Origin of the sequence: Psychrobacter sp. APC 3279, assembly GCF_030407795.1 — a bacterium.
Taxonomy (GTDB): domain Bacteria; phylum Pseudomonadota; class Gammaproteobacteria; order Pseudomonadales; family Moraxellaceae; genus Psychrobacter.
The window spans coordinates 57672-159328 of record NZ_JASDCR010000006.1; the positions used below are offsets into that span (position 1 = coordinate 57672).

At 43.3% G+C, this 101657-nt stretch carries 76 protein-coding genes, 1 tRNA gene, 2 pseudogenes and 1 riboswitch (1 of these 80 only partly in view); of the genes and pseudogenes, 26 read left to right on the forward strand and 53 right to left on the reverse strand.

Annotated features, from left to right (window positions below):
* A protein-coding gene (locus tag QL898_RS04325; RefSeq protein WP_160023583.1) for a heme exporter protein CcmB crosses the window boundary here: on the reverse strand, positions 1–11 show its beginning. It extends 697 nt beyond the left edge of the window; 11 of the gene's 708 nt are visible here — the first part of the coding sequence; its start codon is at positions 9–11; its stop codon lies off the left edge, out of view.
* Between the two features lie 84 nt (positions 12–95).
* Complete coding sequence (gene ccmA / locus QL898_RS04330) at positions 96–725, reverse strand: heme ABC exporter ATP-binding protein CcmA (RefSeq protein WP_290175926.1); 630 nt, start codon at positions 723–725, stop codon at positions 96–98.
* Between the two features lie 162 nt (positions 726–887).
* Between ccmA and QL898_RS04335 the strand changes: the two genes are divergently transcribed.
* The 3 genes from QL898_RS04335 (at position 888) to QL898_RS04345 (ending at position 3948) form a co-directional block, all read left to right on the forward strand.
* Positions 888–1997, forward strand: coding sequence for a hypothetical protein (locus QL898_RS04335; RefSeq protein WP_290175927.1), 1110 nt, complete (start codon positions 888–890; stop codon positions 1995–1997).
* A gap of 30 nt (positions 1998–2027) precedes the next feature.
* Complete coding sequence (locus QL898_RS04340) at positions 2028–2855, forward strand: YbjN domain-containing protein (RefSeq protein WP_290175928.1); 828 nt, start codon at positions 2028–2030, stop codon at positions 2853–2855.
* A gap of 178 nt (positions 2856–3033) precedes the next feature.
* Positions 3034–3948, forward strand: a complete 915-nt coding sequence (locus QL898_RS04345) for a histone deacetylase (RefSeq protein WP_290175929.1) — start codon at positions 3034–3036, stop codon at positions 3946–3948.
* Positions 3949–4006: 58 nt separating this feature from the next.
* Here QL898_RS04345 and QL898_RS04350 read toward each other — a convergent pair whose 3' ends face one another.
* Both QL898_RS04350 and coaBC read right to left on the reverse strand, forming a co-directional pair.
* Positions 4007–4789 carry a sulfite exporter TauE/SafE family protein gene (locus tag QL898_RS04350; RefSeq protein ID WP_290175930.1) on the reverse strand — a complete coding sequence of 261 codons (783 nt, stop codon included), beginning with the start codon at positions 4787–4789 and terminating at the stop codon, positions 4007–4009.
* Positions 4790–4903: 114 nt separating this feature from the next.
* A pseudogene (coaBC, locus tag QL898_RS04355) lies at positions 4904–6271 on the reverse strand (bifunctional phosphopantothenoylcysteine decarboxylase/phosphopantothenate--cysteine ligase CoaBC); the annotation flags it as partial.
* Between the two features lie 128 nt (positions 6272–6399).
* On the opposite strand from coaBC, the gene radC reads away from it, so the two are divergent.
* From radC to QL898_RS04370, 3 genes are all read left to right on the forward strand, one after another.
* The gene (gene radC, locus QL898_RS04360; protein WP_201570725.1) at positions 6400–7083 is read left to right on the forward strand and encodes a DNA repair protein RadC; all 684 of its coding nucleotides are present in this window, start codon (positions 6400–6402) and stop codon (positions 7081–7083) included.
* Positions 7084–7418: 335 nt separating this feature from the next.
* A complete protein-coding gene (locus QL898_RS04365) occupies positions 7419–10349 on the forward strand; it encodes an acyl-CoA dehydrogenase (protein WP_290175932.1) in 2931 nt (976 codons plus the stop codon).
* Positions 10350–10874: 525 nt separating this feature from the next.
* Complete coding sequence (locus tag QL898_RS04370) at positions 10875–12251, forward strand: dicarboxylate/amino acid:cation symporter (protein WP_102091812.1); 1377 nt, start codon at positions 10875–10877, stop codon at positions 12249–12251.
* Positions 12252–12369: 118 nt separating this feature from the next.
* On the opposite strand, the gene QL898_RS04375 is transcribed toward QL898_RS04370, so the two are convergent.
* Entirely contained in the window at positions 12370–13125 is a 756-nt protein-coding gene (locus tag QL898_RS04375) for a TSUP family transporter (protein WP_114701602.1), read from the reverse strand.
* Positions 13126–13589: 464 nt separating this feature from the next.
* Here QL898_RS04375 and nhaA point away from each other — a divergent pair, with 464 nt between their 5' ends.
* The 3 genes from nhaA (at position 13590) to QL898_RS04390 (ending at position 17061) form a co-directional block, all read left to right on the forward strand.
* Complete coding sequence (nhaA, locus tag QL898_RS04380) at positions 13590–14792, forward strand: Na+/H+ antiporter NhaA (protein WP_102091810.1); 1203 nt, start codon at positions 13590–13592, stop codon at positions 14790–14792.
* A 200-nt stretch (positions 14793–14992) separates the two neighbouring features.
* Positions 14993–15595, forward strand: a complete 603-nt coding sequence (locus QL898_RS04385) for a DUF2799 domain-containing protein (RefSeq protein WP_290175933.1) — start codon at positions 14993–14995, stop codon at positions 15593–15595.
* A gap of 77 nt (positions 15596–15672) precedes the next feature.
* On the forward strand, positions 15673–17061 hold the full coding sequence (locus QL898_RS04390; protein ID WP_290175934.1) for an oxygenase MpaB family protein: 1389 nt from the start codon (positions 15673–15675) through the stop codon (positions 17059–17061).
* Between the two features lie 132 nt (positions 17062–17193).
* Here QL898_RS04390 and QL898_RS04395 read toward each other — a convergent pair whose 3' ends face one another.
* On the reverse strand, positions 17194–17928 hold the full coding sequence (locus QL898_RS04395) for a CoA pyrophosphatase (protein ID WP_290175935.1): 735 nt from the start codon (positions 17926–17928) through the stop codon (positions 17194–17196).
* Between the two features lie 543 nt (positions 17929–18471).
* On the opposite strand from QL898_RS04395, the gene QL898_RS04400 reads away from it, so the two are divergent.
* The gene (locus QL898_RS04400) at positions 18472–19035 is read left to right on the forward strand and encodes an NUDIX hydrolase (RefSeq protein WP_290175936.1); all 564 of its coding nucleotides are present in this window, start codon (positions 18472–18474) and stop codon (positions 19033–19035) included.
* Between the two features lie 82 nt (positions 19036–19117).
* Here QL898_RS04400 and QL898_RS04405 read toward each other — a convergent pair whose 3' ends face one another.
* On the reverse strand, positions 19118–22183 hold the full coding sequence (locus QL898_RS04405) for an insulinase family protein (RefSeq protein WP_290175937.1): 3066 nt from the start codon (positions 22181–22183) through the stop codon (positions 19118–19120).
* 292 nt (positions 22184–22475) lie between these two features.
* Between QL898_RS04405 and QL898_RS04410 the strand changes: the two genes are divergently transcribed.
* Positions 22476–22937 (forward strand): universal stress protein, encoded by a 462-nt coding sequence (locus QL898_RS04410; RefSeq protein WP_290175938.1) that lies wholly within the window; start codon positions 22476–22478, stop codon positions 22935–22937.
* A gap of 99 nt (positions 22938–23036) precedes the next feature.
* Entirely contained in the window at positions 23037–23498 is a 462-nt protein-coding gene (locus QL898_RS04415) for a universal stress protein (RefSeq protein WP_057761630.1), read from the forward strand.
* Positions 23499–23615: 117 nt separating this feature from the next.
* Here QL898_RS04415 and QL898_RS04420 read toward each other — a convergent pair whose 3' ends face one another.
* Positions 23616–24551 carry a LysR substrate-binding domain-containing protein gene (locus tag QL898_RS04420; protein WP_290175939.1) on the reverse strand — a complete coding sequence of 312 codons (936 nt, stop codon included), beginning with the start codon at positions 24549–24551 and terminating at the stop codon, positions 23616–23618.
* Between the two features lie 220 nt (positions 24552–24771).
* On the opposite strand from QL898_RS04420, the gene QL898_RS04425 reads away from it, so the two are divergent.
* Positions 24772–25896, forward strand: a complete 1125-nt coding sequence (locus tag QL898_RS04425) for a YeiH family putative sulfate export transporter (RefSeq protein WP_290175940.1) — start codon at positions 24772–24774, stop codon at positions 25894–25896.
* A 242-nt stretch (positions 25897–26138) separates the two neighbouring features.
* On the opposite strand, the gene QL898_RS04430 is transcribed toward QL898_RS04425, so the two are convergent.
* From QL898_RS04430 to QL898_RS04440, 3 genes are all read right to left on the reverse strand, one after another.
* Positions 26139–26348 (reverse strand): cold-shock protein, encoded by a 210-nt coding sequence (locus QL898_RS04430; RefSeq protein ID WP_045453470.1) that lies wholly within the window; start codon positions 26346–26348, stop codon positions 26139–26141.
* A 243-nt stretch (positions 26349–26591) separates the two neighbouring features.
* Complete coding sequence (locus QL898_RS04435; RefSeq protein ID WP_102094045.1) at positions 26592–27014, reverse strand: YbaN family protein; 423 nt, start codon at positions 27012–27014, stop codon at positions 26592–26594.
* Positions 27015–27313: 299 nt separating this feature from the next.
* On the reverse strand, positions 27314–27475 hold the full coding sequence (locus tag QL898_RS04440) for a hypothetical protein (RefSeq protein ID WP_290175941.1): 162 nt from the start codon (positions 27473–27475) through the stop codon (positions 27314–27316).
* Positions 27436–27552, forward strand: a riboswitch (TPP riboswitch). (Overlaps the previous gene by 40 nt.)
* 151 nt (positions 27553–27703) lie before the next feature.
* Between QL898_RS04440 and QL898_RS04445 the strand changes: the two genes are divergently transcribed.
* Positions 27704–28600: an ABC transporter substrate-binding protein gene (locus tag QL898_RS04445; RefSeq protein ID WP_290175942.1), complete on the forward strand. Its 897-nt coding sequence runs from the start codon at positions 27704–27706 to the stop codon at positions 28598–28600.
* A gap of 109 nt (positions 28601–28709) precedes the next feature.
* Here the strand turns inward: QL898_RS04445 and QL898_RS04450 are convergent, their stop codons facing one another.
* The 3 genes from QL898_RS04450 to QL898_RS04460 form a co-directional block, all read right to left on the reverse strand.
* Entirely contained in the window at positions 28710–30008 is a 1299-nt protein-coding gene (locus QL898_RS04450; protein ID WP_290175943.1) for a VWA domain-containing protein, read from the reverse strand.
* Positions 30009–30042: 34 nt separating this feature from the next.
* The gene (locus QL898_RS04455; RefSeq protein ID WP_290175944.1) at positions 30043–31107 is read right to left on the reverse strand and encodes a RelA/SpoT domain-containing protein; all 1065 of its coding nucleotides are present in this window, start codon (positions 31105–31107) and stop codon (positions 30043–30045) included.
* 270 nt (positions 31108–31377) lie between these two features.
* On the reverse strand, positions 31378–34311 hold the full coding sequence (locus tag QL898_RS04460) for a valine--tRNA ligase (RefSeq protein ID WP_290175945.1): 2934 nt from the start codon (positions 34309–34311) through the stop codon (positions 31378–31380).
* Between the two features lie 258 nt (positions 34312–34569).
* Here QL898_RS04460 and QL898_RS04465 point away from each other — a divergent pair, with 258 nt between their 5' ends.
* Positions 34570–35712 (forward strand): formate/nitrite transporter family protein, encoded by a 1143-nt coding sequence (locus QL898_RS04465; RefSeq protein WP_201548124.1) that lies wholly within the window; start codon positions 34570–34572, stop codon positions 35710–35712.
* A 235-nt stretch (positions 35713–35947) separates the two neighbouring features.
* Here QL898_RS04465 and QL898_RS04470 read toward each other — a convergent pair whose 3' ends face one another.
* From QL898_RS04470 to QL898_RS04495, 6 genes are all read right to left on the reverse strand, one after another.
* Complete coding sequence (locus QL898_RS04470) at positions 35948–36871, reverse strand: bile acid:sodium symporter family protein (RefSeq protein WP_201548125.1); 924 nt, start codon at positions 36869–36871, stop codon at positions 35948–35950.
* A gap of 306 nt (positions 36872–37177) precedes the next feature.
* Complete coding sequence (locus QL898_RS04475; RefSeq protein WP_201548126.1) at positions 37178–37684, reverse strand: heavy metal-binding domain-containing protein; 507 nt, start codon at positions 37682–37684, stop codon at positions 37178–37180.
* Positions 37685–37762: 78 nt separating this feature from the next.
* Entirely contained in the window at positions 37763–38203 is a 441-nt protein-coding gene (locus QL898_RS04480) for a YbjQ family protein (RefSeq protein WP_227679299.1), read from the reverse strand.
* 113 nt (positions 38204–38316) lie between these two features.
* Positions 38317–38874 carry a YecA family protein gene (locus tag QL898_RS04485; RefSeq protein WP_057761653.1) on the reverse strand — a complete coding sequence of 186 codons (558 nt, stop codon included), beginning with the start codon at positions 38872–38874 and terminating at the stop codon, positions 38317–38319.
* Between the two features lie 298 nt (positions 38875–39172).
* On the reverse strand, positions 39173–39409 hold the full coding sequence (locus QL898_RS04490) for a PA3496 family putative envelope integrity protein (RefSeq protein WP_057761656.1): 237 nt from the start codon (positions 39407–39409) through the stop codon (positions 39173–39175).
* 186 nt (positions 39410–39595) lie between these two features.
* Positions 39596–41053: a hypothetical protein gene (locus tag QL898_RS04495; protein ID WP_290175946.1), complete on the reverse strand. Its 1458-nt coding sequence runs from the start codon at positions 41051–41053 to the stop codon at positions 39596–39598.
* A 434-nt stretch (positions 41054–41487) separates the two neighbouring features.
* On the opposite strand from QL898_RS04495, the gene serB reads away from it, so the two are divergent.
* The 6 genes from serB to hemJ all read left to right on the forward strand — a co-directional run bounded on the left by serB (position 41488) and on the right by hemJ (position 47298).
* Complete coding sequence (gene serB, locus QL898_RS04500) at positions 41488–42678, forward strand: phosphoserine phosphatase SerB (RefSeq protein ID WP_290175947.1); 1191 nt, start codon at positions 41488–41490, stop codon at positions 42676–42678.
* A 334-nt stretch (positions 42679–43012) separates the two neighbouring features.
* A complete protein-coding gene (locus tag QL898_RS04505; protein WP_290175948.1) occupies positions 43013–44026 on the forward strand; it encodes a DUF368 domain-containing protein in 1014 nt (337 codons plus the stop codon).
* 282 nt (positions 44027–44308) lie between these two features.
* Positions 44309–44701, forward strand: coding sequence for an AciT family ciprofloxacin tolerance protein (gene aciT / locus QL898_RS04510; RefSeq protein WP_290175949.1), 393 nt, complete (start codon positions 44309–44311; stop codon positions 44699–44701).
* Positions 44702–44907: 206 nt separating this feature from the next.
* The gene (locus QL898_RS04515) at positions 44908–45414 is read left to right on the forward strand and encodes an SCP2 sterol-binding domain-containing protein (protein ID WP_102090478.1); all 507 of its coding nucleotides are present in this window, start codon (positions 44908–44910) and stop codon (positions 45412–45414) included.
* A 245-nt stretch (positions 45415–45659) separates the two neighbouring features.
* Positions 45660–46823, forward strand: coding sequence for a biotin synthase BioB (bioB, locus tag QL898_RS04520; RefSeq protein WP_290175950.1), 1164 nt, complete (start codon positions 45660–45662; stop codon positions 46821–46823).
* A 40-nt stretch (positions 46824–46863) separates the two neighbouring features.
* On the forward strand, positions 46864–47298 hold the full coding sequence (hemJ, locus tag QL898_RS04525) for a protoporphyrinogen oxidase HemJ (protein ID WP_057762639.1): 435 nt from the start codon (positions 46864–46866) through the stop codon (positions 47296–47298).
* Between the two features lie 112 nt (positions 47299–47410).
* Here hemJ and QL898_RS04530 read toward each other — a convergent pair whose 3' ends face one another.
* The 6 genes from QL898_RS04530 to QL898_RS04555 all read right to left on the reverse strand — a co-directional run bounded on the left by QL898_RS04530 (position 47411) and on the right by QL898_RS04555 (position 56011).
* Entirely contained in the window at positions 47411–48049 is a 639-nt protein-coding gene (locus QL898_RS04530) for a hypothetical protein (protein WP_290175951.1), read from the reverse strand.
* Positions 48050–48312: 263 nt separating this feature from the next.
* The gene (locus tag QL898_RS04535) at positions 48313–48804 is read right to left on the reverse strand and encodes a hypothetical protein (RefSeq protein WP_101206065.1); all 492 of its coding nucleotides are present in this window, start codon (positions 48802–48804) and stop codon (positions 48313–48315) included.
* Between the two features lie 118 nt (positions 48805–48922).
* Positions 48923–49639, reverse strand: a complete 717-nt coding sequence (gene rph, locus QL898_RS04540) for a ribonuclease PH (RefSeq protein ID WP_101206066.1) — start codon at positions 49637–49639, stop codon at positions 48923–48925.
* Between the two features lie 181 nt (positions 49640–49820).
* Entirely contained in the window at positions 49821–51620 is a 1800-nt protein-coding gene (locus QL898_RS04545) for an AMP-binding protein (protein ID WP_290175952.1), read from the reverse strand.
* A gap of 516 nt (positions 51621–52136) precedes the next feature.
* Positions 52137–53864 carry an AMP-binding protein gene (locus QL898_RS04550; protein ID WP_160023498.1) on the reverse strand — a complete coding sequence of 576 codons (1728 nt, stop codon included), beginning with the start codon at positions 53862–53864 and terminating at the stop codon, positions 52137–52139.
* A 353-nt stretch (positions 53865–54217) separates the two neighbouring features.
* Positions 54218–56011, reverse strand: coding sequence for a von Willebrand factor type A domain-containing protein (locus QL898_RS04555; protein ID WP_290175953.1), 1794 nt, complete (start codon positions 56009–56011; stop codon positions 54218–54220).
* 457 nt (positions 56012–56468) lie between these two features.
* Here QL898_RS04555 and parC point away from each other — a divergent pair, with 457 nt between their 5' ends.
* Both parC and QL898_RS04565 read left to right on the forward strand, forming a co-directional pair.
* Positions 56469–58775: a DNA topoisomerase IV subunit A gene (gene parC / locus QL898_RS04560; protein ID WP_290175954.1), complete on the forward strand. Its 2307-nt coding sequence runs from the start codon at positions 56469–56471 to the stop codon at positions 58773–58775.
* Between the two features lie 252 nt (positions 58776–59027).
* Complete coding sequence (locus QL898_RS04565) at positions 59028–59387, forward strand: hypothetical protein (RefSeq protein ID WP_165597893.1); 360 nt, start codon at positions 59028–59030, stop codon at positions 59385–59387.
* Between the two features lie 194 nt (positions 59388–59581).
* Here the strand turns inward: QL898_RS04565 and QL898_RS04570 are convergent, their stop codons facing one another.
* The 3 genes from QL898_RS04570 to QL898_RS04580 form a co-directional block, all read right to left on the reverse strand.
* Positions 59582–60061, reverse strand: coding sequence for a BLUF domain-containing protein (locus tag QL898_RS04570; protein ID WP_290175955.1), 480 nt, complete (start codon positions 60059–60061; stop codon positions 59582–59584).
* A gap of 649 nt (positions 60062–60710) precedes the next feature.
* On the reverse strand, positions 60711–61184 hold the full coding sequence (locus QL898_RS04575) for a BLUF domain-containing protein (RefSeq protein WP_290175956.1): 474 nt from the start codon (positions 61182–61184) through the stop codon (positions 60711–60713).
* A 452-nt stretch (positions 61185–61636) separates the two neighbouring features.
* Positions 61637–62143 carry a hypothetical protein gene (locus QL898_RS04580; RefSeq protein WP_290175957.1) on the reverse strand — a complete coding sequence of 169 codons (507 nt, stop codon included), beginning with the start codon at positions 62141–62143 and terminating at the stop codon, positions 61637–61639.
* Positions 62144–62443: 300 nt separating this feature from the next.
* Here QL898_RS04580 and QL898_RS04585 point away from each other — a divergent pair, with 300 nt between their 5' ends.
* On the forward strand, positions 62444–63274 hold the full coding sequence (locus tag QL898_RS04585) for a Cof-type HAD-IIB family hydrolase (protein ID WP_290175958.1): 831 nt from the start codon (positions 62444–62446) through the stop codon (positions 63272–63274).
* Between the two features lie 102 nt (positions 63275–63376).
* Here QL898_RS04585 and QL898_RS04590 read toward each other — a convergent pair whose 3' ends face one another.
* Positions 63377–64996: an AbgT family transporter gene (locus QL898_RS04590; RefSeq protein ID WP_290175959.1), complete on the reverse strand. Its 1620-nt coding sequence runs from the start codon at positions 64994–64996 to the stop codon at positions 63377–63379.
* Between the two features lie 457 nt (positions 64997–65453).
* Positions 65454–65777, reverse strand: a complete 324-nt coding sequence (locus QL898_RS04595) for an SDR family oxidoreductase (protein ID WP_290175960.1) — start codon at positions 65775–65777, stop codon at positions 65454–65456.
* A 375-nt stretch (positions 65778–66152) separates the two neighbouring features.
* Here QL898_RS04595 and QL898_RS04600 point away from each other — a divergent pair, with 375 nt between their 5' ends.
* Positions 66153–67286, forward strand: coding sequence for an extracellular solute-binding protein (locus QL898_RS04600; RefSeq protein WP_290175961.1), 1134 nt, complete (start codon positions 66153–66155; stop codon positions 67284–67286).
* Between the two features lie 81 nt (positions 67287–67367).
* Here the strand turns inward: QL898_RS04600 and QL898_RS04605 are convergent, their stop codons facing one another.
* The 11 genes from QL898_RS04605 to pilM all read right to left on the reverse strand — a co-directional run bounded on the left by QL898_RS04605 (position 67368) and on the right by pilM (position 84353).
* Positions 67368–68579 carry an FUSC family protein gene (locus QL898_RS04605; RefSeq protein WP_290175962.1) on the reverse strand — a complete coding sequence of 404 codons (1212 nt, stop codon included), beginning with the start codon at positions 68577–68579 and terminating at the stop codon, positions 67368–67370.
* Positions 68580–68868: 289 nt separating this feature from the next.
* The gene (locus QL898_RS04610) at positions 68869–70290 is read right to left on the reverse strand and encodes a glutamate synthase subunit beta (protein WP_290175963.1); all 1422 of its coding nucleotides are present in this window, start codon (positions 70288–70290) and stop codon (positions 68869–68871) included.
* 231 nt (positions 70291–70521) lie between these two features.
* On the reverse strand, positions 70522–74985 hold the full coding sequence (gene gltB / locus QL898_RS04615; RefSeq protein ID WP_290175964.1) for a glutamate synthase large subunit: 4464 nt from the start codon (positions 74983–74985) through the stop codon (positions 70522–70524).
* 864 nt (positions 74986–75849) lie between these two features.
* Positions 75850–76938 (reverse strand): hypothetical protein, encoded by a 1089-nt coding sequence (locus QL898_RS04620; protein WP_290175965.1) that lies wholly within the window; start codon positions 76936–76938, stop codon positions 75850–75852.
* Positions 76939–77068: 130 nt separating this feature from the next.
* Entirely contained in the window at positions 77069–78175 is a 1107-nt protein-coding gene (gene aroB / locus QL898_RS04625; RefSeq protein WP_290175966.1) for a 3-dehydroquinate synthase, read from the reverse strand.
* A gap of 75 nt (positions 78176–78250) precedes the next feature.
* Complete coding sequence (aroK, locus tag QL898_RS04630) at positions 78251–78811, reverse strand: shikimate kinase AroK (RefSeq protein ID WP_102093188.1); 561 nt, start codon at positions 78809–78811, stop codon at positions 78251–78253.
* Between the two features lie 205 nt (positions 78812–79016).
* Positions 79017–81368, reverse strand: coding sequence for a type IV pilus secretin PilQ (pilQ, locus tag QL898_RS04635; protein ID WP_290175967.1), 2352 nt, complete (start codon positions 81366–81368; stop codon positions 79017–79019).
* 27 nt (positions 81369–81395) lie between these two features.
* A complete protein-coding gene (locus QL898_RS04640; protein ID WP_165598124.1) occupies positions 81396–81929 on the reverse strand; it encodes a pilus assembly protein PilP in 534 nt (177 codons plus the stop codon).
* Positions 81929–82648: a type 4a pilus biogenesis protein PilO gene (gene pilO, locus QL898_RS04645; RefSeq protein ID WP_165598123.1), complete on the reverse strand. Its 720-nt coding sequence runs from the start codon at positions 82646–82648 to the stop codon at positions 81929–81931. The genes QL898_RS04640 and pilO overlap by 1 nt, the downstream gene beginning before the upstream one ends.
* Positions 82645–83298, reverse strand: a complete 654-nt coding sequence (locus QL898_RS04650; RefSeq protein WP_165598122.1) for a PilN domain-containing protein — start codon at positions 83296–83298, stop codon at positions 82645–82647. The genes pilO and QL898_RS04650 overlap by 4 nt, the downstream gene beginning before the upstream one ends.
* Positions 83298–84353, reverse strand: coding sequence for a type IV pilus assembly protein PilM (gene pilM / locus QL898_RS04655; RefSeq protein ID WP_102090385.1), 1056 nt, complete (start codon positions 84351–84353; stop codon positions 83298–83300). Before pilM ends, QL898_RS04650 begins: the two co-directional genes overlap by 1 nt.
* Positions 84354–84546: 193 nt before the next feature.
* Between pilM and QL898_RS04660 the strand changes: the two genes are divergently transcribed.
* On the forward strand, positions 84547–87183 hold the full coding sequence (locus tag QL898_RS04660; protein WP_290175968.1) for a PBP1A family penicillin-binding protein: 2637 nt from the start codon (positions 84547–84549) through the stop codon (positions 87181–87183).
* Between the two features lie 159 nt (positions 87184–87342).
* On the opposite strand, the gene QL898_RS04665 is transcribed toward QL898_RS04660, so the two are convergent.
* The 11 genes and pseudogenes from QL898_RS04665 to tuf all read right to left on the reverse strand — a co-directional run.
* Positions 87343–87867 (reverse strand): DUF6586 family protein, encoded by a 525-nt coding sequence (locus tag QL898_RS04665; protein WP_101204294.1) that lies wholly within the window; start codon positions 87865–87867, stop codon positions 87343–87345.
* Between the two features lie 167 nt (positions 87868–88034).
* Complete coding sequence (gene rpoC / locus QL898_RS04670) at positions 88035–92252, reverse strand: DNA-directed RNA polymerase subunit beta' (RefSeq protein WP_290175969.1); 4218 nt, start codon at positions 92250–92252, stop codon at positions 88035–88037.
* A 151-nt stretch (positions 92253–92403) separates the two neighbouring features.
* Positions 92404–96522: a DNA-directed RNA polymerase subunit beta gene (rpoB, locus tag QL898_RS04675; protein WP_290175970.1), complete on the reverse strand. Its 4119-nt coding sequence runs from the start codon at positions 96520–96522 to the stop codon at positions 92404–92406.
* Between the two features lie 763 nt (positions 96523–97285).
* Entirely contained in the window at positions 97286–97657 is a 372-nt protein-coding gene (gene rplL, locus QL898_RS04680; RefSeq protein ID WP_057761722.1) for a 50S ribosomal protein L7/L12, read from the reverse strand.
* A 120-nt stretch (positions 97658–97777) separates the two neighbouring features.
* Positions 97778–98305, reverse strand: a complete 528-nt coding sequence (gene rplJ / locus QL898_RS04685; RefSeq protein ID WP_057761724.1) for a 50S ribosomal protein L10 — start codon at positions 98303–98305, stop codon at positions 97778–97780.
* Between the two features lie 457 nt (positions 98306–98762).
* On the reverse strand, positions 98763–99464 hold the full coding sequence (rplA, locus tag QL898_RS04690) for a 50S ribosomal protein L1 (RefSeq protein ID WP_057761725.1): 702 nt from the start codon (positions 99462–99464) through the stop codon (positions 98763–98765).
* Positions 99464–99895: a 50S ribosomal protein L11 gene (gene rplK / locus QL898_RS04695; protein ID WP_057761727.1), complete on the reverse strand. Its 432-nt coding sequence runs from the start codon at positions 99893–99895 to the stop codon at positions 99464–99466. The genes rplA and rplK overlap by 1 nt, the downstream gene beginning before the upstream one ends.
* Positions 99896–99985: 90 nt before the next feature.
* Entirely contained in the window at positions 99986–100516 is a 531-nt protein-coding gene (gene nusG, locus QL898_RS04700) for a transcription termination/antitermination protein NusG (RefSeq protein WP_290175972.1), read from the reverse strand.
* 71 nt (positions 100517–100587) lie between these two features.
* Positions 100588–101073, reverse strand: a complete 486-nt coding sequence (gene secE / locus QL898_RS04705) for a preprotein translocase subunit SecE (RefSeq protein ID WP_057761731.1) — start codon at positions 101071–101073, stop codon at positions 100588–100590.
* 51 nt (positions 101074–101124) lie between these two features.
* Positions 101125–101200, reverse strand: a tRNA-Trp gene (locus tag QL898_RS04710).
* A 331-nt stretch (positions 101201–101531) separates the two neighbouring features.
* A pseudogene (gene tuf, locus QL898_RS04715) lies at positions 101532–101657 on the reverse strand (elongation factor Tu); the annotation flags it as partial.

Genomic DNA, 101657 nt, shown 5'->3' on the forward strand with positions numbered 1-101657 from the left:
CTTTTATTCATGGCTGCTACTGATCCTACTTGTATTGGACTGTCTGTCATTATTTGTCCTTGCACATATACTGATGGTACTGATAGCAATCAAACTTATACCATATGATTTGACAAATCGAGCACCTGATTGGCGACACCGACTGCCTGATGACTGGTCATTAGTATAGACCCGCCAGCCTGTGCAAATTCGCGTAATCGCTCTTCCATACGTGCCACCATATCGACATCTAATGCCGTGAAAGGTTCATCAAGTAACCAAAGCGGTGTCACGTCAGGAGTTAACAAGTACAATCGTGCCAGCGTGATGCGCCGCGTTTGCCCAGCTGATAGATGACTTGAGCTGATCGTTTCAAACCCTTGTAGTCCAACCCATGTGAGTGCATCGTCAATGTCAACAGCGCGAGGCGTGATGCCATATAAGTTCAGTAGAAACGTCAGGTTTTGTGCTACTGTCAAATTCGGATGGATGCCTAACTGGTGCGAGACATATAAAGGCTGGATGGGCAGGCACGATTGTCCTTGATAAGTAACTTCACCTGACAAAACAGGTAACAATCCAGCCAACTGCATGAGTAACGTGGTCTTTCCCGTCCCATTTGCCCCGATTAGATGGCAAATACTACCCGCAGATAGCTGCAACGCAACGCCTTCGCACAGCGATATCTCACCGCGCTGAACCGTCAGCTCCTCAAGTGCAAGTAAAGGCGTATCCAAAACCGTCATCAAAACCTCTGGTTATTTATCAAGCAGCAGTCAATATTCATCACAAACAAAGGCAATGTTCGTGGCATAATACCCTATGCTCGCTACAAACACACAGTATAACAAATTGTCGATTACTCTGACTTCAAAAAGTACAACCTCAAAAAAATACGACTTTAAAATATGACTTCAAAACCTATGCCGACTTCACAAGATAGCCAAACACAAATGCCTGATGCAGACACTAACAATGACAACGCAGACACTAATTTGTCAAAAGAGCCATCAGCCAGCCGTTTGACAGTAGATAGCTTGATTGATGCTCAAGTTAACTTTATGCAGCAGTGGTTGCACAATCAAGCTGAGCCACTAGCGATGGAAGCTTGGCAATGGTTTGGTGCGCAGCCTTTAAGCAAATATATTACCTGTGACCATTTACAACAGCTGATGAAAGACTGGCTGTTAAATCAGCCGATGACTGAGGTGATGCGTACCGATATCCGTGCTATTTTGCACACTGTTATTTATCATCCAGTCAATGACAACGTACCTTTGTCTGAGCTGGTCGATGATGCCCAAGTCGAAACGCTGGCCAACTATATCGGTAGCCATGAGCAGCAGCGTAACATATTGATTCATACGCTGGTCGGTAACGAAACCTTTGCAGATCTATTGACCCAAACACTTTATCACGCTATCAACGACTTTATGGAAAGCACCCTCGATAAAGCAGGTGGCGTTGGTAAATTGATGAAGCTTGGGCGCAGCTCTTTTGAAAAGGCGACCAACAGAAACCTCGATGAAAAACTGCAAACCTACTTGCATCGCAATATCAAAGATTTGACGCGCAAAGCTGAAGCCAATGCGCAGGAACACTTGTCAAACGAAGAGGTGGCGCGCCTGATGGTTATGGGCTGGGATCGCATCAAAGACCAACCGATCAGCGAGCTGCAAACCTATTTAAGCGATGAGCCTGATAATAGTAGCATTGACCATATCGAAGCCAGTATCCAACAAAGCTACAATCGCCTGCGACTGTCACCGTATCTGCACAGCTTGGTAACGGCAAGCATTGACACTTGGTATGCCAATCATCAGTCTGACACGATGGCTACCGTCGCCGCGAGTTTGCACATTGACGAAGCGGCCATGAAGCAATGTAGCACCGCTCTACTGCCTATCGTGTACGATGCGATTGCGACACCTTGGTTTACGGCTCATATTCGTGAGATGCTAGCAGCGTTCTATGCACAGCCTGCTATCAAAGAAGGTTTGGCATTCACTCACGATTAATTTATAACCCTTACTTGTAAGCATACTATTATGAGTCAACGCAATAAACTCAGCTTGTGGCAAAAGATCAAACGGTTACTGACTGCTTCCGCACCGCAGTCAGTCATCGATGGTGCAAGCGAGCAAGGGCGTGCATCACTTGCTGACGGCGAGATTAATAATACAAAAAATATATCAGCTGATATCTCTCATGAGTTAGAGGCGAAACAAGGCAATGAACAGGATAACCCTCAAGCACAAGCACAAGCACAAGCACAAGCAGATACACCTCAACTCAAAACCGATAACTTAAAAACCGATAGCGCAAATGCAGAACCTCAAAACCAAAGTGACATGCCTATCGTCGACTGCTTAAAGCAATACTTCAATGACAAGCAGTGGCACTACACGCATTATCGACCCAAAACCAACGACAGCCAAAAGTCGCATCATTTATCCTTGAGAATGCGTCATAAGCAAATAAACTGTGGCTATCTGTTTCGGGTGCAAGAAAAAAACAAACTACTGGCCATCTATGGCATCTTGCCATTTTTGATACCAGACACTCATCAAAGTGCCGCAATGCTACTTATCACCCAAATCAACTATGACATGCTAGTCGGTAATCTAGAGATGGATGTCAACGATGGTGAGATACGCTACAAAAATGCTATCGATGTCGAAGCAGTTGGTATAGATAATGAGATTATTGAGCATTTATTACAAAGCGTGGTTGCGATGACCACGGTCGCCAACGAGCTATTTGGCAACTTGGTTAATAATCAAGACCCTGCTGAAGACATGCAAACGCTACTTGTAGAGCTACGTCAACAGTCAGACGCGCGCACGTTCTTTTTACCGACTCAGTCTGTTCAATAACTCAGTTTGTTCGATAACTCAGTTTGTTCAACAGCTCAGTTTGTTCGATAACTCAGTTTGTTCAACAGCTCAGTTCATTCGATAAACTGGTTTTTCAGTCAAGTTATAGTCGACGATAGCGGATACTTGTCCCTTTATTTTTCTATCCAAAAACCATCAATACTAAGCTAGAAATCTTATGCTAAAAATTGCCTACTCTGACGTTTTTCGATATTCCGTGCCAGAAAAACACCGCTTCCCCATGCAGAAGTACATTATGATTCCTGAGCGTCTACTGGCAGAAGGAACGATCAGCCAAGATAACTTCTTTGCCCCTGCTCGCTTGAGCGAAGATGAGATTTTGACCACGCATACCGCAGAATACTGGTATCAGCTTAACACCCAAACACTACCGCGCAAGGCTGCTCGTGCGATCGGATTTGAGATGACACCGCAGTTGGTCGAGCGCGGACGTTATATTGCTCATGCAACGTATGAGTGCGCGCTATATGCTCAGCAATATGGCGTGGCTATGAATGTTGCAGGCGGCACCCATCACTCTTTTGCTGGTCATGGAGAAGGGTTTTGCGTATTTAATGATGTTTGTATCGCTAGCAACTTATTGCTAAATCGTGGACAGGCACAAAAGATTTTAATTATCGATTTAGATGTTCATCAAGGCAATGGCAACGCCAGTATCATGGCAGATGAGCCACGCGTTTTTGTCTTTAGCATGCATGGTGCAAAGAACTACCCATTTCGTAAGCAAGTATCAGACTTAGATATTGAGCTAGACAATGATACCGGTGATGCAGAGTATTTACAGATACTAGAAGATACACTGCCACGCTTAATCGCTGAGGTTGCGCCAGATATGATTTTTTATCAGTCTGCTGTCGACGTGCTCGCTACTGATAAGCTCGGCAAACTTGGTTTGACACAAGCAGGATGCAAGGCGCGTGATGAATATGTTCTGCAGCAAGCAAAAGCCGCCAATATCCCTGTCGCTATCGTGATGGGTGGCGGCTATTCAGAAGATATCGAAGACGTGGTGGAAGCGCACTGCAATACGTTTCGATTGGCACAGCAGATATTTTTTGAAGAATTGGTCTAATAAAATATCGCTGAAAGGTGAAGGCGATTTCAGAATTGGAATGGCTTGTATAGTTTAGCTATAACAATGCGGTAATGCCTTGCCAACCCACACGTATTCCAAGCACGATTAAGATTAATAAAATAAGCTGACGAAAACGCGCTTGCGGTAAATATCGACGTAAACGGATTCCAACCAAAAGAGTCACTATAGACAGCACACTCAAAAAAGTAATCAGCTGCCACTCACCACTGCTCAGTGCCATGATAGGCTCACGTAACACGATAATTTGAGCAATTTTTCCTAAAAAATAGCACATGTTACCGACTTTGGCGATGGTGTTTTTATCGTCACTGGCAGACAGTAGATACATCATCAGGATGGTCGACATCGCATTGGTCGAGCCGCCAATCACGCCTGCACCAAAGCCAACGGTAATTAACATAGGCTTGGTGTTTGGTAGACGGATTTGTTTGCCGAGTAAACTACTCACAACGTAGAAAGCAATGACCGCGGCCAACAATAAAAGAATATAAGCGCTATCGACCCATAGCAATAGTTTCGCACCTAAAATGCTACCTAGTAAGCTAGTAAGCGCAAGCAACCAATAGCGTCTGCCGTAGTAGATAAAGTTTTGCCAAATAGTTCGTTCACCGCCTACTAGCCAGGTCATCACATTAACGACTAGCGAAGGAAAAATCACTAACACAATGGCGTGTTGCAATGGGTACATACTAGCAAGCGCAGTGGTCGTCACTAGCGTTGCACCAAGTCCGCTAATACCATGTAGCAGTGAAGCAAGCGCAAAAATGACTGTCAGCACTAGCATCTGAGTGCTATCGTTACCAGCTATATTCATCATATCGGTCACACCATTTGAGGCTCAGCGTCTGTATCTACACACTAGCTATCAGATTTAGCGCCTGTAGCTCTAACTATCTTTACGTTGACCGATTGCTTGACCAATAATGCTAGCCAGTTGCTCAGCAATTTTATATTTACTGGTCTTCTCAAGTGTTACCGCGTCACGCTCATAGCGCTCAGAGAAAAACACCTGCATCGCATTGTCATCACTAGCAAAACCGATATCTGCGCGTGAGACATCATTACAGGCAATCATATCCAAGTCTTTTGCGACCAACTTACCACGGGCATAACGCTCAACATCTTGCGTCTCTGCTGCAAAACCAACGACAAATAGCTCTGGATGCGCAAGAGAAATCGTCGCTAGAATATCAGGGTTTTTAACCAGACTGAGCGTCATGGCATCTTGTGTCTTTTTGATTTTTTGCGGTGCGGCTTCTTCTGTACGATAATCTGCCACGGCTGCGGTCGCGATAAAGATATCTGCTTTTACAAATTGGTTGTCATCATGAGAATGTAGCAAGTCATTATGGTCATGGTCGCTTACATCGTCATCACCGCAACCACAGTCGCCATGATAATGCTCTTCAGAATGGGAATGGTTATGAGAATGACCATGCGTGTGATCATGAAAATGGTCGTGCTCATCTTCAAAGACCAATTGAAGCTCGCTATGCGTGCCATCTACACATTGCTGCGCCGCTATCAGCATATCTTCAGCAGACAGCACATCGATCCGTGTGACATTAAGCGGCGTGGGCAATGCCACTTTACCACCAGCGATTAAGACAACGTCTGCACCAGCAGCCACACAGGCGCGCGCCAATGAAAAGCCCATTTTTCCTGAAGAGTGGTTAGATAAATAACGTACAGGATCAATCGCTTCTACGGTGGGACCTGCGGTAATGACCACTCTTTTGCCTGCCAGCAATTGCGGCGTTGTGTTCATCGCTATGAACAGTAAAACCTCATCTAATAATTGCTCAGGCTCAGGCAATCGCCCTGCTCCGACATCACCGCACGCTTGCTCACCACTAGCTGGCTGGATAATTTGATAATTCATATCGCGCAATGTTTGCACGTTTAGATTGACTGCTGGATGCGCCCACATCTGCTGATTCATGGCAGGAGCAATAATGACGGGCGCAGTAGTGGCAAGACACACTGTGGTCAATAGATCATCAGCCATACCCATGGTCAGACGCGCAAGCGTATTGGCTGAAGCAGGTGCAATCACGATTAAGTCGGCCCACTTAGCCAGCTCAATATGCCCCATGCCTGCCTCTGCTTGCTCATCAAGCAACGAGACATGCACTTCGTTACCAGTCAACGCTTGTAGCGTCAGCGGTGTGATAAATGCTTGTGCGCCTGTCGTCATGATAACGCGCACATCAAAGCCTGCCTTAACTAACAAGCGGGCAAATATAGCAGATTTATAAGCGGCGATACCGCCAGTAATAGCAAGCACAATATTGGACATAAGCGTGGCATCAACAAAAAAGTGAAAAGATAAAATTGCGCTTATAGTAACAATTATGAGATAAATTGGGTAAGATTTTCCGTATCTATCTTAGATAACGAGTATCAACCCATTTTCAAGGAGTGACAATGGCGATCAAAGACTGGCATGAGGATGACAGGCCTCGCGAAAAACTTTTAAAATTTGGTGCAGCTCATTTGTCTGACGCCGAGATACTGGCCATATTTTTGCGCACGGGTACTCAGTCTCAATCAGCGATCGAGTTAGCGCGGCATTTGATCGATCAGTTTGGTAGCTTAGCCGAGCTATTGGCCGCCCCTCAACAGACAGTTCTTGCCTGCCATGGTATAGGTCCTGCAAAGTACGCCCAAATATTAGCCTCACTTGAGATGGGTACGCGCTATCTGGACAGCCAACTCAAAACTGGGCAAGCACTAGGACGTTCACAAGCAGTCAAAGACTATATCAGTACTCAGTTGCGCGGTGAGCACCGTGAAGTATTTGCGGTACTCTGTCTGGATAATGCCCTCAACCTTTTAGACTTTGAGATATTATTCACGGGTGGCATCTCATCATGTTCCGTTTGCATCAAGCACGTACTGCGGCATGCACTAAGCCACGCTGCTAGCCAACTTATCATCGCTCACAATCATCCTCATACCGATGCCAAGCCATCGACCGCAGATAACTTACTGACCTATGAGCTAAAAAAAGCCTGCGACCTATTGGATATCTCGCTTGTCGATCACATCATTGTCGGACGTAACGACACTTTGTCTTATGCCGAAAGCTGCCTTGCCCCTTTTGGCTAGCTTTTAATAGTAGCTGTTTGTGTGTTCCGAATATATATAGAAAACCTGCAAACAATTATGTTTGATACATATCATCGACAGAGCGTAGCATTTTGGCTCTTGATAGTTATCGACAACTGTTTCATATTAGTAGCCATTATTGTCATTTATTTGTCAATTACTTACTAGACCGTTAATACTAGTACTTAAGAGACTTAGAACCGAGCATCTAAAGATTAATAAATCATTCGACATATTTATAAGATAGTAAGTGGCAAGACAAAAAATAATTATAGTTAGCTTATTCACTTACGTACTTTTCGCATTTTTTATTCAGCGCTTTAAAGGAGATAGTCATGGCAATTGGCTTGTTTATTTTGGCAGTCATCATTCAGTTAGCCGTGGTCTTGGCCATCTTTTTGTTGTCCTTATCACGGGTCACCGGTAGCATCGTCGCCCTGATTACGGTTATCGTCACCGCAATTATCAGCCCATGGTCACTCATTTTGGGTATACCAATGGCACTACTGTGCTTGGTCTTACTCATTGCACCGCTTCGCCAATCGTTAATCACTAAGCCTGTATATAAAGCGCTGGGCGGTGCGATGCCGAGTATGAGTGATACAGAGCGTGAAGCGCTTGATGCGGGTACTAGTTGGTGGGAAAAAGAGCTGTTTATGGGTGCGCCAAACTGGGATACCTTTGCCAATTATCCTTATCCGCAGCTTTCAGAAGAAGAGCAAAGTTTCATTGATAATGAAGTAGAAACCTTATGTGCCATGCTTGATGAATGGCAAATCCAGCATAAAGATAAAAATCTATCACCTAAGGCATGGCAATTTATTAAAAGTAATGGTTTCTTAGGTTTAATCATTCCAAAAGAATTTGGCGGCTTAGAATTTAGCTCTTATGCGCAAAGTCGTGTAATGAGCAAGATTGCTTCGCGCTCGCCAACTGCCGCTGTGACCTGTATGGTTCCCAACTCGCTCGGCCCTGGTGAGCTATTGATGCATTATGGTACAGACGAGCAAAAGCAGCGCTGGTTACCAGGTCTTGCAAAAGGTGATGAAGTGCCTTGCTTTGGTTTGACTGGGCCCGAAGCTGGCTCTGATGCAGGCGCGATTCCTGACACAGGTGTAGTCTGCTACGGTATGCACGAAGGCGAACAAGTGCTTGGCTTACGCATGAACTTCTCTAAGCGCTGGATTACCCTAGCACCTGTCGCTACTGTGGTTGGCTTAGCATTCAAAATGCACGATCCTGAAGGTCTGCTTGGTAATCCTGAAAAAACCGATTACGGCATTACCTGTGCCCTCGTTCCAGCTAATCACGAAGGTGTGGTAACAGGACCACGTCATAATCCAATCGGTTCACCATTTATGAATGGTACGGTCGATGGCAAAGACGTCTTTATTCCATTAGATTACATCATCGGCGGTGTTGAGAACGCTGGTCGTGGCTGGCGTATGCTGATGGAATGCTTGGGCGTTGGCCGAGGTATTTCTCTACCAGCTCTATCGACATCAGCCAGTGAAATGACTTACCTATCTGTCGGTGCATTCGCCAAAGTTCGCGAACAGTTCAAGATATCAGTAGGTAAATTTGAAGGTGTACAGGACGCTACTAGCCGTATGGCAAGTAACACTTATATGTTAGAAGCATTCCGTCATTTGGTTACTTGCGGATTAAACCAAGGTGGTACGCCCTCAGTCATGACTGCCATGGCCAAATACTATGCGACTGAAACCATGCGTAGCGTCGTTAACGACGGTATGGATGTGGTCGGTGGTCGTGCTGTACAGATGGGGCCGCGCAACTTTTTGGCGACACCTTATCAAGCGATTCCTGTCTCTATCACTGTCGAAGGCGCCAACATTTTGACCCGCTCACTCATGATCTTTGGTCAAGGTGCGATGCGTTGTCATCCTTATTTATTCGACGAGCTTCAGTTACTACAGAGCGAAGACAAAGCTGCTGCTACTGAAAAATTCGATACCCTTTTCTTCAAACATTTGGGCTACACGTTTAACCGTGGTGCAAAAGCCTTTGTCGCAGGTTACATCGGTGGTAGCGATAAGGCCCCGAGTTTCGCAGACGCCTTTACCCGTCCCTATTACAAACATATTAATCGTTTAAGTGCGAGCTTTGCCCTAACTGCTGATATGGCATTAGGACTACTAGCAGGAGATTTAAAGCGTAAAGAGATGCTCTCTGGTCGTTTAGCAGATATCCATAGTCATCTATTTATTGCGACTGCTATTTTGCAATTCTATGAGCATGGTAGTAAATCAGAGTCTGAACGGTTGCATGCTGAAGTTGCGCTACAAAACAGCTTGTACACGATTCAAGAAGCCTTTGTGTCATTCTTTGCCAACTTCCCGAATCGTATGGCAGCCAATGTGGTCAGCTTTGTGACCTTCCCAAGTGGACGTATCTTTACCCCAGCAAGCGATGAGCTAAAACGCCAGTTGGGCGATACTTTCATGGATGATTTTGCAGCCAACCCGTTCCGCGATTATCTAAAAACCATGGTTTATTACAACACCGATGCAGACGATGTGACTGGTCGTATGGAACATGCTTATCAGACGTTGGTCGAAATCGAACCATTGTGGCAGAAGTTCAAAAAGGCAGAGCATCAAGACAGCTTTGAAGGTCTAACCTTTGAAGACCATGTGGTACACGCCAGTCAAAATGGTGGCATTACCGAAGAAGAGGCAGAAGTTCTGATTCAATATAACGCCATGCGTTTTGATTCATTATTGACTGATACGTTTGACGAGCATCTATCGGAAGCGCTAGAACGTGACAATCCTCATGCGCTTGAAAATGCAGTTCACCAACTGACTGATTACGCACAGCTAAAAAGACAAGCTCAGAGTAAAAACGGTATCGCTGTGGATACCGATGCAGCTGCCGTCGATGAGCTAGCCACTAACGGACCAGCTATTAGCGATCTAGACAGTACTGCAAATACAGACGACCATACTGGCGATGCTAATCCTAATCATGGTTATGAAAGTGATGGCGATGTAGAGTTGGTCAGTGAGCAAGATACTGTCAAAGAAGTAAATTCGCAGACAGATTTTGAAGAATCAGAGCCTGAAGTAGAGGCACTCGATCATCGCCATCGTGACGCTGAATCACATCTTAACGAGCGTATGGGCAATAATCACAATCGTCATATTGCACCACCTGATGAGATAAATACGGAAGCAAGTGATAATAATATCAAACCTTTAGAACGTCAATCACCTTTATCACGCGAAGAAGACGATAAGGTTTAATGGTCTATTCTATTTTTAATATCGCTATTAGAAACTGAGCATTATTAGATTTTATAGTAAAACTTTCACTTTTTATTAGCCAGACTACCTATAAACGATAGTCTGGCTTTTTTAGGTCTATTGAAAATTTTAAGCTTAATTAATCATATGAGTCTTACTTCTTTCTTTCCATTTTAATGATTCAAAATCAATGGTTCAATATCAATAGTTTGACATATTTGCTTACCCTGAAAACTCTTTCATGAATATTTTGTTTCATATGGGAAACAAACCGTTTAGAATAAATATTGACTATATTATGGGCACATAGTTGTAACGAGGAATGTACATTTAGAATAAAATCAGAAAAAAAATCTTGCAGTGCCCTTAGCTATTCTTTTATATTGTCCACGAAAATGTGACATCGAGCGACAATCACGGGAACTTAATAGTCATAACAAGCTTTGTAGTAAGGCTGATAAGTACAATTATGTTGGCTAATGAACACTTACTATAAAGCTGTTATGCACACAAAGGATATGAATTATGTGGAAGAATTTGGGACTGACGGGCAAGATCATTGTTGCCATGGTGCTCGGTATTGGACTGGGCCTATTTCTAAACTACTCAGGATTGAACGGCGAAGGTAGCTTTGTTAATACTTACATCACCAATGGCTTCCTTGCCATTGTTGGTAAACTATTTGTCAACTCGCTAAAAATGTTGGTCGTACCTTTGGTGCTTATCTCACTGATTTGCGGTGTATGCGGTATCGGTGATATTCGCCTACTTGGACGTATTGGTACCAAAACGTTCATTATTTATATGATAACCACTGCACTCGCTATTGCGACTGCGATTGGTCTTGGCTCGCTATTCGGTATCGGTAAAGGCATGAATATCGGAACGGAAGCCGAGTTTGAAGCTGCGTCAGCGCCGCCTCTACTTGATGTATTCTCTAACATTATCCCATCGAACCCCATCAGCGCGATGGCAAATGGCGATATGTTATCGATCATCTTCTTTGCTATTTTGATCGGCGTCAGTATCTTGATGGTCGGTAAACCTGCCAAAGGCTTAGTGCAGAGCCTAGAGCTAATCAATGAAGTCATCTTAAAGATGGTCACGATCATTATGAACCTTGCACCATATGGTGTATTTGCGCTATTAACCAAAGCAATGGCAGAGCTAGGTTTAGACTTGATTTGGTCACTACTTGGTTATGTTGCGGTATTGGTCGGTTCATTGGCCTTCCACTTCTTTATCACCATGATGATTGTACTAAAAGTGTCTTCAGGCTTGTCTATCAAGACGTTCTTGGCAAAAATGCGTGAAGTACAGATCTTTGCTTTTAGTACCTCAAGCTCGAACGCGACGATTCCTATTACCTTGCGTACGGTTACCAAACGTATGGGTGTAAACAACTCAGTTGCGTCGTTCACTGTTCCTTTTGGTGCTACCATCAATATGGATGGTACGGCTATCATGCAGGGTACTGCGACCATCTTTATTGCCAACATTTACGGCATTGATTTGGGCGTGACCGAATACTTAACCGTCATCTTGATGTCAGTACTGGCATCTGTTGGTACGGCTGGTGTACCTGGTGTTGGTCTAATCATGCTGTCTATGGTATTCGCTCAAGTGGGTCTACCAATCGAAGGTATCGGTCTAATCTTGGGTGTGGATCGTATTCTTGATATGCTACGTACTGCTGTAAACGTCGGTGGTGATGCTGCTGTTACTACTATCGTGGCAAAATCAGAAGGCAAAATGGATCTGGCTATTTACAACGATCCTAACGCTGGTGCAAAAGATGTATTTGATGGTCATATCGATGAAGACAACGAGCGTGAGTTCTCTGAAGTCTTTAGTGATGGCATCATGGGTAGTGAATACGATGATGTTGATCGTCGCCGCTAACCCACGCCTGCGAGAGAGAAGTGCATAAAATAAAAAACCTCAGTCAAGTTGGCTGAGGTTTTTTTATGATCAATAACCAGTAACTAATCATGGTTGATACGGTTCTATCAACAATTAATTAGCCAAACACGTACTTGGTCAACATCGCCAGACATACCAATACAATTACTGGACGAATCAATTTGCTACCGCCTTTAACCACCATATGCGAGCCAAAGTAGGCACCGATGGTTTGTCCAACCATCATCGCTAGCCCCACTTTCCACAGTACGTTACCACCCAAAATGAAGAAGATTAACGAGCCAATATTGGTCGATAAATTCAACACTTTAGCCGCGCCTGTTGCTTCGATAATTTGACGACCACGTAACGCCACATTGCCAAGCGCAAAAAACATACCCGTACCTGGACCGATATAACCATCATAAAAACCAATCAACGGTGCCACGACTTTTTGCCATTTGCTCTCTGAGATACGCGGTGCAGCCTCTACTTCACCCAATCTAGGGGCAAATAACGTATAAATACCGATAGCAGCGATCAAAAATGGAATTATCTTTTCGAGCAAGTCAGGTGGTGACATTTGTACAGCGATGGTGCCGATAACGGAACCAATAAAAGCGGCGATGATAGCTACTTTGATTCGTTGCGGTTTGACGACCCCTTTTCTAATCATAGTAATAGACGCAGCTAATGCGCCTGATGCCGCTTGCAGTTTATTGGTACCAAGCGTTAATACTGGTGGGATATTAGCCAGTAGCATGGCAGGGATAGTCAACAATCCACCACCGCCAGCGATAGCATCAATAAATCCTGCCAATGCGGCCACCGCAGTAAGCATTAAAATAATCTCTAACGAGAAAGTTAAGTCCATGACACTGACCTGCAAAATATGATAAAAAGAGAAAATGCGTTCTGAGATAAGGCTAAAATATCGTTATCGATAAGCTGATAGCTTACCAGTGCTAGCAAAAGAAATAATGACACGTTGCACAGCGCTGCTCATTATAAAGATAAAACCGTAAAAAAAGCCAAAAACGTAACAAAGTCTGCTAAATTTGTCTAATAACGTTCCGAATATGCTCAACCGAATAGCGACTTATTAAAAAGATGTAACGACTTACAACTATTGTGCTCGTCAAATCCTCTTTATAATATTGCTATTGTGAATATAAAAAAGTAGACCGTTGGCACTGGCTCAACGTATTTTGTTGTCTATATTGATAAGAGTATGAGAAACTGTTTCTGTCTATTTGCTACCTCCACATTATAGGTAGCGCAGACATTGATGGATATTTGAGGTTATTTAGTAAATTGTATTTAGCGAATGAGGATGATATGGCAATACGAAGGATTAAGGCATTTTTTGAATTTGAGGCAGCAGGCGGTATCGTCTTAGCATTGGCTGCCATTGCTGCAATGATCATTGCCAACTCCCCTCTTAATGTTTGGTATGAAGGTTTTATTCATGCACCAGTCGCCATTCAGATTGGTGAGTTTGCGATTGCCAAAGACGCTCATCACTGGATCAATGATGGTCTGATGGCGGTTTTCTTTTTCTTGGTTGGATTAGAGCTTAAGCGTGAAGTACTCATCGGTGAGCTGTCCAACGTCAAGCAGATAATACTGCCAGCAGGGGCTGCATTGGGCGGCATGATTATGCCAGCGATTGTCTATCTGCTCTTTAACTACAATGAGCCTGAGTTTTGGAAAGGTTGGGCCATTCCTGCGGCTACAGATATTGCGTTTGCACTCGGTATTTTAAGTCTTTTAGGTAACCGTGTACCTAACTCTTTAAAGGTATTTTTGGTCTCTATTGCTATCTTTGATGACATTGGTGCGATTCTGATTATCGCTTTGTTTTATACCAGTGAGTTGTCGTTAGAGTCATTGGCAGTAGCTGGTTTATGTTTGCCGTTTTTATATGTTCTTAATCGCCGTAACGTCACCAATATCACGCCATATCTACTCATTGGTCTGATCATGTGGATTGCCGTACTCAAGTCCGGTATCCATGCAACATTGGCAGGTGTGGTACTAGCACTGTTTATCCCGATGTTCGACCGTACTGATCCTGAGCACTCTCCGCTTGAAGAGCTAGAGCACGATCTACACAATACCGTCGCCTTTGGTATTTTGCCAATCTTTGCTTTTGCCAACTCAGGTATCTCGCTCGAAGGCGCAGGTTTTGCTGAGTTATTCCACTCAGTGCCGCTAGGTATCGCCGCTGGTTTGTTTATTGGTAAGCAGCTAGGCGTCATGTTCATGTGCTGGTTAATCTTCAAACTTGGTATCTCAACCATGCCAAAAGGTATGGACTATAAGCAAATCTACGGCGCAGCTCTATTATGCGGTGTTGGTTTTACCATGAGTTTGTTCATTGGTGGCTTGGCGTTCGCTGGCGACACCACTATGTTTGATGAGCGCTTGGGTATTATTATGGGTTCAATCGTCTCTGGTATCGCAGGTTACATCATGCTAAAAATGAGCTTAAAAGACAATGCTAGCGGTACATCGGTCGATTTGACTCGCCCGCATTAATGAAACGTAGAGTAGCTTATAGTGGTACTGATTAATATTGATGCCATTTATAAGCTGCTCTATTTTATTTATATATGCGTTATCGTGATGTTTAGAAATAATTTAGCAATCAATGACAAGACTATATAACGTGATTGATTGCTAGCATCATTTATTTGTGTTCATAGTTATTATCGTTATCACAGCTACCGGAGCTAATCATGTACCGACCTATACACCGCGTTGTACGTCAACTGGCATTAGGGTTATCTGTGTTCGGTAGTATCTATCTGCTAGCAGGCTGTGCAACACTCTCCAAGCAAGAATGTCTCGTCGGTGACTGGCAAGCTATCGGCTATAACGATGGCGTGGCAGGTTACCATTCAGATCGATTAGCCTCCCATACAAAAGCCTGTGCCAAAGCTAGCGTCGCGCCTGACTACCAAGCATGGGAGCGCGGTCGTAAAATTGGTCTACAACAATACTGCACCATCAATAATGCCTATAACATTGGCAGACGTGGTCGTCAATTGAACAACGTTTGCCCAATCACTATGGCCAACACATTGCAAGCAGCTAATCAAAAAGGGCTAGATTATTACGCCTTAGACAGTCAGTTAGACAAAGACAATCGCCTCTTAGATACTTATCAATCAGAATTCGATAAGCTGGAAAATGGTGACATGCTAGACTTTTCTAATGAAAAAGAAGCCCGTGCACGGCTGCTATCTCTATCTGATGAGATTCGTGATACCAAACGCCGTATCCGAACAACACAGCAGCAATTAGATTCGTTGAACCAATCCAATAATTTTTACGAATGACTGAGATGCGAAGCTAACGCAATGCAAGTTTTACGTTCTAAGGCATGTCCTCACTCTGAAAATGGTACTTGATAACTATGGATAAGAAAATCATCAATACGGCAAGTACTCCAACTGACAAACCTGACTTTCCATCATCGAATGCTCAATCATCGAACGCTTATCAGCGTCATGGGCGTACCACTGCTATCGATGACCATAGCGATTTGCAGGTTTTAACACGCATTAAACGTTATCTATTGCCAAAAGACTTTACGATCTCGCCTGCTCTACTTGATGAGATAGTAGCAGGTTATGATATTGGTGATCCACTCGCAGATGCGTTAGCCGCTCAGAACATAAAATTTGCAAAGCCTTTACAGCATACTATTCTTGGCGATAGCCCAAAAAATAATCCTGCAAACAATTATCTTGTAAGCAAGGACCTTGTAAACAATCCATCATTTAGCGCGCTCACTGAGCAATTTAGCAGCCATCCTAACTGGTTCGACCCAAAGCTTGCTCAGATAGGTGCAGTTGCCTATCGGCGCTATCCATTGATGCTCATTTGGCTACTGCGTAATGTTGCTCTGATGGCTGGCTATAGCATCCCTGCCCTCTCGCTACCGCTCATTCAGACAGGTGCACTGATGCACGATGCGCTACCGCGACTGATGCGTACTTATGCTTATATCCTAGCTGTGTCTGAACACCCTTCATCTAATATGAGTGCAGTTAATCAAAATAAACCTGTCGAGCAAGTGTTAGCCATTGGCTCTGAGGGCTGGCGACAATCGATCCAAGTACGTCAGATACATACTTTGGTACGGCAAAACTTACTCAAAGGGAAAGGCAATGCGGCTACAGGCGTGATACCAAATGCCGAGCAACATCATAACCCTGACGGCAGTTGGAATACTGACTATTGGGGCATCCCTATCAATCAAACCGATATGATTGCCACCCACTTACAGTTCTCGTTACTGATTATGCGCGGTCTACGATTGTTGGGCGCACGTATTAGCACAGAAGAAGCCGAAGGTATCTTGCATCTCTGGAATCTTGCCAGTTATTGGATGGGGGTTGATCTAGATCGTTTACCAAAAGATGAGGCCGCGTGTTGGGAATGGCTCTATACCTATCTATCGATACAGCAGCTAGATTTTAAGATGGGTCAGCCACTGGCAAAAGCATTGCATGATTTACCGCGTCAGCTGATGGGTGAAGATAATCGCCGTGGACGTTTTGTTGAAATGGTCAACGCGAGTGTCACTCGGACTTTGGTCGGTGATGATATAGGCGATGGTCTGGACTTACCAAAGTCAAAGATACGCTTTGGCGTGTTGTCTTCGGTACCGATTCTTTTTGCGCTCGATACTGCAAGGCAGCATAATGCGTCCGTTGCTCATAAGCTAGAAGCATTCCGTGCCAAGCGCCAAGACAATATGAACTGGTGGCTTAAGAAAAATGATGATTATTATAAATAGATGACCATAGTCATTCCACTATAAAAGCATTACTGCGTTAACCTCGTTTGAAGTATCACATATACATCTACACTCGGTTGCCTTGTACTACTTTTGAATTGCATCGACTATATTATAAGTAGATGACATTTATCAGCGTTTTTTTTCTACGCGGTAATACCATTCGAGCTGTCGATCAAACCCTGTTTCTAATAGGTTGGCAATTACCCGTCCTGTTAGTCCCCACACTGTCTCACCATCGACCTGCCAGCTCGGCGTCAGTATGGTAGCCATTTGCTCTTGCATCTTATACTCAATTTCATACTCTACCGTTGGTTGAGTGACTAACGATTCTAAGTCTGCCCAAAAGATACGTGATATTTCTCCCGCTTCAGGAACTAGCACTAGACCTGGGGCGATGAGTGCCACGATTGGACGTACGCTCATACCACTTTTTGAAGTTTGGATCGGTAGCTGACCAAGCAATTGGACTTTATTGGGTGGTAGCGCTGTTTCTTCACAGGCTTCACGCAATGCAGTAACGACATTATTACCATCGCCTCGATCATGTTTACCACCCACACAAGACACTTCACCCGCATGACTGTTCATATGGGCGGCGCGGCGTGTTAGTAGTAGTTTAGGCCTGCGCTCATGAGTAATAGCGACCAGTATTGAGGCATCAGCAATCGGTGTCTGATATAGGCTGTCCAAAATACGCGTACTTTGTGAGGTGTTGCCACTCTCGTACATCGCTGGACTCGTCAGCGCGTTCAATGTCTCGTGCTGCACTCGCTCGGCCAGTTTTCTGAGTGTAGGATGACGAATAAAACTTGGGACAGCAACTGACAGGTTATCGAAGCTCACAGCCTCCGGTGGGAATAACATTATAATTGCCCTATATTTTTATCGTTATTAAGCGGTATCAACAGCATCTTTCTTATTTTCTATTATTAAAATCGCGACTAATAAATAAAACCAACAATCTTTTTATTTGTCTCGGTCACTCGTTTTGTTAGCGGCTTTGATATCAATAATTACTGAACACTCACTAGACTAGCGCAATATAATAGTGGCTGCATGCTATTTATGTGACTGATTCATTGCTTATCAATGCTCAATAACGGCCCTATTAACTAATAATAGTCAGCCTATCTGTGAAATGATGCGTTACTGTTATCGTGATTCTGTCCGTCGATAATATGTGCTATCTTAAGACGATAGCTGCTCTTTAGAATAATATCTTATATAAGTCAGGTACGTTTAAGTTAGGTTTATCGTCAGGTTCACTCAGTTTACTGCTTGTGGTACTTGTCTCACCGTCCTTGTATCTAACTTATCTCGAAACGATGACAGCAGCACTTCAGAATATAGGTCTTATAACCTATAAAAAACATCATACACAATAACTTTTATAACAAGGTAGTTGATATGAGCTATTGTCTCCAATGCGGTCATAAAGCAGAACGAAAAATCCCACCTACGGATAATATGCCGCGCTTGGTATGCCCCAATTGCCACTATATCCACTACGAAAACCCAAAGGTTATCTGTGGCTCGCTAGTCGTACACGAAGACAGAGTGCTACTGTGCCGCCGCGCGATTGAGCCCCAGTACGGCCTATGGACGATACCTGCAGGTTTTATGGAAAACGGCGAAACCATGGCTGAAGGGGCGGCACGCGAGAGCTACGAAGAAGCTGATGCCATCGTACTGAATCCGCATCTATACTGCATTTATGACCTACCAGATATTGGACAGATCTACTCTATCTATCTAGCCGATCTAAAAGATGGTGCATACGGTATTGGCTCAGAAAGCCTTGATTGTGCGCTGTTTTCTGAAGAAGATATTCCATGGGATACGCTCGCCTTTGAAGCCATTCGCCTTACCTTAAAAAACTATTTTGCTGATCGTAAGCAGTATAACGAGTTATCAGAATTTCCGATCCATCAAGACAAAATCGGCAAAGATTTGAGTATCAAACGGTACTAAGCAAATACTACATACAAAAAAGCCAAGCATGATGCTTGGCTTTTTTGTGCTCAACTTTTAATAAAGAACAAACCTAATTGTCTTAGCTCTTAATTCTACAAACCTCAAAGCCTAGGCCTTTTACTGCCTCTTCTTTGTCATAAGGCGCTAGCACCGCGCGTACATGCTTTTGCCCTTGCAGATATTGCTTGGCAACGCGCTGTAAATCAGCAACTGTCACGGCCAATATTGACGCACGCATTTTACGCTGCCAGTCGACACCGCGATGATGTAGATTTGCAAAACACGCTTTGATTGCTTCGCCTGCAGGAGAGCCCGGCTTATCCATACCTGAAATAATACCTAAGATAGCTTCTTCCAATTGCTCATCGGTCTGTGGCTCGTTTAATAACCACTCGATACTAGCGTCAAAGTGAGCAAAGGTCTCAGCGCACTGTGGATCACGATAGCTAAAGAACTTAAAGGCACAAGCGTTGGCATCGTAACCTGCGCCGCCGCCATAGGCACCGCCGCGCTCACGAATCGCACTGTGCAAATATCCATTACGTAAGTAAGGCGCCAATACCATTAATGCAGCGGTATCAGGATGGTCAGCAGCAGGTACGGTATACGCACTGGCGTTATGATAGACATTGGTTGGTACTAGCCATGCTAGATCTGCAACATCAAGCGCCACACCATTTTCTAATGTTTTGACTGTATCAGTCGCACCATTCAATGCAGTATCTAATTGCAGATTGGCAAACTCGCTTGGGATATTAGTCTCAATATTGGTCAAATTCTCAGCAATATTTGGCGCTTGGCTGTCTTTCCAGCTATTAACGATTAAGCTACTTAAACGTTCGGTTTGCTCTGCTTCACAGATAATAACGGCATGCTTAGGCAAACTGATCAGACGTTGATGTAAATCCATCAAGCTCGTAGCCAATTGGTCCCACTGGGCGTCGTCAGTGCTGGCATGTGCCAAGAAATCTTTAAGTGCGTTCAATGCTGGTAGACCACTGCGCACATATTCCAACTGCGCTTGGCGACTCATACCGCGACTGGCCGTTTGCATCGCATAAGAGTGCCCTGAGCCTGCTAGGTTTGACTGCCAACCTGCTTGACGCTGCTGCAAGATTTCTTTGATACGGTCATGCTCAGAGAAGATACTGTGCTCCATGACTTCTTTGAGCAAATCAATCGCTTCAGGCTTACGATTTAGCGCACGCGTTGCCACCACAAAATAGCTGCTAATCGCTTGGCTATCATCAACATTGGTACGCTGGCTAATACGAGCGGTCACACCAGAAGAATGTGCTGCTTGCTTGGCTTGCATCTCATGAGCGCTAAGCGAGTCAGTACCTAGCTCAGACAGTAGGCTTAAATAAATAGGCAACAATGGATGATTGATCACATCATTGACTGGTAGCTCATCTGCGCTCGCATTACCGATTGCCTCAGTGAGCGGAACAATCACTTGATAATAATAAATACCATTGGTGCCAGCTTCATACTCAAATAGCGTGCTGTCTTGCCCGCTCAAACGCACCTGCTTTTGGGTGCCTTCTTTAAAGCTGATATCCGTTGGTACGTCTTCTAGACCTACCTTCGGCAATAAGCTCAAATCATCTGGCGCAGCTTGACGTGCAGCCAAATCTAAGGCTTGTTGCTTTAAAATAGCCTTGTCATCAGCAGTCAAATCCATCGCGATAGTATCCAAACGAGTCTGCTCAGCTGCTGCCAAACGGGCTGTTTTTTCGCTATCAGGGGTCATCGTTACGCGTACGCGATGCTGATTATCCAATAAATGCGTTTTAATCAAGTTCGGTAGCCACTGTGGATCGACGACTTGCTCGCGTAGCCATTGTAGGTGCTCATCCACTTCCCAAACGTCGATAGGGTTGCCATCATGAATGGCGGTACTAAAGCCCTCTAGCATAAGGTTTAGACCATAAGGAATGCTGTCGCCACCGATATGACGCTGATCAATCTCAATCTGATGCAGAATGGTTTCGATTGTCTCGTCGTCGACTGGTGAATTGGCTACTTCGGTCAGCAAGTCAATAATACCCTGCTCGACCGCTTCGGCATGTTCAGGGTTGGAGCCGCGCAGACCCGTATAAAAGACCATTTCATAATGACTATCATCAAGACCCAATAGCGGACTTGGCGCTTTACCCAGTGGATGACTATCAAGATAAGCACGCAATGGCGAACCTGCATGCTCAATCAATACGCCTTCTAACAGACGTAATGCTAAGCGCTGCTTAGGATCGGTAATCGATGGCAATAACCAAGCAACCACATGATGCGTTTGATCTGGGCCGGCTTCGTCAGCAGTATAAGTATCAACCGCACTGATTGGTGCAGACAAACGTTGCTCTGGACGCGATACATGCTTCTTGCCTGCTTCAAATTGAATCAAAGCATCTTCGTGTATCTTCGCTTGCGTTTCAGCAACAGGGATATTACCGAAGCTCATAATGACACTGTTTGACGGATGATAATGACTCTGATGAAACTCGGTCAACTCAGTGTGCGTCAAGTCAGGAATATCGGCAGGATCGCCGCCTGAATTATAATGATAGGTTGTCGTTGGGAACAGATGATGAGCTACCGTATGATATAGCTGATCAATCTCGCCACTCATCGCGCCTTTCATCTCATTAAAAACGATACCTTTAAACTGCGGCTTATCATTTTCATCAAGCTCGACGCGGATGCCTTCTTGGGCAAAATCGAGCGGATGGATATTCGGGAAAAACGACGCGTCTAGATAGACAGCGAGCAAGTTAAAATAGTCGTTTTTATTTTGCGTCGCATACGGATAGGCCGTCCAATCAGCGGCGGTCATCGCATTCATAAAGGTATTGAGCGAACGTTTAATCATTGAAAAGAACGGATCACGTACTGGGAACTTGTTCGAGCCACATAATGCCACGTGCTCTAAGATATGCGCCTCGCCTTTTGAATCCATCGGCTGGGTGCGAAAGCCGACCAAAAACGCATTTTCATCACTTGGGTGTGCCAGATGATAATGCATCGCTCCTGTTTTTACATGCTGACTGATCAGCACATCCATCGATAGCGCCTCAATATGGCGATGCTCAATCAGCTCAAATGCTGGATGCAAGGTTAAATCAGCAGTAAATGGCGTGTCCGTCATAGTTATCCTTATCGCTTATCATGCGTATAGTGCCCTGACTGTCAGGGAAAATAGAGTAATAAATTGGCTAAAAAATCGTTGGCTTAGCGCTATTAGTGGGGCTGCAACATGGATAAGTCAAGGCAGCAGTCATGCAATAATCCATTACATAATCTACGTGGCTATCAACTTTAACGAGTAATGCCTTAAAGTTACAAATTTATAAATATCCACAATTTTATTATGGATTTATCGCTTAACAAAGGTGATTTGCACTGCTACTATAAAGTTAATGACTAACTAGGAGTATCTTATGAGCTACCAACACGTTTTACTGGTTACTGACTTGCTGTCTGATGCGGACAAAGTGGCGCTAAAAGCCAAACGTATTCTCGCAGGCTCTCCTGAAGCCAGACTGTCCGTATTGCATATAGTCAAGGATGACATGGTGCGCTTCGGTTATGAGCTTGTGCCTGCCTCTAGCCTCTCGGGTGATGTCGATAGTGAAAAGTGGCAAGAAGCACGGGCGAAATTAGCGCAATTTTTGGCACGTAACGAGCTGGAAGCAATCAACTCTGAGGTCACCGCTGCCATCTCTAATAGTAAAGGTATCATTAATTACTGCCGTGAAAAAGACGTCGACTTACTTATCATTGGACGCCATGAGCGCCATGGTATTGCGGCTTGGTTGGTAGGAGCCACTGCCGATAGTATCTTGCCAAATACCCCTTGCGATAGCTTAGTGGTGAAGCTTGATCAGCCTGTCTTGGAATAATTGGCATTGCTCCAATCCGCTGCTAAAGACGACAAGCTTTACTTAACAGCGCCCTAGAGTAGTGCTATAGTAAATACTATCTGATATGAGGAAGACGCTATGAGTTACGAACATATTTTACTGGTCACCGACTTACTCTCTGATGCAGATATAGTCGCACAAAAGGCCAAGCGCATCGTCGAAAACCGTCCAGGCTCTAAGCTATCTGTTTTGCATATTGTCAAAGACACCATGGTTGGCTTCGGCTATGAGCTGGTGCCTGCCTCTAGCCTATACGATGAGATTGATGATGAACGCTGCCAAGAAGCGCGTGCAAAGCTGGCACAATTCCTTGAACGCAATCAGCTAAATGCAGCAACGTCGGAAGTCACCACTGCCATTTCTAGCAGTGAAGGTATCGTCAGCTACTGCCATAAACACGATGTCGATCTATTGGTCATCGGTCGTCATAAGCGTACGGGTATAGCTGCATGGATCAGTGGGGCAACTGCGGATAATATCTTGCCCAATGTACCTTGCGATAGCTTTGTAGTGAGACTGGACAAGCCTGTTTCAGCATAACAATATGCTTTGATTGTCTTATATTATCTAAAGAATCTCTCAAAAAAAGCGCAGCGTAACTTTTGACGCTGCGCTTTTTTATGGCTGATAGATTTTAGGTTCATCCAGACTCATCGCTTAACCCTGTTGGATAATATCTATAAAGGTTTGCCAAATCGGACTTTGGTGACGGGCTTTATGCCAGACTAGCCACCATGTACGCGATAGATCAATTCCCGCTACATTTACCTGTACTAGCTCCCCTGTCGCCAATTCCGTCTCAATTACATGCTGTGATAGACAACCAAGACCAATATCTGCACTCACCATGTGCTTGATGGCCTCAGACTGATGTATCGCCTTTACCACTTCTGCATTAGGTAGATACTTAAGCAATTGCTCATCGATAATTTGCCGTGTGCCTGACCCTGCCTCACGCACCAGTAGCGGCAACTGCGCTAGATGATTAATACTCAGCTGATAGCAGTCCTCATCTTGGCTATAGGTAGCCACATTCTTTAGCCACTTGCTATCACGCTTGGCAAATATCACTAGCGTATCAGTACGCCATTTGTGCTGCTCAATAACTTTCATATCTACCGGACGCGGCATTCCTTCTACCAGCGCGATATCGATATTTAGTTGCTCAACCTCGCTCACCACCTCTTGCGTATTAGCAATATACATATCGACATTGGCATCGGGCAGCGCCTCATACAGCTTACCAAGCAAAGATGGCAGCACGTAATTACCAATAGTGGTACTAGCACCGATATGAATCTGCCCTGCTTGATACTGATGATAATGCTCAAGCGTCAGCGACTGCCCCAAGATAGCCTGTGCTTGTATATAAATAGGATGAGCATTAGGGTGTTGATTAAGCCTGCGACCGACACGCTCAAATAGCGGCATCTGTAGTCTAGACTCTAACTCTGTCAGCGCGCTGCTGACTGCTGATTGTGATAAGTGTAGCTCCTCACTGGCGCGACTGGTGCTACCTGTCTGATAAATGCTGACAAAAACAGCAAGCTGCTTAAGCGTAATCTTTGGCACTGTCTGCACTGATTTTTTCATGATATTGATATTGCCTTATGCCAGTTTTTGCGCTGTTTTATTCGTGACGTTTGTCTTTTTTGATGCTTATGCGCGGTATATCGACTTCTATCATAAACTTTAACCTAAAAAATCGATAATTTATATCTTATTAATCTGTTTTTATTGTAAATGTAGCGGGCATATACTGTCTATTCATAAGCTTATGCTTATCTTAATATAAGTAATAGGATGCCGCGTCATGCACACATTCGTCCAAGCAGTCAGCAACTCCGTTCATAACTACACCCCTAATCACCGTCACTTGGCGGGATTGGTAGTCGTTCTGATTGGTAGTGTGTTTTGCTTATGGTTGGACAGCAGTTTGGATATCTGGTCAAACGGACGTATCGTCGGCTTGTCGTCTTTGACGCTAGCGATATTGCTAGGCATGATATTAGGCAATACCATCTATCCCAAATTCACTGAACGTTTAAACGGCGGCGTTTGCTTTGCCAAAGGTCAGATATTGCGACTTGCGATTATGTTTTACGGGTTTAAGCTAACCATGACACAAGTTGCCAGCGTGGGTATGCCAGCGATTATGACTGATGCACTGGTACTGACATCAACCTTTTTGCTGACCTATTGGTTAGGTACTAGATGGTTAAAAGTCGATAAAGAAACGGTCATTTTGATTGGCTCAGGGGCAAGTATTTGCGGTGCTGCTGCCGTCATTGCTGCAGAGCCAGTCGTCAACGCGCAAGCTTATAAAGTCACTATCGCCGTGGCAACCGTAGTGGTTTTTGGCACTATCGCGATGCTGCTATATCCTTTTCTCTATCATCTTGGCTGGTTACAGCCTTGGCTGAGCGCCCAACAATATGGCATGTACACTGGCTCAACCGTCCATGAGGTGGCGCAAGTCGTGGTCGCGGGCAATGCAATCAATACTGAGATTGGTGATACCGCGGTCGTGACCAAGATGATACGCGTTATGATGCTCGCGCCTTTCCTGCTTGTGTTATCGTTTGCGCTAACCAAAGATCGTACTGTAGATAATACCGCTATGGAAGACGAGAGTAATAAGGGCGATGTAGCGTCCTTTATGACCCGCGTCAAACAAGTGAAAGTACCATGGTTCGCGTTTATCTTTATCGGTATTGTGTTGATACATACATGGGTGCCAATGTCTGAGAGTATCGTACGCAATATGGTGATGCTAGATGATGTACTACTGACGATGGCTATGTTTGCACTAGGTCTGACCACCCATCTAAGTGCGATCAAGCAAGCTGGCGTTAGACCGCTTATCTTGGGTGCTATTATGTTTGGTTGGTTGATACTGGGCGGTGGTCTGATTAATATCGGTATTAGCTTTATATAATAAGCTAAATGTTCACTCTTAACTGCTGATGTCATTGCACAATATAAAAGGCCTCCAACTATCTATAGTCGGAGGCCTTTTTGCATCTTTCATTTGGTCTAATATGGTTAGTTAAAACCTTTCAAATAAGACTTCTACTCGCTTAAGTACTCATATCTTAAATATTAAATCGCAGACGAAAAAAAACGAACCCGAAGGTTCGCTTTTTTACATCTATTCATCTATCTGTCTATAAAGACAAATTAGATAGCAACGATGTTATGTGCTTGTGGGCCTTTTTGGCCTTGAGTTACAGTGAACTCAACTTCTTGGCCTTCAGCCAAAGTTTTGAAACCTGAACCAGTGATTTCGCTGTAATGAGCAAAAACGTCTGCGCCAGTTTCTGGAGCGATGAAACCAAAGCCTTTAGCTTCGTTGAACCACTTAACTGTACCTTTTTGAACGTCTGACATAGTATAATCCTACTTTTAAATTTATTAATGGTCTAGTGACCGGTAACGCTTGCAAATAGCTACTGAACGATAAATATTAAAACGAAGGATTATAACTAATACTACGAGGTAATGATTTGGTGCAGAACTGCTCTTAAGCTTGGGCGTATTATAAGGGGTACATCCCAGTATCGCAAGTCTTATCTCATGTTTCGTGTAACCAGAGCCGTTTATTGACTGATTTTGGCGCAAATTGCAACGGATTTAGGCATTTGGTAAACGGAACAAATATATCGCTACCCCACTACAGACAGCGGCTACCGCCCATGCCATCCACATCATATCGGCAGGCAAACGATAAAATAACATAATTGTTGATGCTGCCATCATAACCGTCGCTAAACACTTGGCATAAAGCGGAACGGCATGATTCTCCTCCCAATCACGGACGAATTTACCAAAGTATTTATGATTAATCAGCCAAAAATGAAAGCGTCGAGAACTGCGTGCCCAGCAGCCTGCTGCTAGCAAGATAAAGGGCGCGGTGGGCATCACTGGCAACAATATACCGATAATACCTAAGATAAAAAACAGCCAACCAAGCGTCACAAAGGTCCAACGCAGCATTGGGCTGTTGGATTGATCTGTCTTGGGTCGGTAATAGAACGCTTTTTTATTATCGGTCATATAAGTTGTCGATCGTGTAAGTTGTCAGTTATGCCAAATGTCAGTTGTTTAAAGTAGCGCCTATTATATAAGCGGTGGCATAGAAGGCTAATCATGCAATATCGCCCGTCTGCGCACAAGACTATTTATATAAGGTTTTTGCTATTGATAGGTATGTTTGGTTAGTAATTGGGTAAGTACCAATGATAAATACTGCACTCATTTATTAACACGTCGATTGAAAGCGCTTATAAAAAGCCGTCACAAATGAGAACTGTTATAAAGAGCGGTTAACGAACATCAGTCATCACTTGCCATCGTCATTCCCGATACGCTTGCATCCCATCTTGTAAGTCGTCTATGATGACGCAGTAGCTATCGATAATAGCCATTCGCAGTACTGATTCATTAGCAGTACTGATCAAAAATAATGCAATACCAATCAATCTTGTCGGGGTGCTTTGATTTAACGCTGTACACACAGCCCACATCATCGCTGAGACACACCCGTGAACCTGAAGCAGTTAGCACTGACGTAGGAAACAAGCGTGACACGCCTTAATAGGTCTACAAATAAGAGCAGTCTATAGAGGATGTCCTGTTATGAACGCACCTCTAGTATTGAGACCTTACCTTTCTTATTTGGCCTTTCTTGTTTTACCTCAATAGTATCAGTCTGATTGTTTCCCATACTCAAAAAGGAAACAACAATGCAGCCGACCACCAAACTTACCCTCACTCTCGAATGGTTTTTGAACCCTGATCACCTGCCCTTTATCGCTGGTATGACCACGGGCGCATATGAGAAAGCAGGGCTTGATATCACCATTATCGAGCCAGATGACCATTATGATGGTTTTGCGGAATTACAGAACCAAAGTATCGATCTGCATGTCAATGAGCCTATCCATCTGTTTGAGCATTACGCGCCCAACCTGCGCGCGCTGGGCTGCTTTTTTGAGACCGATGGCGGCATATTGATGCAACGCGCTAGCATGGATAAATTAAAAGACAATCAACCTATCCGCATCTGCACCCCGGCCGCTGAGGAAAAAACCAATCGTATTGGCTTTGAGATATTAGCGCGCTATGCCAAAAAAAATGGCTTTAGTATTAGCCGTGATAATGTGACTTTTGTGCAAAAAGACTTTTATCATATAAAAAACCTGCAAGAAGACCCAGGCCTAGATGGTGCATGGCTATGCTTTTATAACTTTGAGGGCGTTGAAGCGACTCATGAAGGGTTGGACTTTGAATTTATCGATCAGCACCTGTCGCCCTATCCGAATTTTTCGGCGTTAGAGATTCTGACAACGGATGAGATCTATAGCGCGAAAAAAGACGCGATAGATGCCTTTATCCAAGTGACCAACCAAATGACAGAACTGTGCAAAAATGATTCAGAAATTGCTCACCATATGTATTACGACTATAGTAAAACCGAAGCCGATGTGCTGATGGATGCCATCATTGACAACACGCTAGGCAGACTGATTACACCGATCAAGCCTGATGCAGATAAATGGCAAGAACTGCGTGAGATGCTAGCCGAAATCGATATCGTAACCTTGACTGATGAGCAATATCAGTCGCTTTGGGCACTGTAAGCATTTTATAAGTTACAATATTTTGAATAATAAAAAACCGCCATCGTATTTGCTGTGGCAGTTTTTTATTTAGCTGTAATCGAATAGTGAGGTTAGCGCAGTAATACTTTTATAGTGAATTGACTATGCCTAGTTGCTTGGCTTCTTTTAGCCACATTGGGAACTCTTCTAGCATGTTTTCATACAAGGCTTCTTCGCTGATATCATCCAAATCATCGAGTTCAAAAAAGTCGCAATTATCAATCACGCGCCCTGTCATATCGTCTAGTTTTTTGAGGATGCCATAACCACGACCACCTAAGCCCACAAATTGCCAAAATATCGGCAGTTTCGCGGCTTCCGTCATGACTCTGGTGATACCGCGATTGTCATTCACCCCGCCATCACTGATAAATAGCACGTATACGGGCACATCCAAGCCGTCCTTTTGATAAAACTCCTTCACGGCTTTCATGACTTCTGCTTCATTGTTGATGCGCGGGCCAAGTGCCCATTTGCGCCAGCCACCATGAGCATTATTGATAAAACCGTCATAGTTGCTCAGTCCAATCTCGCCCAAATACTGCGGATCTCGGGCAAACGCCCAGCAGTCTAGTGCTTGGTCGTCATCGAAGCTCACTGCCAATGGCAATAAGCGGTTGACTACCTCTTGCACGCGGCCTTTTTTGTACTGTCTATTCATTGATCCTGAGGCATCTAACACCAGTGCTACTTTTGCGGTTAATTGCTGCAATTGGCGTTTCTCGAGTGATATCGTGGCTTTTTTGGCCAGATTGACCAGTTTTGGCGCTTTGTCTAGCATAACCTTTTCTAACGACGGTTTTGCTTGCACTGGCGTGGCGGTCGGCTCGAGTACTTGTGGGCTGCCCTCTTCTACGTCACCACCGAAATGCTGCACGATGGCGGCAAGTCCACCATTAAAGCCTTGCGCGACGTTAGATACTCGCCAAACGCCACCCTTACGATAGAGCTGCATCAACATACTGGCTTGCTGCTGTGCAAAGTCTGCTGCTTGATATTCTGCCTGTACCTTTTGCGATTGCTGCCAAATGCCAATCTCTAATGATTGAATTTGATTCAGCGGGGTGTCGGCTGATAACACAAAAAATAAGCTGTCTATATTCGCAGCCAGTTTGGATAAGTTAACTTCAAACTCGGCTTGGATGCTGCTAGAGGACGTTGGCTTCGACTCGTAATGTGTGAGCTTGATTTGCCCGCATGGAGAGGTTGGCTGATTATAAAACACCATGTAATCATCATTGATCAGTTTGCCCGCTGCGTCTAAGGCAAAGCAGCTGATATCCATCTCTATTGGGCTTTGACGAGTGAATTTAAGCGTGATTGGTGCGGTATCGCCAATAGCAAGATTGCTCAAAGGCGCGCGTTGTCCGACAGTGAGATGGTTCATGGTGTTCCTTTAATCTATTTGAGAGATTAGAAATTTAGCTCAAGTTGGATGCGTAATCATTTAGCCTATCAAAATACCTTTTTAGAATGCTTATAAATTCAGATACATCTATGTAGAAGTTCGGAAAAGCCTTTCTCAAGTTAGTTAAATTTGTGATTTCAACGAATAAGACTTGAATTTGATCTGTATAATTCAATTCTTCTTCTAATCTAATATAAAGGTCATTAACAGTTTTAGATGCCGCTTTAGGATAAGTTCTCACTACACTTTCTTTTTTAATGTAGTCAATAAATATAATTGCATAGTCGTTCTTGGAAGTTTCATTTAGCTTATAGCTTATATCGGAGGTCATGTTATTAAGGAGCGCTAGTAGTTCTGTTATTTTCAACTCTAGCATTATCTCTTTAAGCCTTATAGAGCCTCTAATCACTTCTTCTGCGTCATCTATAGTAAGGTGCTTACGACCACTTTCAAACTTCTCAAACCATGAAAATATATAAGAAGATTCCTTAAAAAAATTCTTCCAGTCTTTTTCGCCATCGCCCCCTTTGAAATCTACTCCCATATAGGTCCCTATAGTTTCTACCACAGTAGACCATGCATGCTGTGACTTCGTCCTAACTTGTAACTCAAATAATCTTTTGTACTCTACACCTTTATGGTTATTCGTTATTTCGAAAGTTATATGGTAGCTTCTATACCCATCTTCTTTAGGTTTTTTTATATAATTAAACTCTCTAACGAGAGAAATATTTTTACCTAAAATTTTACCTTCTTGCAATGACTTAACTACCTTTGCTAGCTCTTTTAAATCATTGACTACAAGTCTTACACCTACAATATCCTGCATTTTTGTAAGTCTCATACCTTTACTTTTGACTAATTTCTGTTTTATTGACACTAGCCTTTTTAGTCGTTGACCTATGTAGCAATTCTTAAGATTTAGACTTTTGACAATTCTTTCTAATAGTTTTGAAGCTATATCCAATGTATAAATGTTGTGAGATCGCCACTCTCTTATCACTTCATGAGCCTGCCTGTTATTAAAGTCTTCAGATATAAGCTTATATACGTTGTTGTAGTATGTGTTGGACTTCATTCGAAGGTACTCACTATCGGATATAAATCTTGTTGTATTTTAAAAATACTCAGAAGGCTGTATTTATCACTGATTTCGGAAAACGTTATTTACCGACTTCGTTTTAAATAACAAAGTCGTAGAAACATACAGTATGATGAATCATAACACACAGATGTTTATCAATAGCATATAGATGAAATCTGAAGTAAAGAACTAACCAGTAACCAATAAAAAACGCCATCACAATTGTGACAGCGTTTTTTATTACTGTAAGTACTTAAGCACCCATTACAATGCCTTCAACTCTTCCATCTGCGCCGTCATCGCCGTCAACTGCCCTTCTAGCTCAGCCAGTTTCGCCTTCTCAGCATCGACCACTTCTACAGGTGCTTTACTGACAAAGCCTTCATTACCAAGCTTACGCGCGATGCCTTCGGCTTGACCTTTCAACTTATCATATGACTTACCTAAGCGTGCCAGCTCAGCCGTAGGATCGATCAGACCTTTCATCGGTACGAGGACACGTAGCTGACCGACCATACTTGATGATGACAGTGGTACTTCATCACCTTCTTTGACAATCTCTAAGCTCTCGACCTTGGCAAGCGCTTTGAACTGGTTTTTGATACGTGACAGACGCGCATCTTCATCAGCAGAGATATTTTGTAGTAGCACTGGCAGACGTACCGCGTTGCCCAATTTCATCTCACCACGGATGTTACGGACGCTAGCGATCAGCTCCTGTAGCCACGCCATATCCGCCTCAACCTGCTCACTGATTTGGCTGGCATCGGTCTGTGGATAGTCAGCGACCACGATACTGTCGGTGTTTTTACGACCTAGTAATGGCGCGATGGTCTGCCAGATTTGCTCAGTCAGATACGGCATGATTGGATGAGTAAAGCGTAGCGCCGTCTCTAGCACGTGCAGCAGCACATAGCGGATTTGTGCTTTACGCTCATCAGACACTGAGTCATCATTTAGGCTAGCTTTGGCAAGCTCAACGTACCAATCACAGTACTCATTCCAGATGAACTCATAGATATCTTGGCTGACCATATCGAGACGATACTGAGCAAAATGCTGATGGATATCGGCAACGGTAGAGTTCAGACGACTCATGATCCATTTTTCTGGCAATTCCCATACGTCAGGATTCGCCGTTTGGTCGATAGGCTTAGCACTGCCTTCGCCATCGACACAGTTCATGAGTACAAAACGGCTGGCGTTCCAGATTTTATTACAGAAGTTACGATAGCCCTCAACACGCTTTAGATCAAAGTTGATATCGCGACCAGTACTGGCTAGTGAGGTAAAGGTAAAGCGCAGTGCATCCGTACCATACGCTGGGATGCCTTCTGGGAACTCTTTACGCGTTTGCTTCTCAATCTTGGCTGCGTCTTTTGGATTCATCATGTTGCTAGTGCGTTTTTCGACCAACGCTTCTAGCTCAATACCGTCGATTAGATCGATCGGATCTAAGACATTACCTTTTGATTTTGACATTTTTTGACCATTGCCATCACGTACCAGACCATGAACATACACGGTCTTAAATGGTACTTGCGGCGTGCCATCTTCGTTTTTCACGAAGTGCATGGTCATCATGATCATGCGCGCTACCCAAAAGAAAATAATGTCAAAACCTGTCACGAGAACGCTGGTTGGGTGAAAGGTGTCCATCACGCGTGGATCAGCGTTGACGTCTGCCCAGTCAAGCGTACTGAATGTCCATAGACCCGAGCTAAACCAAGTATCAAGCACGTCATTATCTTGGCGCAGTTTTACATCGTCGCTTAGGTTGTATTTAGTGCGTACTTCAGCTTCGTCACGGGCGACATATATTTCACCTGTCGCATCGTCATACCATGCAGGGATACGATGTCCCCACCACAACTGACGGCTGATGCACCAATCTTGTAGATCGGTCATCCACGCCATATACATGTTTTTGTACTGCGCAGGGACGAACTCAATGCTGCCGTCTTCTACTGCGTCAATCGCAGGCTTGGCAAGCTCTTTGACCGCGACATACCACTGATCGGTTAGCCACGGCTCAACGATCGTACCGCCACGCTCAGCACGCGGGGCTTTTAGTGCGTAGTCTTCGATATCTTCTAACCAGCCCTGCTCGCCTGCTTGCTCTACAAGGAACTTACGCGCAGCAAAACGCTCAAGTCCTGCATACTCGCTCGGTGTAGTCTCTAGCTCTGGCTCACGTGTTTGCAGATCAGGATAGACTTCCATCGCTGGTAGAATATTAGCACGCTCATCGAGAATATTAATCAATGGCAAGCTATGACGACGACCTAACTCATAATCGTTAAAATCATGCGCTGGGGTGATTTTGACACAACCCGTACCGAAGTCTTTTTCGACATAATCATCAGCGACGATAGGCACGACACGACCCGTGATTGGCAAGGTAATGGTTTTTCCGACCAAGTGTGCGTAGCGCTCATCGCTCGGATTGACGGCGACAGCGGTATCACCGAGTAATGTCTCAGGACGTGTGGTGGCGACGACCAGATAGTTTTTGCCATCTTGAGTAGTTAAGTCTGTATCTGTGAAATGATAGCGAAAATGCCACAAGCTACCTTTTTCGTCGTGGTTTTCTACTTCTAGGTCAGATAGCGCGGTTTGGAACTTAGGATCCCAGTTGACTAGACGCTTACCACGATAGATCAAACCATCGTCAAACAGACGAACGAACACTTCTTTTACTGCATTGGACAGACCATCATCCATGGTAAAGCGCTCACGCGACCAGTCAACCGAGCTACCCAAACGGCGAATCTGGCTAGTGATATTACCGCCCGACTCTTCTTTCCATTCCCATACTTTATCGATAAAGTCTGCACGCGTCATATCACGGCGCTTGATACCTTGCGCTTCCAGACGACGCTCAACAACCATTTGGGTTGCGATACCGGCATGATCCGTACCTGGTTGCCACAGCGTATTATCACCATCCATGCGGTGATAACGGGTGAGCGCATCCATAATAGCGTTGTTAAAACCGTGTCCCATGTGCAGCGAGCCTGTGACATTTGGCGGTGGCAGCGCGATAGAGAACGACTCGTCTTTGTCAAAAGTCGGCTGAAAATAACCGCTTTCTTCCCAGCCTTGATACATACCTGCTTCGACTTGTGCAGGGTTATAGGCGTTTTCTAATTGATTTAGTGCCGCTTGGATAGAGGCGGTTAGGTTGTGGTTACTCATAATGGCATTATCTTTTATTGATTGAATGTGATCAAAGTTAATTGAATTAAAGAGAATATAAAAATTAGGAAAATAATGAATAGAGTGATTTTAACGCAGATAGGCAGATTTTGTTAGATGGTAAGGCAATTTATAAAGACTGAAGGCGATTTATTACTCAAATTGTTAATCAATTAACAACAGCAATCAAAAGAATGGGAAATATAATAGAGATTACTTATGCAACAAAATCATTAGCCTATAACCAGCGAGCCAACCGTGTCCCAAGATACCGAGCATGACCATGATTCTCAGGCTAATCTATCAGACAGCGAGCGTCTGAGCGTGAACACCACCCCTCCTATGCCTAAAAATAATCATACGCTAGAAGCAAACAGCGATTCTTCTAAAAACATTGAGGTAGATAATGACGCAGACGACACTACAGACAGTCATGCAAACGAAACTTCAGATAGTGACGCAGACGAACCTATTAAAGCCACCGAAGACTTAGAAAATGACGACCTGCCAGAAGAAATTAGCGACGAAGACAAAGAAACCATTAAAAAGGTCGCCAGTGATGACAATCTAAGCCAAGCGAAAAGCTACGCCAGCATTTTAGTCGAGCAAGTTATCCACGCAAAAGAAACCTTTGAGCGTTCACTTGGCTCGTTATTTACCAGTGCCTTGACGGCTGGTCTAGAGATTGGCATCAGCTTTTTTATGATTTTATCAGCGTTTGCCCTACTTAATGACGTGATACCAAGTCGCTATGCCATGGTGCTGTCGTCACTGCTGTATCCGATCGGCTTTATTATCGTGGTGATTGGTCAGTCGTTATTATTTACGGAGCAGACTTCCCTCTTGAGCTTGCCTGTCTTAAATAAAATCGAGCCGCTACATAAACTCCTGCGGCTATGGGGTATCGTCATCGCTGGCAATATCGTTGGCGGCTGTATCTTTGCAGCATTAATGATTGGTTTAGGACTGCATATGCATCTGTTTACAGACCACGCTATCGACGTCTATGCCGAGCATATCCTAGGTTTTGAGTGGTGGGTTATCTTTGGCAGCGCTGTGCTGGCAGGCTGGATGATGGGCGTGGCTGCATGGCTGGTGACCTCTGCACGGGACACACTTAGCCGTATCGTACTGGTGACGCTTATCACTGGTAGCATTGGATTTTTAGGCTTGCATCATAGTATCGTGGGTAATATCGAGGTATTTTCAGCATTACTATATGGCAATACCGTCAGTCTCTGGCGCTACTTGGTATTTTTAGTCGTGGTATTGGTGGGTAATACGGTGGGCGGCGTGGTATTCGTCGCGGTACTCAAAAACCGTACGTTCTTGTTTGAAATTGAAAAAGTGAAAGAACAAGCCGCTGAGGCAAGAGCGAAAATGGACAGACGAAGATTTTAGACTTGAGCTAAACTGATTTGAGTTAAACTGATTTGAGTTAAACTGATTTGAGTTAAACTGATTTGAGTTAAACTGATTTGAGTTAAAACGAGCATTAAACGCAAAAGCCCATAACACGCTTCATTATACAAAGCGGGTTATGGGCTTAATTTATTGCACCATACACTGTTGATTTTTTTGCCAAGTATTGTCTCAACTGGCGCAACAGTGCGTTACTACGATTATCTTAAACCTCTTACATTCTACGTGCTGCCAATACACTGTTTTCTATCTCGGTTCTTTTGGCTTTATTGTGCTGGGCAGTAAATACTCTGACCATGATACCTGCGGTCAAGAACATGATTAGCGTATAAATGGCTGGCGTCATCGACATCTTATAGTTAGCCAATAGCGTCAGTGCCATAAACATTGAAAGCGTACTGTTTTGTAGGCCGACTTCCATAGTAATCGAGCGTCTTTGCGCAGGATTTAGACCGAACCATTTACTGGTGTAATAACCAAGCGCCATCGTCGATACGTTCAATATCAATGCCACAGGGCCAGTAGCGATTAACGCTTCAACGATGATGTCTCGTTGCACATAGCTTAAGAAAAGTACCAAGAAGCTCAAGAATATCACGCCAAAACGAGACACCATCACCTGTCCCTTATCTGCCGCGTTAGGCGCATAGCGTTTGATCAACATACCAATACTGACGGGTAAGATAGTCAGAGCAATTAGGCTGATCATGGTCTTGACCACTGGCAACTGAAACTCACTACCCGCACCCATGAAGTATACGAGCGAAAAACTAAGGACGATAGGAATAGTAAATACGGTAATGACACTGGCAATAGCGGTCATGGTGACCGAAAGTGCGACGTCACCTTTGGCTAAATAGGTAAATAGATTCGATGTCGTGCCACCAGGACACAGTACCAGCAACATAACCCCAACGGCATATTCTGGCGCGAGAGACATGGAGGTTGCCAAAGCAAAACCTACGAGCGGTAAGAATATTAGCTGATTGGTCAAGCCTATGGCGACTGCTTTAGGGTATTTGACGACTCTCTTAAAATCATTGGTAACTAAGGACAATCCCATTCCCATCATAATCAAAAAGATACTAATGGGAATGACTTTTGCATTTATAAACGTGACTAACTCAACACCTTCCATAACTACATCCTTGTAGATAGAGCCCTTACATGGGCAGGTTTATGACAACCTCGTCATGCTCAATCAGCCAATCCTGCTGATATCTTGGGTAAAAGCCACCGACGTTGTCAGCTCTTTATATGATACTTTTCCATACAGTCGTGTTTTTTAAACCGACAATTTTTGATAAAACTGGTTATTACGAACCGAGATAATAACGGAACGGTAAAATTCAGTATATCGTTGTAAAAGTGTATGGTTTTGATTTTTCTGACTACTCGTCAGTCAATTATAGGTTTTTACACTTGAAAATAACGTAGAAATGATTTAAGCGGGGATTTTATGATTTATAGCAGATGTAGGTTTAATATGGTCAATACTAATCACTGCCGTACCGTAGGCGATGGCTTCGACCATACTGCCTAATTGGTTGACATTGGTTACCTCAAGACGTAACCCGTAGATATGCGTGTAGCCTTTGGCTTTTGCCTCAGTCCGCATACGAACGATGGCTTCGCGGCGTGCACGATCTAGCAAAGTCTCATAGGTGGTTAAGTTTTTGCCAAAGACACTTAATACGCGAGCGATAATCATTTTGAAATAATCTTGAGCGATGACGACACTACCAAGTACCAGCTCGCCTTCACTACCCGCTGCTAACTTGGGACGGTATAGACGTTCGCTTGAGACAGTGATATCGCCCAATGCTTGCTCTGCTACTGTTAGCTGTGCCAAATGCTGACGCTCATGGCGTGACCCAAAGAACCAGCCAGCCGCGAATAAGAAGACAAACGGCCCATAGTTGATGAGCACTTGCGTGAGTGAGTCATTCATAGCACGTTTCTCATCATAAAAAGCATCGGTGCTTTTAGCATTATAGGATTTGGTATTGTAGTTTTTAGTATTGTAGGATTAACCAAAAGGGTTGAAACGCGGTAAATCATCGGGTGCGACTTGGGTCTGAGTACTCACATTTTGATTAGAATGGTTGTGACCGTCGCTTTGTGGGTTTTGATACTGCTGCTGTGATATCGGCGCAACCTTGACCGCTGTACCATAAACAAAAAGCTCTGACGCACCTTGGGCAATACTAGAAGTCGAAAAACGCAGACCGACCACCGCATCAGCACCGAGCGCCTCTGCTTTGACAATCATACGATCGATTGCTTCTTGACGTGACTCTTCTAATAGCTCGGTATAAGCCGTCAGCTCACCGCCAACGATGTTTTTTAACCCAGCAAACAGATCCTTACCTACGTGCTTTGAGCGTACCGTACTGCCGTACACTACATCTAGGCGTTCAGTGATTTGATAATTAGGTAAGTGCTCAAGATTAGAGAGTTGCACAGTCATAGGATGACCTTATCGGTGACTTATAAAATATATAGTAAATCAAAGCGCTGCGATACAGCATAGACAAAACAAGACAGAAACAGCACCGTTAGCAGCGCTGTTTCTTAGCATTACTAATCGTTGGTATGGAACAATAAGAACAGCTCAGTTAAATTGCCTTCGATGCTATTGGCCATCTGTACCATTTTGTCTTCGTCTTTACGCATCTCAGACAGCTCTGGATCTTCATCGTCGATACCGCTAAGTACGATCATTGGCAAGGTCAATACTGCGACATCTTCTGCCGTTTCTTGATCTTCAAACCAGTCGCTTGCTTCATCACCATACATGGCATCGACAAAACCGATTGACCAAGCAACGATGTCTGACTCGTCAGAGAAATCAACCGCCACTTCTTCGTTACCAGCATCTTCACCAAACGGTAATTCAATAGGCGTCTCGTTTTTTAGCTCAGCCATGATCGAATCGCGCCAGCGTTTGATGCCATCGATGACATTTTCTGGAATCTCACTTACATGACCTTCGAACAGGGCATCCATCCAGTTAGGCAATGGACGACCGATAACCGTCGCTGTCAAAAAACCATGCGCTGCGACACTATCTAGCACGAACTGGCTTTCTTGATTGTCCAAATAGTCCAGTAATTCATCAAAACTTAGTTGGTTACTCATAATTTGGTTTTCCTTAGCAGATAGATGTCATCAATCGCAGTGGGCGATCGGTTAAATGAAAGAGGACGAGTACTTAAGTAGAGACTAAAGGCTGCTTAATTAATCAAACTCAAGCAACCTCTATCAGGTAAGTATTATCGAGATGAACGGATTGCGAGCAACCCTAGAAAATTAGAAAAGTAGCAAATAGCAGGCAACCAATTTGATGGAATGAGTAATTTTAGTCACTAAAATAGTCACTGTCATTAAAGTAGCCACTAAAGCACTTTAGTCCACTGAAACGACTGATGCCGACAAATTAAAAATCGTCATCATCCCAATCATCGCCGTCTTCATCGAAGTTGTCTATGTCGTCTAGATCGTCTTTTAACTCTTTAGCCAAACGCTTTTCTTCTAGCAAATTATCGATTAGCCGACGTTTTTCAAGACTACTTAAACGTGTACGTACGCTCGTCTCAGCTTCTTCAACCATCTTTGCATCATCATCGTCGACAAAATCATCATCAAAATCGTCGTCAATATCAGCGTCACTCATGACAAACTCCTATCATTTTTAGGCAAGGGTATTAAGAATACATCAATATATATATGCCTTATAAAGTCTCTATTGAATGTTGTCAATCCTTTTTCGCAATATGGTACATTTCAACTCTACGATTAAGATAGTCCAGTAGGCTATATAACAGACAATTGTAATATAAATGACCAAATACAGTCGGCATTAAATGTGTCGCTCGTCCTCATCTTCAATCATCAGAACTGCATTGCGCACATCAGCCAAACGCTGAATCAATGAGTCGTTAGCCCCATCAAATATTGCACACTCACGCTCATAGACGGTAGTTGGACGCATGATGTTATGTACTTGTACGTGATTGCTGATTTGCTTGAGACCGGCATTTGGCAATAATATCAATAGCTGCTCTTTTTTGCCGATACTCTGGAGCAAGTGAGTCATTGGCTCTGACTGCGCATCATCACTCACGCCCGCTTTTGCTGGTAAGGCAAAACGTGATAGCTCAATATGCTTATCGTGGATAATTTTGTTGAGCATTAAATATAGCTTGGCAAGCATCACGCCTGCGAGCGCTACTTTTGCGTGGCTATTATCAGCCTTTAGTACCACACTTGCGCCATTATCTTCAAAGTGCGCTTCATTCATCGCACTCACACCCAACAGCAATGGCTGTCTTAGTAGCTCAGTCACGGCTTGATTGAGCAGCTGAGTGCAGAGTGCTAAATACGGAAGACGCTGCGCAGGTGCAAGGCGTTCAAGCATACTGAACTCATCATGGAATACGACTTGGACTTTGACGCTATCAACAGACCGTGTGGCAGACAGTTTAGACGTATGGCTGGCAGCTTGAGAAGCAACACCGTCTATATCCGCTACTGCGCTTTCGCTACCTTCACTCGCACTCGCTAGATTGTCAGTATCGCTACCTGCTTCTTGGTTTTGCTGAGTTCTAAGGTACTCGTTCACTTCATTATGTACATTAAATTTGCGCGCATTAGTCACTTCGTCATCTGTGACATTAGCCGTATTATCAGTCGCTACTTGACTGTCTGCTAAATGAGACGCTGATTGACCCGTTGACTGGCGCTCGAGTTCACGGTCGTAGCCGCGTTGATCGACTGGTCTATATTGGTCACGATACAGCTCTTGGATATCTCGACTCAATGCATTGATTTGCTCTTTGGTCGGACGAGCGAGGTAACCATAAATTAACCAAAGCAATAAATGTAGTAGCATGGTGCCGATGACAAACGGCCACTGCATGGCGATAATCTCGCCTTTGCTGACGTCTTTTAGGGTCAATGCCACGCTACCGATGACTGCATCGCCATTGGTGGCGATTTGACGAATGGTGTCACCTTGCTGCATCGGCGCATTGCCTACTGGCACCAAGATATCGTCGTTGTTGTCCTTAATCAGTATCCGTGTGACGTCTTGCTCGCTGGTATAGCGGTTGGCAATAACGCTTAAACTCACACGGTCTTTATTTTCTAAAGACAACCTTGCTTCATCAATCAGCTGGGCGACCATCTGCTCGCCTTTTAACGCACGACTATTGCTCAGCTGTTGATCAGTACTAATGACCAATAACAGCGTCTGCAAACAAAAACTAACCAGAAGAATAATGGCAAACAACCCTTGCCGCGGCGCTAAATACGTCATGATATGTTAAACTTTTTTGGAGAAAAGAAATTAAAAAACGAGGCTACTGCTCATTTTTTGGCTAATTTTTAAACAATTGTGATGCGCGCCAACTGTGATGCGCACATAGTGATAAAGCAGTACTGATTATTAATGACTATCAACACCATCAATATTATTGCCAGCTTCGCTATCTTTTGCAAAGGCATCGTTAATAAGAATGCACCGTCAATCAACAGCCAGCTTATCTCATCTACTATATCACCATAATAAGCCTTATAGCGTGAGCGCTTTATAAATTTATCATAATAACTTTATCGCATTCTCTATGGCTTCTTACGCCATAAAATCTGTTTTTTAGCATCATTGTTACTTTGCGCGTCATCTATAGGCGCTGCCCAGTAAAACTGTTATTATTCCTAATCTTATATGAGCATACAAGGGACAATTGAGCCATGCCAAAAAATACATCTTATTCGTTACCAAAAGACAGCAAAGCATGGCAACAAGCCGTTGATTCTATTGCGGCATTATTACCCGAAGATACCAATTTGCAAGACTTTGATGCGCTACAGTCGCTACCTGTTTTTGCGCTCATCGTCGTACTGCCGACTCAGGTATCTGCATTGGATATTCATCAGTACGTTCAGTCGTGGGTCGATGAACAGCCAAGTTGGCATCTAGTGACCGTTGCCGAAGATACTGACGCTAGCTTCGTCAATATCACGGTATCTGATACAGAGCCTACAGCATCGGACGCACAGCGCCTACCCTTTACCCATACTCAGGTCTACCGTTATCTGCTAGTACCAGTCACTGACACACTAATGCACCCTGGCAAAAAAACCGCAGCCGCTCACATCATTGATGATCAACTGACCGCTCGCCTGCGTCGTGACCTAACTGAAGAATATAACAATACACGCAGTGCAGATAGCACAGGCAACATAAACGTCGTGGACTGTCATATCCTGTCTGTCGGTCATATGCTGCGGACACACAAGCTTGCCTGCTTTGACATGGATTCAACTTTGATTGAGCAAGAAGTCATCGTAGAGCTGGCAAAAACGGCTGGGATTGGCGAAGAAGTCGAAGCCATCACTGAAGCAGCAATGCGCGGTGAAATTGATTTTGATGAATCGTTTGCTCAGCGTGTGGCCTTGCTAAAAGGCACTTCTACTGATGTGCTGGATGATATCTGTAGTCGTCTAACGTTATCGACTGGTGCGCGCACGACGATCAGTGCGCTAAAAGCATTGGGCTATCATACGGTGCTGGTCTCGGGCGGCTTTACTTATTTTGCCCGTTATATCGCGGAGCAGCTGGGTATCGATGAAGTGCATGCCAATGCTCTAGATATCGAGGAAGGTGAAGTTACTGGTCATGTACAGTGGCCTATTGTCAACGGTGCCAAAAAAGCTGCTATCGTTGAGCATACCGCTGAGCGCTTAGGTATTGAGATGTCACAAGTGGTCTGTGTCGGTGACGGTGCTAATGATTTACCGATGATGGCGCTGGCCGATCTGGGTGTGGCCTATCATGCCAAACCAATCGTTCAAGCACGTGCTGATGCCGCTATCAACGTGACAGGACTTGAAGGTACTCTGTACGCTCTTGGCTATCCAGCACTAGCGCCTACTGAGTAATTGCAGAACGCTTTATGCCATTCAATAAGCTAGGTTAATGTTTTGTCATTAATCTGGCTTTTATGCTCTAAGGCGTGGTTTAAACAAGAAAAGTAGCGTAGATAGTATCGGTATATTAACTAGCTATTTGACGATGTCTGACAAGGTTTATCCATTTTTAGTTCAGTCAAATGACTATCAAATGAATGGAAGACATGCCTTAGTACGTGATGATAATTAATAAAATCTGCTATGCACACTGATGTTTAGCTAACGCCTGTTTTTAGCTAATACTTACTTTTAGATGCTACTTATTTTTAGATAACACTTATTTTTAAATGATAGAGGAATGCTCATGACGGCATCACAATCTTCGCGGCCAACTCAGCCGTCAGCGCCAACGCCAACGCCAACGCCAACGCCACTAAAGCAAGATACAGTACCTGTACGTACCGATAGCCCAAAACAGCTGGTAGGTATCTATGTCAGAGGTATGGCCATGGGAGCAGCTGATATTGTGCCTGGCGTCTCTGGCGGCACTATTGCGCTGATTGCAGGGATTTACGAGCGCTTGATTAACGCACTTGGCAGTATCGGCCCCAATCTTTGGACGATATTTCGACAAGAAGGTGGCATCAAAGGATTCGCGGCGATTTGGCGACAAGTAGACGCGACGTTTCTATTGTGTTTGCTACTGGGTATTGCCACTAGCTTTGCAACCTTAGCCGGTATCATTAAGCATTTATTGGACAACCAACCATTGTTTATTTGGTCGTTCTTTTTTGGATTGGTCGTCGCAACGGTATTTATCTTACTTAGTGAAATTAAGCGCTGGAATATAGGACGTGTCGCACTGTTCGCGACTGGGCTTATTGCCGCCATAGTCATCAGTAGTATGCCGTTGCTTACGACCACGCCTAGCTTACCGTATCTGTTTTTTGCAGGGGCAATTGCTATTTGTGCCATGATCCTACCAGGGATATCAGGGTCGTTTATTTTGCTATTGCTAGGCGCTTACGATGCAGTATTAGAAGCGGTCGATACGATGAATCTGAGTGCCATTTTCACAGTCATTGCGGGTATGGCGACTGGGCTATTGCTATTCACGCGCGCACTCAAGTGGCTACTATCACATTATTACCAAGCTACCTTAGCATTACTTACAGGCTTTATCGCAGGCTCTCTAATAAAAGTTTGGCCATGGAAAGTAGATGCGCTAGGCTCACTAAATACTGAAGCTGTTCATAATGTCATGCCGTGGCAATACCCTACTGGCGCACAGTGGTCAACGACAGTAGGACTTATGCTACTCGGTGCTATTCTAGTTTCGCTGTTATCTTGGTGGGGTAACCGTACCAATCGAGGCTAAGTATTTAGCAAACTGTCAATCCTGTTTGCTAGTTTGGCTCGGTCTGCTAGCTAACAGACGTCGTTCTAAACTAGCAAAACCATTTCTATATTCCTCAAAATAAGCGCCATTCCTCACGGCGCTTAGCCCAACATCTAGCAATCAAATATCGCAAAACAAGCCAAAAAACCAAACGTCAACGGTTGTCGCAAAGTCGCCTGCACCCTCTTCAGCTTTACTCAATAACCTCTCATAATAGTCTCATTGGAATTCACCTTATGAATAGCGAGATGAATGATGTTAATGACTATATTTTCTTTTATCGGTGTAGAGGCATGGAGCGGCGCAGCATGGCTGGGTTATGGGCTGCTAGTCAGTTTAGTAGTGGTGCTCGCCTTGTCGTCATATCGTTGGCTACTGCTATATCTGTTTGGCGGTATGGCTTACTGGTTTACCGTTGAGTTGATTCAAAATATATTAGCCAATCGCCCTATGTTGATGGAGCTATCATCCTGGCATCGCTATATCATCGCTATGGGCATCAGTTGGTTACCGTTGGCAGCTTGGGTATTGTATCGGGCATTGCGCTATGATGACGTGAGTCAGACAGTTAGTCAGCAACGTGAGCTAGAAGCCGCACGCTATATCGAACACACTCCTGTCTACGATGATAACTATCAGCCACGTTTCCGTTAAAACCGTCCTATTTATACCTCTGCTTGTCTATATCAATACCTTACTTACGTCAGTGACATTGAATGTTACAAGATACTTAACGCTCTCTACTTAACTCCTAAAGAGTTGACACCCTGTGATAGTTTATAATCCAGTTATATATTTGTCATAAAAACTGGTATAAAGTACGCTTTATTTTTATGCCTCATTTCTTTAGGAGTTCTGCTATGTTTACTGTTCCTGTATTAGATATCAAATCTGATCCATTAGATGCTTTATTGGCTGTCGTTGGCTATCGTTTGTCTATGTTAGCTGATAGCGATAACGAAGATGTAAAAGCGTTATTCGCTGATCGCCAAGTTACAATTGAGTTTGCTAGTACTGAGTCTGATATCGCCCGTTCTTTTAGCTTTGATAATGGACAGTTCAGTCAACAAAGCGGCCATGCAAAAGAAGCCGATTTGACCATCACTTTCAAAGACTCTATGACTGGCGTTAGACTGCTAACCAAAGGTAGCTTGCCTGCTTTTATGACTGCTGTACAAGAAGGTAACTTGAGCATCGAAGGCGACTATAGCTTAATGATGTGGTTCAACAAACTTGCTAAGCATATCGTTCCAGCTATCCCAGAAGAGTGCAAACCATATATCCAAAAAGCCAAACCTTACGCTTATAAAGCACAGAAATTTGCTGAGCATTGGGTTGGTATTGCTAAGCACAAACTTGGTAAATAAAAAGAATGGTGCACTGAGCGGTAGTCATTGGTAGAATGGATGATATAGAACTAAATAGCCAAACGTATAGTTACTATTTATGTGCGCTACTGTGACAATTATACATACTGTCTAGCAGTGTTCTGATTTTCTAAAAAGGTTGCGGTATACTATACGGCAACCTTTTTTGTTACCTTATAAATGACAATAGATAAAAACATTGGTTTTATTTAATACCCTCTCATTCTTATAAAAGGACTTACCTTATGGCAGGATTGCTTAGCATTTCCGAACCTGACGTCACCCAGCCAACTGATGTAGCCACTCAGCCAGATACGACCAACAGTGATTTTTTGGCCAATCTAGCCACAGACGCGACTCAAACTGATAGTAAAGTAGCTACGACATATAGCCGTGAAGAAATCGCGCAACTGTTTGATTTACCTCTAATGGACTTGTTATTACAAGCACAGACTATTCATAGAAAGCATTTCACTGCCAATGAAGTACAAATTAGCACGCTACTCTCTATCAAAACGGGCAACTGCCCTGAAGATTGCGGCTACTGCTCACAGTCAGGTCATCATCGCGACACCACCAAACTACAAGCAGAAAAACGCATAGAAGTTGATAAAGTCATCGCAGCGGCCAAACGTGCCAAAAACAGTGGCTCATCACGCTTCTGCATGGGTGCCGCGTGGAAACATCCAAGTGCCAAAGACATGCCCTATGTGGTTGAGCTGATTAAAGAAGTAAAAGCATTGGGACTTGAAACTTGTATGACACTGGGTATGCTTGATACCAATCAAGCAACACAGTTGGCCGATGCAGGGTTAGATTACTACAACCATAACCTAGATACTTCGCGCAGTTACTATGAACAAGTCGTTAGCACGCGCAGCTATGATGAGCGTTTAGACACGATAGAAAACGTGCGTAACTCTGGCATTAATGTCTGTAGTGGTAATATCGTTGGTATGGGCGAAAGCCGTGATGACCGCATCGACTGGGTACTTGAGCTGCTAAAAATGCCAAAAGCGCCTGAATCAATTCCAGTCAACTTACTGGTGCCTATTGCAGGTACACCAATTGGTGACAAAGTATTAGCCGAAGGTCAGCTGTCTGTACTTGAGTGGATTCGTACTATTGCGGTCGCTCGTATTTGCTGCCCGACTAGCTACGTGCGCCTATCTGCTGGTCGCGAAAGTCTATCTGATTCTGAGCAAGCGTTGGCATTTATGGCAGGTGCTAACTCATTCTTTTATGGTGACAAGCTTCTTACCACTGGTAATGCAAGTCAATCAGGCGACGATAGACTCATGCGTGAGCTTGGCCTAACCAAACAGTTTGCCGCACCAAGAGCGCCTAAAGTACTGCCTGTTATGGATGCGATGAATGGTCATCAAACACAAGTTGTATTGGCAGATTAAGCCAAAGCTAAAAAATACAAGTTAAGCAAGAGAAACTATGATGGCAGATTATTTTAACTGGATTAAAGCGGCGCACATTATCTCGATGGTCTGCTGGTTTGCGGCGATATTCTATTTGCCGCGCCTGTTTGTCTATCATGCGATGAGTGACGATAGCATCAGCCATGAGCGCTTTGCCATTATGGAGCGCAAGCTATATCGCGGTATCATGACCCCATCGATGATAGCTACATGGATTTTTGGTCTATGGATGTTAGGACTGGGCTGGGATGTCTATAAAACCCAAGGCTGGCTACACGTCAAATTGCTATTAGTAGTGCTGCTGTCAGGCTATCATGGCGCTTGCGGCTTTTATCGTAAAAAGCTAATTGATAATCCACATTATAAAACGCATAAATTCTGGCGCTGGTTTAATGAAGTGCCTGTCTTTGCCTTAGTGATTATTGTGATTCTAGTTGTGGTAAAACCGTTTTAGGTTCAGAAAAACCAATTAAACATGCAAAATAAAAGCGTCCGTAACTTCAATGAGTTGCGGACGCTTTTTTATTCACTTATAGAACATGTTGTCAAACTGGAAATATCAAACACTAAACACTAGGGCGCATAATTTGATAAACATTGCTTAGGTCATAAACGCGATAACGAGCTGGTTCACGGCGATTTTCGCCAGCATAGCTCAGTATCAAAGCTTGCTTGGCACTTTCATCGACCCAACCGACAAACAGTCCACTATGCTCGACGCCATTGTAACCATGATTGATATAATAGAGCCAATCGCCTGCTTCAATCTCACTGCTACTAGCATAGGGCCCTTGCGCATAAGTGCCTTTGTGTATGGTATTACGCGATACCCCTGCCCGATTGAATACAGCATTTAGATAGTCCCAGCAGCCACCTTGAATAATTGTGCGCTCGTTAAGTGCCATTTTGCGGGCGGTACTGACCACCTCACGTGCTGCCATACTACTCTGCGTCTCGGCATTGCTCAATAGCGGTAGATACTCGCTATCGACATTGTCATAGTTGCCTGATAAAAACGCTGGTAAGACTATAGGTGCTGAACGCTGTACCTCAGGATAACGATAGGACGTATTCGTCGTTGGTTGAATAGATTTTTGAGCAATAAGCATGCTCATACTATCTGCATGGGCTTGTCCTACCATGCCGCAGGTAAATAATAATAAGCCGCACGACGCGGCGACTGACGGTATAGACAAACGCGACATGACTAACTCCTTGTCAACTAAATCTCAATGACAGTATCAATAATAAGAAGGGTAAATTTTATAATCCTACTTATAAACCATTTGCGCACAAATCTGCAAGCACTATTCGCCTGCGATAGGTGATAGACGGTATAAATATACTGATGGATAACAATATTGGAGAGGCACGTCGAGTGAAATTTAAAATGACACTTAAGTTAGAAGTTTAGATAATACGAAGATAATAGCTATGCTTTGGTAAAGTATGAAATTAAGAAAAGATATTAATTACTCTTCATTTTTATATTTACATGACGTTTCGTTAGCGCTTGCCCTTCTAAGATAGCTTTCGCAGCTTTTGCTTCTTGAGCACTCTCGAAACCAGTAATATGATATTTGCGAACGTCACTGCTATCGACAATCTGTAATTGCTCGCCAATCAACGTTATTTTATCGCCATCCGTTAAATGAATATGCTCACGCTTACCTAGGTTGTCATGGACCAACTCGCCAGCCCTTACCCACAATGTACCGCTACTAATCATACCGCTCATAGCCTTTTTATGCTGTTGGCGCTTTTTATTGAAAATAAAGCTACCAATGATAAGCAGTGCAAGCGCACCGATGGCTAGACGCTCAGGCAATAGGCTCATCGCCATGGCGACTGCGACAGCCCCTACCAATAATGCCGAACCAAACCAAAACATGCCATTATCAGCAGCATTTGATTGCCCTTGTAAGGTGATTTTGGCGCCATCATCAGTCAGCTTTAGCATGTGTTGTTACCTATTACGTAATGTACGAATATTTTCTATTAAAAAACTGCCTATTAGAAGCTAACAGGCAGTTATTGACACTAAAAACAAAGACAGTGTGTTGTATTTAAACGCTAGTCTACCAACCAAGCGCCGTCTGTTGCATTTTAATCAATTCAGCAATGCCTTTTTCAGCTAACGACAGCATAGCATCTGCTTGTTCACGAGTGAACGGCTTTTCTTCAGCAGTACCTTGTAGCTCAATGTACTCGCCTTTTTGGGTCATCACAACGTTCAAATCGGTATCGCAGCTAGAGTCTTCTTCGTAGTTCAGATCAAGATACGCTTCGCCATCTTTCATACCAACAGAAACCGCAGCAACCAGTCCGATTAGCGGATCTGCTTTGAGTTTCTTGGCTTTTTGGATACTCTCTAGCGCATCGATAAGCGCAATTGCAGCACCAGTGATACTAGCCGTACGAGTACCACCATCCGCTTGCAACACATCGCAATCAAGATAGATGGTGTTTTCACCAAGTTTACTCAGATCAATCATGGCACGTAAGCTACGACCGATCAAACGCTGAATCTCTTGCGTACGACCTGACTGCTTGCCGCGAGCCGCTTCACGCTGATTGCGCGTGTTGGTCGCACGTGGCAACATACCATACTCAGCTGTGATCCAACCTTTGCCTTTACCCTTGAGCCAGCGCGGTACACCAGATTCTACACTGGCAGTACATAGTACTTTGGTATCGCCAAAACTTACCAGTACTGACCCTTCAGCATGCTTCGTATAATGGCGCTCAAAGCTGATCGAGCGAAGTTGGTCAAGCTCACGATTGTCAATACGCATAAAAATTCCTAGTACAATGTTATAAAAGCAGTGTCATAAAAATACCTATCAGTCGTTAGTAAACACATTGATAGGTATGTAGTCGACTAAAATCTTAAGATATCCTAACGTGACAACGGCGCAATAGCAAGATTCGCTCCTGCCATTACGCCACCGTTATCATCAGAATGTCAGATATAAACTATTCTAACCCTTCCATCTTACGCAATTCCTTACGTAGGATTTTGCCAACGTTCGACTTTGGTAATTCGTCAACGAACTGTATATGACGTGGGCGCTTATAGCCAGTCAGTTGTTTTTTGCCATATTCTAGTAGCTCTTTTTCAGTCACGTTGCCTTTTTTGACCACAAACAGTTTTGGTTCTTCGCCGCGATCATCGTTCGGAACACCAATAGCACCGCATTCTACGACTGCTGGATGCTCACTCATCGCCTCTTCAATTTCGTTTGGATAGACGTTAAAACCAGACACCAAAATCATGTCTTTTTTGCGATCGACAATTTTGATAAAGCCTTTTTCGTCCATGATGCCGATATCGCCCGTTTTTAAGTAGCCACTAGCTGTAAATGATTCAGCAGTTTCTTTCGGACGATTCTGATAACCAATCATAACCTGTGGGCCTTTTACGCAGATTTCACCGCGATCACCCATGGCTACTATATTTTCGTCATCATCAATGAGTACGATATCGGTGCTAGGCGCAGGAATACCGATTTTTCCGGTAAATTCCGCAATAGTCATTGGATTGAAAGCCACTACAGGTGAGGTCTCAGACAAGCCATAACCTTCAACGATAGGCAGGCCAGTGATTTTATGCCACTCTTTGGCTACGCTAGGCAATACTGACATACCGCCGCCGATAGACGCTTTTAGGTTAGAAAAGTCCAAGTCAGCAAAGTTATCTTTGTGTACTAAGCCATTAAACAAGGTGTTTACAGCAGGGATAAACGCTGGCTTGTACTTGGCCATCTCTTTGATGAGCCCATCAAGATCGCGCGGATTCGGAATGAGTAGCGAGGCATAACCTTGATACATACTACACATACCGCAGACCATAAATGAGAATACGTGATATAGCGGCAGTGCAGTCAAAATCACATCTCTACCATCTATATCATCATCAAATGCACTGTTCATCAGCGCACTGACCTGTAACATGTTGGCGACTAGATTACCGTGAGACAGCATCGCGCCTTTCGCTACTCCTGTCGTACCACCAGTATATTGCAGTAGCGCCACATCGCTTAAGTTCAACTCAGGGCGTTGGTATTTGCTTGCTGACTCAGCATTTAAGGCATGCTTGAAGCTCACACTATTCGGTATGCTATAAGCAGGAATCATCTTTTTGACATGACGAGCCACAAGATTAACCACAGCTCCTTTAATCGTACCTAACATATCACCAATGGTACACACGACTACATGCTCTACCTGACCTTTGTCTTCGGCCTCTTGATACGTTTTGGCAAAGTTTTCAACGATAAATAGCGCTTTAGCACCACTGTCATGCAACTGATGTGACAGTTCACGACTGGTGTATAGAGGATTTACATTGACCAACACCATCCCTGCTCGAATGATACCCAAAGCGACCACTGGATATTGCAAGACGTTGGGCATCATGACCCCAACTTTATCGCCTGCGACCAGTCCTATTGACTGCAAATAGCTAGCAATCTGGCGGCTATATAGATCTAATTGCTTAAAAGTAATCGATGAGCCCATACAGATATAGGCAGGTTTTTGGCCATAACGGCTAAAATTACGCTCGAACACATTAAGTAAAGAGGTATTGTCTTCTGGCATCTCGATAGTAGCATCGATGCTATAGCGCTCATAAGCGCTCAGCCACGGACTATCACTGTCGATGGTCGGCATAGTAGGAAACGCATTGCTTTGATAAACGTCGTTGGTAGTATTGGCTTTATCATCAGTTGCAGCGCTATTATCTGTCGTTTTTTTATTAATATTATCCGTCATAATTTTCCCTAAATGTTACTGTTAAAAACATTGAATATGCTAATGGAAACACCATTTTTTATGATTATCGCTGACAGCAGAAGCTTATGAATAAGAAATAGATAAGTATGATCGGGTTTGTCATTCATAAGCTTTGCAAATTAAAGTGTGTTACTGGGTCTATGATAAATAATACTACCACTCAGCACGACCAAGTCGAAAACGATATTTACTACCATGATTTTGCCTGTTACCTTGAGCAAAACCAGTACGATTTTTTGGATAAAAACAAAAATACGTCGATGGGCACTATAGCAGTTTTAATAGATATTCTCTATTAATAGTAGCTGTCATCCGCAAATGTCAAAAGCGATAAAGACAAAAAAAAGCGATAAAGACAAAAAAATGATAAGACAGCATGGTTGCAGCCTTATCATTTTTGGTTACTACAGTATCTAATCGAGCGACACTTTCACATGTGTCTTTGGTTAATACACACATCTATCAAACAACTCTCTAGGTGCGTGTATCAGCAAATTAACCGTGGTTTTTTTCTTCGAGTACGCGTAAGTCTTTATGTAAGATTTTGCCGACGTTTGATTTTGGCAACTCATCGATAAACTCAACATGGCGCGGACGTTTATAGCCTGTGAGATTCTCTACCGCATAATCCAATACTTCTTGCTTGGTCAAGCTTGTATCGTTACGGACAACAAAAATCTTTGGTATCTCGCCGCTCTTTTCATCTTCGATACCGATAACGCCGCACTCCAAGATTTTTGGATGACCAGACATGACTTCTTCGACTTCGTTTGGATAGACATTAAAGCCTGAAACCAAGATCATGTTCTTTTTGCGATCAACAATAGTGACATAGCCGTCTTCGTCCATAATACCGATATCACCAGTTAAAAAATAACCATCTGGCGTCATCACTTCATTGGTCGCATCTTCGCGCTGCCAGTAACCTTTCATCACCTGTGGACCACGAACCCCAATCTCACCGCGCGCGCCGATCTCGACTTCATTGCCTTCTTCATCGATGATAGCAATTTCAGTACCTGGCATGGGAACGCCGATGGTGCCACTAAACTCTGTGCTGCTCAGCGGATTGGCAGTAGCCACGGGTGACGTCTCAGACAAGCCATAACCTTGTAGGATAATGTTGCCCGTGATTTCGCGCCATTTCTCAGCGGTAGCGCTCACAACTGCCATACCGCCGCCCATCGACATCTGCAACTTGCTATGATCCATGGCTTTAAACTCTTCGTTGTTAGCCAGTGCATTGAACAAGGTGTTGACCGCTGGGAAGAAGGCGGGTGGATTGCCTTTATATGCTTTCATTAAGCTATCAAGGTCGCGAGGGTTTGGCACTAGTAAGCAGACGCAGCCACGATAGATCCCAAACATACCGCAAACGGTAAACGAGAAAATATGGTATAGCGGCAGGGCGGTCAGAATAACAGCCTGCTCGCCTTTGGCATCGAACTCATCAAAAGCACTACCTAAGAAGGTGTTGCTCTGTACTAAGTTGGCAATGAGGTTTTTGTGCGTGAGCATCGCGCCTTTAGCCACGCCTGTTGTACCACCTGTGTATTGTAGGACAGCAACATCATTGAGCATAATGTCATTAGGACGCTTGTATTTACGCGCAGGACTTTTTTTCAGCATGTTCTTAAAGCTGATGCTTTTAGCGATACTATAATCAGGTACCATCTTTTTGACATGGCGTACGACAGTATTGACCATAAAGCCTTTGAGCGTACCCATCATGTCGCCCATACCAGTGATGACGACATTATCAACCACATCACGGCCGATATCTTGATAAGTTTTAGCGAAGTTTTCGACCATGATTAGTGCTTTGGCATCAGAATCTGTAAGTTGATGCTCAAGCTCTTTGGTGGTGTATAAAGGGTTGACGTTGACCAGGGTCAAACCTGCACGCAAGACACCAATGACAGATACTGGCAGTTGCAAAATGTTTGGCATCATGACTGCGACTTTATCGCCTTTGGTCAAGCCAAGCGACTGCAAATAAACAGCGACTTGCTTGCTTTGCTCATCAACTTCTTTAAAAGTAATACTAGCGCCCATACAGACATAAGCGGTCTTACTGCCATATTTAGCAAAACTTTGCTCAAAGATATCAATAAGCGAAGTGTTATCAGCTGGCATATCGATATCATAAGTCATGCCAAGCTTTTCATACGTTTTTAGCCAAACTTTATCGTCACGACGGGTTAAGTTTCCTTGATTTTCCATAATCTTTTCTCTCCTAGTAATAATACATTACCGTCAACCCACGCCAATCACAGTGTGATAAATATACAAAACGTCAGAGTCTTGCCTATCGTTATGATAAAAAGCAAGGCTGCGACATATTTGTATAGTGCTGAGCGAACAATATAGCGGTAAATAGCCCTTTGTTCATTAACATACACACTTTATACATAGTACTCAATACAAAAGATTGCTACACCAGTTCTCAAATAGGCTTGACGCTAAATTTCCCTATATATATCAATATTTTAGTATAAAAATACCAGTCATACCATTAGAAAATATGACCCTTGACTTTTGCTCCCTAATGACCATCCCGACACGATATCTGTTCACTATCGGCTATTTTTTAGCGCACTCGCCAGCTCAGTCAACGTCACAAAATTGCGACGCGTACCATCAGTATCACTACTTGGTCTATCTGCGATACTACTTTTTGCAAGTTTAGTGCTATCACTGTACTGCCAGTCATTAATATAATCGCTTTGAGTCAAGCGTTGACCGAATCCTGCTACTGCCATCGCAAACTGAGTATCGATACTGGCTTTGTTTAAAGCGTGGCTAGCTTTATTAATCGGTTGGCTAATCAGTTTGGAGCTATCACCTGTCGGTGCTTTATAACGAATTTTTAGATAGCCAAGCTCATTAGAGTTCTTTTTATTATTCGAACTAATAGTGGCATTGCTGTCAGCATATCGACGATCGCTATATAACCCTTTTTGACCTTTTGGTGTCACTTCAAACAAAGCTATCACTGCCTTACCTGCCCCAAGCTCACCTGCATCAATTTTGTCATTATTGAAATCTTCTTCAGCCAGTACGCGATTTTCATAACCAATCAAGCGCCACTCACTCACCACATCAGGATTAAACTCAACTTGGACTTTTACGTCTTTAGCGACGGTGTTAAATGTCGCAGCTAACTCATCCCCAAAGACTTTTTTTGCTTCAGTTAAGCTGTCAATATAGCTGTAATTTCCATTGCCGTTGTCCGCCATCTGTTCCATCATGTGATCATTCAGATTACCGCGACCAAAGCCAACGGTAGACAAAGAGATACTGCGATCGCGATTGGCTTTGACCAAATCAAGCATATCATCGACATCACTAATACCAACGTTAAAATCGCCATCCGTCAGCATCATGATTCGATTGATACCGTTATTTTTCAGTCCCTGCTCAGCTTGTCTGTAGGCCAATTTCAGAGCATCTTCCCCATTGGTTGAGCCTGAGGCATTTAATCCCTCGATTGCAGCCAATATTTTTGCTTTTTGGTCACCATTGGTCGCAGGCAATGCCACACTAGTACTACCTGAGTAGGTCACGATACTAATGCTGTCTTGGACACGCATTTGCTCCGTCAACAGCTTAAGCGAAGACTGTGCCAGTGGCAGCTTATCGCGTGACGACATAGACCCTGACACATCTACTAAAAATACGAGATTGGCAGGTGGCATAGATTGCTTATCCGTTTTTTGCGACCAGCTACTATCAACGGCTTTGATACCAACTTTGACGATTTTATTATCCTGATCTGCTCTATCCCAAGGTGAGTCCACTACCTCAGTTGATATAACAAACGGGGCACTACCTAAGCGTTTGCCATCATCAAATTGATAGTTAAAATAATTAATCAATTCCTCTACCCGTACCGCATTAACAGGTGGTAGTTGACCTTCGTTTAGATAGCGGCGCACATTGGCGTAACTGCCCGTATCGGTATCGATAGACAAAGTGGATACCGCCATATCCGTAGTTCGATGTACAGGATTGGCTGCGTTTTTTTGATAGTTGTCTTTTGCCTCTGGCGTGACTATGATGCTCGGTGATGGGCGTACGATACCTGTCTGTGCCGCAGAACGTATCATCATCTGTTGGCTTATAACTGATGGCCTAACACTGGGTGACGCCATGATAGACTCTGACACCACTGCTGCATCTTGATTGACTGTGCTGCTTGTCTCGGCTGGTAGCGTTTTGCTCATTTGTGAAGTGCTACAAGCTGTCAATCCTAGACTGGCTACAGCAGTAATCAACAGCACATTTCTAGTAGCGTTTTTCCCTAGGTGCTTACTTTCGTTTTTTAGTATGGTAGAGGCTGAAATTTTAGATAAAAGGTCAAATGACATAACAGAAATTCCTTATTGTAAGATAATTCAGTAGCGACTTGTCCGTGTCAATATATGGTTAATGCTATCTAAATAGGCAAATCAGCCGCCTTATTTAATCTATTAACTGTCATACTTTCAGTTATTAATTTTGCATTAGAACTATTTTGAACCTACTGTTTTTGGACTAATAATAGATAAGATCTCTTAAATAAAAAGAATTCAACCTTAAGACATTTATTAACCATATAAAAAACAAATATTAGATTTACTATACTTAACTTAATCTATAAAAGCTATGAATCACCACATTATAACAGACCCTTATAAGCGCTTATTTTAAGCACGTCACGAGATGTCGTATATTCTGACATACGTCTTTTTAATTGGCGCAATATCCTTTACGATAGCACTATCCTATTTGTATGCTTGAACCAATTATCTATACCTATTAAAACTGATAAGTGAATCCTATTTTATGTCTGATGTTATTGATCATACGATCGCCCCAATTATTTCCAATGAGCCGATGGATACTCGTTCAGTCGCAGAGTTCACTGAGCAGGCCTACCTCAACTATGCCATGTACGTCATCATGGATCGGGCGTTGCCAAATATCGCTGACGGTCTAAAACCTGTCCAGCGTCGCATCGTCTATGCCATGAGCGAGCTTGGGCTAAAGTCATCTGCTAAGGCCAAGAAATCCGCGCGTACGGTCGGTGACGTATTGGGTAAATACCATCCGCATGGTGACAGCGCTTGTTATGAAGCCATGGTACTGATGGCACAGCCGTTCAGTTATCGCTATCCGCTTATCACTGGTCAAGGTAACTGGGGTAGCCCAGATGATCCAAAATCCTTTGCGGCGATGCGTTATACCGAAGCTAAAATGTCGGCTTATGCCAATACGTTGCTAGCAGAATTGGGTCAAGGTACAGTCGACTGGCAAGATAACTTTGATGGTACGATGCAAGAACCAACGACCTTACCTGCCCGCTTACCTAACATCTTATTAAACGGTACGACAGGTATCGCGGTTGGTATGGCAACTGATATTCCACCGCATAATCTCAATGAAGTGGTACGCGCGGCCATTCGTTTGCTCAAAAACCCAGAGCTGTCGATCAAGCAGCTTACCCAATCGATACCAGCACCTGATCTGCCAACGCCAGCGGAAATCATCACTAGTAAAAAAGATTTGCAAGCGATGTACGAGACTGGACGCGGCAGTTATAAGATGCGCGCCACCTTTCATGTTGACTCTAAAGAAAAGAATCTCGTCATCATTGATGCACTTCCTTACCAAGTTTCAGGCAACAAAATTCAAGAGCAAATTGCCAAGCTTATGACCGATAAAAAGCTGCCTTGGGTGACGGATATTCATGATGAATCAGATCACGAAAATGCCTGCCGTATCGTCCTTGAGTTGCGCTCAACGCGAGTCGATGTCGATCGTGTCATGAGTCACCTATTTGCTAGTACTGACCTGGAAAGCAATTACCGCGTCAATATGAATATGATTGGCTTAAATGGTAAGCCGCAGGTGAAAAACCTAAAGGAAGTCTTGGAAGAATGGTTAATCTGTCGCCGCTCGGTGGTCACGCGCCGTTTGCAATATCGCCTCGATAAAATCGATAAACGCTTGCATATCTTGGCGGGCTTGCTGATTGCTTATCTGAATATTGATGAAGTGATTCGTATCATTCGTGAAGAGGACGATCCAAAAGCAACCTTGATGCAGGATTATGACCTGACTGACATTCAAGCCAATGCTATCTTAGATATTCGTTTGCGTCAGTTGGCAAAATTAGAAGAGATTGAGCTGCGCCGCGAGCAAGATGAACTCGCTGCCGAACGTGCCACCATTCAAGAGTACTTAGACAATCCAGACAATCTAACCAATCTGATGATCGATGAGCTTACCGCCGATATGAAAGAACATGGCAATGAGCGTGTGTCGCCATTAGCAGAACGCGAAGAAGCACATGCATTAAAAGAGTCAGATCTCGTACCGAGTGAGCCGGTCACTGCCATCTTATCAAAGGCAGGTTGGATTCGTGCCGCCAAGGGCCATGATGTCGATGCTGCTGGTATGAGTTACCGCTCAGGTGACAGCTATCAAGCGCACGTGCGCGGCAAATCTAACGAGCGAATCTACGTGCTCGACAGCACTGGACGCAGTTACAGTATCGATGCGCATAATTTAGCGTCTGCGCGTGGTCAAGGTGATCCGCTAACCAGTGTGTTAAAGCCGCCAGCAGGCGCTAGCTTTGAGCAGCTATTAACGGGTGATAACGAGCAACGCATTATCCTTGCCAGCTCAGCAGGTTATGGTTTTATCAATACCATTGGTAATCTCGATAGCAACCAAAAAGCTGGTAAAAACGTTATTAACCTAGCAACTGATAGTCGCTTGCTCCCTGTTGCACGTATCGACGTACCAGTAGAGACGGCCGCCAATGCCGAAGGTGAAAATAGCAATATACGCGTGACACCTGATCATGTTGCCGTTGCAACCAATGCAGGGTATCTACTGATATTTGCCCTCGATGATTTGCCTGAACAAGCTCGCGGTAAAGGGAACAAACTTATTAAGTTGAAAGACGGTGAAGAGGTACTCGCTATCACACCACTTAGTCAGCAAGACAGCCTTGTTATCACTGCTGGCAAACGCCATGTGACACTCAAGCCAAATGATTTGGCTAACTATACGGGTGTTCGCGGTAATCGTGGTGGTCAGTTGCCAAGAGGCTTTCAGAATGTGACGAGTGTTGAAGTTGGGTGATTTTAGCTTGAGTAAGCTCGATTAATAGCCTAGTTGACGTATGGTGCGCCCCGTGCACCATTTTTAGAGATTATTATTATTTTAGTGTGTTGGGAGCACCATATAGCTAACCTATCCATGCTTATATTTTCTAAAATATATTATTGTAGATTAGTTAAATTTTTGACATAATCAGTATATTTAAAATCGAATTGAAATTAATTAAGTTTCAAGTAACTAAAATAAATTTATTTAACTTTTTGGGAGTATATTGTGAGTGAGCAACATGTTTACATTTATGTTAGAGAACGAGACCATGTAATAAGCGACGAACAAAAAGAAAAAGCGTTTTCGCTTTTTGACGAAAATATTATTGAGTGTGAACATGAACCCTATTTTGACGCAGTTGAAAATTTAGAACTAACCCATTCAAATGTTGTTATTACTAGCCCATTTATTATGACCGCTGGAGATTTTGTAGCAACCAATAGATTTTGGCAATTAGATGACAATGACAACGAAGAATTTGAAAGCGATATTAATGAAACCATATCTATTCGCCCAAAAATATTACAAGAATTAGAAAACATACTAGGTACTAAAGTTGCTGTTGTATGGGAGCATCGAGATTAGCAACCGTAGGCTGGGCTTTTACCATGTAGGGTTGATTAGATAACATTGACTAAGTTGTTCTCACGGTTGAAGGTTGCGAGCAACAACAAGAACTTTACCTCTTCACTACGTCAACACAACTTACTTTCATTAAAAAGCCGCCCATACACAATGTATAGGCGGCTTTTCTACGCTAATCAGAATATAGAAATTATTTAAGACTTATTAGATTCGCTATCCTTAAAGATCGTTTTCAGGAAGCTTGTAATCTGAGTGCTTTTCATTAGATACGGATTAAAGTCAGCACCAGCTGAAACGCTTTTTAGGGTATATGCTTCGTCTTCTGCACTTGATGTTAAATATTTTATTAAAAACCCATCCCACCTACGTTCTTCTATTTCCTCAATCTCACTGAGGTGGGGTACTAGGTAAGAGTACTCATTGATCAATTTTACTAGTATTTCATTGATAAGAGGTCTTGGACCTTCAATATTTTGAATAAAGTAATTGTCATTCACGACAAGCGCTGAGGTTACACCAATTTTTTCATTATTCCTTCGCCATTGCTCAAGCAGACGAGCCAACCCTATCCCATTATTACTGTCACTATTTCTGCCAATATACGTTAGGCTGAGAGTAATATGCTCACCATGTCTTTTTCTATTTTCTAAAGGTTGGCTGGTAGTGATATGCACAAGAAACCTTATTTATAAAAAATTATCTAAATCAAAAAATACTTTATAGACGGCTTTTTTGTGCCAATTAAAATAGATGACTCTTATGATATGTAAATGCTACTCATCTAAAACCTATCGGATTCAGCACCTTCAAATATCGCTGTCAGAAAATTTTCAATCTGAGTACTTTTCATTAGGTAAGGATTGAAGTCAAAACCTGCTGAGAAACTTTTTAAGGCATACTCCTCATCTTCGACACTTTCCGTCAGGTGTTTGGTTGGTCGTTATATACATAAGAAAATCCATTTATATAATAGGTATATAAATTAATATACACTTTATCATAAAGTATAATCAATAAAACTCTTGAGAATTGACCAGCTTCTTATCATCCATAGCTTAAAATAACATGGCAAAAACAGGTATCACTAGGTCATTTTTAGTAGTTAAATCCTACAAGAGTCAGGTATGAATAGTCACTTATGAACATCCGCCAATATTCTGTCCAATTGCTAAGAAAACATCCTTTACCGCTACTGCTAACTTGCTTTCAACAAAAAGCCGCCTATACAAACGTATGGACGGCTTTTCTATTCTAGATAGGACAAGTTGCTATTACCTATTCTAAGGGGTAAATGCTTAAAAACTAAATGCCACTCATTTAAAATTAATTAGATTCAGCATTTTCAAAAACCGCCTTCAAGAAGCTTTCAATCTGAGAGCTTTTCATCAAATAAGGATTGTAGTCAGAGCCTGCTGAGAAGTTCTTTAGAGCATGCTCTTCATCTTCAACGCTTGAGGTTAGATGTTTAACTAAAAACCCATTCCATTGGCGCGATTCTATTTCCTCTATATTCACAATATTAGGGACAATAGTGGAATGCTCGTCAAGTATCTTTTCCAAGGCAGTATTGATAGCAGGTCTTGTTCCTTGAAAACTTTGAACGAAATAACCTTCACTAATGACTAAAGCTGAAACAATATCGTTTTCTTCAAAATATCTGCGCCAGTACTCAAGTGCGCGAGTCAGCTCAATCCCAGAATTTAGATCGACATTTTTGGCGATATATGTCATGTGGATAAGAATATGTTCGCCATGCCTTTTTCTATCTTCTGAAGGTTGGCTTGTCGTTATGTTCATAAGAAACCTTATTTATAAAAAATTCATTCAAATCAAGGTATACTTTAAGATAAAGTATAATTAATAACGTTTTTTATCATTTGCTATGATTTTTTTAGATTTATAACATAGAAGTTTCAATGATATAGCATGCCGATATCCATAGTAGTAAAATTATACTACAAAGTTGTCACGTTCAGTATCTTGGCATTATTCCAATAGTTAACAAGCCTAATCTATATTCTCCTATAGCCCTGCCTCAACGCACTTATACGACTAAGTCATGTTTACTTATAGGCTAAATATTATAAATATCAATCAGAGTCTGTCATGTTTATTAAGTTAGCGTATTTATAGGTATATAAAACACAACTTACCTTCAATAAAAAGCCGTCTACACTATGTATAAACAGTTTTGTATAGACGACTTTGTTGCATACTAATTGTTGCATATTAACTGAATAGCTAACGTATCAATACCGACCCATTTCAACTGTTGTCTCAGCAAGTACCGAATCACCTTGCCATGCTTGTACATCTACCGTATACAGATGGTTTTTGCCACCAGAGCAAGGCGGCTTATATGCACCGCCCGCCTCGCCTTTACGGTTACGGTATTCTGCGACCATCTCAATACCGACTGGCATTTCGTAAGTATGACCAAATACTCGTGGCACTTCTGCACTCGTAGCACCCTCTGGTAGTGCGAACTCCACGATACCATGCCCACCATGCTGCATACGTTTGTTGCTTACATCGTTATAGACGAATACCAAGCTTTCCGCGCCTGCCGGAATGTTTGAAACAGTCATGCTAGGCGTGGCTGGACTTTTGCCATTATAATTTAGACATTGCTGTCCCTCAGGTATTTTTTTGCCATCCCAAGCAGCATCATTAAATTCAATATCCATTGCAAGAGCATTGGCAGATAAAGCCAAGATTGCCAAGGCTGTAATCGATTTTAAGGTGAAAAACTTCATACTTGTTCCTTTAGGTAGCTGCTGCATCAACAATGTTAGTCCATCTTATTTCGTAGCTTATTTTTGATAATTGAATATAACTTTATAATAAATAAACACGGTTAAGTTAATCATATCGTTTAGCATTTTTGTTACTCCTCTGGACAAGCAATTAACAAACTTACAGACAATTATGCGGATACTGAATTAATAAGCATGCTTGCAGCGTCATAGGTTACTCGATAGGTATTTATCTGATTGGGTATGTTGTAGTAGTATCTGAATCATTGTATCTACACGACTAAAAATAATAGGATCATCATGTTTATCGAAGATAAGATTGCCAAAGAAAGTATGACTACTAAAATCTCGACCCCCAAAATCATCTTTTTTGACATCGATGATACCTTAAGCCGTAACGGCATTATCGCTGAACACAATAAAGCGACGCTTGAGCAGCTTGCAGATACCGATATTAAACTAGTGATTTCGACTGGCCGTTCTAAAGCTATATTGCCTGAAGACATTTTAGCGTTGCTTGATGCAGATATATTGGACGCCATTATTTGTATGAATGGACAATATAGTTTTGATAAAAGCGGCCGAATCAGCCACTACCCATTAACTGCTGAACAGACAGATAAAATCGTACGCCTATGCCAGCAGAGTGATTTGATTCATAAGTTTGACTCTGCCACTCATATCGCTTGGTCAGGTGAAAATGAACGTTTACGCGAGTTCAATGCGGTCACGCCCAATTCGACCCTTGACCCTGAGTACTACAAAACAAATACCGTCTATCAATGCTCGGTATTTTTTAATAATCAGCAAGAAAAGATGCAGGACATCGACTTTGACCAGTATGATTTAAAGCTGGTACATTGGCATGAGATTGGTGCTGATATATTGCCAGCAGAGGCATCAAAAGCTCGCGGCATCAAAGATGTATGCGAGTACTATGCGGTAGATGCAAGCGAGTGTATGGCATTTGGTGATGGTATGAATGACTTAGAAATGTTCGACTTGGTTGGATTTGCTGTAGCCATGGGAGATGCGCAGCCAGCTTTAATAGAACGCGCTGACTTTGTCACTGGGACGATTGAAGAGTATGGTATTCAAACCGTGCTTAATCAGTTAGCAATGAAGTCGTAAGACTGTTCATGCACATAAAGCCATTAATGTTTATTGGAAAAGCCCTTACTAGGTCACTAGTAAGGGCTTTTTATTGTCAGTATATTTTCTATAATTATCTAATTATTGTGCTGGGTAAAACGTCTCTGAACCTGGACCAACTGGCAAACCAAGTACAAACACCCAAATGCAGAATAGAATAATCCAACCAACTAAGAATGCAATAGAATAAGGCAACATCATTGCCATCAGTGTACCGACACCCGTGTTTTTCTTATAGCGAATCGCAACCGCCATAATTAAGCCAAAATAGCTCATCATGGGCGTAATAATATTGGTGGTCGAATCACCAATACGATACGCTGCCTGTATCATCTCGGGCGCATAACCCGTTAGCATCAGCATTGGCACAAATATCGGTGCTGTCACTGCCCATTGCGCAGATGCCGAGCCGAGCATCAAATTAACTACCGCACATATCAAGATAAAACCAACCAACAAGAATGGTCCGGTCAAACCGATATCATTTAGGAAGGTCGCACCAGATACAGCCATCACAGAGCCAAGGTTTGACCAGTTGAAGAATGCGGTGAACTGTGCGGCAAAGAACACCAAGACGATATAAATACTGAGCGAACTCATCGCATGACTCATCGCATCAACGACATCTTGATTGTTTTTCATGCTACCAGTAATTTTGCCGTAGATGTAACCTGGTATGGCAAAGAAAACAAAGATAAAAACGACAATCCCTTTTAAAAATGGTGAGCCTGATATTAGGCCTGTCTCAGTATTACGTAAGATACCATCTGCTGGCACTACCGTCCAAGCAAGTAATAAGCAAAATATCAACATGCTAATACCTGCCCACATAAGGCCTTTTTTCTCAATCGCAGACACGTGCTCAGCTTTGGTATCTAGCACCGAAGGATCATCAGCATCAGTCGGGTTATACTTACCCAAACTTGGCTCAACGATTTTTTCGGTCACAAAATAACCCAAGCCACTAATCAAAAAAGTGCTGACCACCATAAAATACCAGTTCGCTTCTGCTCCAACGGTATAAGCTGGATCGATGATGCGTGCCGCTTCTTGGGTAATCCCTGATAACAGAGGATCAACCGTGCCGAGTAATAAGTTGGCACTATAACCACCAGACACACCAGCAAATGCTGCTGCAATACCAGCCAAAGGATGTCGACCAAGTGAGTGAAAGATGACTGCTGCAAGCGGTATCAACACTACATAGCCAAGCTCAGCGGCTGTATTCGACATAATACCTGCGAACACAATGGTAAAGGTCACCATCTTCTTTGGTGCATTCAGTACCAGTCCGCGTAGTGCAGCGGATATCATGCCAGAACGCTCAGCGATGCCGACACCGAGCAGAGCGACTAGCACCGTCCCGAGTGGTACAAAGCCCGTAAAATTAGTCACTAAGTTTTCAACAATACGTGCTAAACCTTCACCGTTTAACAGGTTGACAACTTCGATCATACCATCGACGCTACGCCCTTTAGCACCTTCTGGTCGTGGATCAATTACCGATACACCAAAGTAAGACAATACGGATGACAACACTAGTAAAAATACTGACATCCATACGAATAAAATCACAGGGTGTGGCAATAGATTACCGAGCCATTCAACCCCTTTTAAAAATCGCTGCATACGAGAGTTTTGTTCTGCTGCATCAAAATTATCGTGTGGCGGACTGCCATTTGGCGAATTACTTCCTTGCATAGCCCATTACTCCAATCAAAATTTAAGCACAGTGGATGTACTTAAGGTATATGAAAAAATTGATAAAAGAATGAGATTGAAACATAGTTGGGAATTAGAAACAAACATTTTTGTATTACCAAACAAAAAGTTTGTAACTATGTGCAACAAACAAATCACAAGCGTTTAAAAATGGATTAGCAAGAATAAAAAAACGATAGATCGAAATACGTCCAATCTATCGCTAATAAGTAATATATAGAAATTAAACAAGCATTAAGACCACATCATCGACTATAAAATTATGAGCAATGTACACTAGCATTTTGGCACCTAAGACTTACCTGCTACCAACCCATAAACCCAGCGGACAATTATATAAAAACAACTATGATCAAAGTAACGATTACCACTCAAACACCTTGACGAGTATTCACTTTGTCCTTTCTATATACCCAATTGAACATTAAGACCTCAATTAAGGCATCGTCAAGCCACCATCGACAGCGATAGATTGTCCAGTAATAGCCATGCTCAAATCAGATGCCATGAGCAATACTGAATTGGCAAAATCCGCTACCGAAGTCGCTTGGCGCAGCGGTGTTGTAGTTGCGATATAGTCGAATACCTCTTCAGTGGTTAAGCTACTTGCGTCAGCGCCTGCTGCTGCCATTTGCTGTGCAATCTGTGCACCAAGCCCACGACTGGCTCCGGTGACTATGGCAACTTTATCTGTGAGCAATGCTGGTATAACTGAGTGGCTTTTATTGAAAGCGTGTTGAGTTGAGGTACTTTCGGTCATTGTGCTGCATCCTTTATTATTATGGTATGGTTGGTGTCTTAGAGCCAAAAGCTTATGTCTGCTTAGATGATGTTCGTCATACTTCGGCCTGCGCCAATCATAGCATGGTTATATACTATATTTTTTCGATTCGACGTTAGCAGCTCGCTAGTAATTCTACTAAAAATTAGCTGTCATTCAGTTAGTTTTGCTACTCATCTCATTAGCCCAACTGGCTATTTTTATTAGTATTATTAAGCATTGCCCTAATAACAACCCTTTAAATTATATAAACTAATGACCATAATGGTTTTATTGGCCATGTTAGACTTTTATCTTTTTGGCTTTTTTATTGAATTTTTCTGATTTGCATTATCTTTATTTAGGAGAGATATTTTGACCCATTTATCATCGTCCCATCCATCTACTCACACCTCGGCTAGTATCGGTCGCATAGTACCAAAAGCATTATTAGCAGCGGCTGTCGGCTTGGTGCTTGCCAGCTGTAGCAACTCTGACAATGCAGCGGATGGCAGTGCTGCGGCGAGCAATGAGACGCTGAACCTTTACAACTGGTCAGAATATATGCCGCAAGAGATTTTAGATGGTTTTGAAGAAGAAACTGGCATCTCAGTTAATTACACCACATTTGACTCTAACGAAGCGATGTATGCCAAGCTCAAACTATTGGATGATTCTAGTCAGTATGACTTAGCCATTCCATCGACTTATTATGTCGAAAAGATGGCGAAAGAAGGGCTGTTGCAAGAGCTAGACAAATCTAAATTGAGCAATTTCAAGAACCTTGATACCTCATTTACCAATACCAAAGTCGATCCTGATAACAAATACTCTATCCCTTATATGTGGGGCAGCACCGGTCTAGCCATCAATGGTGACAGTGTCGATCCGAAAACTGTCAATAGCTGGAATGACCTATGGGATCCTAAGTATAAAGGTCAAGTGATGCTGACTAACGACGTGCGTGAAGTATTTGGTATGGCACTGCTGACCCTTGGCTACTCAGGCAATAGTAGCAATCCTGACGAAATCGAAGCCGCTTACGATAAGCTCACCACGTTGATGTCAAACGTCAAAACTTTTAACTCTGATGCGACACGTATGCCATATATCGAAGGTGAGACTGCGCTTGGTATGACATGGAATGGTGAAGCAGTCATGGCCAATGACGAAGGTTTGACTAGCTTGGTTTATAAGTATCCAACCGAAGGCGCTATCTTATGGATGGACAACTTTGTCATTCCAAAAAACGCCAAGCAAGTTGATGCAGCACATAAATTTATTGATTACTTATTGCGTCCTGAAAATGCAAAAATTGTCAGCGAAGAGATTGGCTACGCATCACCAAACATAGCAGCGCGTGAGCTGATGGATGAGAGCGTCCAAAACAATCCAACGATTTATCCTTCTAAAGAAGTATTAGCGAAAGCTGAGTTCCAAGAAGATGTGGGCGATGAGGCGTTGCAAGTGTATCAGCAGTATTGGGACAAACTAAAGACTGGTCGTTAATAGTTTTAATTTAGCATTTTAGAATAAAGTAGTCTTTGAAAAATAAAAACGCTGATCCTAAATGGTCAGCGTTTTTTTGCGCTATAAATGTAAATCCGTCTCGCCGCCCTGCTCTTTCATTCGGCGCTGCTCGCGGCGTTGATAGCCCAGACCGGATGCAGCAAACCAATGCGGCTTCGATGTTTGCAGTAAATCACTCAGCTGCTGCAACTGAGTCTGCAAGGTTTGTGTCAACCAGAAATAGCCCTGCCACTCAAATGCTAGGTGCTGTACGCTTGGATACTCCGAGACAGCAATACGAGTAATGGGTCGAAATACTTCATCGCTTGGACTACGTAACACCGCTGCCATATGCTGCATCGCTTGGGTTAGTTCGTGCTGATAATGTACCAATAAAACATGGTTTTCTTCATCAATCTCAATATTCGCCAAGCGCGGAGCCGCACTTAACAATAAATCAATCGTCCCGATAATATTACGGTGGGTACGTTGAATCGTCTCTAGCGTTTCCTTTTCAATACCTGACTCACTGGCTGTCGCCGCGATATGGGGTCGCACAGCCAGCAGGCGTTTATTGATCTGTTGTAACGCTGTGACCAACGCTCTATCAACGGGTACTTCCTTAACAGGAAGGGCTACTGGGTTTAACTTTTGAACAGAGTCGTCCACTACTCCATCCGTTGCGTCAATATGATGACCTACGCCAGCGTAGAGACTACTACAAGCGTCAAGGTTACTACTCAATAAGAACCGCCACATCAACGTTGATTTGAGCGGCAAAATTAGCGTCACTGCTACCGAAATGCCTGTCCCCAGTAAGATATTTAAGGCACGGTAGATGCCATCTTGACCAATGCTATTATTGCCTAAATCAGAGACAATCATCAACATAGTGATGCCCGTTAGCAGCCCTGTATACCCAAGCTGTCTGACGGCTAAATAGCCAATGATGCCGCTGAGCAGACCAATGAGCGCATAGTCCACCCACAACCATGCGCCTGCGTTCTGATTAAACCATAACACCCCAAGCGCAGTACCAATACCCAATAAAGTACCGATTACGCGCTCTTTAGCCTTGGTATAAATAGCGCCTTGGTATTGCAATAACCCTAGAATGATAAATACGGTAATGGTCGTCCATTCACCGTGCGGAAGATTGGTGATTTTATTTACCAATAGGGCCAATATCACAGCCGTACCTAGTCGGGTGGCATGTAGGATATCTGCATGTTGGTAGCGAACATAGGGTTCGACAAATGGAGCAGTGATACGCTGATAAAGGGTGGGTTTCACGCAAGGCTACTCTTTTTGGTTGGAATATTTAAGTGAGATATTTTAGTAAAGTATTATTAAAATATCTCAATAACTAAGGGTAAGTATAAATGGATATTCTATCAGCAAAATGACGGGCAAAAAATAACGCCTTTTACCCATTATTCACAGGTAAAAGGCGTTATAAAAAATATCCTAGCACACTATATTGACATCTACGCTATTGAAGATTGTTCATAAAATGACTTATCAAACGACTCATTGAAAACTGCGTCACTGTTAATGAATAATAGTCTATTACGCTAGCGTATTACACTTCTAGATAGTCTAGAATACCTTCCGCAGCTTCACGGCCTTCCCAAATCGCTGTAACAACCAAGTCAGAACCGCGCACCATATCGCCACCAGCGAAGATTTTAGGATTTTGGGTCTGGAATTTGAAGGTTTGCTTTTCGGCTGCTAGTACGCGACCAGAGCTGTCCATCGCCACTTGCTGAGATTCAAACCAATCAGCAGGACTTGGTCTAAAACCAAAGGCCATGATGACTGCATCACATGGGATGATTTCTTCAGAATTAGGGATTGGCTCAGGACGTTGACGGCCACGGTTGTCTGGTGCACCTAGCTGAGTAGTAACGACTTTTACGCCGTTAACTTTACCGTTTAAGCCGATGATTTCGGTTGGCTGACGGTTAAATAAGAACTCAACCCCTTCCTCACGAGCATTGACCACTTCGCGGCGTGAACCCGGCATATTTTCTTCATCACGGCGATAAGCACAAACTACTTTTTCGGCGCCTTGACGGATACTGGTACGGTTACAGTCCATTGCAGTATCGCCGCCGCCGAGTACTACCACTTTTTTGCCTTTAAAGTCGATGTACTCTTCAGCGTCTTTTTCCCAGTCATTGCAACGGTTCACGTTGGCAATCAGGTAATCTAGTGCATCATAGACTCCTGTCAGCTCTTCACCAGCGAAGCCGCCACGCATATAGGTGTATGTACCCATACCCATAAACACTGCGTCATACTCAGCCAATAGCTCATCAATGGTGACGTCTGTACCAATCTCTGTCTCTAAACGGAATTCGATACCCATGTCTTCAAAGATCACGCGGCGATTGCGCATGACGTCTTTTTCCATTTTGAACTCAGGGATACCGAATGTCAGTAAGCCACCAATTTCAGGGCGCTTATCAAAGACGACTGGTTTGACACCATTTCTGACCAAGATATCCGCACAACCTAAACCTGCTGGTCCTGCGCCAATGATAGCGACTTTTTTATCTGTCCAAACGACTTCAGACATATCTGGACGCCAGCCAAGTGCAAACGCAGTATCGTTAATGTATTTTTCTACATTACCGATAGTCACGGCACCAAAGCCATCATTTAACGTACAAGCGCCTTCACACAGACGATCTTGTGGGCAAACTCGTCCGCACACTTCAGGCAAGGTATTGGTACGGTGGCACAATTCAGCTGCCTGAAATATCTGGCCTTCTGTGGCTAGTTTTAGCCAGTTAGGGATGTAGTTGTGTACTGGACATTTCCACTCGCAGTACGGGTTACCACACTCCAGGCAGCGATGCGCTTGCTGAGCAACCGCTTCGTTTTCGAAAGGCTTATAAATCTCAACGAACTCTGTTGAACGCGTTGCAATGTCTTTTTTGGTTGGATCAAATCTTGGTACATCTAAAAACTGGAAGTTATTTTCTAAGCGTTTTGCCATGGTGCTATCTCTTTTATATAAGGCTCTTTTGCAGTGGGTGGCGACAGTCAGCGATGTTTGGTTTGTCTAAAATTTAAGACATATATCGCTGCTGTCACGTACCTGCTGAAAACCTGTGAGTTAAAACGTCTCTAAAAACGGAACGCTGGCTAACCTAATCAAAGCGACTGCCGATCTATCAATGCATTCCATCAATGCAGTCCATTGATACGATAGGCAGTCATGTATCGGCTATTGTGGGTCGGCCATGGTAGTTTTAAGAAGGCTTGCAATGTTCGCCGCTTTTGGCTTAACCAAATAGAACTTACGAACATAGTGCTCAAAGTCGTTCAGAATTGTCTGACCCCATGCACTGCCTGTTTTATCTACATGAGCTTCAATCACTTGTTGCAAATGGATACGATGCTCTTCTGTTTGCTCGCTTGAAATACGGTTTAGATCGATTAGCTCGTGGTTGCAACGGTCAAAGAAGTCGCCTTCCATATCGAGTACATAAGCGAAGCCGCCAGTCATACCAGCACCGAAGTTAAGTCCAGTACGGCCAAGAATCGTGACGATACCGCCCGTCATATATTCACAGCAATGGTCGCCTGTGCCTTCGATGACTGCGTGTGCGCCAGAGTTACGGACGCCGAAACGCTCACCTGCTGTACCGGCAGCGTATAGCTTACCGCCAGTTGCACCATAGAGACAGGTATTACCGATGATGGCCGTTTCTTGTGCTACAAAGTTTGAGTCTTTTGGCGGATAAATCACAATCTCACCGCCTGCCATGCCTTTGCCCACATAGTCATTGGCATCACCTTCAAGCTCGATATTTAAACCGCCAGCATTCCACACGCCTAGACTTTGTCCTGCGGTACCAGTTAGACGAAGCTTAATTGGCATATCGCTCATGCCAAGGTTGCCCCAGACTTGCGCAATCTCACCAGAAATACGAGCACCGATAGAGCGGTCACAATTACCAACGAAATAGCTATAGTCGCCGCCTGCCCCTTTACGAATGTTCACGAGCATATCGCTAATCATCTGCTCAGCGAGCAAGCCTTTATCAAACGGCTCATTACGCTCAACCTGACAAGTTTGTGCTTTGCCCACACTGGCTGGGTGACTAAATAGCAATGGTGTTAAATCAAGATGACGCTGCTTGTCCGTATTGCCTTCTAAGATATCAAGCAAGTCAGTACGACCAACCAGCTCTTCCATACTACGAACACCTAGCGCTGCCAACCATTCACGCGTCTCAGTTGCGACAAACTTAAAGAAGTTAATCAGCATTTCTGCTTCGCCAATGAAATGCTCATCACGCAACTTGGCTTTTTGAGTAGCAACACCTGTTGGACAGTTATTTAAATGACAGATACGTAGGTACTTACAACCAACTGCAATCATTGGCGTGGTACCAAAGCCAAAGCTTTCTGCACCCAAGATAGCAGCTTTTACTACATCCAGCCCTGTTTTTAGACCACCGTCAGTCTGGACACGTACCTTATCACGTAACCCATTCACTCGTAGAGACTGATGAGTCTCAGCCAAACCTAGCTCCCATGGCGAGCCTGCATGGTGGATAGATGATAGCGGAGACGCTGCTGTACCACCGTCATAACCCGAGATAGTAATCAAATCGGCATAGGCTTTTGCAACACCTGTCGCGATCGTACCAACACCTGGACGTGAGACCAATTTAACCGATACCAATGCATCTGGATTGACTTGTTTTAAATCAAAAATCAGCTGTGCCAAATCTTCGATAGAATAAATATCATGATGCGGCGGCGGTGAAATCAAGGTCACACCTGGCACCGAATAACGCAAACGTGCAATCAGCGCGTTGACTTTACCACCAGGTAGCTGCCCACCTTCACCAGGCTTGGCACCTTGGGCTACTTTAATCTGCATGACTTCAGCGGAACGAAGGTAGGCAGGCGTTACCCCAAAACGACCGGAAGCAACTTGCTTGATTTTTGAGTTGCGCAATGTGCCATAACGCGCAGGATCTTCACCGCCTTCACCAGAGTTTGAGCGACCACCGATGGTATTCATAGCCATCGCAATCGACTCATGCGCTTCAGGAGATAGCGCCCCTAATGACATGCCAGCTGAGTCAAAACGCGTCAAGATTTTAGAAATATCTTCTACTTCATTGACATCGATACTGTTGTCAGTTTTCAGTTGCAATAAATCACGTAAAGTCGCGACCGGACGGCTATTAACTAGATCAGCATAATTACGGTAATTATCGTAATCACCAGTACGTACCGCGGTATGCAGGCTGTTAATCACATCAGGGTTAAAGGCATGGTACTCTTTGTTGAAGACGAACTTAAGCAGACCACCTTGATCTAGAGGGGCACGACGCTTAAACGCATTGGCAGCCAGTTGCGCTTGATCAGCAGCAAGGTCTGCAAAGGTAGCGCCTTTGATTCGACTTTGTACGCCTTTAAAGCATAAATTGACGACTTCTTCTGATAGGCCTACTGCTTCAAACAACTGCGCGCCGCGATAAGAAACAATGGTAGAGATACCCATTTTTGATAAGATTTTCAGCAAACCTTTATCCAAGCCTTTGCGGAAATTAACACGGGCTTGAATCGGATCACCAAGTAGCTCACCAGTCGCGACCAAATCATCAATGACATCATATGCCAGATATGGATACACACAAGTTGCACCAAAGCCAATCAATACTGCTATTTGATGCGAGTCACGGGCAAGGCCCGTCTCAATGATTAAGTTAGCATCGGTACGAATACCTTGCGCGATTAGATAATGATGCACAGCACCAGTAACCATAATGGCATTGGCGGGTACTTTGTCTGCATCGATATCTTTATCAGACAAGACAATCAACGTATTACCTGAGCGAATGTTATCTGCCACTTGCTCACAAATAGCCACGATAGCATCAGATAGCTCTAGAGTACGGTCATAGTTTAGATCAATACGAGCCATCTTGAACGCTGGATCATCCAAGGTTTCAAGCTGCTGCATTTTGCTGGCTGACAATACTGGCGATGACAAAATAATACGATGCGCATCTCTCGCAGATGGCGCAAATACGTTAGTCTCAGCGCCTAAGCAAGTCTGCAACGACATCACGATAGATTCACGTAATGGATCGATTGGCGGATTGGTCACCTGTGCAAACTGTTGGCGGAAGAAGTCACCGACATGGCGAATTTGCTGCGACAGTACAGCCATTGGCGTATCGTCACCCATTGAGCCGACTGGTTCTTGACCATTTTCAGCATTAGGGCGAATGATTTCTGTACGCTCTTCATTGGTGATGTGATACATTTTTTGTAGCGCTTTTAGCTTATCACCGCGGCACGCTTGCGTTGCCAACGTCTCTTCTAGACGCTCATCATCACGAACACGCGTCGCTTCTTCACGTAACCATTTGCGATATGGATGCGCCGTTTTTAGTAAAGTTGCAATAGCCGTCGTATCTAAAATTTGACCTGTCAACGTATCAATGACCAACATTTGACCAGGTCCAACGCGACCTTTTGCCAATACATCTTGTGGCTCGTAATCCCAAACGCCCACTTCTGATGCAACAGTGATATAGCCGTTCTTAGTGGTTACCCAACGTGAAGGGCGCAGACCGTTTCTATCGAGCATACAGACCGCATAGCGTCCATTTTGAATAACTAGACCTGCTGGACCGTCCCATGCTTCCATATGCTGTGAGTAAAACTCATAAAACGCACGCAGATCCATATCCATGCTATCAACATTCTGCCACGCTGGTGGTACCAAGATAGACATTGCATGGAACAGGTTCATACCGCCAGACATAAGCACTTCAAGCATATTATCTAAGCTAGATGAATCAGAACCGGTACTATTTACAAGTGGTGTCAGCTCATTCAAGTTAGGCAGTTTGTCTGATTTTAGCTTGGGCGTACGGGCTTTAGACCAGTTGCGGTTACCTGTAATAGTATTTAACTCGCCATTGTGCGCAAGATAACGGAATGGCTGTGCCAGAGGCCAGCGCGGTAATGTATTGGTTGAGAAACGCTGATGGAAGACTACGATATGTGACGCCAAACGCTCATCTTGCAAATCCAAGAAAAACGCTGGTAAATCTGAAGGCATTACCAAGCCTTTATAAATAATGGTCTGACAACTCAATGAACAGACATAGAATAACTCATCATCCGTCAAACGCTGCTCTGCTTTTTTGCGTGCAACAAATAGCTTACGGTTGAAATCATCAGCAGCCAAGTCATCTGGTGCATTAACAAACACTTGCTTAAAGTCTGGCAATGTCTCACGACCAATCTCACCAACAATACTCAAATCGAGTGGTACATCACGCCAGCCAGCCACTTCTAATCCTTGGGCAGTAATCTCATCGCTTAATACTTGTTGGCTATGCTTGGCTTTATCGCTATCTAAATTAACGAACACCATACCAACAGCAAAGTTGTCCGTAATGGCAAATTGCTGCTCGTCAGCAATCTGTTTAAAGAAATCGGTAGGCGTCGCTAATAGTAAGCCACAACCATCACCAGTTCTACCGTCAGCAGCAACACCGCCGCGATGTGTCATACAACTTAAACTATGAATGGCAGTTTTTACCAAATCATGGCTCGCTTCACCCTCAATATGGGCAATTAGGCCAAAACCGCAATTATCAGAAAAATCATCTGGCGTGGCCAGGTGTGTTTGTGAGGAAATCATTGACATAGCTTGTCCTTTTAAGTAGACGGGCAACTTACATTTCCAATGCGGAGTATAAGTTGGTACCCGTAAGCAGAACGGGCTGATAGTGGATATTCGTGTGTTCGAATTAGCAAATAGTGCAATGCTCGATAGACATCATACTCTAAGAGAAAGTAAAACCCTTGACCCTCCTGGTCATTAGCTGATGTCTTGACATATGGTCCGTGTATCAAAAGATAGTAAGTAGCAGCCCTTGGCAACGGGAGAATCTACGCCCTTAAATGCCAGTTACTCAATCAGTGATATCTAATGCCATTCATTTAAGCATCATTTGTTATGTTGTCATGACTAGCATTTAGAGCTAAGCATACAATAACTTAATAACGGTGCACTTGTTTAACTTGAATATCTGACGCTCTGTATTCAAGCACTTTGTTTACCCTAAAAAGAGTGACAATAAGAGAGGTTGCGTCACTTACGATAACCTTATTATAGATAGTAAGTAACCGCGCTTGAGACAATAATATTTAGTAAAGAACTCTAAAAACTAAGAAAAAACCACTAAATAGTTGTTAAATAGACATTTTTTACGATAACTATACAGAACGTCGCCCACAGTTATATTAGTTAATGATTGTCGAAAAATCTAGTCTTTTCTATCGATTCATCAGCCATAAATTGTAAGAGGACTTATTACTATTGGTTATGAGACAAATAAAACTGCTATTAAAATTTTAATGCAAACCATATAAATGACGGTTAGCAAAAGGCTCTGACAATACTTAGCAGTAATAGCTTGCCGCTTATTGTGACGATAAAACCATTTTGTATAGTGCTAAAAAAACCCACTAACCAAATAGCTAGTGGGTTTAATTAATCAGGTAAAAATTAATTACTCTTGTCTTCTATTAGCGCTTTTATACTATCGCTATTACTCTTGGGAGGATTAGCGTTAGCACTTTTGCCATTAGCATTTGAATTATTGTTCGTGCTGCTAGGGGGCTTAGGTGTTGGCACGACTGGTGGCTTCTTACTAGTAGAGTTCTCCGCCGGTGCCGCAGGCTTTTTATTTTCTGATGCGGGCTTACTTGCGTTGTTTTCGTCTTTTGGCGATGTTTCAGATATTGTCTGCGTCTCACCACCAACTGTACGCTCTTCGCTAACAGACAGCGTGGCAGAGGTATCTACCGACTGACGAATACTTTCTTGAGTACTGCTACTATTAGCGCTTTCTTGGTTACCTCTATTACTGTTAGCACTAGCAGCTTGAGCAGCGGCGTCATCAGCTTCTTCTTGCAAACGAGCAGGCACTTCACGCTTAGTAGGTTTCAAATCGACGGCACGCGTACGTTTCGTACTTAGATCTTTTACTGGATCAGGACGCTCATAATTATCAATGATACTGACATAGCGATTAATTTCTTCTGGCAATACACGTACGTTTGTAGGTAACTTAAAGTCTATTAGCTTTGCGGCGCCTACCGATTCTTGCGGACTACTCATAATCCCATAAGTCAGCATATAACGGACTTGTTTTTCATCATCCAGATAACGGAAATAAGCAAATTTATCACGATCTTGACGACCTTCTAGGTAACTAACAATCACATCATTTTCAGCGACATTCATTACTTGAACAGTCCACTTGCCTTTGTTAGCCAGCAGATAACGCTTGTCTTTGAACTCGTCCGGATAATCGCGCAAATCTCGAATCGTTGCATCAAAGTTAATCGGTTGTACATCCGTATCTAACTCATGTAGCGATTCAACTTTTAATGGTTGCTCAAACTCTTCATTTAAAATCTCTGGCGCTGATATCGGTGCATTTTCAATTTTGGCACCCATGGCTGGCGTTTGACTAAACATCCATACTAACGCTGTGACCACCCCTAAAAGTAGGGTCACTATTAGCCAAATCAGTGCTTGACGACTGTATGATTGGCTAGCAGTACGCGTTTTTGTTTTTGATGTTGCCATGAGGCGGTCCTTGGTAAAAACATGTTTTACAGCATGGTATAAATGCTTATTTAAACAGAGGTACAGCTAACCAGTTGGCTATAAGTACGAGATTTTAGTATAAATATATAAACGATAAATTCTTGAGACGTTACGCGCTATGTTTTGACAAAACTTCATGTAATAGTTCGCCGTCAAACTCATTAGTCATTACCGCATCGCCAATTGATTTTAACAAAATTAGGCGGATTTGTCCGTGTTTCACTTTTTTATCGTGGCCCATTAAATCTAAAGCAGTGTCTACATCGATAGCTGGTGGCGTAATAGGTAAGTTTGCCAATTCTAAAACACGCTTAATACGTACAACTTCATCATCAGTTAGCCAACCAATTTTTTGCGATAGCTCAGCTGCTTGTACCATACCAGCCGCCACTGCTTCGCCATGCAACCAATTGCCATAGCCTTCATGTGTTTCAATCACATGACCAAAAGTATGACCAAAGTTCAATAGCGCGCGCACACCGGACTCTCTTTCGTCTTGTGCCACTACATCGGCCTTGTACTGACAGCAGCGCTTTACAGCTTCACCGAGTACTGCCAAATCAAGCGCCATCATTGCAGACAAGTTTGCCTCAAGCCACGTTAAAAATGCCTCATCCATGATAAGGGCATATTTAATAATTTCAGCCACTCCAGCCGATAGCTCACGCGCAGGCAGTGTCTTAAGCGTACTCATATCGGCAAGCACCATTTGCGGCTGCCAAAAAGCACCAATCATATTTTTACCTTGCGGATGATTAATACCTGTTTTACCACCAACACTAGAATCTACTTGTGACAATAGTGTCGTTGGAATTTGAATAAAATTGACACCGCGCATAAAGCTAGCAGCAGCAAAGCCAGTCATATCACCGATTACACCGCCGCCAAGGGCGATAAGTGTCACATCGCGATTGAAGTGCTCTGTCATCAGCGCATCATAAATCTGATCAATACTTGCCTGATTTTTGTATTGTTCACCATCTGGCAGTACGCACACCTTTACCGTAAACTGCTCTGCTAACTCATCTTCTAATGCTTTTAAGTATAAAGGTGCCACAGTGTCATTAGTGACAATCAAAACCTGAAGGCCACTGATATAAGGCATGATCTGCTTCGCCATACTGCTATGCTCAGTCGCAGATTGTTCAGTAATGACAATAGGATAATCATGACTTTGCGTATGAACTATTAGGCCATCATGAAACGGCATTACCATGTGATACTCCTAAAGCATTTTCGATGAGGTAAAAGTAATTGAGTCTGCATATCAATCGTAGTTGCCAGTCTATTACTAATCTTCTTGGTGCGCTGATGCGTCGGTAGTGCAATCGACGAATGATTCTAGCTGCTGCATCAATTGATTGACCATGTGGCGTGGGTACGTGTGACCAGTAGGCATAATAATATGGGCGACTTGGCGATAGAGTGGATCGCGAGCACTATACAAATCTTGCAATATTTTTCTAGGATTAGGCTGCTGCAATAATGGTCGAGACTTGTCTTTAGAGGTGCGTGCCAGCTGCACCTCGACAGGTGCATTAAGATAAACGACGATGCCACGCTGTTTTAGGAACTCTCGGTTTTCAGCACACATGACTGCACCGCCACCGGTCGCTAATACGATTTGAGAGTTTTGGGTCAATTCATCAATGGCACGCGTTTCACGCTCACGGAAACCTGCCTCGCCTTCTTTGGCAAATATCCAAGCAATGTCGGCACCCGTCTGCGATTCAATATACCAATCGCTGTCTACAAAAGTGCGACCTAACTGCTTGGCAAGCAGTTTTCCGATTGTCGTCTTCCCTGCTCCCATCGGACCCACTAAAAACACCGACGGTAATTCCTGCCCCATAATACTTACTCAGCTAAATTAGGTATGATACAACGTCATCGTTATTCTGGCTAGTAATGAGCCGTGATTATTGTGAGTAAAATTTAGAGTGTATCATTCATCGATACATACATAGATATTACAACGCTAAAACCACTAATTTCGCGCACAAAAAAAGTAAGCACTATGGCTTACTTTTTTTAGTAACTAGCTAAACAATTTATGATTAGTTCAGACGACTCGTACCATCATTAATAAGCTTTGGGGTCACAAAGATAAGTAGCTCTTCTTTGTTATTACTACGTACATCGCGACGGAAGGCACGACCGATATAAGGCAAGTCTCCTAGGAAAGGTACTTTATCTACACCGTTATTGGTACGGTTTTTGAAGACACCGCCTAACACCACTGTCTGACCATCTTCAATAATAACATTGGTTGATATAGAGTCCTCAGAGATGGCAACCTGATTATTAATGATTGTCGGCGTGCCGTTGGTAATGACCAATTGCAAACCAATTTTACCATCAGGTGTGATGTTTGGTGTCGCTTCTAGACTTAATGCAGCCTCTCTAAAGCTGGTTGTCGTCGCACCACTGGCTGACGCTTCCTGATACGGAATCTGAGTACCAGAAGAGACCTTTGCTGTTTGCTTGTCCGCCGTCAAAATCTTAGGTGTAGAAATAACTTCACCGCGGTTATCCGCTTGCAGTGCTGATAATTCAAGATCTAACATTACATTAGACATACTGAGCAAACCAAAGGCGATACTACCCGCTGGGTTAGAAACACCTAAATCAACGTTTAGGTTATCAGGACGAGTAATGTCATAAGAAGGATAAGAGACTGTTTGACCATTAACGGTCGTCGTCTCTACATCAAAATCTTTCAAATCCCATAAGGTTTGATCGCTACCGCCAACCAACAAGCTGCGGTTATTAGCTGCACCGTTTGACAAGATACCCCAACGAACACCAATCTCTTTACTGAAGCTATCAGTTGCACTGACGATACGTGCTTCAATCATGACCTGACGAACAGGAATATCAATCTTGCTAATTAATTTATGAATGTTTTCGATACTGTCAGCAACGTCTTTAATAATCAAAGTATTGGTACGTTCGTCAACCGTTACCGTCCCACGATTGGATAACAACGTATTATTATCCTCACGATTTGATAGGCCACTATTATTGCCGGTCGCGCCGCTACCTTGCGAAATAAGCGTTAAGACATCTTGTGCCTTTGCATAGCTTAAACGAATGTACTCAGTACGCAGAGGTGCGTAAGCTTGAACAGCTTGCTGCGCTTCTAATTCACGTGCTTCTTGCTCAGCGAGCTCAGTAGAAGGCGCCACCAAAATCACATTACCATTCTCACGCTTGCCCAAGTTTTTGCTTTTCAAAATAATATCAAGGGCTTGATCCCAAGGAACGTTAATCAAACGCAAAGTGATGTTACCAGCAACGGAATCACTTGCCACGATATTCATCTCAGTAAACTGCGCCAAAATATCTAAGACACTACGAACCTCAACATCTTGGAATTCCATAGATAGCGGTTCACCACTATAGACTCTTTCTTCCAGCGTCGGCTCACGTAATAGCTCGGGCTTTTTAATACCAATATTTAACTGGTTACCTGATTGGTAGGCTTGATATTCATAATCATCATTCAAATTAATGGTGACGACGCCATTCTGTCCTTGGTTTTTAGTATCAATACTACCAACAAGGCCACTGTTAATATTCAATCGGCGTAGTAAGTTTCTCGGAACCGTACTACCAGTCAAACGTACGACAAGTTTATTACCTTGGCGCTGCACATCTACTGGAATAGCTTCGTTGGCCAGTACCATGCTGACATTACCGCCACCATCACTGCCTGCTGAAAAATTGACTGCGCTTAGACCATCATAACTGTACTGTCTACTCACTTGTGACGAAGCAAGCTGCGGATTTAGTAGTGGATTGACTCTTACCACCATCGTATCGGCTGGCACTTCGTTTTTTACTACTGTGGTACTGGTTGTTTGCACAGCCGCCACAGGAGTAGCACTCGTCTCGACAATTGGTGTCACGACTGCCGTAGTGGTTATACCACTGTTGTTATTAAGGACGTCTTGTATAGGGTCATCAGTAATCACTGGACGGTTAGGATCGGTAATCGTCAATAGTAGATCATTACCCTCAATCGCTGTCGTGTAATTTCCTGACTGCTTGAGACCAACGATAAGGCGCGTTGTGCTATCGCTACTCAAGGTGGTGACATCGTTGACCATACCAATATTATATTCGTTAAAACGGCTAGCAAGCCCATTCTGTACTTGTTCGAAATCTAGGACTAAGCGACTAGGTTCATCAAGCTGATAGGCTGCAGGCAATACTGGCAATCCTGTAAACCCCAAACGCATTTGCGTCACTGCAGGTGCGGTCTGTACTACAGAGACATTATCGATGCGCTGTGCAGCATGAGCACTATTAGTCACAGCCACCATACTGACTGCCAGTGCTGAAATGGCAAAAGCAGAAGACATGCGGTTGCTCATCATCATTACCTTGTTATTGCGTACTGTCATTATTTATTCCTCAAAAAATCTGCCGACTTAGCTTATAGGGGATACCAGCGACTGGGGTTTTTCTACAAACCCTGCGCGGCTATCTGGCACAATTTCAATCAAGTTAACCTGGGTCGGCGTGATTTCAACAATACGGCCGTCATTCAATCCAAGATAATCGCCTACTTTAACACTCGCAACCGAACCATCGGGACGTTGTATCAATGCATATCGCTGACCTTCGGGCGAAATCACCACACCTCGGAAGACCAATTGCGACAGTTCATACTGCTCAAGCGGTTCTTTGATTCTGTTGATATCTGGTCGTACACCATCTATAGGAGTGGTCGGGCCTTGCACATTGACTAAACTCGGTGGTAAAAATGGACTACGTTGCGAGCTTGCGCTATATACAAAATCTTCTACCAGTTCGGCTTTAGGCGGCGGCTCAATAGGCTGTGCAGGCTGGTTGCGGATATCGGTCATTGCCTGCTCTGCCATACCTATACGGTCACTACACCCTGTCATAGATAAAACAGTGACACTTAAAACCAGTAGCATGGGCATTCTTTGGATATTCATTAGTTGCCTCCTGCATTTGCATCAGTAGCGGCAGCGGCATCACCTTCAGGAGCCGCTTCTTTAGAGCGATAAGTCTTAGTTTGCAATACTAAATTGAGCTCTGGCAAAACATCTAATGTAGGCTGCGGGTTACTAACTTCAAAATCATGCATCGTAATAATTCGAGGCAGTGCAGCAAGACCACTGATAAAGCTACCAAACTGATGGTATTCACCCAAAGCCGCGATACGTATTGGCTGCTCAATAAAGAATTCATTTTCAATTTCAGGCTCTACTGAAATATCTTGGAAACGAATATTACTACCAACGCCTGTCATGTTTATGCCTTCCACCAATTCTGACACACGCGTATCTTTCGGCAACTGATCTAACAAAGTATTAAATTCAGTTTCCATTTGAACCACTTGCGCTTGATACGCTTTTAAATGACGAGCGCGAGATTCTTTTTCACGGTAGCTATCAAGCAAGGTCTGCTGCTGGCTTTCAGCCGCATTGATCTCATCGATTTTGCTACTGATGGGTAATGCCCATGACAATGCTGCGATAAAAGTGATGATAAGACCAATCACTGTCACCTTTACAGGTAATGGCCAACTGCCATAGTTTTCTGAATCTAGCGACTCAAAACTACGGCGAAACTCATTTAAATCGAATTGCCTTTTTGGCTTTAAAGCAGATTTTTTGGTTTTAGAGAGGCTCTTTTTGCGGATAAGCTTCATAATGCACCTCCTAGACCAGTATCGGTATCAGCAGCAGTCGGAGTTTCCGATTGTACTCTAGTCGTTACTACAAACTGTACGTAACTATCTTCAGGATAAACGGGGCGCGCCTGCTCACCAGTATTAACCGTATTATTGAGGGCTGGAGCAGCCTCATAAGCGCTAATATTCTGTTGAATGTTACTTACTGCTGAGTTGCCCATCCATTTACTGTTATCAAGGTTACGAATCAGGCTGGACACAATATTTGGATTGTCCGCTAAGCCTGTCAAAGTTAGCGTATCACCTTCACGTTTAAGGTTGTTTAGATAAAGTGCTGGTGGAATAGCTTTAGCGAGATCATCCCATAAACGTACAGGCACAGGACGTCGTCCCTGCAAATCTTGAATGACTTGCATGCGTGAAATAATGTCTTCACGGCGCTGTTCTAAACTGTCAATTTCGGTCAATGCAGTGTCTAAGCGAGTGTTTTCTTGTTCGATCAATGCGTTGGCATCAAGCTGCTCATCAAGTTCATTATTGAAATAACTCCATGAAGCGAAGGCTGCTAATAGTGTCAGTAATGTCACCGCCACTATCAATGTCATAAACTCTTTGTTACGACGTTCACGCTCTTCTTGTCGCCAAGGTAAAAGGTTAATACGAGCCATTAGTCAAAGCTCCTTAACGCAAGACCGCATGCAGCCATTAAGCTTGGCGCATCAACCGCCAGTTGCTCATTATCGATATTTGGCGCAATAGTCATATTGGTAAAAGGGTTGGCAACACTGACAGTTACACCCAGCTTTTGTTGTGCCATACCAGCGAGACCTGCAATAGAACTGCTGCCTCCTGCAAGCACCACATGATCGATACTGCTATATTGACTTGATGAGAAATAAAACTGTAAAGAGCGAGTGATCTGTTGAATGGTATTTTCTATAAAAGGGGTCAGTACTTCAGGATAATAATCATCAGGTAAGGTACGTTCGCGTTTACTCAATGTCGCTTCTTCTGCTGATAGGCCATAGCGATTTTGTATTGCCTCGGTCAGCTGAGCACCGCCAAACAACTGCTCACGACTATAAATAAACTCGCCATTCTTAGCGATATATAATGTGGTCTGATTATGGCCAATATCTACCAACGCTACTAGTTCTGGTACATTCGGTAGGCTATCTACCATCAATCCAAACGCGCGCTCGATTGCATGAGACTCGATATCCATAATTTTCGTTTGCAAGCCACCAAAGGCCAAAGCATCGACACGTTGGTCGACGTTCTCTGAGCGAGAGGCAGCAAGCAACACCTGAACCATATCTTCACTAACCAAAGACGGTCCTAATACTTCAAAATCTAGATTGACGTCTTCTAATGGATAAGGCACATACTGGTCAGCATCCAAACGTATTTGCGCCTCACGCTCAACATCGCTGAGTGTCATATCCATATCAATGATTTTAGTAATCACCGCAGAGCCAGAAACAGCGGTCGCAGCATTGCTACCCGCGACTTGGCAGCGTCGTGCCAAGACCGTTATAATATTACCAGCAGCTTCTGTATCTACTAGAATCTTATCAACCACGATACCTTCCGGTAGTCTTTCAATACCATAAGATTTTAGGTGGAACATGCCTTGCTGACGCTGTATGTCAACCAACTTTACTGAAGTGGCACAAATATCCACGCCAATCAAATGTCGACTTTTGGAAGTAAATAGCCTCACTAGCTCTATACCTTATATTAAGTGTACAATCTGGTAGTTATTTGTAATAATTCAATACAATACTTTACTTAATTGATAGATTCAAGCATTTAAAAATATATTAAGGCCAACTTACACATTTATTATGACCTGCCTATTTTGTTCAATGTATAATAATATTGTCTGCTACAAATTCTAACTAATAAGTCTTATTATGGCCAAAACAAATGCTACCGCTCGTCTCATTCGCTTTTTGGTGGGACTCTTTATCGCTTGCCTAGCATTGGCAGTTGTTCTAGCACTTGCTGTACCTATTGGTTTTTATGGGATGGCCATGTATCTATCGCCAACCCTACCTAGTACGCAAGAAATTAAAACAGCCAAATTAGAAATGCCATTACAGATTTATAGTAGTGATGATAAATTAATCGGCCAATACGGCAATCGTTTATCATTACCAGTTAGTTTTGATGAGATTCCTGAAGATTTAACTCATGCTTTTTTAGCGGCCGAAGATGCTTCTTTCTTTCAGCATAGCGGAATCAGTATTAAAGGTCTTGGTCGCGCTGTCACCGAAGCAGTCACTGATGACGATGGTCAAACCGGTGGCTCTACCATTACGATGCAGGTCGCTAAAAACTATTTCTTAAGTCCAGAACGTACTTTAAACCGCAAACTCACAGAGTTGTTTTTGGCGCGGAAAATCGAAGACGAGCTGAGTAAAAATGATATTTTGACGCTATATGTCAATAAAATCTATCTGGGCGAAGGTGCCTACGGCATTCGTGCTGCGGCCAAAAAATACTATAGTAAGTCATTAGACAATTTAACCATTGCTGAAATGGCCATGTTAGCCGGCCTACCAAAAGCCCCTTCTAAATATAATCCTGTTGCCAATCCTAGCCGTGCACTGACTCGCCGCAACTGGATCGTTGGACGCATGCATGAGCTTGGCTATATTACTAAAGCTCAGTACGATGAAGCGGTCAACTCCCCTATAGGTATCAACCTATATAAAGAAAAGCTCGATGTAAATATGCCTTATTTGGCAGAAATGACGCGCGCTTCTTTGGTCGAACGTTATGGCGATCAAGTCATGCACGGTGGCTGGCGCGTACGTCTCACAGTAGATAGTAAAGCACAAACAGATGCAGAAGCAGCAGTAGTAACAGGATTGATTGCCTATGAGCATCGCCATGGTTGGCGCGGGGCTGAAGCAAATGATGAGCCTCTTGAAAACTTCCAACGCTACAGCAACATGTCTCCTGCTAAAGTAATTAAAGTCAACTCTCGTAGTTTTAAAGCAGTCCTGCAATCCGGTGAAGAAGTGACTGTTAACTGGTCTGGTATGAGTTGGGCACGTAAGTATATTTCTGCTGACCGTATTGGTTATTACCCTAGTAATGCCAGTCAAGTCGTTAAGAAGAACGATATTGTTCGTGTGATACCTACGGCTAATGGCAACTGGCAATTAGGTCAAATACCTAAAATTCAAGGAAGTTTGGTCTCGTTGAATCCAGAGACTGGTGCTGTAAATGCATTGGTCGGTGGCTTTGATTTTAACCACAGTAAGTTCAACCGCGCTCTACAAGGCTGGCGTCAACCTGGCTCAACCATTAAACCGCTTGTTTATACCGCTGCTTTAGAAAAAGGTTATCGCCCAGATACCATCGTTTCTGACCGAGCTATTCAAGTAGGTGACTGGAAACCGAAAAACTCTGATGAACGTTTCTTAGGTGATATCACTTTACGTCGTGGTTTATATTTGTCTCGTAACCTCGTATCTATTCGCTTGTTGCAAGCTATCGGTATCTCAAGTACGCGCAACCTGTTAGATGAATTCGGTCTGGATAAAGAAAAGCTGCCGACAACATTATCATTAGCACTTGGAGCAGGACAAGCCACACCATTACAAATGGCCACGGCTTACTCAACTTTCGCGAATGGTGGTCATCGTGTCCAACCTTACTTTATTGAACAAATTTACAATTATAAAAACGAGCTGTTGTTTCAGGCAAATCCACGTCAAGCATGTGCACTATGCTTTAACGAAAAACTTGAGAAGGTCAATAGCAGCTTAGTTGAAGAGTATGAGAAGTCAATCGAAGCGCTTGATGATAGCAGTAATGAAATAACTGCCGATAATTCATCATCAGAAAGCAATGATGATAGCGAAACAACAGATAAAGAGCTTGATTTAACGGTATACAACGCTGGTCCACAATCAGACCGCCTAAAAGCGCCAGCCGTACAATATGTAAGGGCCAAACAAGCACCGCGCATACTGCAACCGAGAGTCGCTTTTGAGATGGCAGATATACTACGCGATGTAGTCCAACGCGGTACAGCGGTAAGAGCAAAAGCATTAGGACGTGATGATATCGGTGGCAAAACTGGTACCACCAATCAGGCCAAAGATGCGTGGTTTGCAGGGTTTCATCCTACCAATGCAACAGTAGTATGGATGGGATTTGACCAACCATCTACTATGGGACGCCGTGAATACGGTGGTGTAGCAGCGCTGCCAGTATGGATGGACTTTATGAAAGCTCAGCTAAAAGACACGCCAAGCCAATGGGTATCTATCAATAACCGCTCAAAATCCAGAAAACAACAGCAAAGCATCATAGAAATGACTGATGATGGCGTCCTAGTTAACGATGACGCTAATAAATCAGCAAAACCAGTCAAGACTCAAACCCAGCAGCGTAAGCCTTCGGCTCCAGAGCCTACTGAAGAGACGGACACTCAACAACCAACGAAACCAAGTAGCAATCGTAGTGATGACAGTGTACCGGAAAATCCATTAACGGTGACACCCGTTGAAAGTATGCCACCGATGCCAGAGTAATAAACAAGACCATTCTTAATTAATAAGAAAAAGGCTTATTCAGTAATGACTGAATAAGCTTTTTTATGCGCTTTAGACTATGGCCTACACTACTTGATCATACTTTCAAGTGGTTCAATAAATAGCTATCAGAGACTAAATCTTCTAGTTTACTTCCTATTAGAACTCGACCATACCTGCACGCAATTGTTCAATCAGTTCTAAAAGCTGATTGCGCCATTCTCGTATTGTGGTCTCATCAGGCAGCCATTGATTGGATAAAGTGACAACATTGACAATCAAGTCTGGTGACGCTGAATGACTGCTTGGCGCTTCATCGACGATAGTATCTGGCGGTACTGCATAAAGACAACGCTGATAAGCACGCTCTATATTGGCGATAAAACCTTGCTGTTGCAGTTGCTGCAAACGCTGAATCTCAGGAGATACTTGGGTACGCTCGCTTAGTGCTTGTTCAATATCGAGCAAAGTTGGCGCTGTCATATTTAAGCTATAAAAGTGACCGAGCTCCTGAATAAATGCCAATAAAGCACCATGCAAATGAAAAATAGCAGTCTCACAATGTGCTTGGTATAACTGCTTATCATTGGTACTTCCTGCAGATTGGCAAGATAAACGACAGAAATATAACTTTTGATTGGTTCGATCTGCTTGATATTTGGCGACGCGAGTTTTACCTGCCATTTGCTAATTATCCTTTTATAAGTAGTGAATTAAAGCATATTTTCCAGTGTACTATTTTTTTAGATAATAGCACCATGCCTTTCTCAGTTTTTTATACGCACAAAAAAGCCAGCAACTTAGGCTGGCTTTTTTATCAAATTAAGAATGAATCAAAATACTTAATACGATTAATTATCTTGATTTAACTCTTGAGCAAATGCTTCATCAAAGCTTGCAAAGTCTTTGCTATCAGTGCTTGCAGTCATATCAAACGCTGCATTCAAATCTTTGTCTTGTAGTTTCTGATCTGCTTTCTCTTTGCGTGCTTTATGATAAGCAAGACCAGTACCTGCAGGAATCAAGCGACCGACAACCACGTTTTCTTTCAGACCACGTAGCTCATCTACCTTACCAGTCACAGCAGCTGCAGTTAGTACACGGGTTGTTTCCTGGAAAGAAGCCGCTGAGATAAAGCTTTCAGTTGCTAGACTTGCTTTAGTGATACCTAATAATTGACGCTCAAACTGTACTGGGAATTTATCTTCCGCTTCTAGCTTCGCATTCAATGCTTTGATATCTGCATACTCGACCTGATCACCTTTGAAGTGACTTGAATCGCCGCCGTCAGTGATTTCAACTTTACGCAACATCTGACGAATGATAACTTCGATGTGCTTGTCGTTAATTTTTACACCCTGCAAGCGATAAACGTCCTGTACTTCGTTGACGATATAATCAGCAAGTGCAGTCTGACCTTTCAAACGCAAGATATCATGTGGGTTCTGTGGACCATCAGCGATCACTTCACCACGTGCTACCGTCTCGTTCTCAAAGACGTTGATTTGACGCCATTTCGGGATTAGCTCTTCATGTACTTCACCATCTTCATTAGTAATAATGAAGCGGTTCTTACCTTTGGTCTCTTTACCAAAGCTAACGACACCAGTCATTTCTGCCATGATGGCATGATCTTTTGGACGACGTGCTTCGAACAAGTCAGCAACACGTGGTAGACCACCGGTGATATCTTTCGTACCAGAAGACGCTTGTGGTACACGGCCTAGAATCGAACCTGCTGCTACTTTTTCACCATCGCTCACGCGGATGATAGTTTCAGCTGGTAAGAAGTAAACCACTTCTTTGCCTTCGTCAGTGTTCAAGATAATCGCAGGACGTAAGTCTTTTGCTGAGCTTGAACGGTCACGAGTGGCTAGAATCTCAAATGAGCTCATACCAGTCGCATCATCAACCTTAACTGTTGCAGTCATACCATCAGTGATGTCACTGAAGCGTGCTGTACCAGCAAATTCTGTGATGATTGGATGCGTATGCGGATCCCACTTAGCGATAGTTTGACCGCCTTCAACCTGCTCTTCGTCTTTCACAAGTACGCTTGAACCGTACGGTACTTTATAGCGCTCACGCTCACGGCCAAGCTCATCGGTCAATGCGATTTCAGCTGAACGCGATACGATGACTAAGTGACCATCGGTATGCTGTACTGTTTTCATGTTTTCAAAGTGCGCTTGACCAGCATTACGTACAGAGATGCTATTGTCCACAGAGGCTGAGCTTGCAGCCCCGCCCACGTGGAACGTACGCATGGTTAACTGAGTACCCGGCTCACCGATAGATTGAGCTGCCATAACACCGACTGATTCGCCGATATTCACTTTATGACCACGTGCAAGGTCACGACCATAACACTGTGAACATACGCCATGTTCGATATCACACGTAATTACTGAACGTACCCAGATATCATCGATTGCGTTGTTATCAAGGACGTTAACCCAGTACTCATCGATCAATGTACCAGCTGGAATCAATACTTTATCAGCATCATCGTTATAAGTAACGTCACGAGCAGTGACACGACCCAGTACTAGCTCACCTAGCTTCTCAATGATTTCACCACCTTGGATATGTGGTTTCATAAGTAGGCCTTCTTCAGTACCACAATCATCGCTAGTGATAACCAAATCTTGCGCCACATCAACCAGACGACGAGTTAGGTAACCCGAGTTAGCTGTTTTCAGTGCCGTATCCGCTAGACCTTTACGTGCACCGTGAGTTGAAATGAAGTACTGTAGTACGGTCAAACCTTCACGGAAGTTCGCTTTAATCGGTGTCTCAATGATTGAGCCATCCGGCTTAGCCATCAAACCACGCATACCCGCCAACTGACGAATCTGTGCCGCACTACCACGAGCACCAGAATCTGACATGATAAAGATCGAGTTGAATGACTTCTGCTCGTCTTCTTCACCTTGTGCGTTGATAACTTTATCTGTTGCCAAGTTGTCCATCATCGCTTTTGCGACTTTGTCATTGGTACGTGACCAGATATCAACTACTTTATTATAGCGCTCACCAGCAGTTACGAAACCTTGCTCGAACTGATCTTCGATTTCGCGAACTTCGCCTTCTGCCACTTCGATGATTTGCTTCTTAAGTGGTGGAATGACCATGTCGTCGATACCGATAGACACGCCAGATAGCGTCGCTTGAGCAAAACCAAGATACATCAATTGGTCAGCAAACATAACACTTTCTTTTACGCCGACTTTACGATAGCAAGAGTTAATCAAACGAGAGATATTTTTCTTCGTCATCTCTTGGTTACACTCATCAAACGTCATACCTTTAGGCATGATGTTCCAGATAAGTAGACGACCAGCAACCGTATCTTTGATACTGATTTCTTTAGTCTCGTTACCGTCTTCGTCAATTTGCGTCTCAGTAACACGCACTTTGATCTTGGCGTTTACATGTAGATCGTTTGAACCAATTGCACGCAATGCTTCATTAACGGTCGCAAAAATCATGCTCTCGCCTTTGGCATTGATAGACGAGCGACTGATGTAATATAGACCTAGTACAACATCCTGAGATGGTACGATGATCGGATCACCGTTCGCAGGTGACAAGATGTTGTTGGTAGACATCATCAAGGCACGTGATTCAAGCTGCGCTTCTAGCGTCAATGGCACGTGAACGGCCATTTGGTCACCATCGAAATCGGCGTTGAATGCAGTACAAACAAGCGGGTGCAACTGAATGGCTTTACCTTCGATCAATACTGGCTCAAATGCTTGCAAGCCCAAACGGTGAAGTGTTGGCGCACGGTTAAGTAATACTGGATGCTCACGGATAACCATGGCCAGCATATCCCAAACTTGTGGCTCTTCACGCTCTACCATCTTTTTAGCAGCTTTAATCGTAGTCGCTAAACCATGAGACAATAGTTTGTTATAAGTGAATGGCTTGAATAATTCTAGTGCCATTTTCTTAGGTAGACCACACTGATGTAGACGTAGTGTTGGACCTACAACGATAACCGAACGACCAGAGTAATCGACACGCTTACCAAGTAAGTTCTGACGGAAACGACCTTGCTTACCTTTGATCATATCTGCCAAAGATTTCAATGGGCGCTTGTTACTACCAGTGATGGCACGACCACGACGACCGTTATCAAGCAACGCATCCACTGACTCTTGCAACATACGTTTTTCGTTACGTACGATGATATCAGGGGCGCTTAGCTCAAGCAGACGCTTTAGACGGTTGTTACGGTTGATCACACGGCGATATAGATCGTTTAGATCTGACGTCGCAAAACGGCCACCTTCTAGCGGTACTAGAGGACGCAAATCTGGTGGTAGTACTGGCAAGATGTTCATTACCATCCACTCAGGCTTGTTATTAGAATCACGGAATGCTTCTAACAATTTAAGACGCTTAGACATTTTCTTAAGCTTAGTCTCAGAACCAGTTTGTGGAATCGCTTCACGAAGCTCATCAATTTCAAGATCGATATCGATATCTTTTAATAGGTCTTGAACGGCTTCAGCACCCATTTTAGCTGTGAATTCATCACCGAACTCTTCAAGCGCTTTGTAATAATCTTCATCATCAAGCAACTGATACTTTTCTAAGCTAGTTAGACCAGGCTCAGTAACGATGTAGCTTTCAAAATATAGAACGCGCTCGATATCACGTAGCGTCATGTCTAGCAATAGACCGATGCGGCTTGGTAATGATTTTAGGAACCAAATATGCGCCACAGGACTGGCTAGGTCGATATGACCCATGCGATCACGACGGACTTTAGCAGTGGTAACTTCAACACCACATTTTTCACAGATAACGCCTTGGAACTTACGGCGCTTATATTTACCACATAAACATTCGAAGTCTTTTACTGGGCCAAAGATTTTGGCACAAAAAAGACCGTCACGCTCAGGCTTGAACGTGCGATAGTTGATGGTTTCAGGCTTTTTTACTTCGCCGTGCGACCATGACTTAATAACGTCAGGTGAGGCTAAGGTAATTTGAATGCTATCAAACTCTGTATTACCGTTGCCGGTAGGGCTTTGCATGATATCGAGTAAATCTTTCAAGTTGCTTCTCCGTTATCTTTATAATCATCTGACAGCGTACCATTGACGCAGATAAGATGAATGAAGGCAATGAATAGGGTTGAGACAAATCACTAAAAGCAGCAGCAATAAAGCAGACTGCCTTTAGTGGACAACTAAGTTAAACAACGGGCTAGTTGCTTTGTTTTAACTCAATATTAATACCCAGTGATTTGATTTCTTTGGTCAGTACGTTGAACGACTCAGGCATGCCTGGGTCCATATACTGCTCACCATCAACGATGTTTTTATACATACGAGTACGGCCTTCAACGTCATCCGACTTCACCGTTAGCATTTCTTGCAACGTGTAAGTCGCGCCGTATGCTTCTAGTGCCCATACTTCCATCTCACCGAAGCGCTGACCACCAAACTGAGCTTTACCGCCGAGTGGCTGCTGCGTGACTAGAGAATAAGAACCCGTTGAACGCGCATGCATTTTGTCATCAACCAAATGGTTAAGCTTGAGCATGTACATGTAGCCGACGGTTACCTTACGGTCAAACTTCTGACCTGTACGACCATCATATAACGTCTGCTGACCATCGCGATCCATACCAGCAAGCTCTAACAGGTCTTTAACTTGGCTTTCTCTTGCGCCGTCAAATACTGCTGTGCCCATCGGTACACCGCCACGTAAGTTGTCTGCTAGCGCCATGATGTCATCATCACTTAAGCTATCAAGATCAACTTGTTCGCCACCGACTTGGTTATAGATTTTGTCCAAGAAGTCACGTAGCTCTTTGATCGCTGCTTGAGATTTGAGCATACCATCAATCTTCTCGCCCAATCCTTTCGCTGCCATACCCAAATGCGTTTCTAGAACCTGACCGATGTTCATACGAGATGGTACACCAAGTGGGTTCAACACGATGTCAACGGTATTACCATTTTCATCATAAGGCATGTCTTCAACTGGCATGATGCGCGATACCACACCTTTGTTACCATGACGACCAGCCATCTTATCACCAGGCTGAATACGACGCTTAACCGCTAGATATACTTTAACGATTTTTTGTACGCCATGCTGTAAGTCATCACCAGCAGTCAATTTGCGTTTTTTCTCAGCAAACTTCACATCGATGTCTTTTTGCTTATCAACCAAGTAATCAGCGATTTGCGTTAGACGCTCAGAGATTTCTTCTTCTACTGGTTGAATATCAAGCAAGGTCTCAAGGCTCATATCTTTCATATCAGCCAATGCCATAACCGTACCAGCTTTTAGACCAGCACCGCCGCTGACTTTTTGGCCATCTAATAGATTACCAATACGACCACGTGCTGCTTCTTCAAAGATACGTAGCTCTTCTTTCAAATCTTTGCGATAGCTATCAAGCTGCGATTTTTCAATCGCTCTTGCGCGTGCGTCTTTTTCAACGCCATCACGGGTGAAGACCTGTACATCAATAACCGTACCTTTGCTTGAAGTTGGTACGCGTAATGAGGTGTCTTTCACGTCAGCCGCTTTTTCGCCAAAGATAGCCCGTAGTAGTTTCTCTTCTGGCGTTAGTTGCGTTTCACCTTTTGGCGTCACTTTACCCACTAGAATATCACCAGCGTCAACTTCAGCACCGATATAGACGATACCTGCTTCATCAAGACTTGATAATGCTGCTTCACCAACGTTTGGAATATCAGCAGTGATCTCTTCTGTACCTAGCTTGGTATCACGAGCCACACAAGTTAATTCTTGGATATGAATAGTAGTGAAACGATCTTCTTTCACGACTTTTTCAGATAACAAGATTGAATCTTCGAAGTTATAACCATTCCACGGCATAAATGCGATGCGGATGTTCTGGCCTAGTGCTAGCTCACCAAGATCCGTTGATGGACCATCAGCCAAGATATCACCCAAAGCAATCTCGTCACCTTGGTTAACGATGATACGTTGGTTGATACAAGTGTTTTGGTTAGAGCGCGTGTATTTGATCAAGTTATAGATATCGATACCCGCTTCACCAGCAGTCATCTCGTCTTCGTTTACACGAACAACGATACGTGATGCATCAACATCTTCAATCACACCGCCACGTTTAGCGATAACACAAACACCAGAGTCACGAGCAACGTGACGCTCCATACCCGTACCTACCAATGGCTTATCAGCACGTAGCGTAGGAACAGCCTGACGTTGCATGTTCGAGCCCATTAAGGCACGGTTAGCATCATCATGCTCTAGGAACGGAATCAAACCTGCTGCAACCGATACTACCTGGCTTGGCGATACATCCATATGCGTTACTTTTTCTGGCGGCATACGAACAAATTCACCATAGCTACGTACACTGACCATCTCATCAGATAACGCGCCATCTTCAGTCATCGGAGAATCAGCCTGTGCAATGACAGTACCTACTTCTTCGATTGCTGATAGATACTCAATAACGTCAGTCACTTTACCATCAACCACACGGCGATAAGGCGTTTCTAAGAAGCCAAAGCTGTTGGTTTTAGCAAATGTCGCTAGTGAGTTGATCAGACCAATGTTTGGACCTTCAGGAGTCTCAATAGGACATACACGGCCATAATGCGTATCATGTACGTCACGTACTTCAAAGCCTGCACGTTCACGAGTTAGACCACCAGGTCCTAACGCTGATACACGGCGCTTATGGGTAACTTCAGACAACGGGTTGTTCTGATCCATAAACTGTGACAACTGGCTTGAACCAAAGAATTCTTTCACTGCAGCCGCTACTGGCTTAGAGTTAATCAAATCTTGCGGTGACAAGTTGTCTGATTCTGCTGAGCTTAAACGCTCTTTTACGGCACGCTCAACACGTACTAGACCAACACGGAATTGGTTTTCTGCCATTTCGCCTACTGAACGAATACGACGGTTACCGAGATGATCAATATCATCGACATCACCGCGACCATTACGAATCTCGATAAGCTCTTTTAGAACGTTAACGATATCATCGTTGGTCAATACACTGCGTTCACGCTGGATATCAGGATCATCAGTGTTATCAAATTCTAAACCAAGACGACGGTTGAATTTCATACGACCGACATTTGATAAGTCATAACGATCTGCGTTAAAGAACATGCTCTCAAACAGTTTTTCAGCAGTTTCGACCGTTGGTGGCTCACCTGGACGCATTACTTTGTAGATTTCGATCAATGCTTCTTCACGGCTTGAGGTACTATCAGCACGTAGCGTATCGGCAATATAGCTACCTTGGTCGATATCGTTGGTGAATAGAATGCTGAACTCTTTGATGGCACCACTGGCTTCAAATGAGTTCAATTTAACCAATAACTCGTGGTCAATTGGCGTATTTGCTTTAGCAATGATTTCGTCATTAACAACGATGTCTTCTGCTAAGATACGCTCATACAAATATTCATCAGGCACAGCAATTTTCGTCATACCGGCTTCTTCAAGCTGACGGATACGGCGTGCGTTAATGCGTTTGCCCTGCTCTACGATAACTTCACCTTCAGGTGATACGATATCGAACTGAGCCATTTCGCCACGTAGACGATCAGCAACTAGATCAATCTCAAACGTCTCTTCAGCTTTATAGACAGCGACTTTATCAAAGAACAAATCTAAGATTTCAGAAGTTGTTAGACCAAGTGCACGTAGAATGATTGACGCAAGTAGTTTACGGCGACGGTCAATACGAGCAAATACTAAATCTTTGGCATCAAATTCAAAGTCTAACCATGAACCACGGTAAGGGATAATACGTGCGTTATAAAGCACTTTACCACTTGAATGCGACTTACCTTTATCATGGTCAAAGAACACACCAGGTGAACGATGTAGCTGAGATACGATAACACGCTCAGTACCATTGATAATAAAAGTACCGTTAGCCGTCATCAAAGGCATCTCGCCCATGTAAACGCTTTGCTCACGGATATCTTTGATAGCAGCTTTGCTATCTTTGTCTTTGCTATCTTTATCTTTGATGATTAAACGGATTTTGACACGCATTGGCGCCGCGAACGTTGAACCACGTAAGATACACTCACGCTCATCAAATTCAGGCGTACCTAAATAGTACTCAACAAATTGCAACTCGGCGTTACCAGAGTGACTCTCAATTGGGAAAATAGAGGAATACGCAGCTTGCAAACCAGTATTCTCACGAGCTTTTGGCTTTTTGTGCTCTTGCAAAAATTGCTCATAAGAATCTACTTGAATAGACAGTAAATAGGGAACGTCCATTACAGTGGGCAATTCAGCAAAACTTTTGCGAATACGCTTTTTTTCAGTATAAGAATATGCCATCGAGAGTCCTTACAGTAAACGTGGAAACAAATTAAAAGCGTGGCCAGTATGCATAAATACGATGCAAACATGGCGACGTAAACGATAATATAAAACGGGTTTTCGTGTTCAGTTCATGTCTTTTCTGTCAATTACTACTTTACTCATCAGTGCTTACCTAGCACACTTCACTTAATCTCGTCGTTGCTTTTTAAATTCATGGTACATGAATCAATCTATATGACTGTTGCAACCAAAAAATTCAATATTATATAATCTATAACACATGGCCTATCAGGCTCAATTTACAAATACATTGCTGGGAAATAACGTCTATTAAGATTGCATATAAACCACTTGCCATCTAGACTGCTTATTACCGAACTATGTTCCCTACACATACAAACTGTCTATAAGACTTAATATCGACAGTCATGCCACACCAAGTAGGCAACTTATGATCAACAGCTTTTTCAGAGTACCGCTTTTTTCAGGATTAATAATCGGGGTAACTATAACTTTAAGAATCAGTATAAACTATAGTGTTGATAGGAAAGCATGCAGACACAAAAAAATGCCAAACATCTACAGACGTTTAGCTGATATTAACTGATTTCAAAAACTGGCATGTGTGCTTGCATGTATATCGTCTGTCCTTTTGATGGGTATCCACCGTGATGTTGCATACGTATGTTGGCAGACACAAAAGGTCAAGCTACGAATTATAGTAAAAAAAAGCTGGCAATGCAAGGCATTACCAGCTTTTTTTCGTACAGTGTTAAACTTATTTTAGTTCAACAGTTGCACCAGCTTCTTCAAGTTTCTTTTTCAACTCTTCAGCTTCAGCTTTAGATGCGCCTTCTTTGATTGGAGCTGGAGCGCTTTCAACCAAATCTTTCGCTTCTTTTAGGCCAAGACCAGTAGCTTCACGTACGGCTTTAATTACGCCAACTTTCTTCTCGCCAAAGCTGGCAAGAACTACGTCAAACTCGTCTTTTTCTTCAGCAGCAGCAGCAGCAGGACCAGCAGCAGCAGGTGCAGCAGCAACAGCAGCTGTTACGCCGAATTTTTCTTCCATGTCGCTGATTAACTCAACGATATCCATTACTGACATTTCAGCGATTGCATTTAACACGTCATCTTTAGATAGTGCCATGAGAACTCTCCGTTATCTGATAAAAATTAATTGATTCTAATATCGCCTTGATTGCTTGCCTAATGTGACAATAAAGTGCAACCAAAATTAGCGATGTTAAAGTTACGTTAAAACAAGCAATTAAGCAGCTTCTTTTGCGTCTTTGATTGCCGCTACAGTGCGAACGAACTTGCCAGGAACAGCGTTCATAGTCTGGACAAGCTTGGTCACTGGTGCATTCATAGTAGCCATCAAGATAGAGATTGCTTCGTCGCGAGTTGGTAGCTTCGATACGCGCTCTAGCTCTTCTGGACCATAAACTTCACCACCGACTGATACTAATTTGGTCTCTAAAGCTTTGTTATCTTTGCTGAAGTCGAAAACGACTCGAGCAGCAGATCCCAAATCTTCCATAGAGAAAGCCAAAAGTAGTGGACCAGTCATACGGTCTGACATGCTCTCAAACTTAGTGCCTTCAAAAGCGCGTTTTGCTAGTGTATTTTTTACCACTTTTAAAACAACACCTTTATCACGAGCTTGTTCGCGCAGCTTAGTAAGCTGTGCAACACCAATACCGTGATATTCGGCAGCTACTGCTGAGTAAGCATTAGCAGCAACTTCAGACACTTCAGCCACAACTTGTTGTTTTTGTTCTAGCGTTAATGCCATAAGTTGACTCCTTTAATCTTATCAATCGACTTATAATAAAAGTGCCAAAAACAAGGTTTTTATGCGCTCAAACTGTAAGCTAAGACTGACTTGATACGACACATTACCAGTGGATTCAATTAATAAAAAAAGCATCTACTGGTAACGACTGATTACGGCACCGTTATCAGAATGACGTTGAGTAATAGTTTGAAGGTTATAAATAACCTTATCGCCCTATTCGCTCGTGTCTTAAACTGTGTGGGCCACCGTCTGCGTAGGACAACTAAGATTTTCATCTGTCGTCGATTAACAAAAGTGACTTATTATCATAAATAACTATCCGAAGATCGCTAATTATGACTCTAAACTACTCTCTACCTACGGTCTTAGACAGCGTAGCAAATACTACGCTGACCTAATTCTTTAAAAACTGTTTGTGTTTATCATTCAAAATATTTGAAGATAAAAACTTTAATTATTTAGCAGTACGATAAGGAACAGCGTCGATCGTTAGACCTGGACCCATCGTGCTAGACAAGGTAATTTTCTTGATGAAAGTACCTTTAGAAGTAGCAGGCTTAGCACGCTTTAGATCAGAAAGAATCGCTTGCGCGTTTTGCTCGATTTGATCAGCAGTGAAACCTACTTGGCCGATAGTTGCATGGATGATACCAGCTTTATCAACACGGTACTGAGCCTGACCAGCTTTCGCATTAGTCACAGCTTCAGCAACGTTTGGCGTTACTGTACCAACTTTAGGGTTAGGCATTAGACCACGTGGGCCTAGGATAGTACCTAACTGACCAACAACACGCATAGCATCTGGAGCTGCGATAACAACATCAAAGTCCATGTTACCGGCTTTGATTTGCTCTGCTAGGTCTTCAAAACCAACGATGTCTGCACCAGCTTCTTTAGCGGCTTCAGCAGCAGCGCCTTGAGCGAATACAGCAACGCGTTTGGTTTTACCAGTACCCGCAGGTAGGTTGGTTGCACCACGAACTACTTGATCAGATTTACGTGGGTCAACGCCCAAGTTTACTGCGATATCGATAGACTCTTTGAATTTTAGCGCTGGCAAATCGTTTAGGATTTGAACCGCTTCTTCAATAGTGTACTGTTTTTCGTTATCAATACGGCTTTGAATTTCTTTTTGACGTTTGGTTAGCTTAGACATTATACACCCTCCACGGTAATACCCATTGAACGTGCAGTACCAGCGATGGTACGGACAGCAGCGTCAAGATCAGCTGCAGTTAAATCTGCATTCTTAGTCTTAACGATGTCTTCTAGTTGTGCACGGTCAACTTTACCAACTTTAGCAGTGTTCGGTGTACCTGAACCTTTAGCAATACCAGCAGCCTTACGTAGTAAGTATGCAGCTGGTGGTGACTTCATGATGAAGGTAAAAGATTTGTCGCTGTATACTGTGATCTCAGTTGGGATCGGTAGACCTGGCTCTTGGCCTGAGGTCGCAGCGTTAAATTCTTTACAGAACGCCATGATGTTCACGCCTTTTTGACCCAAAGCTGGACCAATAGGTGGTGAAGGATTTGCTTTGCCTGCAGGCACTTGCAGTTTGATGTAACCATCAATCTTCTTAGCCATGATACTCTCCTAAATGGGTAATAGCGCCAAATCAACGTGGTATATACCTAATTGACTAACAGCTCCCCGGTTGATGAATTTTTTGCTAATTTAGTCTAGTTTTTCGACTTTACTAAATTCAAGCTCAACCTGCGTAGGTCGATTAAATACGTTTACCGTTAGATGTAGTTTAGACTTCTCATAATCCACTTTTTCTACCAACCCTTTAAAGTCAGTAAATGGACCATCGATAACCAACAACTCTTCGCCTGGCTCAAATAGAGTCTTAGGACGTGGGTCAGTTTCAGTCTGGTTCAAACGGTTTAAAATGCGATCAGCTTCTACTTGCGTAATCGGTGCAGGCATCTCAGGCGTACCACCGATGAAGCCCATAATACGAGGGCAATCTTTTACGATGTGCCAAGTATTATCGTTCATTTCCATTTGGATCAATACATATCCAGGAAAGAACTTACGCTCACTCTTACGTTTTTTGCCGTCTTTCATTTCGACGACTTCTTCAGTAGGAACCAATACATCACCGAATGAATCAGCAAAGTCACTACGATTAATACGATCAGTTAATGAACGTTGTACTTGTTTTTCATATCCTGAAAACGCTTGGACAATATACCAACGCATATCACGCTCCTGATCATTATAAATAAGTCGTTATGAGTAAATGTCGCGCTAATAGTCACTAATACGCGCTATTAACCGATGAAAATACCAACGAACCAATTAAAAAAGTTATCCAATAACCAAATAAAGAAACCAGCAATCGCAATCACGACAATCACTTGCCATGTATATTGAAAGGTTTCGTCTTTACCTGGCCATGTCACTCGGCGAAGCTCAACGGCAGCATCTTTTAATAATATTTTAAAAGCACGGCCTTGATGCGTTAACGCCAAACAAACTAATGCAAATACAACAAGTGCGACAATAATACCAATACGTACCCAGACGTCGTTGGCAGGTTGCCAATAGCCCGGTAAGTATTGATTTACTAGAGTCGCACCGATTAATACAGCTGCGGCAAGTAGCCACAAAATCAAATCTTTTATTGAGCCAGTCTTAGCCACTTCAACAGCAGTAGTACCGCTAGCTGAAACATGCTTGTTTTTAGACAGCATTCCACCAGCAACCGCCTTGGCATCAGATAACTTAGTCTCGAGGTTATCTTGATCATTGCTCATAAAGAACTCGCTTCGGAGATGGTGGGGTACAACAAAGATGTGATAAGAAGATGGCAGGCGATGTAGGACTCGAACCTACAACCCTCGGTTTTGGAGACCGATGCTCTACCAATTGAGCCAATCGCCTATGGGTGTAAAGGACAGCATTATACAATATTTAGCATAGAATGCAAGCCCTTGACGGTAAAATTATTAATTTTACCTGATTTTGCACTGCCGCAATCTAAAATAACTGCTAGCATTAAGTGCAGCGATAATATAACAAGCTATGCTACAGATTACAATATGCTATCTAACAAATAATTGTCTCTATCACACATGTAGCTAATTCATTAATACACGCTAGGCATAATTCTATTTTCGATCATGCTTCAACTTTCTCCAATAAAAAAAGGCCACCCTAGATAGGATGGCCTTTTTTATGACTAATTCATAAGCTCATTGCTGAGACTTAAGTATTAGTTCAATACGTTAGCAACAACACCAGCGCCTACAGTACGGCCGCCTTCACGAATAGCGAAGCGAAGACCTTTGTCCATAGCGATTGGGTGGATAAGCTCTACGCCCATCTCAACGTTATCACC

Coding starts and splice junctions, on each gene's coding strand:
- ccmA (WP_290175926.1), bottom strand. CDS start 725: ATGACGGTTTTGGATACGCCTTTACTTGCACTTGAGGAGCTGACGGTT.
- QL898_RS04335 (WP_290175927.1), top strand. CDS start 888: ATGACTTCAAAACCTATGCCGACTTCACAAGATAGCCAAACACAAATG.
- QL898_RS04340 (WP_290175928.1), top strand. CDS start 2,028: ATGAGTCAACGCAATAAACTCAGCTTGTGGCAAAAGATCAAACGGTTA.
- QL898_RS04345 (WP_290175929.1), top strand. CDS start 3,034: ATGCTAAAAATTGCCTACTCTGACGTTTTTCGATATTCCGTGCCAGAA.
- QL898_RS04350 (WP_290175930.1), bottom strand. CDS start 4,789: ATGATGAATATAGCTGGTAACGATAGCACTCAGATGCTAGTGCTGACA.
- radC (WP_201570725.1), top strand. CDS start 6,400: ATGGCGATCAAAGACTGGCATGAGGATGACAGGCCTCGCGAAAAACTT.
- QL898_RS04365 (WP_290175932.1), top strand. CDS start 7,419: ATGGCAATTGGCTTGTTTATTTTGGCAGTCATCATTCAGTTAGCCGTG.
- QL898_RS04370 (WP_102091812.1), top strand. CDS start 10,875: ATGTGGAAGAATTTGGGACTGACGGGCAAGATCATTGTTGCCATGGTG.
- QL898_RS04375 (WP_114701602.1), bottom strand. CDS start 13,125: ATGGACTTAACTTTCTCGTTAGAGATTATTTTAATGCTTACTGCGGTG.
- nhaA (WP_102091810.1), top strand. CDS start 13,590: ATGGCAATACGAAGGATTAAGGCATTTTTTGAATTTGAGGCAGCAGGC.
- QL898_RS04385 (WP_290175933.1), top strand. CDS start 14,993: ATGTACCGACCTATACACCGCGTTGTACGTCAACTGGCATTAGGGTTA.
- QL898_RS04390 (WP_290175934.1), top strand. CDS start 15,673: ATGGATAAGAAAATCATCAATACGGCAAGTACTCCAACTGACAAACCT.
- QL898_RS04395 (WP_290175935.1), bottom strand. CDS start 17,928: ATGTTATTCCCACCGGAGGCTGTGAGCTTCGATAACCTGTCAGTTGCT.
- QL898_RS04400 (WP_290175936.1), top strand. CDS start 18,472: ATGAGCTATTGTCTCCAATGCGGTCATAAAGCAGAACGAAAAATCCCA.
- QL898_RS04405 (WP_290175937.1), bottom strand. CDS start 22,183: ATGACGGACACGCCATTTACTGCTGATTTAACCTTGCATCCAGCATTT.
- QL898_RS04410 (WP_290175938.1), top strand. CDS start 22,476: ATGAGCTACCAACACGTTTTACTGGTTACTGACTTGCTGTCTGATGCG.
- QL898_RS04415 (WP_057761630.1), top strand. CDS start 23,037: ATGAGTTACGAACATATTTTACTGGTCACCGACTTACTCTCTGATGCA.
- QL898_RS04420 (WP_290175939.1), bottom strand. CDS start 24,551: ATGAAAAAATCAGTGCAGACAGTGCCAAAGATTACGCTTAAGCAGCTT.
- QL898_RS04425 (WP_290175940.1), top strand. CDS start 24,772: ATGCACACATTCGTCCAAGCAGTCAGCAACTCCGTTCATAACTACACC.
- QL898_RS04430 (WP_045453470.1), bottom strand. CDS start 26,348: ATGTCAGACGTTCAAAAAGGTACAGTTAAGTGGTTCAACGAAGCTAAA.
- QL898_RS04435 (WP_102094045.1), bottom strand. CDS start 27,014: ATGACCGATAATAAAAAAGCGTTCTATTACCGACCCAAGACAGATCAA.
- QL898_RS04445 (WP_290175942.1), top strand. CDS start 27,704: ATGCAGCCGACCACCAAACTTACCCTCACTCTCGAATGGTTTTTGAAC.
- QL898_RS04450 (WP_290175943.1), bottom strand. CDS start 30,008: ATGAACCATCTCACTGTCGGACAACGCGCGCCTTTGAGCAATCTTGCT.
- QL898_RS04455 (WP_290175944.1), bottom strand. CDS start 31,107: ATGAAGTCCAACACATACTACAACAACGTATATAAGCTTATATCTGAA.
- QL898_RS04460 (WP_290175945.1), bottom strand. CDS start 34,311: ATGAGTAACCACAACCTAACCGCCTCTATCCAAGCGGCACTAAATCAA.
- QL898_RS04470 (WP_201548125.1), bottom strand. CDS start 36,871: ATGGAAGGTGTTGAGTTAGTCACGTTTATAAATGCAAAAGTCATTCCC.
- QL898_RS04475 (WP_201548126.1), bottom strand. CDS start 37,684: ATGAATGACTCACTCACGCAAGTGCTCATCAACTATGGGCCGTTTGTC.
- QL898_RS04480 (WP_227679299.1), bottom strand. CDS start 38,203: ATGACTGTGCAACTCTCTAATCTTGAGCACTTACCTAATTATCAAATC.
- QL898_RS04485 (WP_057761653.1), bottom strand. CDS start 38,874: ATGAGTAACCAACTAAGTTTTGATGAATTACTGGACTATTTGGACAAT.
- QL898_RS04490 (WP_057761656.1), bottom strand. CDS start 39,409: ATGAGTGACGCTGATATTGACGACGATTTTGATGATGATTTTGTCGAC.
- QL898_RS04495 (WP_290175946.1), bottom strand. CDS start 41,053: ATGACGTATTTAGCGCCGCGGCAAGGGTTGTTTGCCATTATTCTTCTG.
- serB (WP_290175947.1), top strand. CDS start 41,488: ATGCCAAAAAATACATCTTATTCGTTACCAAAAGACAGCAAAGCATGG.
- QL898_RS04505 (WP_290175948.1), top strand. CDS start 43,013: ATGACGGCATCACAATCTTCGCGGCCAACTCAGCCGTCAGCGCCAACG.
- aciT (WP_290175949.1), top strand. CDS start 44,309: ATGACTATATTTTCTTTTATCGGTGTAGAGGCATGGAGCGGCGCAGCA.
- QL898_RS04515 (WP_102090478.1), top strand. CDS start 44,908: ATGTTTACTGTTCCTGTATTAGATATCAAATCTGATCCATTAGATGCT.
- bioB (WP_290175950.1), top strand. CDS start 45,660: ATGGCAGGATTGCTTAGCATTTCCGAACCTGACGTCACCCAGCCAACT.
- hemJ (WP_057762639.1), top strand. CDS start 46,864: ATGGCAGATTATTTTAACTGGATTAAAGCGGCGCACATTATCTCGATG.
- QL898_RS04530 (WP_290175951.1), bottom strand. CDS start 48,049: ATGTCGCGTTTGTCTATACCGTCAGTCGCCGCGTCGTGCGGCTTATTA.
- QL898_RS04535 (WP_101206065.1), bottom strand. CDS start 48,804: ATGCTAAAGCTGACTGATGATGGCGCCAAAATCACCTTACAAGGGCAA.
- rph (WP_101206066.1), bottom strand. CDS start 49,639: ATGCGTATTGACAATCGTGAGCTTGACCAACTTCGCTCGATCAGCTTT.
- QL898_RS04545 (WP_290175952.1), bottom strand. CDS start 51,620: ATGACGGATAATATTAATAAAAAAACGACAGATAATAGCGCTGCAACT.
- QL898_RS04550 (WP_160023498.1), bottom strand. CDS start 53,864: ATGGAAAATCAAGGAAACTTAACCCGTCGTGACGATAAAGTTTGGCTA.
- QL898_RS04555 (WP_290175953.1), bottom strand. CDS start 56,011: ATGTCATTTGACCTTTTATCTAAAATTTCAGCCTCTACCATACTAAAA.
- parC (WP_290175954.1), top strand. CDS start 56,469: ATGTCTGATGTTATTGATCATACGATCGCCCCAATTATTTCCAATGAG.
- QL898_RS04575 (WP_290175956.1), bottom strand. CDS start 61,184: ATGAACATAACGACAAGCCAACCTTCAGAAGATAGAAAAAGGCATGGC.
- QL898_RS04580 (WP_290175957.1), bottom strand. CDS start 62,143: ATGAAGTTTTTCACCTTAAAATCGATTACAGCCTTGGCAATCTTGGCT.
- QL898_RS04585 (WP_290175958.1), top strand. CDS start 62,444: ATGTTTATCGAAGATAAGATTGCCAAAGAAAGTATGACTACTAAAATC.
- QL898_RS04590 (WP_290175959.1), bottom strand. CDS start 64,996: ATGCAAGGAAGTAATTCGCCAAATGGCAGTCCGCCACACGATAATTTT.
- QL898_RS04595 (WP_290175960.1), bottom strand. CDS start 65,777: ATGACCGAAAGTACCTCAACTCAACACGCTTTCAATAAAAGCCACTCA.
- QL898_RS04610 (WP_290175963.1), bottom strand. CDS start 70,290: ATGGCAAAACGCTTAGAAAATAACTTCCAGTTTTTAGATGTACCAAGA.
- gltB (WP_290175964.1), bottom strand. CDS start 74,985: ATGTCAATGATTTCCTCACAAACACACCTGGCCACGCCAGATGATTTT.
- QL898_RS04620 (WP_290175965.1), bottom strand. CDS start 76,938: ATGGCAACATCAAAAACAAAAACGCGTACTGCTAGCCAATCATACAGT.
- aroB (WP_290175966.1), bottom strand. CDS start 78,175: ATGGTAATGCCGTTTCATGATGGCCTAATAGTTCATACGCAAAGTCAT.
- aroK (WP_102093188.1), bottom strand. CDS start 78,811: ATGGGGCAGGAATTACCGTCGGTGTTTTTAGTGGGTCCGATGGGAGCA.
- pilQ (WP_290175967.1), bottom strand. CDS start 81,368: ATGACAGTACGCAATAACAAGGTAATGATGATGAGCAACCGCATGTCT.
- QL898_RS04640 (WP_165598124.1), bottom strand. CDS start 81,929: ATGAATATCCAAAGAATGCCCATGCTACTGGTTTTAAGTGTCACTGTT.
- pilO (WP_165598123.1), bottom strand. CDS start 82,648: ATGAAGCTTATCCGCAAAAAGAGCCTCTCTAAAACCAAAAAATCTGCT.
- QL898_RS04650 (WP_165598122.1), bottom strand. CDS start 83,298: ATGGCTCGTATTAACCTTTTACCTTGGCGACAAGAAGAGCGTGAACGT.
- QL898_RS04660 (WP_290175968.1), top strand. CDS start 84,547: ATGGCCAAAACAAATGCTACCGCTCGTCTCATTCGCTTTTTGGTGGGA.
- QL898_RS04665 (WP_101204294.1), bottom strand. CDS start 87,867: ATGGCAGGTAAAACTCGCGTCGCCAAATATCAAGCAGATCGAACCAAT.
- rpoB (WP_290175970.1), bottom strand. CDS start 96,522: ATGGCATATTCTTATACTGAAAAAAAGCGTATTCGCAAAAGTTTTGCT.
- rplL (WP_057761722.1), bottom strand. CDS start 97,657: ATGGCACTATCTAAAGATGACGTGTTAAATGCAATCGCTGAAATGTCA.
- rplJ (WP_057761724.1), bottom strand. CDS start 98,305: ATGGCATTAACGCTAGAACAAAAACAACAAGTTGTGGCTGAAGTGTCT.
- rplA (WP_057761725.1), bottom strand. CDS start 99,464: ATGTCTAAGCTAACCAAACGTCAAAAAGAAATTCAAAGCCGTATTGAT.
- rplK (WP_057761727.1), bottom strand. CDS start 99,895: ATGGCTAAGAAGATTGATGGTTACATCAAACTGCAAGTGCCTGCAGGC.
- nusG (WP_290175972.1), bottom strand. CDS start 100,516: ATGCGTTGGTATATTGTCCAAGCGTTTTCAGGATATGAAAAACAAGTA.
- secE (WP_057761731.1), bottom strand. CDS start 101,073: ATGAGCAATGATCAAGATAACCTCGAGACTAAGTTATCTGATGCCAAG.